Source organism: Gluconacetobacter asukensis, assembly GCF_014174375.1.
Classification (GTDB): Bacteria; Pseudomonadota; Alphaproteobacteria; order Acetobacterales; family Acetobacteraceae; genus Gluconacetobacter; species Gluconacetobacter asukensis.
Map to the genome: position 1 here is coordinate 1 of NZ_JABEQE010000008.1, position 115,343 is coordinate 115,343.

The 115,343-nt window shown below is 63.2% G+C and carries 99 protein-coding genes, 1 tRNA gene and 1 pseudogene (1 of these 101 running past the window's edge); 49 read left to right on the forward strand and 52 right to left on the reverse strand.

Going from position 1 to position 115,343, the window contains the following annotated elements; translation table 11 throughout:
• From HLH35_RS10340 to HLH35_RS10375, 8 genes are all read left to right on the forward strand, one after another.
• Positions 1-247: transketolase C-terminal domain-containing protein (locus HLH35_RS10340; RefSeq protein WP_275944233.1), on the forward strand; the 247-nt coding region annotated here is incomplete at its 5' end.
• 14 nt (positions 248-261) lie between these two features.
• Positions 262-1,005 carry a TlyA family RNA methyltransferase gene (locus tag HLH35_RS10345; RefSeq protein WP_182979071.1) on the forward strand — a complete coding sequence of 248 codons (744 nt, stop codon included), beginning with the start codon at positions 262-264 and terminating at the stop codon, positions 1,003-1,005.
• A gap of 93 nt (positions 1,006-1,098) precedes the next feature.
• On the forward strand, positions 1,099-2,316 hold the full coding sequence (gene rlmN, locus HLH35_RS10350; RefSeq protein WP_182979072.1) for a 23S rRNA (adenine(2503)-C(2))-methyltransferase RlmN: 1,218 nt from the start codon (positions 1,099-1,101) through the stop codon (positions 2,314-2,316).
• Positions 2,317-2,456: 140 nt separating this feature from the next.
• Positions 2,457-3,686, forward strand: a complete 1,230-nt coding sequence (locus HLH35_RS10355; RefSeq protein ID WP_182968448.1) for an argininosuccinate synthase — start codon at positions 2,457-2,459, stop codon at positions 3,684-3,686.
• Between the two features lie 47 nt (positions 3,687-3,733).
• Positions 3,734-4,225, forward strand: a complete 492-nt coding sequence (locus HLH35_RS10360; RefSeq protein WP_182979073.1) for an FKBP-type peptidyl-prolyl cis-trans isomerase — start codon at positions 3,734-3,736, stop codon at positions 4,223-4,225.
• Between the two features lie 31 nt (positions 4,226-4,256).
• Positions 4,257-4,733: a c-type cytochrome gene (locus HLH35_RS10365; RefSeq protein WP_182979074.1), complete on the forward strand. Its 477-nt coding sequence runs from the start codon at positions 4,257-4,259 to the stop codon at positions 4,731-4,733.
• Between the two features lie 66 nt (positions 4,734-4,799).
• Positions 4,800-5,795, forward strand: coding sequence for a tryptophan--tRNA ligase (gene trpS / locus HLH35_RS10370; RefSeq protein ID WP_182979075.1), 996 nt, complete (start codon positions 4,800-4,802; stop codon positions 5,793-5,795).
• Between the two features lie 13 nt (positions 5,796-5,808).
• Positions 5,809-6,228 (forward strand): secondary thiamine-phosphate synthase enzyme YjbQ, encoded by a 420-nt coding sequence (locus HLH35_RS10375; RefSeq protein WP_182979076.1) that lies wholly within the window; start codon positions 5,809-5,811, stop codon positions 6,226-6,228.
• 3 nt (positions 6,229-6,231) lie between these two features.
• Here the strand turns inward: HLH35_RS10375 and HLH35_RS10380 are convergent, their stop codons facing one another.
• From HLH35_RS10380 to HLH35_RS10390, 3 genes are read right to left on the reverse strand one after another with little or no spacing between them, the layout of a single operon-like run.
• Positions 6,232-7,029: a ribonuclease T2 family protein gene (locus tag HLH35_RS10380; protein ID WP_182979077.1), complete on the reverse strand. Its 798-nt coding sequence runs from the start codon at positions 7,027-7,029 to the stop codon at positions 6,232-6,234.
• Between the two features lie 13 nt (positions 7,030-7,042).
• Positions 7,043-7,891, reverse strand: a complete 849-nt coding sequence (gene fghA, locus HLH35_RS10385) for an S-formylglutathione hydrolase (protein ID WP_182979078.1) — start codon at positions 7,889-7,891, stop codon at positions 7,043-7,045.
• 2 nt (positions 7,892-7,893) lie between these two features.
• The gene (locus tag HLH35_RS10390) at positions 7,894-9,009 is read right to left on the reverse strand and encodes an S-(hydroxymethyl)glutathione dehydrogenase/class III alcohol dehydrogenase (RefSeq protein ID WP_182979079.1); all 1,116 of its coding nucleotides are present in this window, start codon (positions 9,007-9,009) and stop codon (positions 7,894-7,896) included.
• 229 nt (positions 9,010-9,238) lie between these two features.
• Here HLH35_RS10390 and HLH35_RS10395 point away from each other — a divergent pair, with 229 nt between their 5' ends.
• Positions 9,239-10,114 (forward strand): bestrophin family protein, encoded by an 876-nt coding sequence (locus HLH35_RS10395; protein ID WP_182979080.1) that lies wholly within the window; start codon positions 9,239-9,241, stop codon positions 10,112-10,114.
• A 68-nt stretch (positions 10,115-10,182) separates the two neighbouring features.
• Complete coding sequence (locus HLH35_RS10400; RefSeq protein ID WP_182968456.1) at positions 10,183-10,773, forward strand: CarD family transcriptional regulator; 591 nt, start codon at positions 10,183-10,185, stop codon at positions 10,771-10,773.
• 45 nt (positions 10,774-10,818) lie between these two features.
• Here HLH35_RS10400 and HLH35_RS10405 read toward each other — a convergent pair whose 3' ends face one another.
• The 3 genes from HLH35_RS10405 to HLH35_RS10415 all read right to left on the reverse strand — a co-directional run bounded on the left by HLH35_RS10405 (position 10,819) and on the right by HLH35_RS10415 (position 18,034).
• The gene (locus tag HLH35_RS10405) at positions 10,819-11,799 is read right to left on the reverse strand and encodes a sterol desaturase family protein (protein ID WP_182979081.1); all 981 of its coding nucleotides are present in this window, start codon (positions 11,797-11,799) and stop codon (positions 10,819-10,821) included.
• 104 nt (positions 11,800-11,903) lie between these two features.
• The gene (locus HLH35_RS10410; protein WP_182979082.1) at positions 11,904-16,160 is read right to left on the reverse strand and encodes a translocation/assembly module TamB domain-containing protein; all 4,257 of its coding nucleotides are present in this window, start codon (positions 16,158-16,160) and stop codon (positions 11,904-11,906) included.
• Positions 16,160-18,034 carry an autotransporter assembly complex protein TamA gene (locus HLH35_RS10415; RefSeq protein WP_182979209.1) on the reverse strand — a complete coding sequence of 625 codons (1,875 nt, stop codon included), beginning with the start codon at positions 18,032-18,034 and terminating at the stop codon, positions 16,160-16,162. The genes HLH35_RS10410 and HLH35_RS10415 overlap by 1 nt, the downstream gene beginning before the upstream one ends.
• Before the next feature lie 559 nt (positions 18,035-18,593).
• On the opposite strand from HLH35_RS10415, the gene miaB reads away from it, so the two are divergent.
• From miaB to HLH35_RS10460, 9 genes are all read left to right on the forward strand, one after another.
• Positions 18,594-19,967 carry a tRNA (N6-isopentenyl adenosine(37)-C2)-methylthiotransferase MiaB gene (gene miaB / locus HLH35_RS10420; RefSeq protein WP_182979210.1) on the forward strand — a complete coding sequence of 458 codons (1,374 nt, stop codon included), beginning with the start codon at positions 18,594-18,596 and terminating at the stop codon, positions 19,965-19,967.
• An 83-nt stretch (positions 19,968-20,050) separates the two neighbouring features.
• Positions 20,051-21,121, forward strand: coding sequence for a PhoH family protein (locus HLH35_RS10425; RefSeq protein WP_182979211.1), 1,071 nt, complete (start codon positions 20,051-20,053; stop codon positions 21,119-21,121).
• A gap of 52 nt (positions 21,122-21,173) precedes the next feature.
• A complete protein-coding gene (gene ybeY, locus HLH35_RS10430; RefSeq protein WP_246385016.1) occupies positions 21,174-21,689 on the forward strand; it encodes an rRNA maturation RNase YbeY in 516 nt (171 codons plus the stop codon).
• A complete protein-coding gene (locus tag HLH35_RS10435) occupies positions 21,686-22,627 on the forward strand; it encodes a hemolysin family protein (protein ID WP_338029333.1) in 942 nt (313 codons plus the stop codon). Before ybeY ends, HLH35_RS10435 begins: the two co-directional genes overlap by 4 nt.
• Positions 22,628-22,632: 5 nt before the next feature.
• Positions 22,633-23,565, forward strand: coding sequence for a ketopantoate/pantoate/pantothenate transporter PanS (gene panS, locus HLH35_RS10440; RefSeq protein ID WP_182979085.1), 933 nt, complete (start codon positions 22,633-22,635; stop codon positions 23,563-23,565).
• 650 nt (positions 23,566-24,215) lie between these two features.
• Positions 24,216-25,355, forward strand: coding sequence for a GDP-mannose 4,6-dehydratase (gene gmd, locus HLH35_RS10445; RefSeq protein ID WP_182979086.1), 1,140 nt, complete (start codon positions 24,216-24,218; stop codon positions 25,353-25,355).
• On the forward strand, positions 25,352-26,308 hold the full coding sequence (fcl, locus tag HLH35_RS10450) for a GDP-L-fucose synthase (protein ID WP_182979087.1): 957 nt from the start codon (positions 25,352-25,354) through the stop codon (positions 26,306-26,308). Before gmd ends, fcl begins: the two co-directional genes overlap by 4 nt.
• Positions 26,309-27,139: 831 nt before the next feature.
• The gene (locus HLH35_RS10455) at positions 27,140-27,760 is read left to right on the forward strand and encodes a thioredoxin domain-containing protein (protein WP_182979088.1); all 621 of its coding nucleotides are present in this window, start codon (positions 27,140-27,142) and stop codon (positions 27,758-27,760) included.
• Positions 27,761-27,776: 16 nt separating this feature from the next.
• Entirely contained in the window at positions 27,777-32,315 is a 4,539-nt protein-coding gene (locus tag HLH35_RS10460) for an AAA family ATPase (protein WP_182979089.1), read from the forward strand.
• Positions 32,316-32,578: 263 nt separating this feature from the next.
• Here the strand turns inward: HLH35_RS10460 and HLH35_RS10465 are convergent, their stop codons facing one another.
• A complete protein-coding gene (locus tag HLH35_RS10465) occupies positions 32,579-34,099 on the reverse strand; it encodes an acetyl-CoA hydrolase/transferase family protein (protein ID WP_182979090.1) in 1,521 nt (506 codons plus the stop codon).
• Positions 34,100-34,269: 170 nt separating this feature from the next.
• Between HLH35_RS10465 and HLH35_RS10470 the strand changes: the two genes are divergently transcribed.
• From HLH35_RS10470 to gltA, 5 genes are all read left to right on the forward strand, one after another.
• Positions 34,270-34,581, forward strand: coding sequence for a hypothetical protein (locus HLH35_RS10470; protein WP_182979091.1), 312 nt, complete (start codon positions 34,270-34,272; stop codon positions 34,579-34,581).
• Between the two features lie 232 nt (positions 34,582-34,813).
• On the forward strand, positions 34,814-35,527 hold the full coding sequence (locus tag HLH35_RS10475; protein WP_182979212.1) for a metallophosphoesterase: 714 nt from the start codon (positions 34,814-34,816) through the stop codon (positions 35,525-35,527).
• Positions 35,528-35,624: 97 nt separating this feature from the next.
• Positions 35,625-35,915 (forward strand): chorismate mutase, encoded by a 291-nt coding sequence (locus tag HLH35_RS10480; protein WP_182979213.1) that lies wholly within the window; start codon positions 35,625-35,627, stop codon positions 35,913-35,915.
• Complete coding sequence (locus HLH35_RS10485; RefSeq protein ID WP_182979092.1) at positions 35,915-36,472, forward strand: SixA phosphatase family protein; 558 nt, start codon at positions 35,915-35,917, stop codon at positions 36,470-36,472. The genes HLH35_RS10480 and HLH35_RS10485 overlap by 1 nt, the downstream gene beginning before the upstream one ends.
• A gap of 188 nt (positions 36,473-36,660) precedes the next feature.
• Complete coding sequence (gltA, locus tag HLH35_RS10490; RefSeq protein ID WP_182979093.1) at positions 36,661-37,959, forward strand: citrate synthase; 1,299 nt, start codon at positions 36,661-36,663, stop codon at positions 37,957-37,959.
• A gap of 160 nt (positions 37,960-38,119) precedes the next feature.
• Here gltA and HLH35_RS10495 read toward each other — a convergent pair whose 3' ends face one another.
• The gene (locus tag HLH35_RS10495; RefSeq protein ID WP_182968469.1) at positions 38,120-38,359 is read right to left on the reverse strand and encodes a hypothetical protein; all 240 of its coding nucleotides are present in this window, start codon (positions 38,357-38,359) and stop codon (positions 38,120-38,122) included.
• Positions 38,360-38,592: 233 nt separating this feature from the next.
• Between HLH35_RS10495 and HLH35_RS10500 the strand changes: the two genes are divergently transcribed.
• Positions 38,593-39,351 carry an orotate phosphoribosyltransferase gene (locus HLH35_RS10500; protein WP_182979094.1) on the forward strand — a complete coding sequence of 253 codons (759 nt, stop codon included), beginning with the start codon at positions 38,593-38,595 and terminating at the stop codon, positions 39,349-39,351.
• A gap of 10 nt (positions 39,352-39,361) precedes the next feature.
• Positions 39,362-40,180, forward strand: a complete 819-nt coding sequence (locus HLH35_RS10505) for a glutamate racemase (RefSeq protein ID WP_182979095.1) — start codon at positions 39,362-39,364, stop codon at positions 40,178-40,180.
• A gap of 140 nt (positions 40,181-40,320) precedes the next feature.
• On the opposite strand, the gene HLH35_RS10510 is transcribed toward HLH35_RS10505, so the two are convergent.
• Complete coding sequence (locus HLH35_RS10510) at positions 40,321-41,397, reverse strand: polyprenyl synthetase family protein (RefSeq protein ID WP_246374339.1); 1,077 nt, start codon at positions 41,395-41,397, stop codon at positions 40,321-40,323.
• Positions 41,398-41,455: 58 nt separating this feature from the next.
• Between HLH35_RS10510 and HLH35_RS10515 the strand changes: the two genes are divergently transcribed.
• Positions 41,456-42,286, forward strand: a complete 831-nt coding sequence (locus HLH35_RS10515) for a tRNA1(Val) (adenine(37)-N6)-methyltransferase (RefSeq protein WP_246385017.1) — start codon at positions 41,456-41,458, stop codon at positions 42,284-42,286.
• A gap of 117 nt (positions 42,287-42,403) precedes the next feature.
• Complete coding sequence (locus tag HLH35_RS10520) at positions 42,404-42,805, forward strand: VOC family protein (protein WP_182979096.1); 402 nt, start codon at positions 42,404-42,406, stop codon at positions 42,803-42,805.
• Positions 42,806-42,845: 40 nt separating this feature from the next.
• On the opposite strand, the gene HLH35_RS10525 is transcribed toward HLH35_RS10520, so the two are convergent.
• The 7 genes from HLH35_RS10525 to uvrC all read right to left on the reverse strand — a co-directional run bounded on the left by HLH35_RS10525 (position 42,846) and on the right by uvrC (position 50,112).
• Positions 42,846-43,874, reverse strand: a complete 1,029-nt coding sequence (locus HLH35_RS10525; RefSeq protein WP_182979097.1) for a ribonucleotide-diphosphate reductase subunit beta — start codon at positions 43,872-43,874, stop codon at positions 42,846-42,848.
• A 70-nt stretch (positions 43,875-43,944) separates the two neighbouring features.
• The gene (locus HLH35_RS10530; RefSeq protein ID WP_182979098.1) at positions 43,945-45,879 is read right to left on the reverse strand and encodes a ribonucleoside-diphosphate reductase subunit alpha; all 1,935 of its coding nucleotides are present in this window, start codon (positions 45,877-45,879) and stop codon (positions 43,945-43,947) included.
• 242 nt (positions 45,880-46,121) lie between these two features.
• On the reverse strand, positions 46,122-46,592 hold the full coding sequence (locus HLH35_RS10535; protein WP_182979099.1) for a molybdenum cofactor biosynthesis protein MoaE: 471 nt from the start codon (positions 46,590-46,592) through the stop codon (positions 46,122-46,124).
• A gap of 3 nt (positions 46,593-46,595) precedes the next feature.
• Positions 46,596-46,856, reverse strand: a complete 261-nt coding sequence (locus HLH35_RS10540; RefSeq protein ID WP_182979100.1) for a MoaD/ThiS family protein — start codon at positions 46,854-46,856, stop codon at positions 46,596-46,598.
• A gap of 57 nt (positions 46,857-46,913) precedes the next feature.
• Entirely contained in the window at positions 46,914-47,447 is a 534-nt protein-coding gene (locus HLH35_RS10545) for a hypothetical protein (protein WP_246385018.1), read from the reverse strand.
• Positions 47,448-47,536: 89 nt separating this feature from the next.
• Complete coding sequence (pgsA, locus tag HLH35_RS10550) at positions 47,537-48,133, reverse strand: CDP-diacylglycerol--glycerol-3-phosphate 3-phosphatidyltransferase (RefSeq protein WP_182968477.1); 597 nt, start codon at positions 48,131-48,133, stop codon at positions 47,537-47,539.
• A 98-nt stretch (positions 48,134-48,231) separates the two neighbouring features.
• Entirely contained in the window at positions 48,232-50,112 is a 1,881-nt protein-coding gene (gene uvrC / locus HLH35_RS10555; protein WP_182979101.1) for an excinuclease ABC subunit UvrC, read from the reverse strand.
• A gap of 332 nt (positions 50,113-50,444) precedes the next feature.
• On the opposite strand from uvrC, the gene HLH35_RS10560 reads away from it, so the two are divergent.
• The 10 genes from HLH35_RS10560 (at position 50,445) to HLH35_RS10605 (ending at position 62,580) form a co-directional block, all read left to right on the forward strand.
• Positions 50,445-51,239, forward strand: a complete 795-nt coding sequence (locus HLH35_RS10560) for an exodeoxyribonuclease III (protein WP_182979102.1) — start codon at positions 50,445-50,447, stop codon at positions 51,237-51,239.
• 363 nt (positions 51,240-51,602) lie between these two features.
• The gene (locus tag HLH35_RS10565; protein WP_246385019.1) at positions 51,603-52,844 is read left to right on the forward strand and encodes a polysaccharide biosynthesis/export family protein; all 1,242 of its coding nucleotides are present in this window, start codon (positions 51,603-51,605) and stop codon (positions 52,842-52,844) included.
• 73 nt (positions 52,845-52,917) lie between these two features.
• A complete protein-coding gene (locus HLH35_RS10570) occupies positions 52,918-54,108 on the forward strand; it encodes a capsule biosynthesis protein (protein ID WP_246385020.1) in 1,191 nt (396 codons plus the stop codon).
• On the forward strand, positions 54,105-54,911 hold the full coding sequence (locus tag HLH35_RS10575) for an ABC transporter permease (RefSeq protein WP_182979103.1): 807 nt from the start codon (positions 54,105-54,107) through the stop codon (positions 54,909-54,911). Before HLH35_RS10570 ends, HLH35_RS10575 begins: the two co-directional genes overlap by 4 nt.
• 12 nt (positions 54,912-54,923) lie before the next feature.
• Positions 54,924-55,571 carry an ABC transporter ATP-binding protein gene (locus HLH35_RS10580; protein WP_182979104.1) on the forward strand — a complete coding sequence of 216 codons (648 nt, stop codon included), beginning with the start codon at positions 54,924-54,926 and terminating at the stop codon, positions 55,569-55,571.
• Between the two features lie 156 nt (positions 55,572-55,727).
• Entirely contained in the window at positions 55,728-57,665 is a 1,938-nt protein-coding gene (locus HLH35_RS10585; RefSeq protein WP_182979105.1) for a glycosyltransferase family 9 protein, read from the forward strand.
• 535 nt (positions 57,666-58,200) lie between these two features.
• Positions 58,201-58,575 (forward strand): HAD family hydrolase, encoded by a 375-nt coding sequence (locus HLH35_RS10590; RefSeq protein ID WP_182979106.1) that lies wholly within the window; start codon positions 58,201-58,203, stop codon positions 58,573-58,575.
• Entirely contained in the window at positions 58,572-60,200 is a 1,629-nt protein-coding gene (locus tag HLH35_RS10595) for a capsular biosynthesis protein (RefSeq protein ID WP_182979107.1), read from the forward strand. Before HLH35_RS10590 ends, HLH35_RS10595 begins: the two co-directional genes overlap by 4 nt.
• On the forward strand, positions 60,197-60,925 hold the full coding sequence (locus tag HLH35_RS10600) for a glycosyltransferase family 2 protein (protein ID WP_182979108.1): 729 nt from the start codon (positions 60,197-60,199) through the stop codon (positions 60,923-60,925). The genes HLH35_RS10595 and HLH35_RS10600 overlap by 4 nt, the downstream gene beginning before the upstream one ends.
• A gap of 140 nt (positions 60,926-61,065) precedes the next feature.
• The gene (locus HLH35_RS10605; RefSeq protein WP_182979109.1) at positions 61,066-62,580 is read left to right on the forward strand and encodes a WavE lipopolysaccharide synthesis family protein; all 1,515 of its coding nucleotides are present in this window, start codon (positions 61,066-61,068) and stop codon (positions 62,578-62,580) included.
• A gap of 278 nt (positions 62,581-62,858) precedes the next feature.
• Here HLH35_RS10605 and HLH35_RS10610 read toward each other — a convergent pair whose 3' ends face one another.
• Positions 62,859-63,803 (reverse strand): hypothetical protein, encoded by a 945-nt coding sequence (locus tag HLH35_RS10610; RefSeq protein WP_182979110.1) that lies wholly within the window; start codon positions 63,801-63,803, stop codon positions 62,859-62,861.
• A 165-nt stretch (positions 63,804-63,968) separates the two neighbouring features.
• On the opposite strand from HLH35_RS10610, the gene HLH35_RS10615 reads away from it, so the two are divergent.
• Positions 63,969-64,793: an IS5 family transposase gene (locus HLH35_RS10615; protein ID WP_182979111.1), complete on the forward strand. Its 825-nt coding sequence runs from the start codon at positions 63,969-63,971 to the stop codon at positions 64,791-64,793.
• A gap of 145 nt (positions 64,794-64,938) precedes the next feature.
• Here HLH35_RS10615 and HLH35_RS20380 read toward each other — a convergent pair whose 3' ends face one another.
• Complete coding sequence (locus tag HLH35_RS20380; RefSeq protein WP_182979112.1) at positions 64,939-65,175, reverse strand: integrase core domain-containing protein; 237 nt, start codon at positions 65,173-65,175, stop codon at positions 64,939-64,941.
• Between the two features lie 78 nt (positions 65,176-65,253).
• The gene (locus tag HLH35_RS10625; RefSeq protein WP_182979113.1) at positions 65,254-66,768 is read right to left on the reverse strand and encodes a hypothetical protein; all 1,515 of its coding nucleotides are present in this window, start codon (positions 66,766-66,768) and stop codon (positions 65,254-65,256) included.
• A 317-nt stretch (positions 66,769-67,085) separates the two neighbouring features.
• On the opposite strand from HLH35_RS10625, the gene HLH35_RS10630 reads away from it, so the two are divergent.
• Positions 67,086-68,651 (forward strand): hypothetical protein, encoded by a 1,566-nt coding sequence (locus HLH35_RS10630; RefSeq protein WP_182979114.1) that lies wholly within the window; start codon positions 67,086-67,088, stop codon positions 68,649-68,651.
• A 240-nt stretch (positions 68,652-68,891) separates the two neighbouring features.
• Positions 68,892-69,982, forward strand: a pseudogene (locus HLH35_RS10635) (IS3 family transposase).
• A gap of 167 nt (positions 69,983-70,149) precedes the next feature.
• Here HLH35_RS10635 and HLH35_RS19940 read toward each other — a convergent pair.
• From HLH35_RS19940 to HLH35_RS10655, 4 genes are all read right to left on the reverse strand, one after another.
• Positions 70,150-70,929, reverse strand: coding sequence for a CatB-related O-acetyltransferase (locus tag HLH35_RS19940; RefSeq protein ID WP_182979115.1), 780 nt, complete (start codon positions 70,927-70,929; stop codon positions 70,150-70,152).
• Positions 70,930-71,157: 228 nt separating this feature from the next.
• On the reverse strand, positions 71,158-72,348 hold the full coding sequence (locus HLH35_RS10645) for an AGE family epimerase/isomerase (protein WP_338029334.1): 1,191 nt from the start codon (positions 72,346-72,348) through the stop codon (positions 71,158-71,160).
• Positions 72,345-73,835: a D-glycero-beta-D-manno-heptose 1-phosphate adenylyltransferase gene (gene rfaE2 / locus HLH35_RS10650; RefSeq protein WP_182979116.1), complete on the reverse strand. Its 1,491-nt coding sequence runs from the start codon at positions 73,833-73,835 to the stop codon at positions 72,345-72,347. Before rfaE2 ends, HLH35_RS10645 begins: the two co-directional genes overlap by 4 nt.
• 297 nt (positions 73,836-74,132) lie before the next feature.
• Positions 74,133-74,849 (reverse strand): response regulator transcription factor, encoded by a 717-nt coding sequence (locus tag HLH35_RS10655; RefSeq protein WP_182965727.1) that lies wholly within the window; start codon positions 74,847-74,849, stop codon positions 74,133-74,135.
• Between the two features lie 203 nt (positions 74,850-75,052).
• On the opposite strand from HLH35_RS10655, the gene HLH35_RS10660 reads away from it, so the two are divergent.
• Positions 75,053-75,565 (forward strand): L,D-transpeptidase family protein, encoded by a 513-nt coding sequence (locus tag HLH35_RS10660; RefSeq protein ID WP_182979117.1) that lies wholly within the window; start codon positions 75,053-75,055, stop codon positions 75,563-75,565.
• Positions 75,566-75,603: 38 nt separating this feature from the next.
• Here the strand turns inward: HLH35_RS10660 and HLH35_RS10665 are convergent, their stop codons facing one another.
• The 3 genes from HLH35_RS10665 to guaB all read right to left on the reverse strand — a co-directional run bounded on the left by HLH35_RS10665 (position 75,604) and on the right by guaB (position 80,373).
• Complete coding sequence (locus HLH35_RS10665) at positions 75,604-77,442, reverse strand: cation:proton antiporter (RefSeq protein ID WP_182979118.1); 1,839 nt, start codon at positions 77,440-77,442, stop codon at positions 75,604-75,606.
• Between the two features lie 99 nt (positions 77,443-77,541).
• On the reverse strand, positions 77,542-78,834 hold the full coding sequence (locus tag HLH35_RS10670) for an RsmB/NOP family class I SAM-dependent RNA methyltransferase (RefSeq protein ID WP_182979119.1): 1,293 nt from the start codon (positions 78,832-78,834) through the stop codon (positions 77,542-77,544).
• 36 nt (positions 78,835-78,870) lie between these two features.
• On the reverse strand, positions 78,871-80,373 hold the full coding sequence (gene guaB / locus HLH35_RS10675; RefSeq protein ID WP_182979120.1) for an IMP dehydrogenase: 1,503 nt from the start codon (positions 80,371-80,373) through the stop codon (positions 78,871-78,873).
• 117 nt (positions 80,374-80,490) lie between these two features.
• On the opposite strand from guaB, the gene HLH35_RS10680 reads away from it, so the two are divergent.
• Positions 80,491-81,087, forward strand: a complete 597-nt coding sequence (locus tag HLH35_RS10680) for a nucleoside 2-deoxyribosyltransferase (RefSeq protein WP_182979121.1) — start codon at positions 80,491-80,493, stop codon at positions 81,085-81,087.
• A gap of 20 nt (positions 81,088-81,107) precedes the next feature.
• On the opposite strand, the gene HLH35_RS10685 is transcribed toward HLH35_RS10680, so the two are convergent.
• From HLH35_RS10685 to HLH35_RS10755, 15 genes are all read right to left on the reverse strand, one after another.
• Positions 81,108-81,521, reverse strand: coding sequence for a cystathionine beta-lyase (locus tag HLH35_RS10685; RefSeq protein WP_182979219.1), 414 nt, complete (start codon positions 81,519-81,521; stop codon positions 81,108-81,110).
• Positions 81,522-81,603: 82 nt separating this feature from the next.
• Positions 81,604-82,059: a c-type cytochrome gene (locus tag HLH35_RS10690; protein WP_182979122.1), complete on the reverse strand. Its 456-nt coding sequence runs from the start codon at positions 82,057-82,059 to the stop codon at positions 81,604-81,606.
• Positions 82,056-82,637 (reverse strand): methylamine dehydrogenase (amicyanin) small subunit, encoded by a 582-nt coding sequence (gene mauA / locus HLH35_RS10695; protein ID WP_182979123.1) that lies wholly within the window; start codon positions 82,635-82,637, stop codon positions 82,056-82,058. Before mauA ends, HLH35_RS10690 begins: the two co-directional genes overlap by 4 nt.
• A gap of 36 nt (positions 82,638-82,673) precedes the next feature.
• Positions 82,674-83,885 carry an amine dehydrogenase large subunit gene (locus HLH35_RS10700; protein ID WP_182979124.1) on the reverse strand — a complete coding sequence of 404 codons (1,212 nt, stop codon included), beginning with the start codon at positions 83,883-83,885 and terminating at the stop codon, positions 82,674-82,676.
• Positions 83,886-84,195: 310 nt separating this feature from the next.
• Entirely contained in the window at positions 84,196-85,755 is a 1,560-nt protein-coding gene (locus tag HLH35_RS10705) for a SpoVR family protein (RefSeq protein WP_182979125.1), read from the reverse strand.
• Complete coding sequence (locus HLH35_RS10710) at positions 85,755-87,062, reverse strand: DUF444 family protein (RefSeq protein WP_182979126.1); 1,308 nt, start codon at positions 87,060-87,062, stop codon at positions 85,755-85,757. Before HLH35_RS10710 ends, HLH35_RS10705 begins: the two co-directional genes overlap by 1 nt.
• A 187-nt stretch (positions 87,063-87,249) precedes the next feature.
• On the reverse strand, positions 87,250-89,196 hold the full coding sequence (locus tag HLH35_RS10715; RefSeq protein ID WP_182979127.1) for a PrkA family serine protein kinase: 1,947 nt from the start codon (positions 89,194-89,196) through the stop codon (positions 87,250-87,252).
• Between the two features lie 385 nt (positions 89,197-89,581).
• Positions 89,582-90,373, reverse strand: a complete 792-nt coding sequence (locus HLH35_RS10720) for an MBL fold metallo-hydrolase (RefSeq protein ID WP_182979128.1) — start codon at positions 90,371-90,373, stop codon at positions 89,582-89,584.
• A 3-nt stretch (positions 90,374-90,376) separates the two neighbouring features.
• The gene (locus tag HLH35_RS10725; protein WP_182979129.1) at positions 90,377-91,168 is read right to left on the reverse strand and encodes a TatD family hydrolase; all 792 of its coding nucleotides are present in this window, start codon (positions 91,166-91,168) and stop codon (positions 90,377-90,379) included.
• Entirely contained in the window at positions 91,165-92,703 is a 1,539-nt protein-coding gene (metG, locus tag HLH35_RS10730) for a methionine--tRNA ligase (RefSeq protein WP_182979130.1), read from the reverse strand. The genes HLH35_RS10725 and metG overlap by 4 nt, the downstream gene beginning before the upstream one ends.
• The gene (locus tag HLH35_RS10735; protein WP_182979131.1) at positions 92,700-93,677 is read right to left on the reverse strand and encodes a DNA polymerase III subunit delta'; all 978 of its coding nucleotides are present in this window, start codon (positions 93,675-93,677) and stop codon (positions 92,700-92,702) included. Before HLH35_RS10735 ends, metG begins: the two co-directional genes overlap by 4 nt.
• Positions 93,678-94,313 (reverse strand): dTMP kinase, encoded by a 636-nt coding sequence (tmk, locus tag HLH35_RS10740; RefSeq protein ID WP_182979132.1) that lies wholly within the window; start codon positions 94,311-94,313, stop codon positions 93,678-93,680. It abuts the gene before it with no gap.
• Positions 94,314-94,318: 5 nt separating this feature from the next.
• Positions 94,319-95,575, reverse strand: a complete 1,257-nt coding sequence (locus HLH35_RS10745) for a D-alanyl-D-alanine carboxypeptidase family protein (protein WP_182979133.1) — start codon at positions 95,573-95,575, stop codon at positions 94,319-94,321.
• Positions 95,576-95,577: 2 nt separating this feature from the next.
• Positions 95,578-96,444 (reverse strand): RlpA-like double-psi beta-barrel domain-containing protein, encoded by an 867-nt coding sequence (locus tag HLH35_RS10750; protein WP_338029335.1) that lies wholly within the window; start codon positions 96,442-96,444, stop codon positions 95,578-95,580.
• Positions 96,441-97,412, reverse strand: coding sequence for a lytic murein transglycosylase (locus HLH35_RS10755; protein ID WP_182979134.1), 972 nt, complete (start codon positions 97,410-97,412; stop codon positions 96,441-96,443). The genes HLH35_RS10750 and HLH35_RS10755 overlap by 4 nt, the downstream gene beginning before the upstream one ends.
• Before the next feature lie 228 nt (positions 97,413-97,640).
• Here HLH35_RS10755 and HLH35_RS10760 point away from each other — a divergent pair, with 228 nt between their 5' ends.
• Together HLH35_RS10760 and HLH35_RS10765 are read left to right on the forward strand one after the other, a co-directional pair.
• The gene (locus tag HLH35_RS10760; protein WP_182979135.1) at positions 97,641-98,216 is read left to right on the forward strand and encodes a DedA family protein; all 576 of its coding nucleotides are present in this window, start codon (positions 97,641-97,643) and stop codon (positions 98,214-98,216) included.
• Complete coding sequence (locus HLH35_RS10765; RefSeq protein WP_182979136.1) at positions 98,213-99,310, forward strand: D-alanine--D-alanine ligase; 1,098 nt, start codon at positions 98,213-98,215, stop codon at positions 99,308-99,310. The genes HLH35_RS10760 and HLH35_RS10765 overlap by 4 nt, the downstream gene beginning before the upstream one ends.
• 41 nt (positions 99,311-99,351) lie before the next feature.
• Here the strand turns inward: HLH35_RS10765 and HLH35_RS10770 are convergent, their stop codons facing one another.
• Positions 99,352-99,819: an MlaD family protein gene (locus HLH35_RS10770; protein WP_182979137.1), complete on the reverse strand. Its 468-nt coding sequence runs from the start codon at positions 99,817-99,819 to the stop codon at positions 99,352-99,354.
• A gap of 115 nt (positions 99,820-99,934) precedes the next feature.
• On the opposite strand from HLH35_RS10770, the gene HLH35_RS10775 reads away from it, so the two are divergent.
• From HLH35_RS10775 to HLH35_RS10785, 3 genes are all read left to right on the forward strand, one after another.
• Positions 99,935-100,777 carry an undecaprenyl-diphosphate phosphatase gene (locus HLH35_RS10775; RefSeq protein WP_182979138.1) on the forward strand — a complete coding sequence of 281 codons (843 nt, stop codon included), beginning with the start codon at positions 99,935-99,937 and terminating at the stop codon, positions 100,775-100,777.
• A 132-nt stretch (positions 100,778-100,909) separates the two neighbouring features.
• A complete protein-coding gene (locus tag HLH35_RS10780; RefSeq protein ID WP_182979139.1) occupies positions 100,910-101,695 on the forward strand; it encodes a GDSL-type esterase/lipase family protein in 786 nt (261 codons plus the stop codon).
• A gap of 116 nt (positions 101,696-101,811) precedes the next feature.
• A complete protein-coding gene (locus HLH35_RS10785) occupies positions 101,812-103,350 on the forward strand; it encodes an APC family permease (protein WP_182979140.1) in 1,539 nt (512 codons plus the stop codon).
• A gap of 226 nt (positions 103,351-103,576) precedes the next feature.
• Here HLH35_RS10785 and HLH35_RS10790 read toward each other — a convergent pair whose 3' ends face one another.
• Positions 103,577-104,746, reverse strand: coding sequence for a mechanosensitive ion channel domain-containing protein (locus HLH35_RS10790; protein ID WP_182979141.1), 1,170 nt, complete (start codon positions 104,744-104,746; stop codon positions 103,577-103,579).
• A gap of 174 nt (positions 104,747-104,920) precedes the next feature.
• On the opposite strand from HLH35_RS10790, the gene HLH35_RS10795 reads away from it, so the two are divergent.
• Positions 104,921-104,995 (forward strand) — tRNA-Met (locus tag HLH35_RS10795).
• An 83-nt stretch (positions 104,996-105,078) separates the two neighbouring features.
• On the opposite strand, the gene HLH35_RS10800 is transcribed toward HLH35_RS10795, so the two are convergent.
• The 9 genes from HLH35_RS10800 to glmS all read right to left on the reverse strand — a co-directional run.
• A complete protein-coding gene (locus HLH35_RS10800; RefSeq protein ID WP_182979142.1) occupies positions 105,079-106,341 on the reverse strand; it encodes a cytochrome c in 1,263 nt (420 codons plus the stop codon).
• Complete coding sequence (locus HLH35_RS10805; RefSeq protein ID WP_182979143.1) at positions 106,338-108,491, reverse strand: molybdopterin cofactor-binding domain-containing protein; 2,154 nt, start codon at positions 108,489-108,491, stop codon at positions 106,338-106,340. Before HLH35_RS10805 ends, HLH35_RS10800 begins: the two co-directional genes overlap by 4 nt.
• Entirely contained in the window at positions 108,491-108,946 is a 456-nt protein-coding gene (locus HLH35_RS10810) for a (2Fe-2S)-binding protein (protein ID WP_182965783.1), read from the reverse strand. The genes HLH35_RS10805 and HLH35_RS10810 overlap by 1 nt, the downstream gene beginning before the upstream one ends.
• A 114-nt stretch (positions 108,947-109,060) precedes the next feature.
• On the reverse strand, positions 109,061-111,688 hold the full coding sequence (locus HLH35_RS10815) for a cation:proton antiporter domain-containing protein (protein WP_182979144.1): 2,628 nt from the start codon (positions 111,686-111,688) through the stop codon (positions 109,061-109,063).
• A 155-nt stretch (positions 111,689-111,843) separates the two neighbouring features.
• A complete protein-coding gene (locus tag HLH35_RS10820; RefSeq protein WP_182979145.1) occupies positions 111,844-112,476 on the reverse strand; it encodes a thiamine phosphate synthase in 633 nt (210 codons plus the stop codon).
• Positions 112,473-113,243, reverse strand: a complete 771-nt coding sequence (locus tag HLH35_RS10825) for a thiazole synthase (RefSeq protein ID WP_182979146.1) — start codon at positions 113,241-113,243, stop codon at positions 112,473-112,475. Before HLH35_RS10825 ends, HLH35_RS10820 begins: the two co-directional genes overlap by 4 nt.
• A 4-nt stretch (positions 113,244-113,247) precedes the next feature.
• A complete protein-coding gene (gene thiS, locus HLH35_RS10830) occupies positions 113,248-113,445 on the reverse strand; it encodes a sulfur carrier protein ThiS (protein WP_182979147.1) in 198 nt (65 codons plus the stop codon).
• A gap of 48 nt (positions 113,446-113,493) precedes the next feature.
• Positions 113,494-114,510 carry an FAD-dependent oxidoreductase gene (locus HLH35_RS10835; RefSeq protein WP_408870115.1) on the reverse strand — a complete coding sequence of 339 codons (1,017 nt, stop codon included), beginning with the start codon at positions 114,508-114,510 and terminating at the stop codon, positions 113,494-113,496.
• 280 nt (positions 114,511-114,790) lie between these two features.
• On the reverse strand, positions 114,791-115,343 hold the final stretch of the coding sequence (gene glmS, locus HLH35_RS10840) for a glutamine--fructose-6-phosphate transaminase (isomerizing) (protein ID WP_182979149.1). It continues 1,271 nt past the right edge of the window; the window shows 553 of its 1,824 coding nt (coding positions 1,272-1,824); its start codon lies off the right edge, out of view — the gene reads right to left on this strand; it ends in the stop codon at positions 114,791-114,793.

Genomic DNA, 115,343 nt, shown 5'->3' on the forward strand with positions numbered 1-115,343 from the left:
CAACCACGCGGTGCTGATCACCATCGAGGAAGGTGCGGAAGGCGGATTCGGTGCCTATGTCATGCACCATCTGGCGCGCACCGGCCTGCTCGACAGCGTCCGCTTCCGCCCGATGACGCTGCCGGATCGCTTCATCGACCACAACACCCAGGACGCCCAGTATCGCGAGGCCGGGCTCGACGCCACCGCCATCGCAGCCACCGCCCTGCACGCTCTGGGTGTGGCGTCGTCACAGCAGACGGCCTGATCCGGCGATAGGTCATGGCCAAGCAGCGTGCGGACCAGATGCTGGTCGACCGGGGCATGGTGGAAAGCCGTGCCCGCGCCCAGGCACTGATCCTGGCCGGGGTGGTCTATTCGGGCGATCGGCGCGTGGCCAAGGCCGGCGACCAATTGCCCGAGGACGCCCCGCTGCTGCTGAAGGGGCAGGATCATCCCTGGGTCTCGCGCGGCGGCGTGAAGCTGGCGCACGCGCTGGAGCATTTTGGCCTGGACCCGGCGGGTGCAGTCGCGCTGGATGTCGGGGCCTCGACCGGCGGCTTTACCGACGTGTTGCTGACGCACGGGGCCACGCGGGTCTTCGCCGTCGATGTCGGGCATGGGCAACTGGCGTGGAAGCTGCGCAGCGACCCGCGCGTGGTGGTGCTGGAGAAATGCAACGCCCGCACACTGGATGCCACGACCATTCCCGACCCGATCGATGTGCTGGTCTGCGACGCCAGCTTCATCGGCCTGCGCACGGTCCTGCCCGCCGGGTTGGCCCTGTGTCGGCCGGGCGCCTGGGCCGTGGCGCTGATCAAGCCGCAGTTCGAGGCCGGGCGCGAGGCCGTGGGCGCCAAGGGCGTGGTGCGCGACCCGGCGGTGCATGATTCGGTCTGCGCCATGATCCGGGAATGGTGGTCCGCCCTGCCCGGCTGGACCGTGCTCGGGGTCGAGCCCAGCCCGATCACCGGGCCCGAGGGCAATCGCGAATTCCTGATCGCCGCGCGGCGGGACGCAGAGTAATTCCCCTTTTTCCGTCTGGATGTGGTAGGCAGCGCGGATTCAGCCCATTCGCGCCGCGATAATACGTGGCGCCTGCCCGATGAGTAGCCGTTCATGACCGCCGTTTCCGCTTCAGCGCCCCAGATCCCCGCAGAGACCGGCCTGGCCGCCTCGCTCACCGAGGTCGAGCGCCAGCGCATACTGGCGAAATCGGCCCTGTTCGCTCCGCCGACCGGCCTGCTGCCGGACGGGCGGCGCGACCTGGTCGGCCTGTCGCGCGAGGAATTGACCGAGGCGCTGGTGGAAATCGGCGAGAAGCCGTTCCGTACCAAGCAGCTCTGGCACTGGCTCTATCATCAGGGCGTGACCGATTTCTCGCGCATGAGTTCGATCGCCAAGCCGTTGCAGGCGAAGCTGGCCGAACGCTTCGTCATCGGCCGGCCGGAAGCCACCACGGTCCAGACTTCGAACGACGAGACCCGCAAGTTCCTGTTCCGTTTCCGCGACGGGCAGGAGGCCGAGACCGTCTATATTCCCGACCGGCGTGAGGATCGCGGCGCGGTCTGCATCTCGTCGCAGGTCGGCTGCACGCTGTCCTGCACCTTCTGCCATACCGGTACGCAGAAGCTGGTGCGCAACCTGGGCGCGGCCGAGATCGTCGGCCAGTTCATGGCGGCGCGCGACAGCTATGGCGAATGGCCAAGCCCTAGGGGCGAGACCCCGCGCCTGCTGTCGACCATCGTGCTGATGGGCATGGGCGAGCCGCTGTATAATTACGAAAATGTCGCCAAGGCGATGAAGATCGTCATGGATGGCGAGGGCATCGGCCTGTCGCGCCGCCGCATCACGCTCTCCACCTCCGGCGTGGTGCCGATGATGGACCAGTGCGGATCGGAACTGGGGATCAACCTCGCGATCTCGCTGCACGCCGTGCGCAACGACCTGCGCGACGAGATCGTGCCGCTGAACCGCAAATACCCGATCGAAGAGCTGATCGCCGCCTGCCGCCGCTACCCCGCCGCCAGCAACGCCCGGCGCATCACGTTTGAATACATCATGCTACGCGGCGTGAATGACAGCGAGGCCGATGCCCGCGAACTGGTGCGGCTGATCGCCGGCATTCCGGCCAAGGTCAACCTGATCCCGTTCAACCCCTGGCCCGGCAGCGATTATCGGCCCTCGACGCGCGAGCAACTGGCCAAATTCGCCCAGATCGTGATGGATGCGGGCTTCGCCTCGCCCATCCGCATGCCGCGCGGGCGCGATATTCTGGCCGCATGCGGGCAGTTGCGTACCGAAAGCCAGCGCGAACGCCGCAGCCTGCCGGCCTGATATCCAGGCGGGCGTGCGCCTGCATTTCAGGCGGCCCCCGCTGGCACCATCTTCCATCCGATGCTAGGAGGCGGGGATCAGGCGCCCCGCCGCCGGCACTCTTTCACTCTTTCAGATTCGACGACAGGAGATCCCGTTCCATGGCCGCAAAGGACGTCAAGAAGGTCGTGCTCGCCTATTCCGGCGGTCTCGATACGTCCGTGATTCTGCGCTGGCTGCAGACCACCTATGGCTGCGAGGTCGTGACCTTCACCGCCGATCTGGGCCAGGGCGAGGAGCTGGAGCCGGCGCGCAAGAAGGCCGAGATGTTCGGCGTGAAGGAGATCTTCGTCGAGGATCTGCGTGAGACCTTCGTGAAGGATTTCGTCTTTCCGATGTTCCGCGCCAACACGCTGTACGAGGGCCAGTATCTGCTGGGCACCTCGATCGCCCGCCCGCTGATCGCCCAGCGCCAGATCGAGATCGCCGAGGCGGTCGGCGCCGACGCTGTCGCCCATGGCGCGACCGGCAAGGGCAACGACCAGGTGCGTTTCGAACTAGCCTATTACGCGCTGAAGCCCGACGTGACGGTGATCGCGCCCTGGCGCGAGTGGGACCTGACCTCGCGCACCCGCCTGCTGGCCTTCGCCGAGGAACATCAGATCCCCATCGCCAAGGACAAGCGCGGCGAGGCCCCCTTCTCGGTCGATGCCAACCTCCTGCACTCCTCGTCGGAAGGCAAGCTGCTGGAAGACCCGGCCGAAGCGCCGGACGAGATCGTGTTCCAGCGCACCATCTCCCCGGAAGCCGCGCCGGACGTGGCGACCGAGATCGCGATCGATTTCGTCTCGGGCGATCCGGTGGCGCTGAACGGCGTGACCCTGTCGCCGGCCACGCTGCTGACGCGGCTGAACGAACTGGGCAAGGCGAACGGCATCGGCCGGCTGGATCTGGTGGAGAACCGCTTCGTCGGCATGAAGTCGCGCGGCATCTACGAGACGCCGGGCGGCACCATCCTGCTGGCAGCGCATCGCAGCATGGAGTCCATCACGCTGGACCGCGAGGCCGGGCACCTGAAGGACAGCCTGATGCCGCGCTATGCCGAGATCATCTATAACGGCTTCTGGTTCTCGCCCGAGCGCCGGATGCTCCAGGCCCTGATCGACGAGAGCCAGCATTCGGTGACCGGCCGCGTGCGGCTGAAGCTCTACAAGGGCAATGTGATCTGCGTGGGTCGCGAAAGCCCAAACAGCCTGTACGACACCCGCGTCGTCACCTTCGAGGATGACGAGGGCGCGTACAACCAGGCCGACGCCCAGGGCTTCATCAAGCTGAACGCGCTGCGCCTGCGCCTGGGGGCCCAGATCGGACGCCGGGGCGGCGCGCTGTAAGCGCGACGCCTCCTTCCCGCCTTCCATTTCCGCCAAACCGAGGTGTCATGAAACGTCTGTCCCGCGTCACTTCCCTCCTCCTGGCTTCCGCGACCGCCCTGTCGCTGGCGGCGTGCGGCGCACGCCCCGAGGAATCCAAGCCGGACATGACGCCCGAGCAGTTCATGGCCAAGATCCGGGCCGAGCCCGGCGTGCAGAGCCTTCCCGACGGGCTGGCCTACAAGGTGCTGGAAAGCGGCCCCAAGGACGGACAGAGCCCCGCCCCCGGCGACGTGATGATGGTGATCTACGAAGGCCGCCTGCCCGAGGGCGGCATCTTCGACAGTTCCGACCAGCACGGCAAAGGCTCCTATATGCAGATGCCACTGGACGGCGTGATCAAGGGCTGGATGGAAGGTCTGCCCAAGATGCATGTCGGCGACACCTGGATGCTCTATGTGCCGCCCGAGCTGGGCTACGGCCATCGTTCGATGGGCATTATCCCCGCCGACAGCCCGCTGATCTTCAAGATCCAGCTTCTGGGCGTCGCGAAGCAGTAAGCGGGGGAGCCGCGCCGGTGCGCAAAATCGCATGATACGGGGCGCGCGGTATCTCACCCCCTTCGTCGCGGGCCTTCTGGGCCTGCTGGCGATGGGGGGCTGTTCGCCGCATCGCAATCTCGGCCAGGCACGCTACCGGACCAATTGCGGGATCTGCCATCACGGCGGAGAAGGCATGCTGGGGGAAATCCCGCCGCTGACCGGTCGCATCGACCAGGTCGCCCGCACCCCGGAAGGGCGGCATTATCTGGTCGATGTGCTGCTGAACGGCCTGAATGGCCCGCTGGTCGCCAATGGCGGCCGGTATAATTTTTCCATGCCGGCGTTTCGCCGCCTTTCGGATACCGAGATCGCGGCAATCCTGACCTATCTGTCCGCCAGCGGCGGCCGGGCCGATCCGCCATCCTTCGCCGCTGGCGATGTCGCGGCGCAGCGGGCCGCGTCTCTCGGCCCCTCCCGCGTGGCGGACGAACGGCAGGCGCTGGACCGCCTGCATCCCCTGCCCTGAAAACCCGGATGTCGTGATCGACGACCGGCTTGACCGGATCGGGTCCGACGCCTGAAAAGAACCCTCATGCAACGCATATTCTCCGGCATTCAGCCGACCGGTATTCCGCAGTTGGGCAATTATCTGGGCGCGATCCGCAACTGGGTCGCGTTGCAGGCCGATCACGAGTGCATTTTCTGCCTCGTGGACCTGCATGCCATCACGGTGTGGCAGGAGCCGGAAGCCCTGCGCCAGCAGACTCTGGCCCAGACCGCCGTCCTGCTGGCTGCCGGCATCGACCCGAAGACCCATATCCTGTTCAACCAGTCCGCCGTCAGCGCCCATGCGCGGATGGGCTGGATCTTCAACTGCGTGTCCCGACTGGGCTGGCTGAACCGCATGACGCAGTTCAAGGACAAGGCGGGCAAGGATCGGGAGAACCATTCGGCGGGGCTGTACGTTTATCCCAACCTGATGGCCGCCGATATCCTGACCTACAAGGCAACGCGGGTTCCGGTCGGTGACGATCAGCGCCAGCATCTGGAACTGGCCAACGACATCGCCCAGAAATTCAACCATGATTACGGCGTCGAATTCTTCCCGGCGATCGAGGCGCTGATCCCGCCCGCCGCCGCGCGCATCATGAGCCTGCGCGACGGCACGAAGAAGATGTCCAAATCCGACCCGTCGGCCCAGAGCCGGATCGAGATGACCGACGACGCCGATACGATCGCGCTCAAGATCCGCCGCGCCAAGACCGACCCCGAGCCCCTGCCCACCGAACCGGCCGGCCTGCTGGACCGGCCCGAGGCGCGCAATCTGGTCGATATCTATGCGGCGCTGGCCGGCATTACGGCCGGCGAGGTGCTGGCGCGCCATGGTGGCGAAGGGTTCGGCCCATTCAAGGCGGCGCTGACCGAGGTGCTGGTGCAGACGGTGGTCCCGATCGCCGACGAGACCAGGCGCCTGCTGGAAGCACCGGACCATTTGCGCGCGGTGCTGCGTGATGGGGCCGGGCGGGCGGCGGAGATCGCCGAGCCGATCGTCAGCGAGGCCGAACGCCTCGTCGGCTTTCTGAAATAGGAAAGGCGGCACCATGCGCCAGGCCCTGCATCGTCTCGACATCCCGACCCGCGGCAAGGGGTTGGTGATGTTTACCGATGCGGTCCGGCAATGGGTTTCGGATACCGGGATCGACACCGGGCTGCTGACGATCTGGTGCCAGCATACCTCGGCATCGCTGACGGTGCAGGAAAACGCCGACCCGACGGTGCGCGAGGATATCAAACGCTTCTTCGAGGCACTCGTCCCCGAGGCGCCGGGCCGTTACATCCATGACGATGAAGGGCCCGACGACATGCCCGCCCATCTGCGGAGCATGCTGACCCAGACCCAGCTTTCGATCCCGGTTGCCGATGGGCAACCGGTGCTGGGCATGTGGCAGGGACTCTATCTGTTCGAGCACCGCCGCCAGCCCCATCGGCGGCAGCTTATCCTGCACCTGATCGGCGAATAAACCTCACCACGCCGGAACGAGGAACTGCGCAGGGCAATTGTCCTGCGCTTCAGGCGCACGGAAGAAGGCGCTCGCACGCGGGAAATCGGCCACGCGCTCGCGCTTCAGGGTAAACCAGAGCTGGGTCAGCACATCGCGGCCCGCATGGTCATGCTCGCAGCGAAGCTGCAGCGCACGATCCGTTTCGGTATGGAACGCGACGTGGAACGCCTTCATCACCGCGTCCCTGGCGACCATCTGCCCCTGCCATCCTTGTAGGGCGGTACCGAAATCGGACTGTGCGACCACGGTGCGCATGTCCAGCGCGGTGTGGAAGAACGTCTCGGCCGGGATACCGAAACATTGGACATGCTTGTGATATTCATGGTCGGCTAGGCTGTGCGTCAGATGCGCCACGCTCTGGTCCAGGGCCTGCTTCGTCTCGCTGCTCACGGCCAGGGGGGCGGCAGGCTCCTGCCCCGGATAGATGTCGCATCCGGCGGCCCACCAGCGCTGCGGGGGCACACCTTCGGCAATGAGCGGCTGGGGCCGTGATGCCCACAGGCCATGCAGGCCAATCAGCGGCGCTTTCGGCTGGTCGGGCTGGCAGCCCGGTCCGCTGGCGCAGAAGCCGGGTTGCCAGGTGAGCGCCAGCGTATAATGGCCGAAATCGCCATGCGCGGGCGGGTTGATCACGCTGCCTGCCACCTGCATGGGCGGCGGCGAAACTGAGGTCGGCGCGCAGGCGGCCATTCCGGCCGCCAGAACAAGAGCACCGAGCGCAAGGCGCGCGTGACTTGCCACACGATAGGCCATCGTCATTCCATTCTTCGCCTTATCGACACAGGATGGCCGCGTGGTGGGTCAGATGGTCCTGAATGAAGGACTGGATGAACCAGTAGGAATGGTCGTAGCCGGGGTGACGGCGCAGGATCAGCTTCTGGCCGACGGCCTTGGCGGCCTCTTCCAGATGCCAGGGCTGTAATTGCGCGTCGAGGAACTGGTCCGCGTCACCCTGATCCACCAGGATCGTCGTTGGATGGGTCCGGCCCGCTTTCAGCAGAAGGGTCGCGTCATGCGCGGCCCAGGTGGCACGATCCGGCCCCAGATAGCCGGTGAAGGCTTTCTCGCCCCACGGCACCGCCGCCGGATGGACGATCGGCGCGAAGGCCGAGACCGATTTCCAGCGATCGGGCGCGCGCAGCGCATGCACCAGCGCGCCGTGGCCGCCCATGGAATGGCCCATGATGCCGCGCCGTGCGCCATCCACGGGAAAATGGGCCTCGGTCAGGGCGGGCAGTTCCTCGGCGATATAGGTGCCCATGCGGTAATGGGTGGACCATGGTGCCTGGGTCGCGTCCAGATAGAACCCGGCGCCGCTGCCGAAATCGTAGCTGTCATCCTCACCGGCCACGCCCGCCCCCCGGGGTGAGGTGTCCGTTGCGACCAGCGCGATCCGGTATTCCGCCGCGAAACGCACCGCGTTGGCCTTGATCAGGAAGGTTTCCTCGGTGCAGGTCAGGCCGGCTAGCAGGTGGATGACCGGCACCGGGGCCGTGGCCGACGCGCCATCGGGCATGAAGACCGCGAAGCGCGCTTCCAACCCCAGACTGTCGGACGGATGGCTGTAGAAACCCAGCGTGCCGCCGCAACAGGCATGGGTGGCGCGGGTGGTGATCGCCATGCTCAGAACTCGACGACGGTGCGGATGCTCTCGCCGCGCGTCATCATGTCGAAGCCCTCGTTGATCTTCTCCAGCGGCAGCGTGTGGGTGATCAGGCTGTCGATGTCGATCTTGTCGTCCATGTACCAGTCGACGATCTTCGGCACGTCGGTGCGTCCGCGCGCCCCGCCGAAGGCCGAGCCGATCCAGCGCCGGCCGGTGACGAGCTGGAACGGGCGGGTGCTGATCTCCTGCCCTGCGCTGGCCACGCCAATGATGGTGGAAACGCCCCAGCCGCGATGCGAACATTCCAGGGCCTGGCGCATCAGGGTCGGGTTGCCCACGCATTCGAAGGAATAATCCGCGCCGCCCCCGGTCAGTTCGACCAGATGGCCGACCACGTCGTCATCGGGGCCCAGATCCTTTGGGTTGACGAAATGGGTCATGCCGAACTTGCGCGCCATCTCCTCGCGCGCCGGGTTGATGTCCACGCCGACGATCATGTCGGCGCCCACCATCCGCGCCCCCTGGATGACGTTCAGCCCGATTCCGCCCAGGCCGAACACCACCACCGTCGATCCGGTCTCGACCTTGGCGGTGAACAGCACCGCGCCGATGCCCGTGGTGACGCCGCAGCCGATATAGCAGACCTTGTCGAACGGCGCGTCGGGGCGGATCTTGGCCAGCGCGATCTCGGGCAGCACCGTGTAGTTCGCGAATGTGGAGCAGCCCATGTAATGATGGATCGGCCGCCCCTTGTAGGAAAAACGGCTGGTGCCGTCCGGCATCAATCCCTTGCCCTGTGTCGCGCGGATGGCGGTGCAGAGGTTGGTCTTGCGCGACAGGCAGGATTTACATTCCCGGCATTCGGGCGTGTAGAGCGGGATCACATGATCGCCGGGCTTCAGGTGCTTCACGTCCGGCCCGACCTCGACGACCACGCCGGCGCCCTCATGCCCCAGGATGGCCGGAAACAGCCCCTCGGGATCGGCGCCGGAGAGCGTGTATTTGTCGGTATGGCACAATCCGGTGGCCTTGATCTCGACCAGCACCTCGCCCGCTTTCGGGCCCTCAAGCTGTACCGTCTCGATCTCGAGTGGCTTGCCAGCCTCGAACGCGACCGCCGCCCTTACGTCCATGATCGTGCCTCTTCAGAATCGTGCTTCGAAATTACCGCATCATAAAGGGTGGCATCTCTAGAAGGGTCAATGCCGCCCGACGGGTTTGCAACAGAGAATGTCGCGACTGTCACAAAATTCGTTTTTCCGTTCAGCCTGTTGTCTTTCCCCGGAGCGTCGTCAGTATGGCCGTCGGCTGGCCGGCGTTGCGGGCCCGCGAACGCATCCAGTCCAGAGGGAGAAAGCATCGATGATCGTCGACCGGCGGATCGGATTATTCATCCTGATGCGCGAAAGCCTGCTGACATTGGCGCTCCTGGGGGCATGGGACGTCTTTGTCGTCGTCATGTTCCAGGTCTTCCATCAGGACTGGATGGAGCAGCCGACCCTGCCGGTGTCCCTGCTGGGCTCGGCCGTCGCGCTGTTCCTGGGCGTGCGCAACAACGTCGCTTACGGACGGTGGTGGGAAGCCCGGACGCTGTGGGGCGCGATCACGAACAATTGCCGTTCGTTCGGCCGACAGGCCGGGTCGCTGCTGGGCGGCCGGCCGGATCTGGCCAGTGCCATGGCGGCCTACCCCTACGCCTTGCGCGCCGCATTGGGGCGGCTGGACGGTTCGGCCGATGTCGCCCGGCTGCTGCCGCCCGAGATGCAGAGCGCAATCACCGGGTGGAACAATCAGCCCAACGCCATCCTGTATCAGATCGGACTGGCGGTGAACGAGGAAGTGGCGCGGCAGCGGATCGACGGGGCCGTCCACGGCCAGATCGACCGCATCCTGTCCGATCTGGCCAATGCCCAGGGCGGGCTGGAGCGCATTCGCAATACGCCGCTGGCCATCCAGTTCTCGCTGATTCCCAGGCTGGTGGCCAATATGTTCTGCGTCGTCCTGCCACTGTCGATGGTCCAGACGCTGGGGTGGATCACCCCACTCGGGTCATCGCTGGTCGGGCTGCTGTTCGTCGCCCTGGACAAGATCGGCAGCGACCTGCAGGACCCGTTCGATAATTCGCCCCACGCCATGCCGATGCTGACCATGGCCCGGACGATTGAGATCGACCTGCTGCAGCCCGTCCGTATCCCGGCCGGCGGCCCGATCGCGGCGGTGCACGGCGTGCAGTCCTGAGCGCTTCACGGGGCGGACACGATCCGACGATCGAGACAGAATGGGAAAAATGTGATATAACTACGCAAATGAGCATGTTCAGAACGACCCCCAAGGGCGGTGTGACCGACGCAATGGCGCGCACTGCCGCTGCCACAACCGCCGCGCAGGCCAAGACCAAGGTCAAGGACGAAGACCCCTTCCGCGAGGGCGACGCCATCGTCTACGCCGCCCATGGTGTCGGACGGGTGGATCGCATCGGCATCGATGAGATCGCGGGCACCAAGCTGGAAATGATCCAGATCTCGTTCCCCGGCAACCAGATGACGCTGCGCATCCCGCTGACCAAGGCGCGCAAGGCCGGCCTGCGCAAGATCGTCTCGCGCGAGATCGTGGACAAGGCCATGGCCATCATCAAGGGCAAGCCGCATGTCAGCCGTGGCATGTGGGCCCGCCGTGCCGTCGCCTATCAGGAAAAGATCAATTCCGGTGATCTGGTCCAGATCGCCGAAGTGCTGCGCGACCTGCGTCGCAATGTCGACAGCCTGGACGGCAGCTTCAGCGAGCGCAAACTGTTCGAGGCCGCGCAGGAGCGTTTTGTGGCTGAAGTCGCGGTGCTGGAAGGCAAGGAGCCGGCTGCGGTGCTGGAAGCCCTGACGGCGGCAATGAAAGCCGCCTGATCCTGCCCGGCCCTGCAAGCATCCGGGGCCGGAGAGATTATATGTTCATGCTCCGCCTGGCCCCGTGGCCGCCGGCGACCGGGTTTCGGCCCGCCGCCAGCGACGGGTCGCCAGGCGCCATGACAGACGCAGCCCCGCTGCCTGCTGTGCCAGCCACCCGCCGCTGACCAGCGCCGGCTCGGCCTTCGGGTCACCGGTCTCCACGACATTGTGCGAGAAATTCGCCGTCCCCAGCATCATGTCCCACCAGGGAAAGACCGCGCCATAATTGCACGAGCGCCGGCCGGCCGCGCGCAGGCCATGGTGCACCCGGTGAAAGTGCGGCGAGACCAGAATGCGCTCGCCCAGCCAGCCGAACCCGACCCGCGTATTGGCATGCGACAGGCTTTCGACCAGCCGCAGGAACAGGATCAGCAGCGGGAATTGCAGCGGCGGCACGCCGATCAGCAACCCGACGACGATGGCCCAGACATAGGATGTGACATCGTCCAGCAGGTGGTTGCGGTCATCCGACCAGAACGTCATCTGCGTCTGCGCATGATGCAGGACGTGCAACCCGTACCACCAGCCGAACAGATGGGACAGGCGATGGCGGACATATTCCGCGAAATCCAGGATCACGGCGTACAGGAAGAAAGCCGCGACCGGCCAGTCCATCAGCGTGGGAAACACGCTCTCCAGCGTCGGCGGGATATAGCCATGGTCGGTCAGTACGCCGTTCAGCCAGGTCTGGATCTCGTAGAATCCGAAGAACGTCACCAGCGGAAACAGGCCGATACGCGCGATCAGGGTATAGACAATGTCCATGCTCACATTGTCGCGGTTTTCCCACCGGCGCAGGGGCCAGAACCGCTCCAGCGGCATGCAGATCGCAAGGTTCAGCACGACCTGCAACACGCCATAGATCGCGAACATCGCCCACAGGAAGGATGTGTCTTCCCACTCCATCCACCCGAAACGATAGAGGATCGGGATCAGCCAGTTTTCCTGAATCCACCCGGCAAGCCATGAAAATGGATCGATCATTCCTGCCATCCCGCTGTCTGTCATGCGCCAAGACGCGCTAAGGCCCGTCACCCCTTATGGGTTTAGGGGGAGAAGCCCGTTTCCATCAAGACATCGCTGAACTTCTAGTAGTTGAACTGGTAGGAGAGACCGACGCTGCTGCCCGGGTCGTTCTCGGGCGTGGTGAAGCCGGTGACGTTGCCGCCCGTCCCGACGGTGGTGTTCAGTTTCAGGCGGCGCGTCAGATCGACCTGGACCTGCGCCTGCGTGCCCGATCCGCTGGTCGCCTGCTTTGCGCCGACATACACGCCTCGCATCACGTATTTGCCCGCCTCGACGCTGGTGCCGTTCCCTTTCCCGACCCCTGAACCGCCGGTCAGTTGCAGCCGGTCCAGCCCCAGCGTGCTGCGTACCTTGCCCAGCGGGTCGAAGGCCGAGCCGCCGGTCAGGGTCGCGACCGCGGCCGCGATTTCGGCCATCTGGGTGGTCGACAGCGATTGCGCGTCGGTGCCGAACAGCAGCATCGCCATGATCTGGTCCTGCGACAGCGGCGGCGTGGACGAAAAGGTGATCTTGGGCGCGCTGGCATAACCGCCGACGAGCAGCCGCGCGGTGCCGGCACTGGTCGCGCGCTCGGCCTCGAAATCCAGCGTCGGGTCGATCGCCTGGGTCACGCCCGACCCGTTGAAGGCCACCTGACCCTTCGTGAATTCCAGCGAAATGCCGGCCAGGTTGAAATTGCCCCGCCGCATCGTGAACCCACCGGCGATGGCCGGGGCATCGGCTGTTCCGCCGACATGCAGGCGGCCGCTCATCTCCGCGTCCAGCCCGTGTCCGCGGACAAACATCTGGCCCGGCGAAGACGCGGTGACATCCAGCCCGACCACGAATTTGCCCGCCCCGTCAGCGTCGGCTGCCGGGGGCTTGTCGCCCGGACGGATCACATCCAGGGTTGCGATCGACGGCGGCAGCGAGCTGGGAATATTGATCTCGGCATGCGGAATGACCACCTGCCCCGCCACGTCGATACGCGACGCAAGCGCGCCCCGCACGGTCATGTCGGCATTGATCTGCGCCGTCACCAGGTCGCTGGCCAGGGGGCGGGCGTTCCTGGCCGTAATCCGCAGATCGATGGGCAGGCCCGGCAGAAAGGCCCCCAGCATACCGCTGACGGCAATACTGCCCGGCCCGGCCGTGGCCGACAGATTGTCGATCGTCAGCCGGTCGTCCTGCGCGATGATCGTGCCACGCATGTTCGAAAGCTGGATCCCCTGCGCATAATCATGCATCTGCCCTCCGGTCAGGGTTACGGTTCCCGAGGCTTTCGGAGCCGATAATGCGCCACGGAGCGCCAGCGACAGGCGGGCCACCCCCTCGACCTGCCGCCCCTGGGCGCCGAGATAGGCATTGGCCGCCGAGAGATCGACATGGCCGTCAGCCTGCAACCCCATGGAACCGGCCGAACCGGTCGGCACCGTGCCCCGCACTGCAAGGTCGAGCAGCGATCCCGCATGGGCCGTCGCATCGACACGCGCCTGGGTGCCCGACAATTGGGCGGTCGCATCCATGTTCAGCGGCGGCAGCGCACCGCTGAAATCGCTGTGATAGGTCAGTCCCCTGGCCGTCACGGTCACCGTGCCCTGGGGATTGGCCGTCGTGCCGCGCAGGCTGGCCCGGGCACTGATCGTCCCGTCGGCCCGCAGCGACGGCATGAAGGGGCGGGCGATGGCGGGCGTCAGGTTGTCAACCGTCGCGGTCAGGCCCAGCGCGGGCTTTATCGTGCCGGCGACATCGATCCTGGCCGGCGCCACGCCGGGGGGCGCCAGCGTCAGGCGCAGATGATCGACACCCAGTGCCTTGCCGAAACCGATCCGGGCCGGCTCCGTCAGGCGGATCGTCTCGCCCCGCGCATTGGCCTCCAGAGACCGGACCGCCACCGACTGCGCCGGTGTATCGACGACCAGCGCGGTGGCCAGCGCCGCCGGAGCCCCGGCCAGCGCCTGGAATGCCGCATTGGCACCAATCGCCATCGCGTCGCGCGGCCCGCGTGCCGTCACGCGGATATCGCCTGCCACGCCGGGCGCCGACACGCCATCCAGCCGCAATGTCATGTCGGTCCGCGTGGTTCCCAGCGGATCGGTGACGGTGCCGGCCAGGGACAGGCTGCGCAGCCGCGCCCGCGCGCTGGCCAGATTACCGTCGACGGCCACCGTCACGATTGGCGGCTGGGCCGCCTGCCCCGCATCGGCGGCAGGGTCGGACGTGGGGTTGGCCGTGCGGATCGACGCCTTCAGCGAACCGGATATCGGCTGCCCGACAAGGCGCGACAGATCGGCCAGCCGCTCCATCTGCACGTCCAGCGTGCCCAGCGGGGTGACTCGATGCGGGTTCAGCACCAGATGCCCGCTGCCCGACAGGCTTTTCCAGTCCAGATGCGCCAGATCGATGGTCCGCCGCCCCTGCGGGTCCTGCTCCAGATCGGCGGCGATCGACAGGGGGGCCTCGTCCACCGTTCCCCTGGCCATGAGTGTGCCCTGAGGATGGCTGGGCAGGTGATGGAAGACGGCGTCCAGCATGACCGGGCCGACCGGCATCTCCTTCGTGCCCAATTGCCCGTCGAGATGCGCGGTGGCGGAGAAATCGGTCAGTGGCCCGTCAACCGCCAGCGTCAGCCCCGCCTGCCCGCGCACGGCCTGCGAGGCCCGCTGCAGGTCGTCGATCGCCAGATGCGCGGTTGCATTCACCGCCGGGCCCGCCTTTCCACCCGTCACGGGATCAGCAGCCGGGGCACTCGTCCGGGTGCCCGATACCGTCAGATGTATGGCCTGCCCATCCAGCGCCAGCTGGTCGATGCGCAGAAGAGCGGGATGATCGCCCATCGCCTGCTGCATGGAAGCGCGCAGGGACAGCTTGCCGTCCGGACCGATCAGGGACACGGCCTGACGCTGGCCGCCGGTGATCGACAGCGGGCCATCCAGCGCCAGCGTCGTCGCATCACCGGGCCGCGCCGGCATCGCGAAGGCCCCGTGAAGGGCCAGCCGGCCCGCCAGAGCGGTCCCGCCCGCCTCTGCCAGCGGCGCGAGCGCCGGCACATCGAGGTCGAATGTTCCATGCGCCGGCGTGGCGGTCATCACCTGCCCTGCCAGATGCAGAAGCGTATGGTCCAGCCGGACATCCAGGGGCCAGCCCGCATCGTCAGGGTGCAGGAACAGATCCAGCGTCAGTGGCGCGGCCGCGAACAGGCCGGGATGGCTGCTGGGGATCGACAACGCATCGATGGCGGCATGCAGGCGGGCGTCCGACGGCTGGCCGCCCGTAGCCTCGTGCCCCTCGAAATCGACCGCGATCCGGCTGGCGGCCACGCCCGCGCCCATCGGCTGGTCCAGAGTCAGATGACCCTCTCCGACCGGATGATGCACATCGCCCGACAGGTGCGCGTCCAGGACGAGATTTTGCCAGCCGATCCCATCACGCACTGTCATATGGGGCGCACGGGCCGTTATGGACAATTGAGATCTTACATTGATAAAATCAATTATTCCATTGATTTTTGAAGATATATCTCCAGAATTCAATGTGAAAGCCAGATGGTTCGCATCCCGGGGGCCATCCAGATCCAGTGCCAGATGCAACGGGTCCAGCGGTTCAAGCCCAGCTGTGCTGGCAAAGCCGCCCGGCCCTTCGTCGGCCGTCAGGTGCAGTCCCAGGCGCCCTGGCACGATCTGCGTCCGCAGGGTCAATGCCCCGACGCGGTCCAGGCGCTTGAGGTTGAGGTCGATTGCCGCCGTGGGCAGCGTCGCCACGCTGAGTCTGTCCAGGACCGGCGCGAGATGAGCGAGCCGCGCGCTGCCGTCGAGCGAGAACGCGGCCTCGGTGCCCGCAATTCCGGCGCCGACCTCGATTCGCCCGATATGGACGGCACGAAGGTCGATCCCCAGGTCGAAACTGCCGCCGTTCTTGTTGCTGGTCGAAGGTTTCGCACCGCTTTCCGCCTGCAGGCGCGGAATGGCCAGACGCGCGATCGACAGCCGGTCGACCCGCGCCTGCCGGGCCAGAAGGTGAGTCGGCCGCCAGTCCAGTTCCAGCCCGTCGATCGACAGCCACGTCCCCTTGCGGTCATTAAGGCCGATATGGGCGATGCGCAGTGCGTCGGGGAAACGACCCGAAATCCCGTCCAGTGTGACCGCGCCGCCTGTCAGCTCGGCCGTCTGGCGTGCAATGGAATGGCGGCCCCAGCCCGTATTGGCCACGATCAGGATTGCCACCACGCCCAGCACGACCACCGCCAGCGGGACGCCAGCCAGCAGGCCCACGGTCCAGGCGACGATCCGGGGCCAGCGCCGTGGGCGCCCGGCGGATGGGGGCGGAGTGTCCGGCGCCATCAGAACGTTTCTCCCAGACCGAGATAGAGTTCCCACGTATCGCCGCGTTTCGGCCGGTTGAGCGGCACGGCGATATCCACGCGCACCGGGCCGATCGGCGTATAATACCGCACCCCGGCCCCTGCCCCGACCCGGAGCGTGCCCTGGAACGGCCGGCTGCCGGTGCCCACCTGGCCCGCATCGGCAAACAGCGCCCCGCCGAAGCTGCGGAACAGCCTCTGGCGGAATTCAACCGATCCCGCATCCATCGAGGTGCCGCCGATGGCGTATTTGCTGCCATCGAATTGCGGCCCCACGCCCTGGTAACGGAAGCCGCGCACGGTCGCGCTGCCGCCGGCATACAGGCGCTGGTCGGGCGGGATGTCGAAGGTCGACGCCCCCTGCACGCTGCCCACGATGCCCCGCACCGCGATGACGCTGCGGCCAGGCCGCGAAATGCCGAGATGCGTCAGGTCGAAATAGGTCGAGGCGTTCGCCTGCATGATGGTGAAGAACGACATGCCGTTGATCAGCGATGCCGATGGCGTCACGCTGGCAGCCACGCGGACGCCATGGGTGGCCGGGTCGATCGGGTTGTTCAGGCCGGTGCTGTCATAGGTCGCCCCCACGGGCAGCGAGACGATGGTGTAATCGTTCGACATCCCCATCTGGTCGATATGTTCCTGTTCGGCCTGCCCCTCGAACGAGACGGTCCAGCGCTGCCCCAGCTTGCGCACCACGCCCGCCCGAACCAGCAGCGCCGTCTGCCGGTAGGAATAGAGAAGCTGGCGGATGCCCTCGACCCGCACACTGAGATTCTGGTCACGGGACCCGAAATCCGGCTTCATCAGGTCGGCATACACATCATAGCCCAGCCCCTGCTGGGCCGACCCGCCAAGTCCGGTCACCAGGGCCGTCAGGCGCAGACGTTCCGCATTGCCGAAGATGTTGCGGTGGGTCCAGCTGATGCCGGCTCGCCCGCCCAGGTCGGTCGAATACCCGCCCTGCACGGCCACCATCCGGACCTTGCCTTCCTTGAATGCCATCGACAGCGGCATCTGCCTGCCCGCCGTAAGGGGCGGCGCATCATTGACCTGCACGTCGGAAAACACACCCAGCCCGGCCAGATCCTGCCGGGCGGATTCGATCCGCGACGGCTGATACAGATCGTTGGGGTGAATGGTCATCCGCCGGGCGATATAGGCGGGGTGCGTGCGCGTCATGCCGGACAGGCTGATCGCGCCGATGGTCACCACCGGGCCGCTGCGCACCGTATATTCGACGTCGAGCGTATGGGTGGCCGGTCGCAGCCAGGCTTTCGGCGTATCGACCTGTGCCAGCGCGTGCCCTTCCTCCTTCAATTCGCTCTGCAGGTTCGCCCCCGCCGTCAGCACGTCGGACGCGACAGCCGGCTGGCCGGCTTTCACCCCCAGGGCCTTGCTTTCGAGCGCATTCAGGACCACCGGCCCGGTTCCATCCCCCGATGCGCGCACCAATGTCACGCGGCCGAGCCGGAAGATCTCGCCCCGGGTCGGCGTGATCGTCACCTGCACCGCCTGCCCCTTGGGAATTGCCAGCAGCCATTCCGGCAGCCGGGGATCGGTCCCGTCCATCGAGGCAGCGGCTACCGCATTCTTCGCGCCCCGTGGCCACACCGTGATGCGGATCGCCGGAGCGTAATAGCCATAGCTTTCGAGCGCGGTCCGCAGCCGGTCGTAATCGTTGCGAATCCGGCCGGCCAGGGCGAACGGACTGACGGCATGGGTCTTCTGCAATGACAGCAGGCTGGACGATGCGCTGATCGCGGCATCCAGTTCGGCCTGGCCCGTCGGCGTGATGGTGGTGGTGTAAGTCTGTGGGTCGGCGCCGAGAACCGTATCGGCCGGCCAGCACAGCGCGACCGCAAGAACACCCCCGGCAACGGCAAGACCGCTCCGGCGCGCGGGGTCTCCACTCCATGCGGCCCAACCAGGATGGTCCGGCCGATCTGCCCTGTCCGCTCTTCGCCCCGAAAACACGCGACGTCGCCGCACCGCTGTCAATGTATCCCTGTCCCGTTCCTGTGCTTCATCCCGCTCACCGGTCCGGCCGGTCCATCGTTCATATGCCCGCTCGCCCGCACGCGCACCTCTAACCCATTTATAAGGCAATCGTTTGATGAAACGATAAAAAACAATGTCACGACGCGCGGAAGAGTTTTTGCCCGGGACTCGGAAACTTGCCTTGACAAAAGGCCCCGTATTTTTACCTGATTAGGCAGGTAACGACGCCGCCGCGTCCCGCCCTGTATGAGGGAGGTTTGCCGCACGATGACGCTGTCACGCCCCGAGTGCTTCGACTCGTGCCCTTGACCGGGGGCCCCGCGCATATGATGTGTTCCCGCGACCGCGCGGGATGGTCCGGCGGCGCGCCCAGGAAGTTTCAATCGTGACCCAGCATTCCGTCTGCCCCCCCATGGAGTCCGGCCGGGAGGTAAAGGGCCTCCATGTCATCACATGGGGCTGCCAGATGAATGTCTATGACAGCGCCCGCATGACCGACGTGCTGCGCCCCCTGGGCTACCAGTCGGTCGAAACGCCCGACGCGGCCGACATGGTGATCCTGAACACCTGCCACATCCGCGACCGGGCGGCGGAAAAGGTCTTCTCGGAACTCGGCCGCCTGCGCCTGGTGAAGGATGCCCGTGCCGCCGAAGGGCGGCGCACCATCCTGGCCGTCGCCGGATGCGTGGCCCAGGCCGAGGGGGCGGAGATCCTGGCCCGCGCGCCTTACGTGGATATCGTGCTCGGCCCGCAGACCTATCACCGGCTGCCGGAGATGGTCGCCCGGGCGGCACGGGCGGCCGGCGCCGTCATCGACACGGATTTCCCCGCCGAGCAGAAATTCGATTTCCTGCCCGACGCCCAGGCCCCGCAGACGCCCGGCGGGATCACGGCCTTCCTGACCATCCAGGAAGGCTGCGACAAATTCTGCTCGTTCTGCGTGGTGCCTTACACGCGGGGCGCCGAATCCAGCCGCCCGGTCGATTCGGTGCTGCGCGAAGCCCGCCGCCTGGTCGAATCGGGCGCGCGCGAGATCACGCTGCTGGGCCAGAACGTGAACGCCTATCACGGCGAAGGGCCGGACGGCCGCGTCTGGGGGCTGGCGCGGCTGGCCGAATCCCTGGCGGCGATCCCGGGGCTGGCACGCATTCGCTATACCACGTCGCATCCCCGCGACATGGAAGACGCGCTGATCGCCGGCCATCGCGACCTGCCGGCGCTGATGCCCTTCCTGCACCTGCCGGTGCAGTCGGGCTCGGACCGGATCCTGGCGGCGATGAACCGGGGGCATACCGCCGCCGAGTATCGCGACCTCGTCCTGCGCCTGCGCGACGCGCGGCCGGACATCGCGCTGTCGTCGGATTTCATCGTCGGCCATCCCGGTGAAAGCGATGCGGATTTCGAGGCGACGATGCAGCTGATCCGCGATGTCGGATTCGCGCAGGCGTTCTCGTTCAAATATTCCCCCCGTCCGGGCACCCCGGCCGCCGGCGCGCCGATGCAGGTACCCGAGGACGTGAAGGACGCGCGGCTTCAGGCATTGCAGGCGCTGCTGCGCACGCAGCAGGACGCGTTCAATGCCGGGACGGTGGGGCGCGTGGTTCCCGTGCTGTTTACCGGGCGCGGGCGCAAGCCGGGGCAGTTGTCCGGCCGGTCACCCTATCTGCAACCCGTGCATGTCGATGGGCCCGACACGTTGATCGGGCAGATCGCACAGGTCGAGATCCGGGAGCGTTACACCAACTCACTGAGTGGAACCCTCATACAGGAGAGAGCCTTCGCTTGAGAGAACAGACGGTATCAGCGATCTTGCCCGGCCGGCGCCCCGCCCGGACGCGCGATCATCAAGCCCCGTCCGACATCGCCGCGATGCGGACGGTCACGCTGCAATTCGACGACAATGCCCTGCTGGCACAGCTCGTCGGTGATCACGACCGTCACCTGCTTCATCTCGAACGTGGATTCGGCATTCGCCTGTCCTGCCGCGGCAACCGCGTCGCCCTCAACGGCAACCACGACCGCGTGGAAATCGCCCAGGCGGCGCTGGCCAGCCTTTATCAGCGCCTGCAGGGCGGCGGTGGCGAACTGGACAGCGCCGATATCGATGCGGCGATCCGCATGGCCGCCGCCCACCACACCATGCCCCGCCCGGCATCCGAAGGACGGACCAGGATGACCCACGCCGCTGCGCCCATCTCTGATACCCCGCGCGTGCCACTGGCGGAATTGCCCGCCATCCGCACCAAGCGCGGCGCCATTGCCCCCCGCTCGACCGGTCAGGCGAGCTATATGGAGATGCTGGCGCAGACCGAAATGGTCTTCGGCATCGGGCCGGCCGGCACCGGCAAGACCTATCTGGCGGTCGCCCAGGCCGTGGCGATGCTCCAGGCCGGCCAGGTCGACCGGATCGTGCTGTCGCGCCCGGCCGTCGAGGCGGGCGAGCGGCTGGGCTTCCTGCCCGGCGACCTGAAAGAGAAGATCGACCCGTATCTGCGCCCGCTCTACGACGCGCTGCACGACATGATGCCCGGTGACCAGGTGGTCCGGCGCATGGGCACGGGCGAGATTGAGGTCGCCCCCCTGGCCTTCATGCGTGGCCGCACGCTGGCCCACAGCTTCGTCATCCTCGACGAGGCACAGAACACCACCGCCGCGCAGATGAAGATGTTCCTGACCCGCATGGGCAGCGGCACCCGCATGGTGGTGACGGGCGATCTGAGCCAGGTCGACCTGCCCAATGGCGTCACGTCAGGTCTGCGCGACGCGGTGGATACGCTGGAAGGATTGCCGGGAATCGGTATCATGCGCTTCGAATCCCACGACGTGGTGCGACACCCGCTGGTCGCGCGCATCGTGGACGCCTATGATCAGCGAGCGGCGGCCGAACGGGACATGTCCCGCAGCAGGGCGCGCCGGGAGAACAATGGAACCGCGAAGTAGCAAACGCCCCGCCGAAACGGACGGGGACGTTATAAGACCGCCGGCGGCCGGAATGGCCGCCGGCCCTCACTCCACCATGACGCAGGATGACCCGGAGTGCGACGTGATCGTCGCCGACGCGCGCTGGCACAGCGCCGTTCCGGGCCTCGCGGCCCTGGTGCGCCGCACCGCGCGCGCCGCCTGGGCTGGCGCGGAGCCCGCGCCGGTCACGATCGCGCTGGATAATGACCGCACGATCCGCCGGCTGAACGCGCGCCACCGCGACCGCAACAAACCCACGAATGTCCTGACCTTCGATTATCCCGACGGCATACCGGGCGGCGATATCATGATCGCGCTGGAAACCGTCCGGCGCGAGGCCCAGGCGGCAGGGCGGCCGGTCCGGCATCATCTGATGCATCTGATCGTCCATGGTATCCTGCATCTGCGCGGCCATGACCATCACCAGGCCGGCGAGGCACGGCGGATGGAAATGGAGGAAGCCCGCATCCTGGGGCGCCTGTCCGTTCCCAATCCATGGAAGTTCCGCCCCGGCTCGCCGTCGGGACGCATGGAGGACGCACAGTGAACCGCCCCCTGCCCGAGTCCGCGCCGCCCGAGGGCGCGCCGGGACGGGTTGACGACGCCCATGCGCCGCGCCCGCGCGGCCGGGGCCTGCTCTCCCTGTTCGGCCGCCGGCGCGGCGAACAGGGGCTGCGCCATTCCATCGCCGCCCTGGTGCAGGAGGCCAATGAGGCCGAAGGCGACGGCACGGACACCAATTCGGAACTGGACCGGCAGGAACGCGCGCTGATCGCGAACGTCCTGCGGCTGCGCGGCATCACCGCCGACGACGTGATGATCCCGCGCGCCGATATCGTCGCCATGTCCGTGTCGCTGAGCCAGGAGGAAGCCCTGGCCCTGATGCGGCGCGAGAATCATTCGCGCATGCCGGTCTATCGCGAGCAGTTGGACGACATCGTGGGCATGATCCACGTGAAGGACCTGATCGCCTATGCCGGCACCAGCGAAGCCTTCAACGTCGAATCGCTGCTGCGCCAGCCCCTGATGGTGGCGCCGCAGATGCCGGTGCTGGACCTGCTGCTGCAGATGCGCCAGCGCCACCTGCATCTGGCGCTGGTCATCGACGAATATGGCGGCATCGACGGGCTGGTGACGATCGAGGATCTGGTGGAGACCATCGTCGGCGACATTTCCGACGAGCATGACGAACCGACGGCGGTCCTGATCCAGGAACGGCCGGACGGCACGTTCGACGTCGACGCCCGCCTGCCGGTCGAGGAGTTCGAAGCCCGGCTGGGCACGCTGCTGACCGAGGCCGAGCGCGAGGCCGAGATCGAGACCGTAGGTGGCCTGGTCTTCCGCCTGGCGGGGCATGTGCCCGCGCGCGGCGAGGTCCTGACCCATGAAAGCGGCCTGGTCTTCCGCGTGCTGGACGCCGATGCCCTGCATATCCGCAAGGTGCGCGTCAGGCCGCCCCCGCCGGCACCCTCGCCCGCCGCCTGACTGTCTTGTCCGTCCTGACCCGCCTCTTCCCGCTGTGGGCCATCCTGGTCTCGGCTGCCGCCATCGGCCGGCCGGGCGCCTTCATGGTCCTGACGCCGGCCATCACGCCGCTGCTGGCGCTGGTGATGTTCACCATGGGCGTGACGCTGACGGTGGGAGATTTCCGCCGCATCGCCCGCCGGCCGGCCCCGGTCGTGGCGGGCATCGCGCTGCATTACGCGATCATGCCGCTGGCGGCATGGCTGATCGGGCGGCTGCTGGGCATGCCGCCAGCGCTGCGGGTGGGCATGATCCTGGTCGGCAGCGTGTCCAGCGGCACGGCGTCGAACGTCATGATCTATCTGGCGCGGGGCGACGTGGCACTGTCGGTCAGCATCAGCACGCTTTCCACCCTGGTCGGTATCGTCGCTACGCCGCTGCTGACCCGGCTCTATGTAGCGGCGGACGTGCAGGTCGATGTGCTGGCCCTGCTGCGCAGCATCGTCATGCTGGTCGCGCTGCCGGTGGCCGCGGGACTGGCGGTCAACATGCTGGCGCCGCGCCTGGTGCGCCGGGTGGAACCTGTCCTGCCGCTGGTGGCCATGATCGCCATCATGACGATCATCGGCGCCATCGTCGCCTCGGTGCGGCCGTCGCTGGCGGCGGCGGGGCCGCTGGTCCTGCTGGGCGTGGTGCTGCATAACGGGATCGGCCTGCTGGGCGGCTATTGGGGCGGGCGGCTGCTGGGGCTGGAGGAAAGCGCCTGCCGGACGCTGGCGATCGAGGTCGGGATGCAGAATTCCGGCCTGGCCGCCACGCTGGGGCGGCTCTATTTCGGCCCGTTGGCAGCCTTGCCGGGGGCATTGTTCTCGATCTGGCACAATATCTCGGGCTCCGCCCTGTCGGCCTGGTGGTCGACCCGACCAGCGGCCGCCCCGGCATCCCCACCGTCTACATGAGGCCCGCTGCCAAGCGGGCCTCGGCCGCATCCTTCAATTCTACAAAAGGAAAGCCCGGAGCGGCACCAGGCGATCGGCACATGCGCGCCGGCCCTGGTTATTTGGTCAGCCCGATGCCCGCTGGATGTCGATGACTTGTTGGGGAAAACCTGTGCATCAGTTGCGCCCATGCCCGGTCGGTCAGCACGGTACCTCTCCCCTTCAGGGCTCCGTGGCAGGCCTCGTTGCTCATATCGCGCTTACAGGCGTACTCTCCGATGAGAGGTTACTTCTGATTGAATAAAAATTCGGGGGCCGATCAGGCAGGATCACATATCGCCAATAAATTACAACACGTTACGTGGCATACTGCAGAACACGGCCGGGTATGAGCGGCAACTTGCGCTCTTGACCCTAAATATTCGGAAAATGCGAGGCCATGTTCATTCGGCTTAATTGGGCCCGCGCAGGATATAGATCATGGTCTCTTCTTACCATCATCGCATCATCATCCCACGACAGAGCCTGACCTTTCCAACTTGGTCCATCATCTTGCTTTCAGGAACCACTTCATTTCAGCATGCTTATGCATTAACAATCATACCGGACTACCCCCATAAGGGCTGCTCATCCGCAAGCATTTGCTTCAGAGATTGGGATTAATATATTCAATGGTAAAGAAGAAAGCCCTTATAACCGGTGCTACAGGACAGGATGGTTCCTACTTAGCCGAATTCCTGCTCGAGAAAGGTTACGAGGTCCATGGCCTCAAGCGCCGTGCTTCTCTGTTCAATACGCAGCGCATCGATCACATCTATGTCGACCCTCACGTAAAGTCGGGCCGTTTCCATTTACACTATGGTGACCTCACAGATACCTCGAACCTCACCCGTTTGCTGAATGAAATTGAACCGGACGAAGTGTATAATCTGGGTGCGCAGAGTCACGTTGCTGTCAGCTTCGAAGTACCCGAGTACACAGCGGATGTCGACGCCCTCGGTACCCTTCGCCTATTGGAAGCGATCCGTTTTCTCGGCCTGGAAAAGAAGACGCGCTTTTACCAAGCCTCGACTTCGGAACTTTATGGACTTGTCCAAGAGACCCCGCAACGCGAGACGACGCCATTCTATCCGCGTTCGCCTTATGCCGTAGCCAAACTCTACGCCTATTGGATCACGGTTAACTACCGTGAGGCTTACGGCATGTATGCATGCAATGGGGTACTATTTAATCACGAGTCGCCGCGCCGCGGTGAGACTTTCGTGACACGAAAGATTACGCGCGGCCTGGCCAATATCAGTCAGGGCCTTGAAGACTGTATTTACATGGGCAACATCGACGCACTGCGTGACTGGGGGCATGCAAAGGATTACGTGCGCATGCAGTGGATGATGCTGCAGCAGGAAGCGGCCGAGGATTTCGTGATCGCGACGGGCGTGCAATATTCGGTGCGCCAGTTCATCGAGTGGTCTGCTGCCGAACTGGGGCTGACCCTGGCTTTCGAGGGAAGCGGTGTCGATGAAGTCGGCGTGGTAGTTGCCATTGAGGGAGACAAAGCGCCTGCTTTGAAAGTTGGAGATATCATTATACGCATAGATCCACGTTATTTCCGGCCGGCCGAAGTCGAAACTCTGCTGGGCGATCCGACCAAGGCAAAGAACAAACTGGGTTGGGTGCCGGAAATCACTGCGCAGGAAATGTGTGCGGAAATGGTGACCGAGGACCTTAAGACAGCGAAACGCCATGCCCTGCTCAAGCAGCATGGTTTGGATGTCCCCATGGCATCTGAATCTCGAGAGGCCAATTCATGAAGGTATTCGTTGCGGGCCACCGAGGTATGGTTGGTAGAGCAATTGCACGTCAACTCACCGCGCGAGGAGACGATGTCGTTACGCGATCACGTTCCGAACTGGATTTGCTCGACCAGCAGGCCGTGCATGCTTTCATGGCATCCGAACGTCCGAACGCCGTCGTTCTGGCCGCAGCCAAGGTCGGCGGCATTTATGCCAACAATACCTATCCCGCACAATTCATTTATGAAAACTTGATGATACAATGCAACGTTGTACACGCGGCTTACACAGCCGGCGTAGAGCGGCTGCTCTTTCTTGGTTCCTCATGCATTTACCCGCGGGAAGCCGCACAGCCTATGCGTGAGGACGCACTTTTGACGGGAACGCTGGAAGCAACCAACGAGCCTTATGCGATCGCCAAAATTTCTGGCATTAAATTGTGTGAGAGTTACAACCGCCAATACGGCACGGACTATCGCAGCGTGATGCCAACCAATCTCTATGGTCCTCACGACAATTTCCACCCAAAAAATTCGCACGTTCTTCCCGCCCTGTTACGCCGTTTTCACGAGGCGACCCAGGAAGGACATGATGAAGTGATCATCTGGGGCACTGGGACCCCCCGCCGCGAATTTTTGCACGTCGACGATATGGCGGCAGGCTCCCTATTTGTATTGGATCTCGATAAAGATAAATACCTCTCTCATACCCAACCTATGCTGAGTCACATTAATATCGGGTACGGAGAGGATGTAACAATCGGCGAACTGGCACACCTGATTGCCAAGGTTACTGGCTTTAAAGGCAAGATTGGTTTTGACCCAGGCAAACGCGACGGGACTATGCGCAAGCTCATGGACGTTACCCGCTTGGAATCTATGGGCTGGAAAGCTCATATCTCTCTTGAAGAGGGCGTCACTCAGACTTATCGCTGGTTTATGGAAAATCAGGCGGAACTCCGCGAGGCGTAACAGGAGCTTGGCAGGAAGGTGTAGATTAACCTGCTGACATGAAATGAAATTTTTATCCGACAAGCTGCACGGTCTTGGTCTTGGATAGAGCAATGAGGTCAGGATTGGAGGCTTGGGCAGGCTTAAATCCTGAGCCCCATTGCCTTGAACGCGACAGCGTGCTCTGCCGGGATCTGGCATCTGAGGGCCGAATGCAGCTTGCGCTGACTCTACCCCGACGTGACGGATTATAATATTCCCTTCCGCCGCGACAACTGCGCCGGCGCCGCGTCCGGGCCAGATCGCATACGGCACCGTCATTCGACCGCTATCGCGCGACAGCATGTTATCGTGCAATCCACAGCAATCAGCCGACGGCTCCTGACTTTTCCCAGAAATTCACGCAACCGTCGGCGCCTCGTCAGAACCGTCTCCGCCAGTAACGTCTTGAGACGTGCATTTTCGTTTTCCTATGTCCTCAGATGCGTGGCCTCAGACGCCTCAGCCCCCCATATTGGCCTGAACGCTGACATCATGACGGTTGCACACGTCCTCCGCCTCCCTGCTCCTTCGGAATGCCAATGAGTTGCTCTTTGCTGACACGGGTGCGCTTCGTCAGTCTGTTCTCTCACTAGATCGGCTCTATTTCAAACCGAAGGAAATCCTCCATGACAGGTCACGGCGCATGCCCGATCGCGGATGCGGCGATCAGTCACCTCCAGACTGCTTTGCAGGCCGCAGCGCGTTAACCACCCTTCCCCATCGAGACCATCTTGACGCCTGCCCGCTTTGCGGGCTCTGTCCCCCTTTTGTCCGACTGTCCATATTCACTCTGCCGGAGACCGTTCGACCATGCCCCTTACCCGCCGCACCCTGATCGGAACAGCGACTCCTGCCCTGCTGCTTGGGTCGGGTCTGTCCGTCCGCGCCGCGCGGGCTGCCGTCGACCCGCGCATGTCCATTCGCGCGGCTGGCAACCCGGCAGCCAAGGTCCATGTCGAGGAATGGTTCTCGCTGACCTGCACCCATTGCGCGCGATTCGCGTCCGAGGTCTTCCCCGAGGTCCGCAGCAAGCTGATCGACACGGGCAAGGTCTATTACATCTTCCGTGACTTTCCGCTGGACCAGATCGCGCTGGCGGCGGCGATGATCGCCCGCACCCTGCCGCCGGAGCGCTACGAGCCCTTCGTGCTGTCGCTGCTGGCCAGCCAGGATCGCTGGGCCTTCAACCGCGAGGTCAACCCGCAGGACGAATTGCAGAAGATGGCGGCACTGGCCGGCATGCCCGCCGATCTGTTCCAGCGCACGCTGGCCGACGACACGCTGCGCCAGGCCATCATGGACGAGGAAAACCGCGCCCAGGCCCAGTACAAGATCGAAGGCACGCCGACCTTCCGCTTCAACGACAAGGAGCAGGTGGGTCAGGAGATGAATTACGAGGACTTCGCCAAGAAGGTGGCCTCACTGAGCTGATTCGGTCCCCGCTCCTATGGCTGCCCGTTTTGTCCGTCTGCGTATCGGCGGATTCAAGAGCTTCGCCGACCCGGTTTCGGTCGATATCCTGCCTGGCCTGACCGGGATCGTCGGGCCAAACGGCTGCGGCAAGTCCAATGTGGTCGAGGCCCTGCGCTGGGCGATGGGCGAAAGCTCCGCCCGCTCCCTGCGCGGCGGCGAGATGGACGATCTGATCTTCGCGGGCACCACCGCCCGCTCGGCGCGCAACCTGGCCGAGGTGACGCTGACGCTGGAAGGCACGGAGGGCATCGCCGCCCCTCCGCTGCACGATCAGGACGAATTGCAGATCACAAGGCGCGCCGAGCGCGGCGCCGGCAGCGATTACCGCGTCAACGGCAAGCAGATCCGCGCCCGCGACGTGCAGACCCTGTTCGCCGACCTCGCCTCGGGCGCGCGCTCGTCGGCTATGGTCAGCCAGGGGCGTGTCTCGGCGCTGGTCAATGCCCGCCCCGAGGAACGGCGCAGCATCCTGGAGGAAGCCGCCGGCATCACCGGCCTACATGCCAGGCGGCACGAGGCCGAGCTGAAGCTGCGGGCCACCGAGGCCAATCTGGCGCGCGCCGACGATCTGCGCATCCAGCTGGAAGGCCATCTGGGCAATCTGCGCGACCAGTCGCAGCAGGCCAGGCGCTATCGCGAGATTTCCACGGCTCTGCGCGAGTCCGAGACCACCCTCCTGGCCCTGCTGCACGCAAGGGCGCGACTGGCGGTGGAGCGGGCCGGCCAGACGGCGCGCCAGACAAGGCAGGCCCTGACCCAGGCCGAAGACGCGGCCGAGACCAGCGTGATCGCGGAATTCGAGGCCAATCGCGACCTGCCCGCGCTGCGCGCGCGCACTGATGAAAGCCGCACGCTGCTGGAACGCCAGAAGATCCTGGCCGAAGGCATGGCGCGCGAGGAACAGCGCGCGACCGAGGCTGCGCAGGCCGCGACCGAACGGCTGCGCCAGGCTGAAAGCGACCATCAGGCAGCCCTGGCCCGCGAGACCGACGCAGGCGAGAGCGTCGCCCGCCTGCAAGCCGAGCAGTCCGGCCTGTCCGCGCGCCTGTCCGCGCTGCCGGACGACATGGCCCAGGCCGCCCAGACCCAGACCGACGCCGCAGGAATGGTGCAGATCCGTGAGCAGGCGCTGGAACAGGCCAGCACCGAGGCCACGGCCGCGCAGGCCCGCGCCACCCAGGTCGCGGCCGCCCTGACGGATGCCCAGGCCCGGCACGCGCGCCTCGAGGCGCAGCATGCTGCCCTGGCCGCCGAACTGGAGGACCTGCGGGCCACCCTGCCCGCCTCCTCGGCGCTGGAGGCCCAGGCCGCCGAACTGGCGGCCGCGACCACGCGCCTTGCGGAGTCCCGTGCCGCGCTGGAACAGGCGGCGCAGGAACAGTCCGACGCCACGCTGGCGGCTGGCTTGGCGCGCGGTCAGGCGGACGAGGCAAGGCGGCGCCATGACGAAGCACGGCGGGCCCTGGCGCAGGCCACCGAGCGTGCCGCCGGGTTGCGCGGCGAACAGCAGGGCTTGCAGCGCCGGCATGACGAGGCGCACGCGCAACTTGTCGCCGCCGAACGCCGCGACGCGCTGCGTGCCGGCCTGGCCGACGCACAATCCACCCTCGATGCCGCCCGCGCCGCGCTGGAACAGGCGGAACTGGACCGTCAGGCCGCCTCTGCCGCACGAATCGATGCCTATGCGCGCCTGCAGGAAGGCACGAATCGGCGCACCACCACCAATGCCGCCCTGCAATCGGCGGACACGGCCCACCAGCGCGCCGTCGCACGGCTGCGTGCCCTGGCCGAGGATCTGGCCCGTGCCCAGGCCGCCGCCATCGCCCCGGAACGGCTGACCGCCGCCCGCACGGCACGCGAGGACGCCGAACGCCAGCTGGCCGATGCCGGTAACGCATTGGAGGGCGCGGAAGCCGCCCTGGCCACCGCCGCCACCGACCGCGACGCCGCGACACAGCGGCTGAGTGACCTCAAGGCCGATCTCTCCCGCCTGGCCGCACAGGCCGAGGGCCTGACCCAGGCGCTGAAGACCGGACAGGAGGAGACAGATTTCCGCCCGGTCGTCGACGACATCACGGTGCCCGACGGGCTGGAGGCCGCCCTGGCTGCCGCCCTGACCGACGGGCTGGATGCGTCCGTCGCGCAGGACGCGCCGCGCCTGTGGCATGCCCTGCCATCCCTCGACGCGGCCCCGCTGCCTGGCACGGGCACCGTCGCCCTGGCCACGCTGGTCAGCGCCCCGCCCGCCCTGGCCCGTGCCCTGGCGGCGATCGGCCTGCTGGATGACGGTGCCGATGGCGCGGCCTTGCAGGCGACGCTGCTGCCTGGCCAGAGCCTGGTGGGGCGAGATGGCGCCCTGTGGCGCTGGGATGGGTATCGCGTGGCGGCCGGCCAGCCCAGCCGGGCGGCGCTGCTGTTACAGCAGCGCAACCACCTGCGCGAGACCGAGGCCGCGCGCCAGACCCGTCTGGCCGACCTGCCGATCGCCGAATCCACCCTGGCGGCCGCCGAGCAGGCACGGGCCATGGCGGCTGAATCCGTCGGAACCGCACGCGCCGCCCGCGCGGCGATCGAGGCCACGCTGCGTCAGGCCCGCACCGACGAAGCCGAAATCAGCCGGCTGGACGCCACTGCCCGCGCGCGGCTGGAGACTGTCCAGCCCCAGCATGATCAGGCAATGCAGACGCTGGCGGAAGCCGAAGCCGCGCTGAGCGCAGCCCGGCAGGCGGCAGCGGACCTGCCGGACGCCACTCAGCTGGCCCAGCGCCACGAGGCCGCCCGCCAGCAGGAACAGGCGGCGCAGACGGCCGAAACCACAGCCCGGGAGGCCCGCAAGCGCGCCGAAACCGCGCTGGAAGCCGCAAGGCGCGAGGATGAGGCCACCGCCGCCCGCCATGGCGAGGCCGAATCCCGCCTGGCGACGATCATCCCGGAGTTGCAGCGCATCGCCCGCGAGGCCGAACAGGCCGAAACCGGCCGGCAGGAAGCCGAGGCGACCCTCGCCGCCCTGCCCCCGGCCGCCGACACCGATTCCGCCCTGGCGACCGCCGAAGCCCGCGCCCGCGATGCTGCGACGGCCCAGGAGACGGCGCGGCAGGCCCTGCAGGACGCGGAACGGGCGCTGGAGCAGGCCCAGACCGCCCATGCAGCCCAGCAGGCCACGCTGATCGAGACCCGCAGCGTGCTGGACGCCCAGGCGCCGCGCCTGGAGGCCCTGCGTCAGGAGCGGGACGACGCGGCGGACCTGCTGGCCCGCGTGAAGGCGGAGCATCAGGCCCTGCCGGACCAGGAGGCGATCGCGGCCCTGGTCCATGAGGCGCGCGAGGCTCTGGCTCTCGCCCGCCAGGCCGAGGACGAGGCCCGCCAACACCGCGCGACCCTGGCCGGCGAGGAGCAGACCAGCCAGGCCCGCCTGACCGGCGTCGTAGCCGCCCTGGCCGACTGGACCAGCCGCCAGGCCGCCGCCACCACCGAATTGCAGGGTGCTGCGGCGCGCCTGGACGCCACAAAGTCGGAGCATGCCCGGCTGGCGTCGATGCCCGACGAAGTGATCCGCAGCCGCGAGACCGCTCGCGAGGCGATGGACAAGGCCGAATCCGGCCATGCCGAGGCTGCGCGCAAGCTGGCCGAAGCCGAAGACGCGCTGGTGCGCGCCCAGACAGCCCGGCGCGATGCCGAGGCCGCCCTGGCGGCCGGGCGCGAGGCCGTCCTACGCGCCGAGGGCCGGCACGAGCAGGCCGAAGCCATCCTGGCCCAGTTGCTGGCCGAAACACCGGAACCGCCGGGCATCGTCCCGCCCGACCTGACCGAAGCGGCGGAGACCAGCCTGCGCCGCAAGATCGCCCGCCTGATCCGCGAGCGCGAGGAGATGGGACCGGTCAATCTGCGAGCCGAATTGGAAGCCGACGAGGCTGAGACGCGGATCACCACCATCCAGCGGGAAAAGGAAGAGCTGGATTCGGCCATCGCGCGGCTGCGCGGCTCGATCGGCGCGCTGAACCGCGAGGGGCGCGAGCGCCTGCTGGCGGTGTTCACCGAGGTCGACAGGCATTTCCAGTCGCTGTTCGCCCGCATGTTCAATGGCGGCCGCGCGCATCTGGGCATGGTGGGCAATGACGACCCGTTGCAGGCGGGGCTGGAGATCTATGCCCAGCCGCCGGGCAAGAAACTGGCCACCCTGTCGCTGCTCTCGGGCGGCGAACAGGCCCTGACCGCCCTGTCGCTGATCTTCGCGGTCTTCCGCTGCAACCCCGCGCCGATCTGCGTACTCGATGAAGTGGACGCGCCGCTGGACGACGCCAATGTCGGGCGCTTCTGCGCCCTGCTGGCCGACATGGTGGCGGAAGCGGGCACGCGTTTCCTGGTTGTGACCCACCACCAGCTGACCATGGCGCACATGGACCGGCTGTATGGCGTGACGATGCAGGAGCGCGGCGTCAGCCGGGTGCTGTCGGTCGATCTCGACCATGCGGCGAGCATGGTCGGCCAGCCACGGGCCGAAGCGGCCCATTGAAACGGGCGCGCGAAATTTTTTAAAAACAGAGGAATAGAATGCGGCGTGATGAAGCAGGTTCATCACGCCGCATTTTTGCGTCCTGCGTCACGCGCCGTAATTCCACGGCGGGACAAATCCACCACGGTGTACCACCCGAATAGATAATATTTTTTATAAATAGATATCTATCACGCAATCTACACCGCGCGTCTCAGGCGGCAACAATCTGCCTGCAAACGCTGCGTCCCCGGGATAACCCGGGGACGCAGCCTGACGGTGTATCAGCCCGGCAGCATCGTGCCGGTGTCGATGTAGCGCTGGTGCCAGGACAGCGATTCCTTGAGCAGATGCGGGGATTGCTGGCCGAACGAGCCTTCCCGCGCGCGCTTGTAGTAATCCTGCAGCAGCGGACGATAGTCCGGATGCGCGCAGTTGCGGATGATGGTCTCGGCCCGCTGCTTGGGCGACAGGCCGCGCAGGTCGGCCAGGCCCTGTTCGGTCACCAGCACCTGCGAGTCCTGGGTGATGTGATCGACATGCGACGCCATCGGCACGATGGCCGAGATCTTGCCGCCCTTGGCGGTCGACGGCGTCATGAAGACCGAGATGTAGGCATTGCGCGCGAAATCGCCCGAACCACCGATGCCGTTCTGGACGCGCGATCCCATGACCTGGGTGGAATTGACGTTGCCGTAGATGTCGGACTCGATCAGCCCGTTCATCGCAATGCAGCCCAGGCGGCGGATCAGCTCGGGATGGTTGCTGATGTCCTGCGGGCGCAGGATGATCTTGGACCGGAACTCGGCCATGCGGGCATTCAGCGATTCCGCGGCCTCGGGGCTCAGCGAGAAGGCGGTGGCCGAGGCGACGCGCATCTTGCCGGATTCCAGCATGCCCAGCATGCCGTCCTGGATCACCTCGGTGAAGGCGGTCAGGTCCTCGAACGGCCCTTCTTCCAGCCCGCTCATCACCGCATTGGCGACGTTGCCGACGCCCGACTGCAGCGGCAGCAGCGACTGCGGCAGGCGGCCCTTCGCCACTTCATGACGGAAGAACTCCATCAGATGGCCGGCGATGGCCTTGGCCGACGCATCGGGCGGCGAGAAGGGCGCATTGCGGTCCGGCGCATGGGTCTCGACCACCGCGACGACCTTCGAGGGGTCGATCTTCAGCGTGGCCTGGCCGATCCGGTCGTCGGGGCGCAGCAGGGGAATGGCGACACGCTCCGGCGGCAGGGCGGCGCCGTACCAGATGTCATGCATGCCCTCCAGGGCCGAGTGCTGCCAGCTATTGACCTCGATGATCACCTGGCGCGCGGACTCGACCCAGGTCTTGTTGTTGCCCACCGACGAGGACGGGACGATGGTGCCGTCCTCGCGGATCGCAACGGCTTCGATGACGGCCGTATCCATCTCGCCGAAGAAGCCCTGCCAGGTCATCGGGGCCACGTGGCTCAGATGCATGTCGAGATATTCGGTCTCGCCGCTGTTGATGCGGCCGCGCAGGATCGGGTCCGAATTGTAGGGCATGCGGAACGAGATGCCGTTCACCTTGGCCAGCGCACCGTCCAGTTCCGGCCCCGTGGAGGCGCCGGTGAACAAACGGATGCGGAAATCGTTCCCCTTCCCAGTCTCCGTCTCGATAATGTTGGCCAGCGCCTGCGGAACGGCTTTCGGATAACCCGACCCGGTAAAGCCGCTCATGCCGACCATGCTGCCCGGACGGATATGCTTGGCGGCCTCCTCGGCGGTGGTCACTTTTGCCCGGAAGGCGGCGTTCCGGATTCGGCTATGATCGATCATGGAACCTTTCCTCGTGTCTTTTCGTTATCTTGGTCTTGTACTGCGCGGGCCAGGGCCGCCCTGATCCTGCCACAGGGACGGAATAGCGTATCGGAGCCAGGCCGGCCCGACACGCCATCTGTTCTCTTTCCTGGCAGACCCGTCACAACAAAAGAGTGTTATCCCCGACCATGTGTATCGTGAGCGACCCGAAAGATGAACATGAGCGGCTGGTGAAACTGGCGCTGACGCGCATGCCGGGGCGCCTGCGCAGGGCGATCGACTGGCTGCGTGTTCCATCCCGCCGCCCGGCGCGGATTCTGGCGAGTTTCCTGCTGATCGTGGGAGGATTGCTGTCCTTTCTGCCGATCCTGGGGGTGTGGATGCTGCCGCTCGGACTGATCCTGCTGGCCGAGGACGTGGCGCTGCTCCGTCGCGGCGTGGACCGGCTCATCATCAGGATCGCCAACCGCTACCCCGGCTGGCTGGCACCGTCCGAATAAAAATCGACTGGCAGCCATGCGCTGGTCATGCGCCGGCCATATGCTCTGGGGCATCGACGGCGGACAGATGGCAAAACCCGTACCGTCACCCCATATCCAACGAAAGGCCTATCGTCCCCTTCACCCAGACCGAAGCCCCATGCCACTGAATCGCAATCCGTCCACTGACGACACCGTCTGGAAACCGTCCCACCTCCCTGCGTCGGCCTCTCTGCCGGTGGAGGGGGCCGAGATGTGGCGCGATCTGCGGGCGCTGGAAGCACTGATCGCCGGGCGTCCGATTCGGGTGGTCGGCGACGTGCATGGCGACCTGCGGGCCTTCGAACACGCGGTGGCAACCGAACGATTCATCATCCAGCTCGGCGATCTGGTGGACCATGGCCCGGACAGCGTCGGCACCTTCCGGCTGATGCAGCGCCTGCTGGACGATGGGCGCGGCCTGTTCATCCTGGGAAACCACGACCGCAAGCTGGCGCGCGCACTGGCCGGCCACAAGCTGCGGTTCGACGCCGCGCTGAACGAGACCGTCCGTCAGTTCCAGGCGCCGGAGAATGACGATGTCTGTCACCGGGCGGTGCAGGACATTGCGCACGCGCCCCCGTGGATCGTGCTGGGACGGCGGATCTTCGTGCATGGCGGCTTCCATTCACGGATGCTCGACGAACCTCCGCCGCCGGGCCTGGGGGAGGTCACTCCCCTGCTGTCGCGCGCGCTGTTCGGCGAAACCACGGGCCGCACGCGCAAGGACGGCTATCCGGAACGCAGGCTGAACTGGGTCGATCATATTCCGCCCGGCTATACCGTCTATTGCGGGCACGACCGCCGCTCGACCGACGGCCGGCCCTGGGTGCGGGCCGGTCGCGCCGGGGGGCGATCGGTCTTTACCGACACCGGAGCCGGAAAAGGCGGCCATCTGGCATGGATCGATCTGCCCGCCGAGGACTGAAACACGGTATAACGTCACGATCGACAGAGAGGAGCATGTTGACGTGAACGATACCGTGGCCATCGACCAGACGATCAAGGCGCCGGGCGCCCAGGAGATGCTGCTGGGGCTTCGCCAGAGCATCGACAATATCGATGCCGCGCTGATCTACATGCTGGCCGAACGTTTCCGGCACACCCAGGCCGTGGGCGAACTGAAGGCGCGCCACAACATGCCCCCCGCCGACCCGGCTCGCGAGGCCCAGCAGGTCGCGCGACTGCGCGAACTGGCCGAAGCGGCGCGGCTGGACCCGGACTTCGCCGAGAAGTTCCTGGCCTTCATCATCAAGGAGGTCATCCGCCACCACGAAGCCATCGCGCGCAAATCCGCCGCGCCCGGCGCCGTCTGATGGCTACGGCGTCAGACCCCGCGGCCCCGGCGGCCCCCACACGGACGCTGGTGCTGATGCGCCACGCGGAAGCCTTTCCCGGACCGTATGGCGACCCCAGCCCGTCCAGCGACCTCGGGCGCCCCCTGACCCCCGCCGGACGCCGCCAGGCGCACGAACGCGGAACACAACTGCGCGAGATCGGGTTCATCCCGGAGCTGGTCCTGATCAGCCCGGCGATGCGTTCGGGCGAAACCTATGCCGCGTTCGGACCGTTTTCCACCACCGCCGCGCCGCAGGTGCGCCAGGACGGAAGGCTGTATGAATGCGGCAGCGAGAGCATTCTGGAAGTCCTTCAGGAGACGCCTGAAAACTTTAACAATATCATTGTGATAGGTCACAATCCGGATCTGTACCAACTGGTGATGGACCTGGCCGGACATGCCATCGACGACCCGGACAAGAGCATCCTGATCCGGGGCTTTCCTGTCGCCTCCCTGGCCTGTTTCACGGTGCATGGCCCCTGGCATACCCTGGCACGCAAACAGGCCGTTCTGACCCGTGCGCTATGCAATTGAGGGGGTAAGCGCCCCCTCGCACGCAGAGTTGCCACGCTAGCCGTTTCGTCCTTATCTCGGCGCATGCCTGCATCGGGACATGGCGCCGGACCAATACGTCGCAAACTGTCACGCAGAAGACAGGTGTCCGCAGGTTGGGGATGAGAATGGCCGCTCGCACGGCGGCGAACGACCAAGAGGAGAGTTTGATGACCGAGTCAGGAAAAGTGGCCACCGTCTCGCTAGAAGGTAAAACAGCCAGTCTGCCGGTCCATTCCGGAACACTGGGCCCCGACGTGCTGGACATTCGCAAGATCACCGCCGATCTGGGCGTCTTCACGTTCGATCCCGGCTATGGCGAGACGGCGTCCTGCACCAGCAAGATCACCTTCATCGACGGCGACAAGGGCGTCCTGCTGCACCGTGGCTATCCGATCGCGCAGTTGGCCGAGCAGGCCACGTTCACCGAGGTCGCCTACCTGCTGCTGAACGGCGAACTGCCGACCAGCACGGAGCATGACAGTTTCGTCGAGACCCTTAAGTCGCACACGCTGCTGCACGAACAGATCCGCAATTTCTTCAACGGGTTCCGTCGTGACGCGCATCCGATGGCGATCCTGTGTGGCACGGTCGGCGCGCTGTCGGCCTTCTATAGCGACGCCAACGACATCTCGAACGCGGCCAGCCGCAACCTTTCGGCGGTGCGCCTGATCGCCAAGCTGCCGACGATCGCCGCCTGGGCGTATAAATACACGCAGGGCGAGGCCTTCGTGTATCCGCGCAACGACCTGACCTACGCGGAAAACTTCCTGTCGATGATGTTCGCGCACCCGTCGGAGCCGTACAAGATCAGTCCGATCCTGGCGCGGGCGATGGATCGCATCCTGATCCTGCATGCGGACCACGAGCAGAACGCCTCGACCTCGACGGTTCGCATGGCCGGCTCGACGGGCGCCAATCCGTTCGCCTGCGTCGCCGCGGGCATCGCCGCCCTGTGGGGACCCGCCCATGGCGGTGCGAACGAAGCCGTGCTGAAGATGCTGGCCAAGATCGGCAGCAAGGAAAACATCCCCGAGTTCATCGCCCAGGTGAAGGACAAGAACAGCGGCGTGCGGCTGATGGGATTCGGCCATCGCGTCTACAAGAACTTCGACCCGCGGGCGAAGATCATGCAGGCGACCTGCCACGAAGTCCTGGGCGAACTGGGGATCAAGGACGATCCGCTGCTGGACCTGGCGGTGGAGCTGGAGAAGATCGCGATCCACGACGAATATTTCGTCAAGCGCAGCCTGTATCCGAACGTCGATTTCTATTCGGGCATCATCCTGAAGGCGATGGGCATCCCCACCAGCATGTTCACCGTGCTGTTCGCCCTCGCCCGCACCACCGGCTGGATCAGCCAGTGGAAGGAAATGATCGAAGAGCCCGGCCAGCGCATCAGCCGCCCGCGCCAGCTCTACACCGGCTCGCCCGAGCGCGACTTCGTGCCGCTCGCCAAGCGCGGCTGAGGCTTGAAGCCGATCTGTCCGGGATTGCACCCGGACAGATCGGAAGACTCGCGCAAGCTTGTCAGGGCCGGGAAGAGACGCCCGTCCGTCTCATGAAAAAAGCCCGGCGGCCAATGGGCCGCCGGGCTTTTTCATTGCCCGCTTTCAGCGTGGGAGCCTGTCAGGGACAGTCGCATCCTGCCGTCGGCCCCTTGTCCGCGCGCACCACATGATGGTCGATCCATTCGGAAACCAGGCGCCGGGCTTCGTTCAGCGACGCTTCGGGGTGATGGATGCGATACAGGGTGGTGCAGGCATGGAACGCCGAAACATCGCCCGTCCCGACTTCCCGCAATTCCCGGTACGCGGTGACCACCGCCCGTTCGCAGTTTCGTGTGATCCGGCCGTTTTCTGGCGCCACGGTTTTAAATCCTTATTGCGAACGATTTGCAATTACAGTTATACTAGCGAGTATATCCGCCTCCGGCAAGAGAAACCGCCCTCCGACCGCACGCGATCCAGCCCCTCGCCTGGCGCGTTACAGATGGGATTCGGATGGAATGATGTCTACCGCGCGATAGATTTTCCCGATCGATCCCGCTAAGGCTCTTCCACCTCGTTTTCCTACGATATCGGACCGGAAAGACACACCAGATGAACGATTCGACAGGGTACGGCACGGGCGTCTCGTCAGGCTCATCCGCCTGGGACCGCGACGCCGCGCTGACCACCGCCAAGCTGCTGCTGGAAATCAAGGCGGTCAATTTCCGTCCCGAAGATCCCTACACGCTGACATCGGGCTGGAAATCGCCTGTCTATATCGACTGCCGGCGCATCATTTTCTTCCCGCGCGCCCGGGCCAAGATCGTCGAGCTGGGCGTGGAGAAGATCGGCCGGCATATCGGCTATGAAAGCATCGACGCCGTCGTGGGCGGCGAGACCGCGGGCATCCCCTTCGCCGCCTGGATCGCCGACCGGATGATGGCCCCCATGGCCTATGTCCGCAAGAAGCCCAAGGGTTTCGGCCGCAACGCGCAGATCGAGGGCGACGTGCCCGAGGGCATGCGGACCCTGCTGGTCGAGGACCTGACGACCGACGGCTCGTCCAAGATCCGATTCGCGCGCGCCCTGCGCGACGCGGGGGCGATCGTCGACCATACGTTCGTCGTCTTCTTCTATGGCGTCTTCCCCGGGTCGCTGCGGACGCTGGCGGACATGAACATCTCGCTGCACGCGCTGTGCACCTGGTGGGATGTGCTGGAAGCCTGTGCCGGGCAGCCCTATTTCTCGGAGAAGGACGCGTCCGAGGTCCGGCGCTTCCTCGAGGACCCGTGCGGCTGGTCCGGCCGGCATGGCGGCGTCTCCAGCCTGGAAGAGGCCCTGGCCTTCAAGAGCGCACAGGGCCAAGGCTGATCCCATTGCCATGACGCAGCGGATTCTCGCATTCGATTCGGGGATCGGCGGCTTCGGAATCGTTCGGGCGCTTCGCGCCCGACTCCCCGGCATACCGGTCGATTACCTGGCCGACACGGCGATCTATCCGTACGGCGAGCAGGACGATGCCGCGCTGATCGATCGCGTGGTCACCCTGATGGGAGAGGCCATTGCCCGCCTCGCGCCCGATCTGATCGTCATCGCCTGCAATACCGCCAGCACGCTGGCGCTGGGCGCGCTGCGGGAACGCTATGACATTCCCTTTGTCGGCTGCGTTCCCCCCATCAAATGGGCCGCCGCGTTAAGCCAGAGCCGCACAATCGGGCTGCTGGCCACACGGGCGACCGTCAGGCGGCCCTATCTGCGCGACCTGCAACAGCGTTACGCCCCCGACTGCACCCTGCTGGCATATGGTGCCCGGGGACTCGCCGATCTGGCGGAACGCGCCTTTCGCGGCCATCCGATCCCGGCTGACATCGTCCAGCAGGAACTGGCGGCCCTGTTCGGGCAGCCCGGCGGCGACCGGATCGACGTGGTCGGCATCGGCTGCACCCATTACACGTTCCTGATGGACGCCTTCCGCGCGGCCTCGCCCCCGGGGATGATCTGGCTGGACCCGGCGGATGCGGTGGCGCGCCGGACCGCAACGGTGCTGGGGGCGCTCCCGCCTCGGCCCGAGGGCACTTCTCGCCCCGACCAGGCCTTCTTCACTGCCATGCCGGCGGAACCCGCGCGCATGACAACCACCATGGCCGCGCTGGGCTATGGATCGCCAACCCTGTTCGCCCAGGAACAGGCCGCGATCTGACCGATCGCGCCTGCCTGGACGCCATTATCCGCGTGCAATCCGATGAGACGAAAGAGCTGAACAGCCCGCCCCTCTATGGCCGTGCCCCCGTGCCGAGGAAACGCGCGCCGGACCGCCAGCGCGCCCTTCCAGTCAGGCCCTTAGCGGGCGCGGCTGACGGTGTAGGATGCCGTATCCTGCAGCAGGCGCCGCAGACGGGTATCGGGGAAGATATCCAGCGCCTCACGCGCCGCACGGGCATAGGCGGCAGCACGATCCAGTGTGACGCCGATGGCGTCGGTCTGGGCGATCAGGGCCAGGGCGTGGTCGAGATCCTCGGGCGCCTGTTCGCTCTCCTCGATGACCCGCCGCCAGAACTGGCGATCTTCCTCGCTGCCGGCGGCATAGGCTGCCAGCACCGGGAGCGTGATCTTGCCCTCGCGGAAATCGTCGCCCACGGTCTTGCCCAGCACGGCCTGGTCCGCCGCGTAATCCAGCGCGTCATCGACCAGCTGGAACGCCATGCCCAGATTGGTGCCGAAGGCCTCCAGCGCCAGTTCCTCGGCATCCGGCCGTTTGGCCACCACCGCGCCCACCCGACAGGCGGCGGCGAACAGGGCGGCCGTCTTGCCGTGAATGACCGTCAGATACTGGTCGACCGAGGTGGAGAGGTCGTTCTGCGTCGACATCTGCAGAACCTCGCCCTCGGCGATCGTAGCCGAAGCCGAGGACAGGATGGCCATCACCTTCAGCGAGCCATCATCCGTCATCAGCTGGAACGACCGGGCGAACAGGAAATCGCCCACCAGCACCGACGCCTTGTTGCCGAACACGGCATTGGCGCTGGCCAGCCCGCGCCGGAGCTGACTTTCATCCACCACGTCGTCATGCAGCAGCGTCGCAGTGTGGATGAACTCCACGCACGCGGCCAGCGCAACATGGCGCTGATGGTCCGGGCCGGCCGGATAGTCGCACAGACGCGCCGATGCCAGCGTCAGCAACGGGCGCAACCGCTTGCCGCCGGCCGCCACCAGATGGGCCGCCAGCTGGGGAATCAGGGCAACGGGGCTGTCCATCCGCTCGATGATCGCGCGATTGCACGCGGCCATGTCTTCGGCCAGATAGCTCGACAACGCGCTCAGGGCAGCTTCCGCCCCCTCCTGCGCCGAGGCGCCGGGGCCGGAATGCTTCGCGGTTGCCGTTTTCTCGGATTCCGGCAGGGTGACTGTAACGCCCAAAAGGTTAAACTCCCCGGCTCCGTTGGATTGGTCTGTAGAACATATGAGCGGCGTGAGAATGACGGTCAAGCCGAAGGACATCATACATGAGCCGACGCCGGATCTGGCATGTCCTGCGGACGACGCATCCATCGAAGCCCTGAGCCACGGAACGCTGCTGGACGGCCGGCTCCGCTACCGGCAGTTTCGCCATGGCTACCGCACCGGACTGGAGCCCGTCCTGATGGCGGCCTCCATCCCTGCCCGCCCCGGCCAGCGCATCTTGGAAGGCGGATGCGGGGCGGGTGCCGGGCTGATGTGCCTGGCCTGGCGCGTGGCCGGCATGACCGGCGTGGGCGTGGAGCGCGATGCCCGCACCGCCATGCTGGCCCAGGCCAATTTCAACGAAAACGGTTTCGATCGGTTGCGCGCGCTTTGCTCGACATTGCCCGACCTGCCCCCCCTGCCCGAATGCCCCGCGCAAGGTGGCGGGTTCGACCACGCCTTTGCCAACCCGCCCTGGCATCGCGCTGACGCCAGCGCATCACCCGACCCGCGCCGCGACATCGCGCGGCGTGTCGGGACGAGCGACATGCTGAATGTCTGGGTCCGCAGCCTGGGGCGACAGGTGCGCCATCACGGCACGCTGACCCTCGCTTTGCCCGCCGCCTCGCTCGACACGGCAATCGCGGCCATGCGCGCGCATGGTATCGGGTCGATCCGGCTGATCCCCTTCTGGCCCAAGGCCGGACGCCCGGCCCGAATCGTGCTGGTCCAGGGACGGGTCGGCGGCCGGGGCGACGCCGCCCTCCTGCCCGGGATGACACTGCATCGGGCAGACGGTCATTTCACGCCGGAAGCCGAGGCCATCCTGCGCGACGGGGCGCCGTTGGATGGCATCTCGTCGTGACTGACGTCTTCTTTTTCTGAAGAAAAAGAAGCAAAAAGACCTTTATCCGTTCAGGGACATTGTAATGTCCCAGCACAAGGCTCCTGGTAGCCCGCTACACCCCTATGCAGGTCCACTATGCTCGATCATGTTTCGATCACAGTGTCGAACCTGGCCATGGCCGAACCGTTCTATGACGCTGTTTTTGCGGCGCTGGGCGTGCCGAAAGTCGCGTCCGATCATGCGAATGGCTGGATCGGCTATGGGGAGCGGTGCGATTCAGGACATCCCGACAGGATTTATCTCTCGATCCGCCTCGGGCCGCCCCTGGATGACGCACCGCGCCGGCACTGGTGCTTCAAAGCCCCCACCCGCGCCGTGGTCGACGCGTTCTGGACGGCGGGGCTTCTTCACGGTGGATCAGACAATGGACCACCGGGACTAAGGGAGAAGTACCATCCCTGTTACTACGCGGCCTTCCTGATCGATCCGGCCGGGAACCACATCGAGGCCGTCTGTCACCGCGCAGAACAGGGCTGACATTCGGACGCGAGGAGGCCCCTCCCCGCGTCCGGTCTTGCTAGCCGTCGGACTGGAAGATGCTCTCCTCGAACGCCTCTTCCCAGGTGCCGGAGGTCGAGGCGCGGCTGTATTCCGTCGCGCGGTTTTCGAAGAAATTCGTATGCTCGACGGCGTTCAGCATATCATCCAGCCACGGCAGCGGATTGGCGGGAATATTGTACATCCCATCCAGCCCCAGCAGGCTCAGGCGGCGATCGGCAACGAAGCGGATATAGGTCTTGACCAGATCGGCATCCAGGCCCTCGACCGGGCCCATCTCGAAGCACAGATCGATGAACGCGTCCTCGTGGTCGACAATGTCGCGGCAGACCTGGCGAATGTCCTCGCGCAGCTTCTCGGTCCAGATTTCCGGATTTTCATGGATGAAGGTGCGGAACAGCCGCGCCATGGACAGGCAGTGCAGGGTCTCGTCACGCACCGACCACGAGACGATCTGCCCCATTCCCTTCAGCTTGTTGAAGCGCGGGAAATTCAGCAGGATGGCGAACGACGCGAAGAGCTGAAGCCCTTCGGTAAAGGCGCCGAAAGCCGCGAGCGTCCGGGCGATCTCGTATTTGCTGTCGACCGAAAACTCCTGCATGTAGTCATATTTATCCTTCATTTCCTTATACTTAAGGAAAGCGGAATACTCGGATTCGGGCATGCCGATCGTATCGAGCAGATGACTATAGGCAGCGATATGAATCGTCTCGATATTCGAAAAGGCAGACAGCATCATCAGCACTTCAGTCGGTTTGAACACCCGGCTGTAATGCTTCATGTAGCAATTGTTCACCTCCACGTCCGACTGCGTGAAGAAGCGGAAGATCTGGGTAACCAGATGCCGCTCACTCTCCGTCAGGGTGCGGTGCCAGTCCTTCACATCGTCGGCCAGCGGCACTTCTTCCGGCAGCCAGTGCACGCGCTGCTGCGTCAGCCACGCATCGTACGCCCACGGATAGCGAAACGGCTTGTAGACCGGATTGGCCGTCAGCAGGTCAAAATGGGTTTCGCCCTCGGGCTGGGGCGCGTTGAGGGGTTCGGTCATGTCGTCTTCTCCGCGACAGCAATGCGGCAACCGTTCGTAGGCGACAGGCGGCTCGCGCCGCCTTATCGGATTACTGGCAGGCCAGGCACTCGTCGTAATTGGTGGATGACGTCGGCGTGGCCGACGCGGCCGGTGCCGGCTCGGGGACCAGGACGTCGCTCTTGTCCAGGACGTTGCTGACGGTGTCCGCCCGCTGAATCGACAGCGAACGGCAATAGTACAGCGACTTCACGCCCCGCTTCCACGCCAGATAATGGATCTGGTGCAGGTCGCGCTTATGCACGTTCGCCGGCAGGAACAGGTTGATGGACTGCGCCTGGCAGATAAAGCCGGCGCGGTCGGCCGCATGCTCCACCACCCAGCGCTGATCCAGTTCGAAGGCGGTCTTGAAGACGTCCTTCTCCTGCTGGGTCAGGAAATCCAGATGCTGGACGCTCCCCTGGCTCAGGGTGATCGACGACCAGACCTCGTCCGTATTCTGCCCCTTGTCGATCAGCAGCTTGGTCAGGTGCCGGTTGCGCACGGTGAACGAGCCGGACAGCGTCTTCTGCAGGAAGACGTTCGCGGCGATCGGCTCGATCCCGGGGCTGGAATTGCCCGCGATGATGGAAATCGATGCCGTCGGCGCGATCGCCAGCTTGTTCGAAAAACGCTCCATCACGCCATATTCCGCCGCGTCCGGACACGCGCCGCGCAGTTCCGCCAGCTTGAGCGACGCCGCGTCGGCCTTCTCGCGAATATGCTTGAAAATCCGCTTGTTCCAGACCTTCGCGATCACGCTTTCGAACGGCACGTTATTGGCCTGCAGGAAGGAATGGAAGCCCATCACCCCCAGCCCGACCGACCGCTCGCGCGAGGCCGCGTATTTCGCGCGCGCCATGTCGTCGGGCGCCCGGTCGATGAAATCCTGCAACACATTGTCGAGGAACAGCATCACGTCCTCGATGAATTGCGGGTCGTCCTTCCACTCTTCCCAGGTTTCCAGGTTCAGCGAGGACAGGCAGCAGACGGCCGTGCGTTCCTGGCCGTGATGGTCGATGCCGGTCGGCAGCGTGATCTCGGCGCACAGGTTCGAGGTCTTGACCTCCAGCCCTGCCAGCTTGTGGTGCTCGGGCCGCGCGTTGTTCACATGGTCGGAATAGATGATGTAGGGCTCGCCCTGCTCCATCCGCGCCGTCAGGATGCGAATCCACAGCGACCGTGCGGACACGTGGCGAATATGCGCGCCATCCTTGGGCGACAGCAGCGCCCATTCCGCGTCCTCGGCCACGGCGCGCATGAAGGCGTCCGAGACCAGCACCCCGTGATGCAGGTTCAGCGCCTTGCGATTCGGGTCACCACCGGTCGGGCGGCGGATTTCAATGAATTCCTCGATCTCGGGATGCCAGACCGGCAGGTAGACGGCGGCGGAACCCCGGCGGAGCGACCCCTGACTGATCGCCAGCGTCAGGCTGTCCATCACGCGGATGAAGGGGATCACGCCCGAGGTCTTGCCGTTGCGGCCGACATTCTCGCCGATCGAGCGCAGATTGCCCCAGTAGGAGCCGATGCCGCCGCCCTTGCTGGCCAGCCAGACATTCTCGTTCCACAGATCGACGATGCCGCGCAGGCTGTCATTCGCTTCGTTCAGGAAGCAGGAGATCGGCAGGCCGCGCGTCGTCCCGCCATTGGACAGCACGGGGGTTGCCGGCATGAACCAATGGCGCGAGATATAGTCGTACAGCCGCTGCGCATGTCCCGGATCGGCGCCGTAATAGGATGCCACCCGCCCGAACAGGTCCTGGTAGCTCTCGCCGTCCAGCAGGTAGCGATTATCCAGCGTCGCCTTGCCGAACGGCGTCAGCAGCGCATCGCGCGACCGGTTGACCCGTACCGGATGGTGGCCGGGCAGTTGGACGACATCATCGAACATGTCGGGCGTCTGGCCGGATTCGTGGTCCTGAAACAGGCCACGCTCCTCTGCCGGACGATCAGACACAGTTCCGGATACGTCATCCAGGCTCATCCATCATCTCCGTGAAAATCGCCGGAACACGGCGTCTATGCCTAGTGTCCCGGGCAGCATTATGACGCTACATATCGCGTCAGGGCAACCAGGAACGCACTAGATATATGAAGATGAAGGGACGGCAAGGGCCCGTTTTGCGGCGAGATGAGGACTTTCCGCGTCAAGCAAAAAGTTTTTTTTCTTCGCCTTCCAGCATCGGTGCCACACGCGGCACCACATGGGGCTGGCGGTCGAAACCGTCACGCTTCCGCCGGCCCGCCTGCGTCCCACCGGGCAGCGGCTGCCTCGTCGCTTTCCCGCGCCGCGACCCATTTCGCCTGCCCGTCCGGATATTCCTCGCGTTTCCAGAAGGGAGCCTGTGTCTTCAGCCAGTCGATCACGAACCCCGTCGCGTCCAACGCGGCTCCTCGATGTGCCGCTGCACATAACACCAGCACGATCGGGGCCCCGACGGGCAACCGGCCTACCCGGTGGATGACGGTGCAGGCCATCAGACCGAATCGGGTGCCGGCCTGCGCCACGATTCGCCCGATCATCGATTCGGTCATGCCCGGATAATGTTCCAGAACCAGCGCCGCCAGCCCCGCATCGCCCCGCACCAACCCCATGAAGAGGCCGATTCCACCGACATCGAATCCCACTCCGGCCAGCCGCGCGATCTCGGCATCCACCGAGAACGCCTCTTCCTGGATCCGGATATCGACCTGCATCGGCTATCCGCCCGTCACGGGCGGGAAGAAGGCCAGTTCATCCCCGGCACGCACGGGCGAATCGAGGGCCGCGAATTCCTGATTGACGGCACAGCGGATCGGCCCGGCCCCTTCCCCGAATATCTCTTCATAGGCCGCGCCGCGCCGGCGCAACCCATCCATGATGTCACGAACTGAAGGCGCCTCGTCCCCGGACAGTACAAGCGTCTCCCCCGACCGGCCCAGCCGATCCCGAAGCCAGGCGAAATACAGGATCTCCACCATGCACGCTGCCTCTCCTGTCATCGCCACACCGCCTTGCGGTTCATTCGCCCGCCTGTCCTATCGGGAAACGCCCGGCGTGTCCCGCACCGTCTTCACGGTCCCATCCGGGGTGATGACGGTGCTGGTGCCGTCGCCATTGGGAATGACGATGGTAGACGCGGTCTGGCCAGACCGGGCCGGCGCTGCATCCGCATGCCCAGCCAAAGGATTCATCCCCCGCCCCGAGAAATCCTGCACGCCACCGTGGATCTCGGCCTGCTCGCCCGCACTCAGCGTACCGCCTTCGGGCAGGTCCGGGCCGGTCGCCGCATCGGCGGGCAGCCCGTCATCCGCTCCATGATGTTCGCGCGTTGCATCGCCCAGGGTTGGCAACGGCGCGGGCGGACCGGGCCACATATTGCCGCCCTGGGGCAGGATCGGCCGTTCAGCCACCACTTCCCCCCGGGCGCGGCGCAGATTCTCCGCATCCCCCGCCGGCAGGTTTGGGTTGGCCCCTGGAAACGTTGCATCATCGGCCATCAGCTTGCCGAAACCGGCACAGCCCGTCTGCAATACCAGCAGTGAAAGCACCGCCGCCCTGCGCATCATCATTCCCCTCCGCCGCGCCCTGTTCCGCCAGCGACTGGAAGTCTGCCCATTCGTCTCCACAACCACAAGTGGCATGAAATATGATGATACAATCAGGACGCGATTTTCGACGCACCATCATGCCGGCTGATATGCCGCATGGCGGTCACCAGATATCCCCACCCGGTCACGACCGTCAGCACCGCCGCAATCCACAGCAGGATCGACCCGATCAGGCCGACCGGCAGCCATGGCATATGCAGCAGCCGTCCCGTCCCGTCCCCCGCCAGCAGGAAGCCGATCGCCGTCATCTGGATGCCGGTTTTCCACTTCGCCAGCCGCGTCACCGGCAGGCTGACTCGTGTCGAGGCCAGGAATTCGCGCATCCCGCTGATCAGGATTTCCCGCGCCAGGATGATGATGGCGGGATACAATCCGCCGAACGGCAGATGGCCGGTGCCGGCCAGCATCATCAGCGACGCACCGACCAGCAGCTTGTCGGCGATCGGGTCGAGCATCCGCCCAAGCTCCGAATATTGCTGGCGCGCGCGCGCCAGCCGCCCGTCCAGATAGTCGGTGATCGCGGCCGCGATAAACAGCAGGCACGCCGCGAAATCGGTCATCGCGCTGCCCATCGCCACAAGGGCGACCAGGACGGGAATCGCCCCAATCCGCGACAGGGTCAGGATATTGGGCAGGTCGGTCAACATCGGGAGGCACCGTACAGCAAGACACGGCGAACAGGAACGGTACTTCACGCCGGTCTGATGAAGAAATCGCTCACATCTCGCCGCCCATCGCCCCGGGGCTATGCGCCGCTCCAGCCAGGATGGAAATGCCCGTAGACGACGCGCGCGGTCTCGCGGTTGATCCCCGGCGTCGCCTCCAGCTCGGCCAACCCCGCCTGCCGCACGCCCCGCGCCGAGCCGAACTGGTTGAGCAGCGCACGCTTGCGCGCCGCGCCGACCCCGGGGATCTCGTCCAGTTCCGACTTCACCAGCGCCTTCGATCGCCCTGCACGATGGGTGGAAATGGCGAAACGGTGCGATTCGTCGCGCAGCCGCTGCAGATAGTACAGCACCGGGTCGCGCGGCGGCAGCTGAAAGGCCGGGCGGTCGGCGACATGAAACCATTCGCGCCCCGCATCCCGGTCGGGCCCCTTGGCGATCGCCACCAGCGTCACGTCCGACACGCCAAGCTCGTCCAGGATCGCCCGCACGGCCGAGTACTGGCCTGCCCCGCCATCGATCAGGACGATATCCGGCCAGTCGGCCGAGCCACCCTCCGCCTCGCGCTCACGCAGGGCGCGGCTGAAGCGCCGTTCCAGCACCTCGCGCATCATCGCGAAATCGTCCCCCGGCGTGATCGGCCCGCGAATCGCGAATTTGCGATAGCTCCGCCGGTCGAACCCTTCCGGCCCCGCCACCACCATCACGCCATAAGCGTTGGCACCCATGATATGGCTGTTATCGTAGATCTCGATCCGTCGTGGCGCGGCGTCCAGCCCGAAGAGTTCGGCCACCCCGTCCAGCAGCTTCGCCTGGGCGGTGCTTTCGGCCATCTTGCGTTCCATCGCCTCGCGGGCGTTCGTCTCGGCGTGCTCGACGACCGCACGCTTCTCGCCCCGCTGCGGCACCAGGATCTCGACCTTCCGGCCGCGCTTGATGCCCAGCGCGTCGGCCATCAGGTCATGTTCGGCGATCTCGCAATTCAGCAGGATCTGCGCCGGCGGCGGCTTGTCATCATAGAATTGCGACAGGAACGCGCCCAGCACCTCACCCGGCGCCTCGTCACGCGCATGGAGGGGAAAGAAGGCGCGATTGCCGTTGTTGCGGCCACCACGGATGAAGAAGACCTGGATGCAGGACTGCCCCGCCACCTGGGCGATGGCCACGATGTCCGCATCCTCCAGCGACGCGGGGTTGATGACCGACGAATCCTGCATCGCCGCAAAGCCCCGGATGCGGTCTCGGATGGTTGCCGCACGCTCGAAGGCCAAGCTGGCGGCGGCCTCCTCCATCTCGCGCACCAGTTCATCGCGCAGGCCGTTGCGCTGGCCGGACAGGAAGGCCCGCGCCTGCTCCACCAGATGGGCATAATCCGCCTGGTCGATGCGTCCGACGCATGGCGCCGAACAGCGCTTGATCTGAAAGAGCAGACATGGCCGCGTACGCGCGTTGAACACCGCATCCGAGCACGACCGCAACAGGAACACCCGCTGGAGCAGGTTGAGCGTCTGATTGACCGCCCAGGCCGAGGCGAACGGCCCCCAGTAGGACGCCCCCTTGACCAGCTTGCCGCGATGCTTCGCGATCTGCGGGAACACGTCTCCGTCGCTCATCATGATCCACGGATAGCTCTTGTCGTCGCGCAGCAGGATATTGAAGCGCGGCTTCATGCGCTTGATGTAATTGGCTTCCAGCAGCAGCGCCTCGGCCTCGGTATGCGTGGTGACGATTTCCATCGCCACCGTCTCGGACACCATGCGCCGCAGCCGCTCGGGCAATTTGCCCAGCTGGGTGTAAGACGTTACCCGCCGCTTCAGAATCCGCGCCTTGCCGACGTACAGCACCTCCCCTTTCTCGCCGATCATGCGATAGACGCCGGACGAGAGCGGCATGGTCTGAAGGGCCTGCTGAATCGCCTCGACACCCCGGAGGCGCGGGGTGGCGGTCGCGTCGCCGTCCATCAGGCCGCCCCCTCATTCATCCACCGATCATGTGGATAAGTCTGTGGAGCAGGCACGGGCAGAATCGTGGGGGGGGCAGTTTTCCTGACCCCGACTTGGATTGCATAAAAAAACAGCACAGAAAAATAACCCACTGATAATGATAAAAATTATTCCAACACGACCTTGATGTTCGATGAACTCCAGGTAATCCGCTGAAAAACCGAGGATTGCTCCCGCCCACCACAAGCTGCCTGCAACATCTACCCGATCACCCGCGATTCGATCCCGTTTTGTTCGTGATAGCGGGAATCGCTCTTGCCAGTCGGCGTATGATGGGTAATGCCACTGATATGCGCATCGTGACGTGGAATATCAATTCGCTCCGCCTTCGGCTGCCCCTGCTCGCCCGATTGGGCGAGGATCTTCGACCGGACATCATCTGCCTGCAGGAAACCAAGGTCCCGGACGACCTGTTCCCTGCCGATGCGATCCGCGAGCTGGGGTACACACACACGCTCTATCGCGGCATGAAGGCCTATAACGGCGTCGCGATCCTGTCGCGCGTGGCGCTGACCTCGCTCGACGACACGCCGGACTGGTGCGGGCGCGGCGATTGCCGCCACATCGCGGCGTCGTTCTCACTCGGCGGCGAAGCGGTCGAACTGCATAATTTCTACATTCCCGCCGGCGGCGACATTCCCGACCCCGAGGCCAATCCCAAATTCGCGCACAAGCTGGCCTTCGTGGACGAAGCCACAGCCTGGTTCGCCGGCCGCACCAACCGCCGCACCATCCTGGTCGGCGACCTGAACATCGCACCGCTGGAACAGGATGTCTGGAGCCACAAACAACTGCTGACCGTCGTCAGCCACACACCGCCCGAAACCACACGGCTACTGGCCTGGCAGGAAAACGGCTTCGTCGACGCCATGCGGCATTTCGTGCCGGCGGATGAAAAGCTGTACACATGGTGGTCCTACCGCAACCGCGACTGGAAGGCCTCCAACCGCGGCCGCCGCCTGGACCATGTCTGGATTACCCCCGACCTGACAGACAATCTGGCCGGCATGACGGTACTGCGCGATGCCCGCGACTGGCCCACGACATCGGATCACGTTCCGGTTGCGGTGGATTTCCGGGATTGAGCGCGTGAAGAGATGGGATCGTTCTCTCAATCTTCCTCTATCGGGTAGCCAGAATCTGCGGGAATTCGTCACGCATGACGAAGACGGCGAGGCGAGTCATCGTGCCGAAGCCGTTCCCCGTTATGCGTTGGCGTAAAGCGTGGTCCGCATCCTCGCGGCGATCGTCGTCACTCTACCCCGCGCCCCAAGCTTGAGCGGGCTCCGTTGGGCATTTTCTTGTCAAGCTGTCCAACCTTTGACATAGAGCTTTGGCAATCTGACCAGAGACGAGTTTTTATCTTGGTGGTATGTCGCGTGGTTAATATGATTCCTGAACACTGCCGCTTGCGCAGCCACCCCGCTCCATACCGGATGGCGGCACAGTTGTCCGGCGTTCTGGTGAGCGGTCTGCTCCTCCTGTCAGGCTGCAGTTCCCTACCCAGCAGCGGGCCGACGGAATCTCATATCATCAAGGTGCAGAAAGACCCCAAGCAGAATGCCATGGGCTTCGGCATCGTGCAGATCAGCGCCGATCTGCTGACGCTTCTGGCCAGTGAATCTCCAACGCCGCTTTCCTCTCTCGACCGGGTAACCGATCGCGCCACCGGCAACGACATGATCGGCCCCGGCGATACGATCCAGATTTCGATCTATGAACTCGGCAACAGCCTGTTCGGCGGTGGCGGCAGCAATGCCAGCGGCACGTCCATGGCCTCCGCCCTGTCCGGCGAAACGAGCAGCAGCCAGAGTACGGGCACAATCCTGTCCGGCGGCACCAGCGGACAGGATGCACACGGCGGTAGCGCCACCGCCACGCTGAGCAACCTGCCCCCCCTGAACGTCAGCGCCACGGGAACCGTCATGGTGCCTTATGTGGGAACCTTGAATGTGGCCGGGCGCACGGTGGACCAGGCGGCAACGATGGTGCGTGAGGCCCTCGCCCGCAAGTCGCAATCACCGCAAGTGATCGTGCGTATCGTTCAGGGCGTGACCAACTCGGCTATCGTCTACGGCGACGTCAAACGCTCCGGACGCGTGTTGCTGACCCCCGCGCACGAGCGCATCATGGATGTTATCGCCTTGGCGCTCGGCACCAGCCACCCGCCCGAGGATTCGATCATCCAGTTGACACGCGGCGACCGGGTGGTTCGGGTGGCAATGAGCGTGCCGGAGAACGACCCTTCGCAGAACATCACCATTCACCCGGGCGATCGTGTAGAAGTCATCTACAAGCCCCGGACCTTTACGGTTTTCGGTGCGGCGGGCAAGGTGTCGGAAGTGCCGTTCACGGTGCCCGAACTCTCCCTGGCGGAAGCCATCGCCCGGGTTGGGGGGCCCCTTGATGAGCGGGCCGATCCCAATGGGATTTTCCTTCTGCGATACGAAGACAATGATATCGTCAGGCGACTGGGGCTGCCGGTGGCTCCGGGCAAGCCCTCCACACCGATCGTTTACCAGATCGACATGATGAACCCCGGCAATTACTTTCTTGGCCAGCATTTTGTCATGAGAGACAAGGACATGCTGTACTTCTCCAACGCCAAGGCCAATGAATTCTATAAGTTGTTCGGCCTTATCAGCACGATCATCCAGCCCGGTATCACTGCGGGATACATGGCGCACTAGGCACGGCCAGGACGCCCTCCCCACGACGGGTTACGGGCGGTTATTGATAAGGTTGGGGCAGGAAAGTTTTTCGATGTCAGATGAATCTCAGGAATACTCCTCATTGGCCATAACGCAGGCATCCCGGCCGGTTCGTTCGGCGAAGGCTTACGAAACCTGCGTGGCCTTTGTGAAGAACAAGATCGGGGTTGGGCTTTTCTTTACGGTTATCGTGCCCAATATCCTGCTGTTCCTGTACCTGACATGCCTTGCCACTCCGCAATATATTTCCGAAGCCCATTTCATGGTGCGTGGCGAACACAGCGCCAGCGGCCTGCCGCTGACGATGATGCTGCAGACCGGCGCGGGTGAATCCGTCACCAGCGACGATACCTTTGCGGTGCAGGATTATCTGGTCTCGCGCGACGCCATGGCGCTCCTTCTCCGCAATCATGATCTTGCCCGGGTGTTCTCGCGCCAGGAGGCAGACTTCATAGCCCGCTTCCCCAACTGGTATTCGCGGCGGGATCTCGAAAGCTTCTATAAATACTACAAGCGGCACGTTAAGGCACAGATCGACGCCGATACCTCCCTCTCTGTTCTGACGGTCCGGACCTTCAGCGCGGATGATTCGCAACGGATCGCAAAAGCACTCATCGCTGCCGCGGAAGATCTGGTGAATGATATCAACCGCCGGCAGCGGGCGAATCTGGTAGATGCCGCGCAAAAGGAAGTCACTGAAACACTGGGCGAGATGCGCGACCTGCAAACCCGCCTTGCGGCCTTCCGCAATACCAGCGCGATGATCGACCCGGAAAGGCAGAGCACGCCGCTGGTGTCCACACAATACGCGCTGCAGTCCCTGCTGACCGCCACCCAGATGCGCCTGGATCAAACCCGCCAGACGGCGCCTGACAGCCCTGCCATCGCGGTTTATCAGCACCAGATCGATATCCTGCGCAAGGAACTGGATACGGCATCCGCCCGCCTGACGGGAGACCCGCAGTCCCTGGTACCGCGCCTGACCGAGTATGACAGCCTGACCATCCAGCGGCAGATTCTGCAGCAGGTCCTGGCGTCCGAAGTTACGTCATTGCAGAGCGCCAAAGCGCGCGCAGACCATCAGATGGTGTTCCTTGAGGAAGTGACGCAACCCGACAAACCCGATTATCCTGCCTACCCGCCGACAATCGAGGTCATGGCAATTTCCATCCTCTGCTTCTACGGCGCCTATGTCATGGGCCGACTTCTCGTCGCAGGTGCGCGGGAGCACAGGATCACATGAGGCAGCAATCGCAGTGGAGCAATACGCTCCTCTCCCATTTCAAACTTCAGTACAAGGTTATTCACGCCCTTATCCTGCGGGAAATCCATACCCGCTATGGGCGCGATAATTTGGGATTCCTATGGGTGGTCGGCGAACCCATCCTTTTTTGTGCGGGCGTTGCCATTTTGTGGACGGCCATCCGCCCGGCCCGCGAGCATGGGCTGGCCATGACGGCAATCGTGGTGACGGGATATGTTCCCCTAACCATGTGGCGCCATTGTATGGGACGCGCAGTGAAGGCCTATGAATCCAACGGCAGCCTGCTCTTTCATCGACAGGTAACGCCTTTCGACATCATCACGGCACGCACATTTCTGGAAGTCATCGGAACTCTTATGGCGGGGGTTCTCGTGATGGGAAGCGCCATCGGGCTCGGTTACATGAAACCGCCACAGGATTATGGTCTTCTCCTTCTGGGATTGGTCTATCAATCTTTTTTTTCCTTCGCTACCGCTCTTCTGACGGCATCTGTAAGCGAGATGTCCGATCTTTTTGAAAAAATCGTAACCGTTATTTCCTATCTCTCACTTCCATTTTCCGGTGCGTTTATCATGGTTGCGTGGCTTCCTCTTCGTTACCAGTGGATTCTGATGCTGTCGCCCATGGCTAACAATGTAGAGATGATCCGGGGCGGCCAGTTCGGCATGGGGGCCAGCGTAAGGTACGATCTTTTCTATGATACATGGATGACCGCGCTGCTACTCGGCCTTGGCATCATCCTGACGGCGGGTGTCAGAAAACATCTCGAAATCACGGGTTAGAGCCGCAAAGCCATGATAAGGTGCGTCGACATCGTCAAGGAATTCCATACATCGTCCGGCGTGCGGCGTGTCCTCAACGGGGTGAACTGCACCGTTCAACGCGGCGAGAAGTGGGGAATCCTGGGGCATAACGGTGCCGGCAAATCGACCCTCCTGCGCATCATCGGTGGTGTGGATCTGCCCACATCCGGGCAGGTCGAACGGGATATGTCCGTCTCCTGGCCCCTGGCGTTTTCCGGAGCATTCCAGGGCAGCCTGAGCGGCCTGGACAATCTGCGTTTCATCGCACGCATCTATGATCGCGATTATGGGGAAATGCGCCGTTTTGTGGACGATTTCGCTGAACTCGGCCACCATCTCCGCGAACCGGTGAAGACCTATTCATCCGGCATGCGCGCCCGGCTCGCCTTCGCATTATCCATTGCGATTGAATTCGAATGCTATCTGATCGACGAGGTCATCATGGTCGGCGATGCCCGCTTCTCGGAGCGGTGTCGCCGTGAACTTTTCGAAAAGCGCCAGGACCGCTCGCTTGTGATCGTTTCCCACAGCATGGATTTCATCAGGGATACATGCGACCACAGCATGGTTCTGCGAGATGGCAAGATGACCATCTGTGCCAGCGTGCAGGAAGGCGTGGATATGTATAATAATTTTTAACCCTCCCTTTGTGCAGGTCTGGCGCCGTCTACAGCGCGCCGCCCCCTTTGCTCCAGCAAACGAATTCGTTTGCCACAGACCAGCCGAGAAACTATCCAGATTCATATAAAATCCGCGCCTCCTCTTCAGGTCGAGCGACCAGAAAGGAGGAGGAGAATGCGGCTTCGCAACGCCGGAGCTATCGGCCAGATAGGCCCGCCTGCAAGGTGTGGACACTTTCTAAAGCACGGCTCAAAACCGGAATTTTACTGGGAACGCATGGTGAAACAGACGACCGGGTATCTCGAGTCGCCCCACAGCACGCTCGACACGCGGACCTGTTCCGCAGCCGCCTATCGGGGGTTGGACACCGACCCGGACGCCCCGCTCCCCTCCCTGAGCGACAGCGCCGCGCATTCGCCGTTTTCCGACCTGATGACGCTTCCCTTGCCGCGCAACGTCAAATGGTTCCTGACGCGCCCCGCACCTGCCATCAGCCAGAAATTCCCCCGCATCGGCAAGCGCCTGGCCGGCCTCTACCACGCTTTCGTCTTTCTGTTTGCCATATCCAGAACGCGGATTGCGCTGGTCCAGATCGGAAGCATGAAAGCTGTAACCGGACTTCCCGTCCTGTCGGGCGTCGTTGCTTTTCGTGTCCTGGTTTCATCACGACATGACCTGACGCGCGCCTGCGTCAATCCGGACGGTGGCACAACAGACATTGCCGTTGCCACCCCCGTGCTGGTCCGCAAGATCGGTGCCCTGAAAATCTGGGTTGTCAACGCTTGGGTGGATACCGCCCGTCTGCCGGTTGGCCGACAGAAATTGCATCTCAATATTTATGCAGGCTCGCGTCATGCCGGGCACATTCGTCGCTTCGTAACCGTCCGGCCGCAAGAGGATATTGCCGCCTGCCTTCCCGACGGAGTCCAAGATTCTGATACCTTCGTTCCCTCCACATCTGACAAGACGATGGGGACGATCGATCACGTCCTGTCCTTGCCGGTCGAGCGGCATCGGCCCCAGAAGCAGATTTTTTCCGGCGCTATCCGCTCCATCCTGATCCTGCGCACGGACCAGTTGGGAGACGTTTCGGCCTCGCTGCCCGCCATGGCGCGACTAAGGGCGCTCTTCCCCGAAGCGCGCATCACCGTCCTGTCGCAAAAGGCCATTGTGCCCGTTCTGGTCGCCTCGGGGGTTGCCGACGAATATCTTTCGCTCTCGCTCTCCTACAACAGCAGAACCGAGCGGCGCTTCCTGACCGCCGAGGCCGAACATGCGGTGCGCGACAGCCTGCGCGGGCGAGAGTTCGATCTGGCGATCGACCTTTCTCCCGGAACCGAAAGTCAGCCCCTGATGCGGCTGTGCGCCGCACGCTACAGGGTGAGCTTCAAGCCCGGCCAGTTTCCTTTCATTGATTTCGGTATCGAAGTCACATCACGCGACAAGATCAATCGCAAGGCTGTCGTCAATCACGCGGCCCATGTCAGCATGCTGGTCTCGGCCCTCGAGGGTGCGATGCATATGCGCCAAACTGTCGTCCCCCGCCTTCCGTCGAACAGTGACGCTTCCATTCTTGGCGATCATGGGGTGGAGAAGAAGGGTTATATTGTCGTGCATTCGGGCGCGCGCCATCCGATCAATCGATGGCCGCTGCCCAATTTCCTGGCATTTTGCGCGGATTTCCATGCCGCCACGCGCATTCCGGTTCTGTTGTTCATCGACAAGGATGACCTGACGGACGCCATAAAAGCGCAATGCGAAAGCCTGGACGGCGTCAGGCTGATGCCATCCATCGACATGAATGCATTCGATACGCTTCTGTCGCATACTCTGCTTCTGGTCGCCAACGATACCGGCCCAAAGCACCTGGCGGCCACCCGGGGCATTAATGTCGTCAGCATCGCGATCCCGCGCGTGAACTGGCAGGAATGGGGGCAGAATCGCGGTGGTGTCATTCTCTCACGCCGCGTTCCCTGTGCCGGTTGCGGCCTGAACGACCGGCTTGCCTGTGGCATGGACGCGGCGTGCGTCATGTCGGTACCCGTCGCAACCGTCCTGGAGACCGCACTGGAAGAAATTGCTTATGGAAAGGGAAAGGCTCGATCTGATTGACCGTGTGCCGAATGGGTCCTTGAACCGGGATCAATCTGCTCGTTGATAATTGATATGCAATTCTTTTCCTGTCTCTCGCGCAGCGCGGATCATAGAAGGACCGGCGTGAAGAAGTGGCGAGCCAACATTTGGGAGATGTTTCCGATAGTCATGGAAGGCCCAACCCGGCCCGCCAATCTGCGGCACGTGAGACCGAGCGAAAAAAACGCCATAAAATCTTTGTGTCCCGCGCCAGCGCAGCGCCTGACCCTGTCCCCAGCAGGCGATTGAAAAGGCAGGCGACATTTCTCGGACGATGTTCGGACATCAATCAGCCATTTTCTGCCCGATATCTCTTTTGCGGTGCGCCAGAAGACCGCACTCTGTCGCAGCCAGAGACATTCAGCGCAGGAGATCTGATATCAGCCTCCCCTCCCGACAGGGATCGTCCTGCTTTTTATTCATCAAGCACATCTTGTCCGTCGCGCTCTCGTAAGCAATGAAGATGGATGTCAATCCACCGTTTCTCCTCAAATCGTTACGTACCGGAGCCCCTATGAAACGCCTTGTTGTCGACCTTGACGATACCCTGACCAGGAACAATCCGGACCTGTCATACGCCGACAAGGAGCCGAACCTGCCCCTGATCGAAAAACTCAGGGAATACAAGGCGCAGGGCTTTGAAATCCTGATTCAGACGGCACGGAACATGCGCACCTATAATGGCGCGATCGGCAAGATCAACGCCAATACATTGCCGATTATCCTGGAATGGCTGCGCAAGCACGACGTGCCTTACGATGAAATCTACGTCGGCAAGGCGTGGTGCGGAACGGAGGGCTTCTATATCGATGACCGAGCCATCCGGCCTTCGGAGTTTCTCAATCTGTCTCTCGAAGAGATCAACCGCCTGATTGAAACAGATAAATGATTCACGCCAATCTTATCAGCGTCATTGCATCAGGCGCTTACGTCAGCCACGAACTCGTCGCGGAGTTCGGGCCTTTGCCGCCGGCCTTTCTGCCCCTGGGCGTGGGCCGCTTGTATGACATGCAGATTGCCAGCCTGAAGCAGGACCTGACCGAGGCATCGCCGATCTACATTACTCTGCCGGAGAGCTTCAACGTTCCGGCACACGATCTTCAGAGCTTCAAGGACAAGGGCGTAACACCCATTTTCGTGCCGGATGGCCTGGAACTGGGGGAATCGATCGTCTTCGCCATCAACAGTATCAGCGCCTATTCGGCTGGCATCCGCATCCTGCACGGCGATACCCTGCTGGACCATCTGCCCTCCGGACTGGATGTCGTCGCCGCCCACGCCGAAGGGGACGATTATTGCTGGGCAGCCATCAATCATTCGGGCACGCGGATCGAGAGCCTTGAGGTTATAGAGGCCGCTTCGGAATCGCAGTTGAACCGCCCGGTAGCCTGCGGTTATTTCGCGTTCTCGAGTTGCAGCGAACTGGTCCGCGCGATGGTTCGTACCGGCTACGACTTTGTGCGCGGCGTTAATGCCTATAATCGGCTGCGCCCCTTGCGCATGGACAATATCGAACATTGGTACGATTTCGGTCATCTGCAGACCTATTTCCATTCGCGGCGGATGGTGACCACTGCGCGCTCTTTCAATTCCCTGCAGATTACCCGCAACACGGTCAAGAAACTGTCGACCGACAGTTTCAAGATGCAGGCGGAAGCCAATTGGCTCGCCCGCATCCCGGCGGAGGCCCGGCCTTACAGCGCCCGTCTTCTGGATCAGGGCCAGGAAGGTACGCGCGCATTCTATAGCACGGAATATCAGTACGCTCCCAACCTGTCGGAACTTTTCGTGTTCTCGGGTATCGGCCGGATCACATGGCAGAAGATCCTCGGTTCCTGCACCGAGTTTCTGGAGATCTGCGCCTCGCATGAGGGCGAGATTCCGCGCGCGCACTACACGCGGCAACTCATGGGCAAAAAAACCGTCGAACGGCTTGAACGTTATGCGCGGGAAAGCGGGTTTAACATTGAAAAGCCGCTGTCCCTGAACGGCCAGCCCATGCCGTCTCTTGCAGAAATCGCGACCGCGCTGGAAAGCATGATTTCCGTGCCGGATGCAGCGGAACGTTCCACCGTCATGCATGGCGATTTCTGCTTCAGCAATATTCTCTACAATTCCCGCAATAGCCGCATTTCCGTCATTGACCCGCGTGGATACGTCTCCAGCGGCGAACATGATATTTACGGCGATATGCGTTATGATATCGCAAAGCTGTCCCACTCCATCGAAGGCTTGTACGACCTGATCATCGCCGGCCGTTACCGGCTGACGCAGGAAAACACGTACGATTTCTCGCTGGAATTTCCTCCGTCGAGTCAGCGGAACTGGCTGCGAAACCTGTTCGCCGACCTGACGATCGCGGGTATTTCTCCTGCCAGTCAGGAGATCGGCGCCATTACGACCTCCCTGTTCGTCTCGATGCTCCCCCTCCATGCCGACCGGCCGGACCGACAGGCCGCCTTCATCGCCAATGCACTCCGACTCTTTTCCGCCCTTGAAGGAAAGCGCGCATGATCATCATTCCCATGGCCGGACTGTCGAGCCGCTTTACCAAAGCCGGCTACACCAGGCCGAAATACATGCTGCCCCTTCACGGCAAGAGCGTATTCAAGCATTCGGTGGAGAGCTTCTCGCGCTATTTCAACGACCTGCCCTTCATCTTTATTGCACGAACGGTAGCGGAAACGCCTGCTTTCATCCGCAAGGAGACCACCGAACTCGGCATCCGCGATGCCCGTATCGTCGTGCTGGACCGGGAAACCGCGGGACAGGCGGAAACGGTCGAAATCGGTATCAGGGAAGCCGCTCTTGACGACCGCACTCCCCTGACGATCTTCAATATCGATACATTTCGCACCGGCTTCCGCTTTCCTGAAGCCGATTGGTTCGGCCATTCCGACGGGTATCTGGAAGTTTTCCGCGGAGAGGGTGCAAACTGGTCCTATGTCGGCCCCGCGGAAGACAGCGATGAACCGCTGGCGGCGCGAACGACCGAAAAACAGCCAATCTCCGACCTGTGCTGCGACGGCCTGTATCATTTTGCGCAGTCTTCGTCCTTCCTGGATGCGCTGGCGCAGGAGCGACTGGCGCCATCTTTGCCTGAACTCTATATCGCGCCGCTGTATAATCATCTGATCAAAGCGGGCCAGCGCATTCACTACGACCTCATCCCGACGGAACTGATCACATTCTGCGGCGTTCCGGCTGAGTACGAGGCTCTGGGTGGCGAAAAACCCTGATCTCAACGTGCAGCGTCGCGGGCGCGAAGGATCTGCCTAGTTTATGGCAGGCTGACGAACACCCCACGCCCAATGATGGCGGAACTGCAAAGTTCCGCCCCTTTTTGTGTAATCCGAGCGGAACAGCCAGGACACGCCCAATGACACATCCTGACTGGGACAACCCCGAGTCATTCAGCATCGTTGTCCAAGGGGCACTCTTTCGGAGCAATCTGGCTGAAACCGCCAATCACTGCGTTCACTGGCGGCGCCTTTTTCCCCATACGCCGATTATCCTGGCCATTTCAGTCACGGATATCGTGACCGGTACACTGTGCGAAAACGGCGTCCTGGATGATCTTGCGCTGGTAGAGACGCACCAGCATGACGGCGAACTGCGCAACGCGCTATTTTTTCTCCGTCAGGCCTGCACCGCCATCACACTTGCCGAGCCGGCTCTCGCGCTTCCGCTTTTCAAGAAGGACGGCAAGGCCCGTAATAATATCAATTTCCAGATCGCGGCAGCCCGCGCCGGACTAGCCCTGGTCAACAGCACCTACGTGCTGAGAGTCCGGGCCGATCTGATTTTCGCCGATCGCCGTTTTCTGGCGCATTACGAGGCTGACCGCGCCCTTCCCCGTGGGCATGCCAGCGTGCTGGACGAGCGCGTCATGATCTCCTGGCTTTACACGCTCAATCCCTACTCGCTCGAACGCCTGCCTCTTCATTACAGCGACTGGTTTCACCTGGGATTGACCAGTGACGTGACAAGGCTATGGGATGTTCCTCCCATGCCTCTGGCCGATGCCACATATTACAGGACGCATGATTACGCCTCTGGCTCAAACGGCGCGGAAAAGCTGTTCCTGGTCAGGCTGGCTGACGAGCAATATCTGCTTTATCCAACATTCAAGGCTGCATTTCCAGATCTGCATCTGGATTACCACAATGACCTGCGTTCCAGGGAATTGTGCCTGGATATTCTGATCGATAATTTCATTCCGTGCGATCTTTTGCGCGCTGGGTGCATATTTGAAAAATACGGTCACGAATTCCACAATCGCAACAAGCGCACCCAATGCATCACCGCTGAAACCTGGCGTGGACTATGCCATGCACGCGGCCAGGACTATCGGGCGATTACACTAAATGGTGCGGAAGAGGCTCCTGCGACGCCGGTGGACGAACCGGCAGCCCAAGGCGAATACTGGGAACGCTATGACGCCCTGCATCTGAGCCTGCGTGATGCCACGCTCCAGAACGGTGAAATCGTTGCCCATACTCCCAATGGTAGCGTGCTCTATGGACCATACGTGACAATGCCCGGCGGGCATTACGTGGCCCACGTGGACTGCTCCCTTCTCACTGGCCCAGGTGTTGTAACCCTTCGAATTGCTGCGGATTCTGGCCAACACCTACTGGCTGAGCGCACGATAGATATACCCGCTGAGACCGGACGCCGGATTTTGAGCATCCCTTTTACCGTAGCCTTTCCAGCCCAGCAGAATATCGAAATTGTCCTTCTAATACGGAAGATTGCCACTATGAAAATCAGCCATGTCGATTTTTGTAGCGATCATTCGCCACAAGAAGAAATATCCCTTTCCTCTCCCCGCGACGGAAGACCCAAGCCTCTCACGAGACTGCTGCGCTTGCTCCGGTCGTGGCGAGAATAATTAAAAACAGCTCTCACGAATAAAGAGGGCTTAGAGCATCTTCCGGTCAGACGGAATAGACCGATCAGATAAAGATGCCCGCCAAAACAAAGATCTAGAGCTTTATCGATAAATCGATGTGAACGGATAAAACTCTAAATCGTTTGGGACTGGTATAATTCATTATCCCTCAGTTTGTTGAGAGTATGTTGACGCGCCAAATCTGCCTGTAATTCAAGAATTTCGCCTCGGGAGCAGCGGATGAATTTCTGGGATTGCATTAGCTAGGAAACACATTCCTAACATAGCATGCCAATTCTTTTCAAAAGCGCCGACTCGATGGTGCTATCGATAGCGTTTAATGTTCTTTTCGTAAAAGACTCTTCACGTAGAGCCCTCCTACGAATTAGTTCTGACCAAAAGAGAGAATCCTCCTTTTCGCACCCATTTCCAAATATATTTTTCAATATCGGCCCACACAATTCCCCGTCAAATTTGAATAAATCTTCAAATTTTACATGAATATGCGAATGATCAATCCATCTCTTTATGGATTCCTCTTGTATTTTATATTCGCTGTGAAGAAATTCTATTTCGCGATCAAAAATACCGGCTCTCAACATCTCCTCCACCTCAATGTTCCTGCAACCTGAAATAATTTTATTATAAATTCGACCTTTCATATCGCTAAATACGTAATTTCCGGGCGATATAAAGTCACGATCAAGCGTTATAACAGTAAAATTTTCGGGTATGTTTTTAGCTGCCCATTCAGAGTAAATAAGATGTGAATGGCTAAACTGCCCTTGGAGAAACATATTACGCGATATAAAGAGTGGTATACCAGTGGGTAACTGATGTATTAGTTTTTGCTCCTCATCAAGTCTATAACAATAAGTATCCATATGATCAAGGAAGACACATACATGATGCAGCCCAATTATTTTCAAAATATTTGACATTATATGAGTCCCGCTTCGGGGCTTACTTATTATCAAGAATGGTTTTTCTGATTTTATGCCGGTTCTATGATCGAATAAAATTTTTCCCGTTTTGTTTTCTTTGAAGACAAAAGATGGCGTGGCATCTGTATCAAGATCATCAACCTCAAAGATCTCTTTAAGAGAGAACTGATCATGAAACATTAATTTCGTAAAGTCTTTATTATAATTATATATAGAACTGTTTATTTTTGAGTTGTATTCTAGAATACACTCAATTTCTTCATTATATTTTTTAAGCATATTTATTTTAACCGCGCAAAATGTTACATATTCTAGAATCTAATACCACATGTGTCCCCCAAAAAAAATAATTTAAGCGCTAGTGATCGCCCACGAATTTTCATCTCCTTAGAGCCTGTTTTAGAATGTGTTGATGCGGTGGCTTGGGCGTGATTTAAGCTTAGAATGTGGACCCGAGCGAGCCGTGGCCGGATAGCTGGGTTTGAGAAGCGCTCAAAGCGCTACCCGACCGATCTGACGGACGAGGAATGGCTGTTCATTCAGCCGTTTCTGCCGTCAGTGGCCAAGCGCGGTCGCAAGCCTGCGACGGACCCGCGCGATGTACTTGATGCGCTTCGCTATCTGGCACGGACAGGCGGTGGGTGGCGGATGCTGCCGAACGACTTCCCGCCCTGGCAGACAGTGTATTGGTGGTTCCGCCACTTCATGCGCCTGCTCCGGTTCCGCACGATCCACGACGTCGCACTGATGCTCGACCGTGAACGCGAAGGGCGCGAGCAGAGCCCGACGGCCGCCGTCGTTGATAGCCAGTCCATCAAGGCACCAGCAGCGGAAAAGCGGGGCTTTGATGCAGGCAAGAAGGTTGTCGGCCGTAAACGACACATTGCCGTCGATACAGATGGCCGATTGCTCATGGTCAATCTGACCACTGCCGACATCTCCGACAGTGCTGGCGCTCAAGCGATCGTCGCGGCCATTCGCAAGCGATGGCCCTGGCTCAAGCATCTGTTCGCTGACGGTGCCTACGACCGTACCCGTCTTATGGATGCCGCGACCTATCAGGATTTCGTCCTCGAAATCATCCGCCGCTCCGACAAGGAGCCCGGCTTCAAGGTGTTGCCTCGGCGCTGGGTCGTCGAGCGCACTTTCGGTTGGATGACGCGCTGGAAGCGGCTCGTGCGGGATTACGAGCAAAGGATCGACGTCTCGGCGGCGATGATCCATGTCGCTCTCGGTAGCCTCATGCTCCGCAGAATTGTCCATCCATAACCATTATCAAACGGACTCTCACAGGTAGAAACCCGCCGGAGGTGATTTACTCCTCAACGTCGGATCACCGAATGGTAGCGTCTCCAGCCTGGGTGAAGAGTTCCTTTTTTTTATCTCCCCAGGCCGGAACTTTCGGGTGTCTGGCTCAGAGGTGGCGGCAGGCGCCGATGAACCTTTGATGAGCGATATCGGCAGTCGATTGGGCGATGGCGCTGTGGAGACGGACGGCATTGTAGTCCTTGCGCCATTCCTCCGTTTTCAAGCGGAGGTCGTCAAACATCAGGAACCAATAGGCATCGAGGCATTCGCTGCGAAACTCGCCGCTAACGGACGCGATGAAAACATCATCCTTCGATTTGCCCCGTGATATAACCAAAAACAACGTAATTTTGTGCGGGCAGATCGTTATCTGTCGAGGAAGTTATGACAACTAAACTCAACAGATAACGCCTTCTTCTCACTATGAAATTTTTTTAATAAGCAAATAGTCAACGGCACAACTAAACCCAGATGGTACAAAAATTCTCACTTCTAGGCCAGAAACGTCGCATTCCAATGTCCACTTAAGGTCAATATTTCTCTGAGAGTAGTCATCTGTCAGGGATATATTTTTAATCAATATTTCTTTCACCTCATTAGATACCACGTCAATAGTCACTTGCTCTGCATTTATTTTTTCCGAAAAGAACAATTTTGAAATGTAATTACCCTTCTGAAGATTTGCGAACGGGCCATAAACACCAAAACATTCCTTAGTCGAACGTATGATAAGCGAATTTCCGTTTATTTCTCCGCAATCACTTTTAATTTCACCGTATTTTGCCAAAAAAAGCACAGCATCATTCTTTTTTAAGCTTTTTCTAAACGCTTTTTCCGGAAGTTTGTTCATATACGACTTCGAATCTAAATAAAATTTAGCGGGATTATTCTTTAATTTATTTGCCTTTCTAGAGGATACCTTCGAAAGATACTTATATAAAATGCTATTAATAGAATCAACCCTAACAAAATCAGCCATAGGAATACAATCCTGTACCTGAAGCTTATTTTCTTGCAGTCTTGGATTATATCGGTCAATATTTTTTAAGTCTTCAATATCCATAATCGAGGTAATTTCTTTTTTTCCATCTCTATAAATTTCATACGCCCATTCCGGATGCGCTACAATATTTAATCCACTTCTTTTGCACAGTATAAAAAGAAGTGTTTCCGGAGAAAGCGGTGCCTTTGCCTTTATGAGTTCCAATATCTGGTCGTAAATATTGCAAAATTTATTAATTTCATTAAAAGATACTATCATAACCTGGTCATTGAAACTATCCTTTCTTCCACCAGAAACGTAATCTCCTGTCAGCATATTTTTGTAGAAAAAGACAGAAGCATTACCAATATGCTTTTCTCCGTTACTCGAAAATCCTTCTCCCGACGGAATATGAATTTCTCCATCGCTAACAACGCAAGGAAAATCCGTATATGTCACGATATCAGTTCGCGTTATGATTACATTTTTGTACGATTTTTTGTTCTTTTTACAATAATCAACAAACAACTTTACAACCCCATCGATGTTATAAAACATCGACAACATTCTTGCCGGGTTCAGCCCCATTAGCCAATCTTCACGCGGCCTCAAAGATCGACTTATTTCTTCAAAATATCCGGTTTTTTTGTCATGTGCGCGAAAATCTTTAATATAACCATCATACACAGCGCAAAAATTTTCAATGTTAACAGGCACGGTTTCCTGCAAATCTTCTTTAGGATTTTTTATAAAAAAACCATCTTTATCTTGAATTCCAATGGCGTATTCTTTATTTGGCAGATCCGTCTCCTTTGGACCAAAATAGAAGACGTCGCAATCGCCCTTATATAGTATTTTATTTTTTATGCTTTCAGAGGGAATCTCATAGTTCCTAAGCATTCCAAAAAACAATACCGCATTTTTTTTTGTCTCATTTTTCTTAAAGAAACTCACGACGCGACCTTATTCCTATACAACGTTGACAAAATGTGAACAGCCGTGCTATTTGCACAATGCTTTCGGATCTCTAGTCTAATTTAATACGTCCTGTTATACTTTACTTATCCTTAAACGTGATCTTCCCACGCACCTGTGTCCTAAATATCATAATAACCTACCGTGCATCAATGGGTAGCCCTTCGGCAAAATCACCTTACATCATCTGGAAACGGAAGGCGTTTCGAAGCGAGGGAACAATCCTGAAAAACGATCGTTATATTTTATGTGGCTTCTCCATGCATAGACAGATCAACAAATGAATTAAGGTCCGCATGATTGATACTCTTCTCTTCCACAAAAACAATGATGTTCTGGTGATTATTTTTTCATCTCTGGACGTAAATAGAAAGGAAAATGGGAAATTTGACCTTTATTCATTTGGGAACAAGGGAAAATTCTCTACTCTTTTAGTTAGAGACCTTGAAAATTCTTGGTATAATATGGTGGACGGGAAAACCCCTGAAGAATATTCAAAAAAAATACTTTCTATATCAAAAAAATACCGCACTGTAGTATGCTTTGGATTTAGTATGGGCGGATATGCGGCTATACTTTACGGAAGAAAAATCAACGCTTCTCGGATTATTTCGGTATGTCCACAAGTTTTTATAAATACTGAATCTCTTAAGAGTCGTGGGGACACCCGGTTCATAGAACACTTAACTGAAGCAAAAAAGAAATATCGTCACATGGTGGAGGATTTGACGGAAGAAGATAAAGAAATAAGTTCTAATATATCAATATTTTATTCTGAATTTGAAGAATGTGACCGCCTGCACGCAAGTTATTTTGAGGAAAAAGTTAAATGCTCAACATTTATATTGAAGAATATGTCTCACAGCGCTTTGAGCGTCATCAATTACTTTAATATAACAGATAAAATTATTGACAACTCCGTTAACGGGGCAAATGCATCGGATGCTCTGGATGAATTGGAGAGAATAATAAATAATAGATTATGCAGTCTCCGCGTTTTGTCGGCCAATTTTGTCCCTTCTGAGGCAAGATTAAATGTATCTTTTTCCCTCATCAATCTAAGCAATATTTCTTGGTCATTTTCCTTTACAAGAGATATGAAAATTTCGGCTCTCGTGAAGGATTCTCGAGGAATCAATATATTCGTTGATAAGTTAGAAAAATTACCAGAATTCTTTCTAAGATCTGGTGATTCATTTGATTTTTTTATTAGCATAGATATTAGAGAACTTCCGGAAGGAACCTATGATGCATATTTCAATTTGCGAGAAGGTGAAAAAGTCTCATATGAGGACATTGGAATCGCCCCAATTAGATTGTACTTTGAAGTTTACAAGAATGTAGTCTTTGGAGACGTCTTTCACGATGGTCATTACACCCATCGATTTACGCCATACGCAAAGGAAGCGCCTGATAATATTGCCACGAGGCCTATAGAAGAAGGTCAATACCCCATAAGCTCAGGTCAGATAAAAACAGATGTTGGAAATATACATAAGGGGGCCATACACTTTTCTGGTCTACTTAATGGATTTGTGTTTTTTGGACCCTATGTTAATTTAGAAAAAGGGCGCTATACTGCCATTATAAATTTCAGAAAAATACCTTCTTCAGGGACGGCAAAACTCGACGTTATATCTAAAGACAATAACACACATGCTCGAATTAGTGTAAATTTTTCAGCGTTACGCAGAAATATGATGAAGTTAGAATTCACACTCATGAAAAACGTGGAAAACCTAGAGGTTAGGATGTTCGTCTACGAATCTGATGTAGGCGCGATAGATAAGATAACGATAAATCAGAAGCATAACATTTTCAAATATCTTTATGGGTTATTCGTGTCTCTTTTCTCTGATTAGTTTTCTCTATCCCGAACCGATATCTATTATTACTTAGGTAATTGTCTTGATTTTAATTGATTGATTACCCGCCGCAATGGGAGTGAGGACAGAAGGATGAGGAATGTAATCCGAACAGTGGATCGTTGTCCGACTGAAGTGGTACTGACCTGCTGCGGAGGATTTTCTCCGATTTGAAATAGAGTCTGGCCTATTGAGAGGACAGACTGATGAAGCGCATCCGGTTTCAGCGAAGAGCAGATCATTGGCATCCTGAAGGAGCAGTAGGACGGCGGACGTGTGCCGCCGTTGTGGCATCAGTGACGCGACGTTTTACAAATGGAAGGCCAAATATGGCGGGCTGGAGGTCTCTGAGGCCAGGCGACTGAAGGCGCTGGAGAACGAGAACGCGCGGCTGAAGAAACTGCTGGCGGAGTCCGTTCTGAATGAGGCGGCGCTGCGCGAGCTTCTGGGAAAAATGGTAGGGCCCGCCGTGAAGCGGGAAGCTGCCGCTCATTTGCGAGAAATGTTCACGATGAGCGAGCGTCGGGCCTGCCGGGGAATTGCCGTGGATCGCACGATGGTACGCTATCGCTCGTTGCGACCGGATGACGGCATGTTGCGGAATCGCCTGCGCGCTCTGGCCGAAACGCGCCTTCGGTTCGGTTATCGCCGGCTGTTTATCTTGTTACAACTAGAGGGCGAGCGATCGGGGCTCTCCCGCATTTATCGACTTTACCGCGAGGAAAGACTTGCTGTGCGCAAGCGCCAGACCCGGCGCAAGGCGATCGGCACGCGCGCGCCCATCCTGGTGACGGCCCGACCGAATGCCCGCTAGTTCCAGGATTTCGTTCATGACCAGTTGGAAGACGCTTCCGCGTGCTAAATATCGTGGATGACGTGACCCGGGAATGTCTGGCGGCCGTGCGCTGATGGCCCGGAGGGGCAGACCGGTGATGATCGCGTCCGACAACGGCATCGAATTGACCGCAAATATCGTGCTGAAATGGGCACAGGATCATAGCGTACAATGGCACTACATCGCCCCGGGCTGGCCCATGCAGAACGGTTATGTAGAGAGATTCAATGGCCGGATGCGTGACGAACTGCTGAAGGAGACAGTCTTTCCCAGCATGGCCCAGGCCCGCGCCGTCGTCTCGGCTTGGAAGAACGATTACAACACCATCAGGTCCCATTCGGCTTTGGGATATCAGACCCCGGCGGCGCACGCCGCAACGTTCAAAGCAATAAGGCCAGGATCTCCTTCCATCCCGGACTCCGATCTTGGCCCCGTTGCACACCCTACAACCAAGGGCTTAACTTTCCCTGAGGCCCTACTTTCCGTTGGATGAAAGCTCCACAGCAGGTCAAGCGTATATCATCATGCTCTGAAAATCTTGACGAAGTTGCAGGCATCTTAGCGAAGAGAAAATCATTGGCATTCCGTAGAAACACAGAATTGGAGGAAGGCTCCAGAAACGGAAACGCCATGTTGGCTATCTGAATGTTTTTTATTTTTTCAACAAAAATTCTCAAAAAAATCGGATATTTTCTCCTTTTTTTCGTGAAATTTATGCATTTCTTTTGTTTTATCCGGGAATTTCTTCACAAACAATTCTACATCGTTAAAACTAAGGTCTTCAAATTCTGCAAAATTATAATCCCACCATTTTATTTTCAAAAATTCTTCAATAATACGTTCGTCGAATCTAAATTTTATTATCTCGGCTGGATTTCCACCGACAATCGCATAGTCAGGGACTGATTTTGTTACAACAGATTCTGCGGCAATGACAACTCCATTTCCAATCGTAACTCCAGGAGACAAAGTAACATTAGCGCCAATCCAAACATCATTTTTTACAACAGGCATTTTTTTTTGAGCGCCCAGAGTATTCTGTGTCTTCTTTATTCCAAACTCTTTTAGAGGCTCTGAAACAATTATAAAATCATCATCATAGCCAACCGGACTCGTTGTTACGGCTTCTATAGGATGTCGTGGTCCGTGAATTTTCAAGCCATGAGCGATAGAACAATATCTACCAACTACCGTACCCACTGGTAACGAAGACCACGAATATGAAAAACATCCAATCTCTGGTATAATATTACCGGAAAGAATTGCAGAATAAGGATTTGCTGTCACATTTTTTTCAAAGAATATTTTTTCGCCAAGGAAAAATCTCCCTTCTCCGGAGGTGGTAAAAAAAACCTTTTCTTTTCTAAATTTATGAATAACTTCATTTGTTATTGTCAATTCAAAGGCATTTACATTGTTAAGTATTTTTTGAACAATCATCTACCCCTCCTCACAATGATGCTTCCGTCGAGTTGAAAGGCATGAGATTATGATACTCCATCTACCATGCTGTAAGTGGCCTTCTCGTCCGAACTATTTCTGACAATGCTATCCATCATGGCAGTAGATACGCCGAGAGAGTACGACCATTCCAAGCGTCTGCGTTTCTGCACAGGTGGCTTTACCGAAGCTATAACGTCAATTATTGATTGCGGATGAAGCCGCTCTCTAACATGCGCCGACCATTTCCCGCCCCGCGCCATATATGTGATAGAGCGAGCTGGCAGGTATATGATCCAGTGCCGGGACAAGAATTTCGTCCAGCCGATCTACCCATCCGCCAGCAAGCCGGGCTGGAGCGTAGCGTGTAAAAAATAGCCCGCTAAGGGAGGACAACTCTTCCCCCTCTCCTCTTTCCACGTTTTTACGGCGTTGGCAAAGTAGGCGCAGCAGCTCGGTTTGTGGCCAGATCCGCGTTGAATGTTCCAAAACGACGCCCTCTTCAGTCATGGCGTCATAGACAAGCCCCGTATCCGGCGCGCAGCCCCAGTCCCTTCCTAAGGTAAAAAGTCGGTTCGCCACCGCGCGCAGGCGCGCGTCCTCTTCTGCCCCGCAAGCCGCCAGCCTGCGATATTCGCCCAACAGCCAGGCCCATTCGAACAAATGCCCAGGTTCAACGCGGTTGCGCCCCCAGGGCGCAAGTGGCGCCCAGCCAGAATCGAATTCCTCAAGCAGCGCCCCCGAACGCGCGTCCACGAACCGCTGGCAGGCCAGGCCAACAAGGGACTGCGCCTGGTCAAGGTAGAAAGCCTCCCCCGTCGCCTCGAACAGGGCGAGGCACGCTTCCAGCAGATGCATGTGCGGATTCTGGCGGCGAATGGCGTCTGCCTGGGGCACCTTGTCCTTGAACCCCTCGCCCTCCGTGGCGAATAGCCGCCAAGTCTCATCGGCGGTCTCACGGGCAGCGCGCCGATAATGCGGGGCGCCGGTCAAACGGAAAGCCCAGGCGTAAGCGAACAGGATAAAGGCGTGGGCGTACAGGTCGCGCACGCGGCTTGCGGGCCCGCCATTCGGCGCCAACGAGAAGATCCAGCCCGGTGCGCCATCGGCGCGCCAGTAAAGCCGCTCGACGGTCTCCAGGCAGAGCAATGCCTGGGCAAGCTCCCGGGCCGATGGCTCATACAGCCCATCGAGGCCCGCCCGGCAATAAACGGCGATCTGCCGGGCCTGCACCATCAGCCGAAGCTCGGGCAACGCAACCGGCGCACCGCTCCATGTCAGCCGCTCGTGATACAACCCTCGTTCAGGATCGAATCCGCGCTCACTCCATAAAGGCAACGCACGGGCCACAAGCCATTCACGCCACGTTGCCCCAAGACCACGGGACAGAGGCCCGCCAGCATCCGCCGGGCTGGTCACGGAACGCTTCCCCGCGCTGTTCCGGGAACGCTGGCAGGTTCAACGGCCGAAGGTGCAGGCTGGCGCATTTTCCCGACCAGCGCACTCGTCGAGCGCCCGGAGACGATATCGACCAGCGCCACGGCTCCCCCGTAGGATTTGACGAAATCGCCGCCGACAACCTGATGCTCCTGATAATCTGCCCCCTTCACGATCACATCGGGCCGCAGGGCGCGGATCGTCTCCAGTGGGGTGTCCTCGTCAAAAATGACGACCAGATCAACATCGCGCAGGGCACCGATCACAGTTGCGCGGGCCTGTTCATCCTGTACCGGACGGCTCTCACCCTTCAGCCGCCGGACGGACGCATCGCTGTTCAGCGCGACGATCAGCTTGTCACCCTGCCGCGCCGCGGCCCTGATCAGCGAGATATGACCGGGATGCACCAGGTCGAAGCACCCATTCGTGAAAACGATCCGCGCACCATGCTGCCGCCATTCCTCCACGATCTCCCGCGCGCGATCGGCCGGAACGGTGGCACCATCTTCGCGGATCTCGGCCGTAAGGGCGGCGCTCAGTTCATCGCGCGAAACCGTGGCCGTGCCCAGCTTGCCGACAACCAGCGATGCCGCACTATTGGCAATGACGACGGCAGTCCCCAGATCCTGGCCCGCCGAGACCACGCTGGCGATGGTGGCAACCACCGTATCCCCCGCGCCGCACACGTCATATACTTCCGACTTGCGCACGCGGGCATGTTGCAACCGCCCATCCGTCCGCAGGAGTGTCATCCCTTCCTCGGAACGGGTCACCAGCACGTTGCCACCGAACTGTCCCGCCGCCACGGTCGCTGCACGAGCAACGTCATCGTCCGTCCGAAGCGGCAAGCCAGTCGCAGTGGTCAGTTCATCGCGATTGGGGGTAACCAGCCACGCCCCACGATAGGCCGAGAAGGTCTTGCGCTTGGGATCGACGATAACCGGAACATTCCGCGCGACGGCAAAAGCCATGATCGCTTCCAGCGTCTCCTCTGAGAGGACGCCCTTGGCGTAATCCGAACAGACCACCACATCGGCCTGCGCAATCGCGGCACAGGCGGCATCGATCACGCGCGCCCTCGTGGAGGCAACGACTGGCTCCACCCGCTCGTCATCAATTCGCACAATCTGCTGGCGGCCGCTCAGCACACGCGTCTTGGTAATGGTGGTCCAGGCCGGATCGGCCACCAGGCCGGAAAGACCGATCGTGGGGTAAGGAGCCAGCGCGGCTCTCAACCTTTCCGCCGAACCATCGCATCCCACAAGCCCGACCAGTTCGACCCGACAACCCAGGGCCGCCGCATTCATGGCTACGTTCGCTGCTCCACCAGGCACCGCGCTATGCGCCGCACGCAGCAGGACCGGCACCGGCGCTTCGGGAGAAATCCGGCTGACCGATCCGGTAATGTAGCAATCAAGAAAAAGATCACCAATGACGGCAATCCGGCCAAAGTCGAAATCTTCGATCATGGTGCCCTGAATACCTAAACCTGCCCGAAAACGCCAAGGAGGGCGCAGCCCTCCCAGCCGGGGCCTCTTAGCATACGCGACCACAGACAGACGATTCGAGAGACATGGAAGCTCGAAGCGCGGCAAATGCACTCTCGCTCACCGGCCGTCGCCCGCCCCCGTACAGATCTCTCTGAAGCCGTCTGCAATAAGGCGGGAGAGGAGAATCCGCGGTCAGCGCCGCATCGCCCGCCCCGGCATGAAGGGACGAATTACCGGAGTAAGGGACGCCTTTACGGCGTCACCTCAAACCCGCGATCAGGAAGCGCGCACGCCCCCTTCCGGATCGAGACGGTAGCCGCCGCCCTCGGTCACCAGCAGCGAGGCATTGGTCGGATCGGGCTCGATCTTCTGTCGCAGGCGGTAGATATGGGTTTCCAGCGTATGGGTGGTGACGGCAGCGTTATAGCCCCACACCTCGTTCAGCAGCACCTGGCGCGGCACCGGCCGCGTCCCGGCACGGTAGAGGAACTTCAGGATCGCCGCTTCCTTCTCCGTCAGGCGGATGCGGCGATTGCGCGCGGGTTCCTGCAACAGCTTGGCCGAGGGGCGGAACACATACGGCCCGATCGAGAAGACGGCATCCTCGCTGTTTTCGAAAATGCGCATCTGGGCGCGCAACCGCGCCAGCAGCTCGGCGATACGGAAGGGCTTGGCGACATAGTCGTTCGCGCCGGCGTCCAGCCCCCGCACCACGTCCGTCTCTTCGTCCGAACCGGTCAGGATGATGATCGGAATCCGCTTCCCCTGCCGCCGCAGTTCGGCGCAGAAATCGCGGCCGTCACCGTCGGGCAGCGTCACATCCAGGATGATCGCGTCGAACCGGGCGCCCGCCGCATTGAGCTTCTCCCAGGCATCGGCAACCGATTCGGCCTCGATCGCCTGGAACTCTCCCTCCAGCTGCAATTGTTCGACGAGCATATGACGTAACGTCTGATCGTCATCCACTATCAGAATGGGACGCGCACCTGCCATCGAACCCTCTTTATTTTGACCGGGCCCCATTCACGCGGGGTCGGCATCTTTATCCTATATCATTCCCGGGACGGAAACGGCAGCATCCGGGCCAGCCGACACGATACCTCACTCACCATCCCGGTCACGTTGCCCTATCCAGACCTCAGGCCCGACAGTTTAAAACCGATTCAGGGCAAAAAGCGATCCAGCTGGAGCGATTCATGATACGCGCGTTGCTAAAAACAAATACAGGGTCCGACGCACGCCTGCATTGCATAGGCGAGGAAATCCCGGCCATCATCGGCGCCGCCGGAGTCCGCGTCCATAAGCAGGAAGGAGACCATGCGACCCCGGCCGGCATGCTGAAGCTGCGGCGGGTCCTGTATCGCGCGGATCGGGTCGCCGCGCCTGCCAGCCATCTTCCGGTCGAACCGCTGGCACCGAATGACGGCTGGTGCGACGACCCCACCCATGCCGATTACAACCGCCCGGTCACGCTGCCACACCCCTCCCGTCACGAGCGCATGTGGCGCGACGATGATGTTTACAATATCGTGATCGTCCTGGGCTACAATGACTCCCCGCCGGTGCCCGACCGAGGGTCGGCAATCTTCCTGCACCTGCAATCCCCCGACCAGCGTCCCACCGAAGGCTGCATCGCCCTGCGCGAGTCGGACCTGCGCCGCCTGCTGGCGGCCGGCCTGTCGGAAATCGACGTCCCGCCGCCCGGCTGAGGGCACAGAGCCCTCGGGCCCGCAGTCCAGTCAGGCGCTCAGGCCAGCCCGGTCTGTTCCGGCGGCGCCGGCGGCTCCATCACCACGTCGATATCACCGGCCATCGGTTCCACCGGCGTCGCATCCTCGGCCGAACAGATCCAGATCGCGGTCCCCTTGCGAACAGTCAGGATCGTCAGCCGGTTGCCGTCGGCAGAGCCCGACGACACCGCCGGCGCCCCGCCCGACGGGGCCGGTACGGGGGGCATGGCACGAAAACGCCATCCGCGTTCGAACAGCGTTTCGAACAGCGTGAAATTCCACGCCGGCTCCCCCAGCACCCTTCCGCGCGAATCACGGCTCAATCCACGATACAGATCCAGCCGGGCCACACCCGGACTGACCTGAAACACGCGCTGGCGCCCGAAATCGGGGGCCAGTCGAGCGCAGACCAGCCCGTTATAGATCGCATCGGGCGTGGCGGCGATCAGGTAGTCGGCCGGGCGCTCCTCCAGGCTTTCAATCCCTTCGTCGGACAGCAGCTCCGCCCGCAGGGTGGGAATGCCAGCGCGCGTCGCCGCCGCCAGCGCGCCGGCATAGGTATCCACCAACACGACCGGGCAGCCGATATGGTGCATCACCCCCGCCAGATCGGTAGACCAGGCGCTGGCCCCGACGATCGCCAGCGCAGGGTCGTCCGACAGGGTCAGGCGCAGGGCCCGGGCGATGGGGCGAAGGGAAAAGCCATGCAGGATCATGGTCGTCGCGATCAGGGCGAACACACCCGGCATCACCAGATCCGCGCTGGGATAACCGGCGTCGCTCAGTTGCAGGCCCGCCGCCCCCGCCACGGCGGCGGCGACGATACCGCGCGGCGCGATCCACCCAACGAACAGCCGCTCCTGCCATGACAGGCCCGAACGCACCGTAGAAAGGAAGATGCCGACAGGGCGCACCACAAACAGCACCGTCAGCGTCATGGCCACGATCGGCAGGGACAGGCGGGCCAGCACCTCGCGATGCAGGTCGGCCGTCAGCATGACGAACAGGCAGGACACGACCAGAACGCCCAGCGATTCCTTGATACGGCGCAGCTCGCTCATGCCCAGCACATGCAGGTTGGCCAGCGCCATGCCGAAGACGGTGGCCGCCATCAGCCCCGCACCCTCCATGAAGAAATTGCAGATGGCGAAAACGCTCATCGCCAAAGTCAGGATGATGGGAATCCGCAGGATTTCAGGGATCAGATCCCGGCGGGACAGGAATCGCACCAGCACCGCCGGAAAAATGCCGCAGCCCACCCCCATCATGGTGGCGAACAGCAGATGCGGCACGATTTCCGCCACGAACATGCCCGAATGCCGGTTGCCCAGAATCATCAGGAATTCCAGCACCAGCGTCGCCAGAATGGCGCCGACCGGGTCGTTCAGGATCGCCTCCCACCGCAGGAAGGCCGCCACCCTTGGACGCAGCTTGGTATGGCGCAGCAACGGCAGAACCACCGTGGGCCCGGTGACCACGATGATGGCGCCGAACAGCCAGGAGGCCCCCCAATGCAGATGCCCGACAAAATGGGCCGCAAGCGTCCCCAGGACCAGATTGATCGGCAGGGCCACCACCGTCAGGCGCAACACCCCCTCGCCCGCGGCACGCCACTGACGGAAATCCAGCCCCAGCCCCCCCTCGAACACGATGAAGGCCACAGCCAGCGAGACCATCGGGCGGAAATAGCGCCCGATCGCGGCCGACGGGTGCAGCAGATTCAGCCCGGGGCCATAGATCAGACCCAACGCGAACAGCAGGACGATGGCAGGCAGCCGAAAGCGCCAGGCAAGCCACTGGGCGCCAATGCCGCCGCCCAGCACACACAAGATCCCAATGGCCAGATTTTCCTGCATGCACCTATCCCGGACTGGTGGCTCGAAGAGCCGGAGAGTACCAGAATACGTCGAGCGATGTCAGGGCGATAGAACGCCGCCCCGACACCTAGCCGGAAATCAGTCCACCCGCTCCAGAACGGCCGCAAAGAAGCCGTCCGTGCCGTGGCGCAGCGGCGACAGCGCGATCATGCCATCGTGCATCAGATCGGCCGGCAGGCCGCAATCGGGCTCGGGCCCCGCGCGACGGAAGTGCGGCGACGCCGCCAGAAACGACGCAATCCGATCCTGATTTTCTTCGCGCAGCACCGAACAGGTGGCATAGATCAGCCGCCCGCCCGGCCGAACCAGCGTGGCGGCCGTCGAGAGAATGTCAGCCTGCTTGGCCGTCAGTTCCTCCAGATCCCGTTCGGTCAGGCGCAGCCGCGCATCCGGATTGCGGCGCCATGTGCCGGTTCCGGTGCAGGGTGCATCGACCAGCACCCGGTCGAAACTCCCGGCCCGGCGCCGCGCCCAGCGGTCTCCCGGCACCAGCAGATGCCGTTCCGCATTATGGACCCCTGCCCGGCGCAAGCGGCGCACCGCACCCTCCAGCCTGGGCTCGGAAACATCGCAGGCCACGATATGGCCGCGATTCTGCATGGTCATGGCCATGCCCAGCGTCTTGCCGGCAGCGCCCGCGCAGTAATCCAGCACGCGCATGCCCGGCCGCGCATCGGCCGCCGCCACCACGATCTGGCTGCCTTCGTCCTGGATTTCCACCAGCCCGGCCTTGAAGGCCGCTGTCGCCGTGATCGGCTGCCGCCCAGGCACACGCAGCCCCCAGGGGGAAAGGCCCGTCTCCTCAGCGTGGATGCCCTCTTCCGCCAGCAGGCGTGCCGCCTCCTGGCGTGTCGTCTTCAGCAGATTGACCCGCAGATCCAGCGTCGCCTCGCCCGCCAGGGCGGAGACCTCGGCCTCCAGCGCGGAACCGAACGTTTCGCCCAGCCGTGGCAGCAGCCAGTCCGGCACTTCCAGCCGGACCGCCTGAGGCATCCCGGGGTCGGCCAGTGCCTGACCGCGCAGCCGGGCCGCCAGATCCTGCTCCGCCGGCGTCAGCGGCGCCGGCCCATACCGGTCGCCCGAAAACAGGGCCCCCGGCGCTTCGCCGGGCCGGGGGATCAACTGCATGGCGGCGATCAACCGTGTGCGCGGGGTGGCCGGCGCGCCCACCTGCTCCAGCCACCAGCCGATATGGCGCCAGTGCCGCAGCACGGCCCAGACCCGCTCGGACACGGCACGGCGGTCCCCACCGCCGATATAGCGGCGCTCCCGAAAGAAGGCATTGGCAACGGCGTCGGCAGGGCGACGCGGCGTCGCCTCCATCTCCGACAGCAGATCGATGGCGGCAGCAAGCCGCGCGCTGGGCGTCATAGTCGTCCTGTCAGTCGAAGATGGCGATCGATGGGATCAGTCGCGCCGATAGTTCGGCGCTTCACGCGTGATCGCCACATCATGGACATGGCTCTCGCGCAAGCCCGCCCCGGTAATCCGGCGGAAGCGCGCGCGCACCTGAAGGTCGGCCACCGTCGCCGAGCCGGTATAACCCATGCCGGCCCGCAGACCCCCGACCAGTTGATGCACCACGGCATCCATGCCGCCCTTGAAGGCAACGCGCCCTTCGATCCCCTCGGGGACCATCTTGTGGGTTTCCTTGATTTCCTGCTGGAAATAACGATCGGCCGAACCCCGCGCCATGGCGCCCAGGCTGCCCATGCCGCGATAGGATTTGTACGAGCGTCCTTCGTACAGAAACACCTCGCCCGGCGCCTCTGCAGTGCCGGCAAGCAGCGAACCGACCATCACGACATCGGCCCCGGCGCCGATCGCCTTGACGATATCGCCCGAGGTGCGAATGCCGCCATCGGCGATCACCGGAATGTCGCGCTCATGACAGGCCGCCGCCGTTTCCAGCACCGCGGTGAACTGCGGCACGCCTACGCCGGCAACGACGCGGGTGGTGCAGATCGAACCCGGACCGATACCCACCTTCACGCAATCGGCGCCGGCTTCGATCAGGGCGATGGCAGCCTCCGGCGTCGCAACGTTACCGGCAACCACCTGAATCCGATCGTCGAACGCCTTGACCCGCGCCACGGCCTCCATCACTCCGGCCGAGTGGCCATGGGCGGTATCGACAACCACGACGTCCACACCGGCCTCGATCAGCGCACGGGCACGCTTGAAGCCGTCCTCGCCCACGCCGGTCGCGGCGGCGCAGCGCAGGCGCCCCATCTCGTCCTTGTTGGCCAGCGGGTAGAGAACCGCCTTTTCCATGTCCTTGACGGTGATCAGCCCGATGCAACGATTTTCGTCATCGACCACCAGCAGCTTCTCGATCCGGCGACGGTGGAGAAGCTGGCGCGCCTCTTCCCGGCCGACATCGGCACGCACGGTCACCAGATTGTCGCGCGTCATCAGCTCGTCGACCCGCTGGTTCGGGTCGGTGGCGAAGCGCACGTCGCGATTGGTCAGAACGCCCACCAGCCGCTTGGTGTCGCGCTCGATCACCGGCAGACCGCTGATGCCGTGGCGCGTCATGATGGCATTGACGTCAGCCAGGGTCTGGTCGGGCCACACCGTCACCGGATTGACGACCATGCCTGATTCGTAGCGCTTGACGCGCCGGACATGCTCGGCCTGCTCTTCGACCGAAAGATTCTTATGGATCACGCCCATGCCGCCCTGCTGGGCCATGGCGATGGCCATCGCGTCCTCGGTCACCGTGTCCATCGCCGCCGAGATCAGCGGAATGTTCAGGCCGATGCGACGCGTCAGGCGGCTGCTGGTGGATGTCTGGCCGGGCAGTACGCGCGATTCCGCGGGAACAACCAGGACATCGTCGAATGCCAGGGCCTCGCGAATGCGCTCCTCGACACGGGACACGGAAAGCGGATGGCTGGGGGAAGACATCGTGCAGGAACCTCATCTACCGTTGCAGGGGTCCCAGTGCCTCGGGTACCCGACCGTTGGCGCTTCCACATAAGATGCGAATCGGATCGTGGCAAGAAAAAGGAGAGCAGGAACGGCATGAGAGCGAACAGAACCGTCTATCTGGCCGGCGATCTGGTCTTTCGCCCCAGCGCGATCGCGATTTTCGACCGGCTGCGCGCGCTGTGCCGGCAGGTGGGGCTGGAGGGTCTCGCCCCCTTCGACGGCCAGGCCGGCATCGAATCGCTGCCTCCAGGGCTGGACACGATCCTGAAGATCGTGACCGCCGACCGCGACCTGATGGACCGATGCGCCGGCGGCATCTTCTGCCTCGATCCCTTCCGCCGCGCCGCGGATATGGACCCCGGCACGGCGGTGGAGATCGGCTACATGATGGCGCAGGGCAAACCCCTCGCCGGCTATACGACCGACGGCCGCCCCTACCCCGAGAAAGTCGCCGCCTACCGCAAGGCGGCCTGGAACGACACGCTGCGTCCACGCATCACCCCAGACGCACCGGTCGGATCGGGTGCGATGGAGGATTCGGACGGCATCCTGGCCCATTCAGACGGCATGGTGCAGAACGGCATGACCGAGGGCTTCATCCACCTGTCCGGCGGCATGGTCGCCGTGCATGACGATTTCTATCAGGCCTTCGCCCTTGCAGCCGCCGATATGGCGCGTCGCCTGCCCTAAACCGGCAGGCGGACGCCATATTACCGGCGGTTCGTCGAGCAGGCGATGGCCCGCGCCCAGACCTGGGCCCGCACGGCCAGCAGGTCGGTGGTGCTCAGCGGGTGACCGCGCTGGGCATGGACCTCTTCCGCCGTGAAAGGTGTCGTGCCCGGCGGCGTGCTGTGGCCGCCGAGATCGAACAGGACGAAATTCATCACCTGCGCCATCAGCGCGTCATCGCGGATCAGCGACATCGAAACCCCGGGCACCGTCAGCAGATAGGCCCGGCCCTCCGGCGTGCAGCTCAGCGTACCGATCCGGTCGCGCAGGGTCGGAATATAGGTCTGCCCCGACTGCCCCTCGATCCCGTGGCAGCCACCGCATTTTTCCAGATAGGTGGTGCGTGTCCGGTCCAGAGCCAGCGCGCCATGCCCCGACATCATCAGGCCGGCCATGACGCCAATCGCCACGGCCGCCCCGGTCGCGCGGGTGAAACGCGCGCCGGCTCGCCACCAGCGCGCATTTTCCGTCAGGCTCTCAGGGGAGCGGATGCGCTGCATTCAGGGCCTTCCGGGCTGCCGCGACACCCGAGGACGGCATCGGCGCGGCGCGCGCGGCCGCCACATCGGCCGGCGTGATGACCGGAGCCGGCTTGGTGCTGCCCAGCGACGACAGATAGGTCAGGATCGCCGCCACATCGTCATCCGACAGGCTCTTGAAGCTGGGCATGAACCCGACATAGGTCGCGCCGGCAGCGTCGATCGAACCGGCCAGGCCGTTCATCAGCACGGCGGTGACATATTTCTTGCCTTCGGGGGTCGAGGCGATCTTGTCGATCCGGTTCGCCAGCGGCGGAAACTGGCCCGGCGCGCCGACGCCACCGCCCTGGTGGCAGATGCCGCAATTCGCGCCATAGAGCGCCTGGCCGTCCGGCGCGGCAAAAGCCGGGGTGGAGGCGCCCAGACACAGGGCCAGGGTAAGGATCTTCTTCATTCGGCGGTTCCTACAATCACAGCGGTCGAACAATTATAGAGAAGCGAACCGGTCCCGAAACACCAGATGATGTCGTTGTTGGCCTGCGGACGATAGGTCGGCAGGTCACCATCCGAGCCCAGGCAGTTCTGCTCGTTGCAGGCATCCTGCCCGCAGCAATCGCGATAGGCGATCAGGTACGAGCGGCGGTCCTGCGGGTTGAAACACGTGCCGATCCATGAGGTCGGCGACGGGTGCGTCCCAGGCGGGCAGCTATGAACGCCACCGCCACAGGTGGTGCACAGATTGCCGTCAATGGCGCAATAGCGCCAGTAATCGCACTTCGTGTCATCCTTGGCCTGCGCCTTCGCCGCAAAGGGCGACGGCGCGGCAGGCGCGGCAGGCGCCGCGGCCCGTGCGTCACGCCGCCAGACCGGCAGCAGCGGAAAGGCCGGAACGGCGGCCGCCCACCCGCCCAGCCGCGCGAGCGCACTGCGACGCGAGGAACGGCCGGCCAGATAGCGGGCAAGCCGTTCGGCCACGGTGTCGAGGCCGTTCCGCGTCGCGCCGACGGCCCCCCTGTCTTCAGGATTGGGCATATCGTTTCTCCGTCACGCGGGGATCATTCCGGGGGCTCATTCTCCGGGAGCGGCCGTAAAGATCAGCGCATCGCCCAGCGCCCCGATCTTGCGCACAGGCTTGCCGTCGGCCCCGTCCAGCACCATCAGGTCACCGGCTTCATCCGTCAGCATGATTCGCGACTGCGCATCCTGGGTTACACCCACCATCATGCTGCGGGCCGCCAGCGGAATGCGCCGCACCAGCCGGTGCGTCTTCAGGTCCAGCTCCCACAGTTCGGAGCCGGCATCCTTGTGCGTCCAGAAGGTGCCCTTGTGCATCAGCACGAACAGATGCGAATCGCGGGCCCGCAGCGCCGCGAGCTGCCATCCGCCCGGCCGCCACGTCACCTCGAACGGGGCACGGGCATCCGACGCCGCCTTCAGGCCGGCCGCTTCCTGGATCGACCAGGGCTTGGCGATGCTGGATTGCGCGCCCAGCGTCGCCTCGTAGATCAGGCCGCTATAGGAAATGAACCAGACATGGCCGCTCGCCGCGATCTCCGGACTATGTTCGAAGACCGGATCGCGATCCGGCACGAAAAACGGCGGGGTCCGCGTCAGGGCCGGCGTGCCCTTGGCATCCATCTGCACATTGGCCAGCGACCCGTCGCCACAGATCGAGGAAAAACCGGCATTGCCCCAAGGGTAGATCAGCGCGCAGCCCGGCACGTCCACCGTCCGCACAACCGATTTCAGACCCGTGTCATAGACATGGACCGCATTGGTGGGGCTTGAATCGTAGACATAGACATAGTGCCCATCGGCGCCGATCGCCATGTCGGGCTTCTTCGGCGTGATCAGCGCGCGGCCCGGCAGGTCGATATCCGCTATCTGCTCCAGCGTGCGCGGATCATACGCCGCCAGCATATCGTGGCGCTTGCCGCGATTGCCCCGTTCCCACGTCGTCTCGGCGACATAGAACGCCTTGCCCGCCGGATCGGCCACCATGTTGGCGTTGTAGGCGGCCTGCACCATGCCCAGAAGCCGGCCGGTATCGAGGTCCACGACATAGACCCGCCCGTCCTTGCTGTGGCGATAGACCCCATCTTCGACCAGGACCCGGTGCGGGCCGCCGGGCGGCAGGGTGACGATGTCACTTTCCTCGGTCTGCAGGATCGGCTCGGCGGCATGCGCCGGCCCCTGCACCGCGAGCGCCGTCACAACAGAAGCGGCCGCCAGGGCGCGCGAAACGCGCCGGGCCGCGCGAGACCGCCGATCAGCCAGCATGCGACCGTCGGACCCACGAAGGAAATATCATGTTCATCCAGCCAACCCTGTTGCTCGCCACACCACATCCGAACCGCGATTCGGAAGTCCGGCGGCGAAGCGGATACCGCCTGCCATCCAGTTTGATGTTCTTTCGATACAAATTTTCGGGCAGGAAGGCTAGCCTTCCGCTTTGGAAAAATCGCAAGTGAATTTCAGGAATTTCGATACTGATAAAATAATATTATAGAAAAAGGCATAAATGGGACAGAAAATGCGCGCGGGACACAGCCCCGCGCGCATTTCCACTCACCCGATAATCGACCATATCTTATTGCGACGGTCCTGCGCTGTGGGTCGCCAGCACGGTGCCCGTCTGCGCATCCACCTCGTTCAGCACGACGCCATAGCCCCACAGGGAGGCAAGGTAATCCAGCGTCTGGCGCGTATCGCCGGCCTGGAGCAACTGGCCGGCCCGTGTGCGATGTTCCAGCTTCAGCGTGCGGTCGCCCAGCAGGTCCACATCGACGATCTCGATCTCGGTATAGAACGTACCGGGATCATAGACGCGCGCCAGGCTGCGGCGGATATCGCGATACCCGGCCTCGTCATGAATGGCGTCGACCAGCAGATAAGGCTGGGCGGTATCGTCGTTGAGGCGGAACATGCGGAAATCGCGGATTACCTTGGGCGAGAGGAATTGCTGGATGAAGCTCTCGTCCCGGTATTCGGCCCAGGCATGGCGTAGCGTGCCGATCGCATCCCCATTGCCCGCGATATCGGGAAACCATTCCCGGTCCTCGGCAGTCGGCTCGGTGCAGATGCGTACGATATCGGTCATCATGGCATAGCCCAGCGCATAGGGATTGAACGACGCCCCTCCCCCCGCGTCGAAGCCCGGCTGGTTGATGACGTTCGACGTCGAATGAATGACCTCAAGATAGGCCGCATCGTCAATCCGCCCCAGTTCGTGCAGGCGCCGCATGATGTAGACATGCACCCAGGTCGCGCAGCCCTCATTCATCATCTTCACCTGAGGCTGCGGATAGAAATATTGCGCGATCATCCGCACGATGCGAATGATCTCCCGCTCCCATGGGGCCAGACGCGGCGCATTCTTCTCCAGGAAATACAGCAGGTTTTCCTCGGGCAGCCCCAGAAGCCGGCGCGCATGGGCGCCTTCCGCCGTCCCCGCCGCATCGCCGGCCTCGGTGGGCAGGGTGCGCCACAGATCGTTGAAGACGCTGTCCTCGTACGCCCGCCGCTCTTTCGCGCGCTGCTGCTCGGCCTTCAGATCCAGCTTGCGGGCCCCCGAATGCCGGTTGACCCCCTGGTTCTGCAGGGCATGGGCCGCATCCAGCACGCGCTCCACCGCCCGCAATCCATGCCGCTCCTCGCACCGGGCGATGTAGCCACGGGCAAATTCCAGATAGTCCAGAATGTCCGACGGGTCCGTCCATTCCCGGAACAGCCTGTTATTACGAAAGAAATGGTTATGGCCAAACGCGGCATGCGCAATCACCAGCGCCTGCATCGTCGCCGAGTTTTCCTCCATCAGATAGCTGATGCAGGGATCGGAATTGATGACGACCTCATAGGCCAGCCCCATCAGCCCGCGCCGATAGGCGTTCTCATGCCCGATAAAGCGCTTGCCGAACGACCAGTGCTTGTATCCCACCGGCATGCCATGCGCGGTGTAGACATCCAGCATCTGTTCGGAGGTGATGATCTCCACCCGGTTGGTGTAGATCTCCAGCCCCAGTTCGCGGGTCGCAATTTCCTCGATCGCGTCATAGCAATCGCGGATGATCTGGAAATTCCAGTCATTGCCGGAATAGAGCAGCCCCCCGGACCGGGCCGGAGAGCCGCCCCCTGATACGATCTGGTCCATCAAGCCTCCGCCGAATGATGCTGACGGGAAAACAGGTCGCGGAAGACCGGGAAAATCTCCTTGCGGTCGCCGACCTGGCGGATCGCCAGATGATCGTTCTCATCGGCGATGGCGCGATAGCTGCGCCACAGATCCGTCTCGCCGCGGATCACCGCCCCCGATCCCGTAATTTCGATATAGGCATAATATTGCACCGCCGGCAGGATATCGTCCCGCAACAGGCTGGCGGTGCGCATGGTGTCGGACGACGCGTTGTCGCCGTCCGATGCCTGGGCGACATAGATATTCCAGTTGGCCGACGGAAAACGCTCCCGCTGGATGGTGTGCATCAGTTCCAGCGCCGATGAGACGATGGTGCCGCCCGTGCGCGGATCGTGGAAGAACGCATCCTCATCCACCTCCTCGGCGCTTTCGGCATGGCGGATGAAAACGATCTCGACCTTCTTGTACCGCCGCTCCAGGAACACATGCAGCAGCAGGAAGAACTGCTTCGCCAGATCCTTCATCCGCTCGGTCATCGAGCCCGAGACATCCATGATGCAGAACATCACCGCCCGCGTCGCCGGCTGCGGCATGATGGTATAGCGCCGGAAGCGCAGATCGACCGGATCGACCCACGGAATCCGCGCCAGCCGCTGGCGTAGCGTGCCGCGCCGTTCACGCAGCCCCTCCAGTTCCTCCAGATCCTCGGCCGAAGCCGGACGGAGGGCTTCCAATTCGGCGATACGTTCCTCGACCTCCTGTAATTCCGCCGGCTTGGGCCGGCCCAACCCCAGGCGCCGCGCGATCGAGCGCCGCATCGTCCGTCCCAGATCCAGATGCGACGGCGCCCCCTCGTTGCTGAGGCCGGAACGGGCGGGCACCCCGTTTTCGGTGGTGGAGATCTCGCGCTTCAGCAGGTCCGGCAATTCCAGATCGTCGAAGAACAGGTCCAGAAATTCGTCGCGGCTCAGCACGAAGCGAAAGGAATCCTCTCCCCCGCCACTCTCGCCCGCCTGCCCGGCCCCCGAGCCCTGGCCACCAGCGCCACTCGGCGGCCGTTGCAGCCGGTCGCCGCGCGAGAATTCGCGGTTACCGGTCAGCACGATCTCGCGCACGCCCTCGGAAAAGACGCGATGCAGCGAGGGTTCATGCAGCGAATCCGACGGGACCGAGACCGCGTTACCCTGCCCCACCTCCCGGATCCTGCCGCGCGCCACCGCGTCCCGCACCGCCGTCTGTACGGCCGAGCGGGCCCGCTGCAGCACGCGCCGCCGGTTTTCGAGGTTTTTCCCATGGGGGTTGGGACGTCTGTCAATGATATCCACTGGCCGGCACCATTCCGTTCAGAGGCGGTTTCAAAACTGCTGATGCTGCGTCAGGAGCGGGCCGCCACAGATCACGCCCGGCGAAGGTCTTCGCGCATCGAAGCGGAGCGGCCTTGCCGGCCGTTCACCGCGAGGCGCGAAGAACGCGCACAGGACTCGCCTGTAGCGGCGCCTTGGCAACAGCGCCTCAGGCGGATTGCTTCACCCGCATGTACCACTCAACGAGCCGGCGGACCTGGCGTTCCGTATAGCCGCGCGAGACCATCCGCTCGACGAACTCGTCATGCTTGCGCTCGGTCTCGCCGTCCTTCTTGGAGCCGAAGCTGATGACCGGCAGCAGATCCTCGACCTGGCTGAACATCCGCTTCTCGATCACGTCGCGGATCTTCTCGTAGGACGTCCAGGACGGGTTGCGCCCGCCATTGCCAGCCCGCGCGCGCAGCGAGAACTTCACCACCTCGTTGCGGAAATCCTTGGGGTTGGCGATCCCCGCGGGCTTCTCGATCTTGGTCAGTTCCGCGTTCAGCAACTCGCGATTGAGCATCTGCCCGGTGTCGGGGTCCTTGAAATCCTGGTCTTCGATCCAGGCGTCGGCATAGTCCAGATAACGGTCGAACAGGTTCTGGCCGTAATCGTTATAGCTCTCCAGATAGGCCTTCTGGATCTCGTGCCCCAGGAATTCGGCATAGCGCCCGGCCAGTTCCGATTTCAGCGTCGCCAGATAGTTCGCCTCGATATCCGTCGGGAACTGCTCCCGCCGCACCGCTTGTTCCAGCACGTACATCAGATGCACCGGATCGGCGGAAATCTCGGAAGAATCATGGTTGAAGGTCGCGGACAGCACCTTGTACGCAAAGCGGGTGGAAATACCGTCCATCCCCTCATCCACCCCGGCGGCGTCGCGATATTCCTGCATCGTGCGGGCCTTGGGGTCGGTCTCTCGGATATTCTCGCCGTCATAGACGCGCATCTTGGCGAACTGGGTGGAGTTCGGATGCGGCTTCAACCGCGACAGGACCGCGAAACGGGCCAGCATTTCCAGCGTGTTGGGCGCGCAGGGCGCATTCGCCAAGCTGGAGGACTGCACCAGCTTCTCATAGATCTTGGTTTCCTCCGCCACCCGCAGGCAATAGGGCACCTTGATGACGCAGACGCGGTCCAGAAAAGCTTCGTTGGTGCGATTATTGCGGAAGGTCTGCCACTCGGCCTCGTTCGAATGGGCCAGGATCACGCCGGTGAACGGGATGCTGCCGATATTCTCGGTCCCGACATAATTGCCCTCCTGCGTCGCCGTCAGCAGCGGGTGCAGCATCTTGATCGGCGCCTTGAACATCTCGACGAATTCCAGCAGCCCCTGGTTCGCGCGGTTCAGGCCGCCCGAGAAACTGTAGGCATCGGGGTCGTTCTGGCTGAAATGCTCCAACTGACGGATATCGACCTTGCCCACCAGCGCCGACACGTCCTGGTTGTTGTCATCGCCGGGTTCGGTCTTCGCGATCGCGATCTGGCGCAGTCGGGACGGATGGACCTTGATGACCGAAAAGCGCGACAGGTCGCCGTCGAATTCCTCCAGCCGCTTCAGCGCCCACGGGCTGGCGACACCGCCCAGCAGCCGGCGCGGAATCCCGTAGCGCTCCTGCAGGGCATCGCCCATGCGGTCGGGGTCGAACAGGCCCAGCGGGCTTTCAAAGACGGGGCTGACATGCCGCCCGGCCCTCAGCACATAGATCGGCTCCTTCTCCATCAGGGCCTTCAGCCGTTCGCCCAGGGACGATTTGCCGCCACCCACCGGGCCGAGCAGATAGAGGATCTGCTTGCGCTCCTCGAGCCCCTGCGCCGCATGCCGGAAGAAACCCACGATCTGCTCGATCGTCTCTTCCATGCCGTAGAAATCGGAGAAGGCCGGATAGATCCGCAGGGTACGGTTCATGAAGATGCGCGACAGGCGTGGATCGCGCGAGGTATCGACGCTCCTCGGCTCGCCGATCGCCTTCAGCATCCGCTCCGCCGCGGTTGCATAGCACGACGGATCGGTACGGCAGGCTTCAAGATAGTCGGACAGGCTCATCTCGATTTCGCGACGCTGATCGCGCATCGCAGTGGCCAGAGAAAACACATTAAAATCAGAAACCATCCTGGGAAGTCTCCGAACCGGCGCCAGAATCCGTCATTCTTCTGGACGACCATGCACCATGGATACGCATCTCTTCCGGGGAGCGGCCCCCGGAGCGGGAAAAACCGTCAGTCCTGTCGGCTCTGCAATCGGGTGTCCAATACACATTCCCCCTTGCTGTCTAGCCCTTTTAGAGGCAGATAGGCACGCTGCCGCCCCAGACAAGGGCGACTGGCATATGGTGGAATCGCAGTCAGGTATCGCGCTGCGAGATCCCGGGTCGTCAGGACCGAGGCTATCGCTCCCCGCGTTCGGGATTCAACCTAAATCGCGTGCGCTCCGGAAACACACACCCGGACAGCAGGGGTTTTCGGAACGACCGGGTGCCCTTCCCCGCAATCGCGGATCAGCGAAAAGGCACGCGCAGGCCATCGAAGGCGGCTTCCACGCCCTCCGGCAGGTTGTCGCGCATCCAGGCCCAATCCATGTCGGTGCCCATATGCGTCAGGATCACCCGGCGCGGCATCAGGCGGGCACGCCATTCCAGCACCCGATCCAGCCACGCATGGGCGTTATGGGGCGAGGATCGCTGGAAGCAATCCACCAGCCACGTCTCGACCCCCGCCAGGGCGGCGAACGCCTCCTCGGGCAGGTCGACGACGTCGGTGGAATAGGCAATCGTCCCGCATCGCACGCCCAGCGACAGCGTGCGGCCGTGAATCTGTTCGAACAGCGTCAGACGCAGCCCGGCGATGTCGACCGTCTGGCCGGCATGCACCTCCCGCGGCACCACGACGGGGCGATAGAAGCCGGGCGGCGACCACGGGCGGAAAGCATAGTTGAACCGCGTCTCCAGATCCGCCAGCACGGGCGGCGTGGCCAGCACCGGCAGGGGCCGGTCGATCACCCGGTTGATCGCCCGGACCTCGTCCAGCCCCGCGATATGGTCGGAATGGGCATGGGTGTAGAGAATCGCATCGAACCGGTCGATGCCCTGCGCCAGCAACTGCGCGCGCAGGTCGGGCCCGGTATCGACCAGCACCGCCTGCCCGTCATCGCCCCGCAGCAGGACCGATGCACGCGTCCGGCAGTTGCGGGGTTCCGCCGGATCGCAGATCCCCCAGTCGCCCCGCCCATCCGGCCCGCCGATCATCGGCACGCCGGCCGAGCCGCCGCATCCCAGGACGACCAGTTCCACCGCTCAGGCCGCCCGGCTGAACAGACGGTGGAAATTGGCGGTGGTGAGGTCCGCCAGTTGCTCCGGACCCATGCCGCGCTCTTCGGCCAGGCGCAGCGCCGTATGGGCGACCAGCGCCGGCTCGTTGCGCTTGCCGCGCCGTGGCACCGGGGCAAGGTACGGCGAATCGGTCTCGACCAGCAGCCGGTCCCCGGGAATGTCACGCGCGATCGCGCGCAGCGCGTCGGAACGTGGAAAGGTCAGGATTCCCGAGAAGCTGATATACCCCCCCAGCTCCAGCCCCGCCCGCGCCAGATCAGGCCCGGATGCGAAGCAATGCAGCAGGAAACGGAACGGCCCGTGGGTCTCGACCTCGTCGCGCAGAATCGCGGCAACGTCCGAATCGGCCTCACGCGCATGGATGACCAGCGGCAGGTCCATCCGTCGCGCCGCCGCGATATGGGCGCGGAAGCGCGCCTGCTGCAACGGGCGCACGGCTTCCGCGCCATGGAAATAATCCAGCCCGCTTTCGCCGATTCCCACCACCCGCGCATCGTCGGCCAGGGCGATGATGCCCTCGGCATCGGCGATCTCGCATTCCTCGACATGGTCGGGATGGGTGCCAACCGTACACCACACCCGCACCTCCGGCCGGTCGAAACGGGTCAGGTCCTTCTGCTGCTGCGCGCGCGACAGGCGGGTGCCGATCGTCACCATGCCGCCGACCCCCGCCGCGCGCGCCCGGTCCAGCAGGTCCGGGATCTCGTCGTCGGTGAAATGGTCGAGATGGCAGTGGGAGTCGATCAGCGCACTCATTGCGCCGCTTCCTCCACATAACGCGGAAAGATCCCCTGCGGCGCCGGCAGGGCCCGGCCCTCGGGCAGCGGGCGCTCCAGCGCCGCGAAATCGCGCTCGTCCTGCGCCACGCCCAACTGGGTCAGCAGCGCATCCATGCTGCCGGGCATGTAGGGCTGGAGCATGGTGCCGATCACGCGCAGCGCATCCACCAGCACCCGCAGCACCACCGCCATCCGCTCGGGGTCGGTCTTGCGCAGCGCCCACGGGGCCTGATGGTCGATATAGGCGTTGCAGGCGCGGATCACGCGCCACACATCCTCCAGCGCGTCGGTCAGCGCATGGCGGTCGATATGCCCGTGCATCAGCGTCGGCAGCAGCGATGCCTGTGCCAGCAGAGCGTCATCGGCCTCGGTCCGCACGCCCTGCGCCGGCAGCACGCCGCCGCAATTGCGCGCCACCTGCGTCAGGGTACGCTGGGCGAGGTTGCCCAGATCGTTCGCCAGTTCGACATTCAGCCGGTTGATGATGGCCCGGCGGCTGAGATCGCTGTCGCCACCGAACGGCATTTCACGCATCAGGAAGAAACGCAGCGGATCGACACCGAACTGCGCCACCAGGTCGCGCGGGTCGACGACATTGCCCAGCGACTTGCTCATCTTCTCGCCCTCGATGGTCCACCACCCATGCGAGAACACGCATTCCGGCAGTTCCAGCCCGGCGGCCATCAGCAGCGCGGGCCAGTAGACGGCATGGAAGCGGACGATATCCTTGCCCACCAGATGCAAGTTGGCGGGCCAGAATCCGGCACGGGGATTGTCCGCATCGGGGAAGCCGGTGGCCGACAGGTAATTGGCCAGCGCATCCACCCACACATACATCACATGGTCCGCATCGCCCGGCACCGGGATGCCCCAGCGGAAGCTGGTGCGGCTGATCGACAGGTCGCGCAGGCCCTGGCGCACGAAGCTGGCAACCTCGTTGCGCCGTGACGCGGGTTCGATGAAGCCGGGCCGGGTCTCGTACAGCTCCAGCAGCCGATCGGCGAAAGCCGACAGGCGGAAGAAATAGGACGGCTCGCGCACCCATTCGACCGGCGCGCCGGTCGGCGCCACCTTCGTGCCGTCCGGGCGGGTGACGAGTTCGTCTTCATTGTAGAAGCTCTCGTCACGCAGCGCGTACCAGCCCTCATACGCGCTCAGATAGATATGCCCGTTCGCCGCGATCCGCTCCCACAGCGCGGTCGCGCCGGCAATGTGCCGTGGCTCCGTCGTGCGGATGAAATCGTCGTACGAAACATTCATCACGTCGTACATCGCACGGAAATCGGCCGAAACCTGGTCGGCGAAGGCAATCGGCGCCACGCCGGCGGCCTGGGCGGCCTGCTCGACCTTCTGCCCATGTTCATCGGTGCCGGTCAGGAAGAAGACATCATGGCCAGCCAGCCGCTTGAAGCGCGCCATGACGTCGGCGGCGACGGATGTATAGGCATGACCGATATGCGGCGCCCCGTTCACATAATAGATCGGTGTCGTGACGTAATAGCGCCCTGTCATCTTCCACTCACCAAAGTCAGGCCACTCAGCAGGGCCTGTTGTTTATCCAGATTGAACCGCTCCGTCTCGACCCGAAGGTCGGTCAGGCGCCGCCACAGCTCCGCCATGCGGTGCGCCGACAACGATCCGTCCACGTTCTCTCCGCCCCGCCCATCTTGCATGGCGAGGGTACGCGCGTGCTTCGATATGGCATCACACAACAGATCGAAGAAGACCGGAAAGCCATTTTCCCGCTTCAGCACGCTCTCGGCAATCTCGTACATCGCCCCCGCATCCGGCGGGTTCTCGAGCACGCGCGCCACCAGCACGCCCAGCGCCGCGCCATCGCCCGCCAGCAGCGCCAGCGCGCGGCCGGGCGAACCATGGGCCAGCGGCGCCACCCGCGCGATATCCTCGGGCGGCACATCCGCCGCCACCCGGGCCAGCACGTCCTGCATCTGCGCTGGCTGCAACGGCTCCAGCCGCAGCGTGCGGCACCGGCTGCGAATGGTCGGCAACAGGCGGCCGGGCGCGGCACAGGTCAGGATCAGGATCGCACGCGGCGGCGGCTCCTCCAGAATTTTCAGGATCGCGTTGGCGGCGCTGCGATTCATGGCGTCCGCGCCATCCACAATCACGACACGCCACCCATCCTCGGCCGCCGTCCGGTGCAGGAACTGGCCGATCGGGCGCACATCGTCGGCCACGATCTCGCCCCGCATCCGCTGGCGCTTCTCGTCCACGCCGCGCGCGATATAGAGCAGATCCGCATGGCTGCCGGCCGCGATCCGCCGCGCGGCAGTGCTGTCCGCCCCGGTCGCCTTCAGCAACATCCGCGCCATCCAGAAGGCGAAGCTCGCCTTGCCGATCCCTTCCGGGCCGGTCAGCAGCCAGGCGTGATGCAGCCTTCCGGCCCCCCATGCCTCCTCAAAGGCGCGGCGGGCATCGTCATGCCCCACCGGCTCCTGGCCGTCGCGCGGCGTGGTGCCCGCCATTCAGGCGGGTCCCGTCAGCCGCGCATCGACCCGTTGCGCGACATCCCGCGCAATCGCCTCGGCCGGCTGGTCGGCGGATAGGTGCACGCACCGCCCGGCATGGGTCCGGGCAATCGTCTCGAATCCCTCGGCCACCCGGGCATGGAACGCCTCGTCCGCCGCCTCGTAACGATCGGACCGGCCACCGCGCGCATCCAGGCGTTGCCGGGCTCGCGCACGATCCAGCGCCAGAACCAGCGTCAGGTCGGGCACCAGCCCGACCTGTGCCGTCAACGCGTCGATCAGCCCGATGGTCGCGGGATCGCCCTGCCCGATCCCATAGCCCTGATAGGCCATGGTGGAATCGGCAAACCGGTCGCAGATCACCACCGCACCACGCGCCAGCGCCGGCCGGATCAGCCGGTCCACATGGTCGCACCGCGCGGCGAAATGGGCCAGGATCTCGGCCCGCAACGACAGATCATGGCCGCCGAACAGCAGAAAATCGCGCAGCGCCTCGGCCCCAGGCGTCCCACCGGGCTCGCGCGTGCGCACCACGTCGCGCCCGCCGGCACGCAGATGCGCCTCCAGCAGAGCGACCTGGGTGGATTTCCCGGCGCCCTCGCCGCCTTCGAAGGTGATGAACAGACCCGGCACCGGCTTCAGTGCCGGCCCAGTTTCTGACCCAGCACCGTCGAGGCCCGCGCCAGCAGCCCCAGCCGCGGCACGGCCTGCCCGGCCACAAGCTGCATGCGGATATCGGGCAGGCCCGGATTGGTCAGCACCAGGTCACCCAGCACCTGCCCCGCCGCCACCGGCGCCGCGACTGGCGCTTGATAATCCACCCCGATATGGACGCGCGTGCGCCATCCATGCGGCAGCGTCATCACCACGTCCCGTGTCGCAACCAGCGGCACCGTCGGCTGGGCACCCAGCCAGACAGGCGCCAGGTCCACCACTTCGCCCCGACGGAACAGGGTCGCATTCTCGAAATTCGCGAACGTCCATTCCAGCAGCCGCTCGCCCTCATGCGCGCGGGCATTGCTCGACGGCATGCCGTTCAGCGCCAGCACCACGCGATTGCCGCCCCGATCGGCGCTGGCACACAGCCCGAACCCGCCGGCATCGGTGTGGCCGGTCTTCAGCCCGTCGGCCAGCCCCTTGTCCACCAGGACGTTGCGGTTGCCCTGCGCGATCTTGTTGAAGCGGAAATCCTTCTCCGAGAAGAAGTGATAATATTCCGGAAAATCGCGGATCAGGCGCACCGCTACGGTCGCCACGTCGCGGGCGCACATATAGTGGTTGTCGGCCGGCCAGCCGGTGGCATTCATGAAATGCGAATTGACCAGCCCGATCTTTCCGCCCACCTCGTTCATCTGGGCGACGAACTGCTCTTCGGACCCGGAAATGCCCTCGGCCAGCACGATGCACGCATCGTTACCGGACTGGATGACCATGCCCTGGATCAGGTCCTGCACCGGGATGCTCTCGCCCAGGGGCACGAACATCTTCGACCCCTGCATGCGCCACGCCTTCTCGCTGACCGGCAGCGCCTGGTCCAGCTTCAGGCGGCCCGATTTCAGCATGCTGAAGACGATATAGGCCGTCATCATCTTGGTCAGCGACGAGGGCGGCATGCGCTCGTCCGCCGCCTTTTCCAGCAGCACCGTGCCGGTCGTGACATCCACGATGCACGCCCAGCGGGCGAGCGTATCGACCGGCCCGATCAGGCTGGCGGCCGGCGGCCCGGCCGGAGCCTGGGCCTGGTCCGGTCCGGATTCGTCATCCGATTGCGCGGCGGCCGGGGCGCTGGCGGCGCCATGGGCATGGCGCCGGCGCGGCGCGGCAACCGCCAGAGAACCGGTGGCGGCCAGCAAGGCCGTCCCGGTCAGAAGAAACCTTCGGGTTTGCACGTTCATCCCTATTCGACGACGATCCGGGCGCCGGTCATTCCGTCGCCCAAAAGCTGGTCCAGCGCCCGGTCCGCCCCGGCGACATTCATGAAGGGCCCGACATGGACCCTCCAGGCCGCCCGGCCACGATCCTGCACCGGTATCACCCGGCCGCCGGTCCGCGCGGCGGCCACCTGGGCATAGCGCAGGGTGGAGAACGTTCCCGCATCCACCCACAACATTCCGCCCTGGACATATCCCTGCCGCACGTCGGGCGGCAGGTCGCGCATCAGCGCCGAAACATCGGCCGCCCCGACCGTGCCAGTCGGCGCCGCGACGATCGTCCCGCCGGTGCCCGGACGATCCAGCGATTCCGCGCGGATCTGGTCGACCGGTGCGGCCGCGACATCCAGATGCTGGCCGCCCGGCAGGGCTTCGGCCAGTTGCTCGTTCTCGGCCTCATGCCCGATGATCTCGACCTGCACCGGATTGGCACCGATCCCCAGCAGGGCGGCCACGCGGGGCGTCAGGCCAATCAGCCGTCCGCGCGCTTCCGGCCCCCGATCGTTCAGGCGAATGGTCAGCTCCCGCCCATTCTCCAGGTTGCGCACAGTCACGATCGCCGGCAGTTGCAGGGTGGCATGGCGGCCGGTCAGGGATTGCGGATCGTAATGCTCGCCGTCAGTGGTGACATAGGGCGTCTGGTCGGGATCAGCGACTGCCAGCCCGGTCTGCCGATAGCCGAAATCCTCACGCGGATACTGCCACACCCCGTCCATCTGGTAGGGTGCACCCACGACGTAATGCGGGTCGGCTGGCGGCAACGGCGGTTCGGCCCGATGACAGCCCGCCAGCCCAAGCACGGCCAGCATCACCGGAAAGGCGCGGCGCGTCACGTGACGTCGCGGCCCAGCAGGCCAACGGCCAGCGCGTAGAAATCCGACGGGTTGTAGCGGCGGATCACCGAAAAATTGCGATAGACCATAAAGGCCTCACCCCCCGGCCCATCCGGGCGGATCACCGCCCCGCGAATATCGGTGCGCGAAAACGTGCGTCCATCCGCCCTGCGCACGCCCTGCCCCATCCATTCTTCCAGGGTGCGCACATTGCCGCGGCCCAGTTCGGCCTGCGCCACCGTCGCGGGCACCGTAACCTCCTGCCCCCAGGGCTCGCCCGCCACCCAGCCGCAACGGGCCAGATAATTGGCGATCGACGCCATGACGTCCGGTTCGCTGTTCCAGATGTCGCGGCGGCCGGTGCCGGTGAAATCGACCGCGTAACGCAAATAGGCACTGGGCATGAACTGGGGCTGCCCCATCGCGCCGGCATAGCTGCCCAGCATCGAATCGGGTTCGACATCCCCATGGTCCAGAATGCGCAGCGCATTCATCAGCTCTGCCCGGAAGAACGACGCCCGCCGCCCGTCATAGGCCAGCGTGGCCAGCGCATCCGCGACATGAAACGTCCCCATCCGCGTACCGTACGCAGATTCCAGGCCCCAGATCCCCACCAGCGGCTGGCGGTCGACGCTGTACCGCCCGCTGACCTCCGCCAGCAACGCGGCGCGCGCGCCCGCCGCCGCACGCCCGTCCGCAATCTTCTTCGGCGTCAGCACCTTCTGGCGATATTGGGCCCAGGTCAGGGTGAATTCCGGCTGGTGGCGGTCCAGTTCCAGGACCCGTGCATTAGGCGCCCGCAAGGCCAGGGCCCGATCGATGATCGCGGCCGACAATCCATGGCCCACCGCCTCGGCCCGTACGCCGGCCAGAAACGCGGCATAAGATTGCTCCGCCGCGCGCGCCGTGGGCACGCCGGCGGCGAAAGCGGCCGAGGCCGACAGCAGGAAATCACGGCGTCCGATCATGACGAAAGCTGTGCCACAATCCGCCGGGGGCTTTCAATCCTCGCCGCTGTCGGCAGGCGATTTGTCGGTGGTGGCGAAGCATGCCACAAGGTCCCCAATCCGGGCACCACCCCGGCCGGCCCGTCCGGCTGCCGCGCGGAACGGATTCCATGGGCAAGAGGTTCACGACGTGAGGATTGCGACCCGCTTCTTTCTGCCGTTCCGGGATTGAACGGCGGCGCCCCGGTCATGTTTCCCTCACTCTCCGCCCTGTTCGCCAAAGCCGGCGCCGCGCCCGCAATCCAGGCGCTGGTCATCATCATCGGCACGTTCATTCTCGAAGACGCCGCGACCATCCTGACCGCCATGGAGGTCCAGACCGGTCAGGTCGCCCTGCCCGTTGCCTTACTCGCACTTTATGTCGGGATCGTGGCCGGCGACCTGGGCCTGTATGGCCTGGGCAAGCTCGCGGCCCTGTGGCCGGCGGCCCGGCGCTGGGTCAAGGTCCCCCAGGACGAGAATGGCGGCAACTGGTTCGGCCGGAACGTGTTCCGCATCGTGTTCATCAGCCGCTTCATCCCCGGCGCACGGTTGCCGCTCTATACGGCGTGCGGGTTTTTTGGCGCATCGGTGCGTCGGTTCGCCCTGGCGGCCATCCTGGCAACCCTGATCTGGACAACATTGCTCTTCGCGGTATCGCTACAGGTCGGCCATTTCCTGATCACGCATCTGGGTGCATGGAAATGGGCCGGAATGGGAGGATTCGCCCTGACCATCCTTCTCGTCGGCCGGATCGTGGCCAATGTGCGGAGTCCGTCCCGATGACCCATGCCTCCACCGCCGCCACGCCCCAGGCCGACGTATCCCGACCGCCCTCTCCGCTGTCGATGTTCGAATTCTGGCCTGGCTGGGCCTTCTACACCCCCATCGTCCTCTACTGGATCCTGATGGGGCTGCGGCATGGCGACCTCAGCCTGCCCACCGCCGCCAATCCACGGATCGAAACCGGCGGCCTGTGCGGCGAAAGCAAGACCGACATCCTGGACATGGCGGGCGATGTCGCGCGCCAGTGGATCGCGCCTTATACGACGGTAACCACCGGATCGGCCGACGATGCGGCGGCCGCGACCGCGGCCCTGGCACGGGCCGGGCTGGCGCTGCCAGTGGTCGTGAAGCCGGATATCGGATGCAACGGCACGGGCGTAAAGCTGGTCACCACGCCCCAGGAACTGGCCGCGGCAGTGGTGCTGTTTCCGCCGGGAATCCGGCTGGTGATGCAGCGCCTGATCCCCTATGAGCACGAGGCCGGCATCTTCTACATCCGCCATCCGGACGAAGAGCGGGGCCGGATCACCTCGGTGACCTACAAGGAAGCACCGGTTCTGGTCGGGGATGGCCGCTCGACCGTCCGCCAGTTGATCGACGCCGACGCCCGCACCCGCCTGGTGCCGCATCTCTACCTGCCCCGCCTGGGCACGCGGGTGCATGAGATCCTGCCGGCGGGCGAGACGATGCGCCTGGTCTTCGCCGGCAATCATTGCAAGGGCTCGATCTTCCGCAACGGCGCCGACGACGTCACTCCAGCCCTGACGGAACAGATCGACCGGATCATGCGCGACATACCCGATTTCCATTTCGGCCGGATCGACCTGAAATTCGAATCGGTGGCCGCCCTCCGACTCGGCCGGGGGTTCGAGATCATCGAAATCAACGGCGTGGGGTCGGAGGCGACCCATATCTGGGATTCGCGCACCACATTGCGCGAGGCCTATGCCGCGCAGTTCATGCATTACCGCGAAACGTTTCGCATCGGCGCGAAGAAGAAGAAGGCCGGCTGGCGGTCGGCCGGGGCCTTCACGATGCTACGTTACTGGCGCCGCCAGAAGAAACTCCTGGCCTCTTATCCGCTTAATGACTGAGAGCCGGTTCAGCAGCGCCGCGCCCGGCAATCCGGCGCGCGCTACGGCGTCGAATCGGAGGACAGGCCGCCATTCCCGAAGATGTAATTACTGACCTGCTGCTCCAGGCTGACAGCTTCCTGCGCATTGGTGATCACCGCGCCGGGGGCCAGCCGGTCTTTCGCCGTGCCCGGCTCGATCATCAGCGAATCGTCGCTGGTCATGGTCGCGCTGCCGATCGTCACGCCACTGTCGGCCGGCAGCGACAGCGCCCGATCCACCGTAAAGCGCACATTCGCCACCGCCATCACGGGGTCCAGGACAATGTCGGTCACACGCCCCACGGGCACGCCGGCCAACTGGACATCCGCCCCCACATGCAGCCCATTGGCCGAAATGAACCGGGCCGTCAGCGGATAGCGATCATGGCTCAGGTCGGTCTGCGAGGCCCGGGCGTAGACGTAGAATACGGCCGCCACCAGCAGGACCAGGCTGCTGAAGACGATCGCGCTTCCTTTTTCCCGCACCAAATGCCCCTCTCCTCTTCCCGTTGGCCCACAATTCGCCACACTGTCCGGCAAGTGCTTGCCGAACTGATGAAAAATGGGCACCACGCCAGTCTAAATCGCCATGGACAGCCGGACAATGACAGTTTTCCAAGCCATCATGATCGCGATCCTCCAGGGGGCGACCGAACTCTTTCCGGTCAGCAGCCTGGGCCACGCCGTCATTGTCCCCGCCCTGCTCGGCTGGGTGTTCGACCCGCAGGGGGAAATCTTCCTCCCCTTCCTGGTCATGCTGCATCTGGGGACGGCCGTCGCGCTGCTGTATTTCTTCCGTAGCGACTGGGTGGCCATCTTCCAGGGCATCACCGGCCGCAACGGCAGCCAGCGACAGGCCGAGAGCATCCACATCCTCGCCCTGCTGGTCGTGGCGACCATTCCCGCCGTCATCATCGGCGGGCTGCTGGAACATTGGCTGCGCGCGCTGTTCGGCAGCGCCCGCTATGCCGCCATCTTCCTTGTCCTCAACGGCTTCCTGCTGCTGATCGCGGATCGGCTGCGCGGCAGCCGCGCCATCCAGCTCGGGCGCCCCATCGCCTCGCTCACCTATGCCGATGCCCTGATCATCGGCCTGTGGCAGTGCCTCGCCTTTTTCCCCGGCATTTCGCGCTCGGGGGCCACCATGGTCGGCGGCCTGTTCCGCAGGCTCAACCATGAAGGCGCCGCGCATTTCTCGTTCCTGATGGCCCAGCCGGTCATCATCGGCGCCGCCGTACGCGAGGCCGCGCACATGCGCCACGTCACCCTCGCGCCCGGACAGATGCAGTTGGCCACCGTGGCCGCGGTGGTGGCGGCCGTGACCGCCCTGGCCAGCACCGCCTTCCTGATGCGCTATTTCCGCCAGCACGAGCAGTGGGCGCTGCGTCCATTCGGCTATTACTGCCTCATCGCCGGTGCCATCGCCTATTTCGTCCTCGGCCATTAAGAGGCCGTTTGCAAAGTGCTGCTGCCGCCAATCCAACGCGCGTTTGCGGCACTTCGCTGCTTACAGCGCGTGCCGGCCCGCTCCTGCTCGGCATCGACACTTTTCAAACGGCCTCATAGCATTCCGGATATCATGACACGCTCCCTTCGCCCCCTGCTGGCGATCACCGCCCTGCTCGCCCTCGCCGCACCCGCTGCCGCACCGGCCGCAACCGCCAATCTGGCCGTCGAACAGGTCTCGCGCATGGATACGCCGTGGTGGCACCAGCGCTTCGCCGACAAGCAGGCGGAAATCACCAGCGGCCGTTACGATCTGGTGTGGCTGGGGGATTCCATCACCCAGAACTGGGAGCGCAACGGGCCGGAGCCCTGGCGCGATTTCGCACCGGTCTGGCAGCATTATTACGGCGACCGGCACGCCATCAATCTGGGCTTCAAGGGCGACAGCACCTGCCATGTCCTGTGGCGGCTGGCCCATGGCGAACTGGATTTCCGCACTGCGCCACGCCTGTTCGTGGTCATGATCGGCGCCAATAATTTCGGCCATGTCCATACCGACGCGGCCCATACCTATCCCGGCATCACCCGCATCGTCGATGCGATCCACGCCCGCTTCCCGACCACGCAGATCCTGCTGCTGGAGGTCCTGCCCTCGATCCGCTCGGCCTGGGTCAGCGCGAACACCCGGCAGCTGAACAGCATGCTGGCGGCGGATATCCGCCGGGGCCGCCCGTGGCTGCACCTGCAGGATGCCGGAGCGGCGGTGGAAGCAAATGGCGCACCCGACCCGTCACGCTTCCTGGACCCGCACCTGACCCCGCCCGACCCGCCGCTCCACCCGACGGCGGCTGCACAACAGGACATCGCACGGATCATCGAGCCGACCGTGGCCACGATCCTGGGCGACCACCGCCACTAAGCGGGCCTGGCTGCACATGCGCGCTGTCGGCGACCCGGCGCGCGTTGCCTGCCATCTTGCGCAGGAACAGCTTTTGCAACGATACAGGCTTTCCCCGATCTGATATTGTGAAATTTATGTCTCTCCCTCGAGCTTCTACCAGCCGCCTGCGGCTTCGCAAAACCATCCAGCAAATCGAATCCGAGAGCCAGAACCATGGGTTACGGCGCACCCTTGGCCCCATCCAGCTGATGATGCTGGGTATCGGCTCGACCATCGGCGCCGGAATTTACGTCATGACAGGCACCGCCGCCGCCAATTACGCGGGCCCGGCCATCCTGCTCTCGTTCCTCGTCGCCGGCCTGGCCTGCCTGTTCACCGCGCTGTCATACGGTGAATTGGCCTCCACGATGCCGGTCTCCGGTTCGGCCTACAGCTACGCCTATGTCTCGATGGGCGAGGGTGCGGCCTGGGCGGTCGGCTGGCTGCTGCTGCTGGAATATGGCGTGTCCTGCGCCGGCGTGGCGGCAGGGTTTTCCGGATACGCCACCAGCTTACTTCACGATCTGGGCGTCCATGTGCCCACGTTCCTGAGTACCACCCTGGTCCAGACCTTGCCCACGGCCCACGGCGCCAGCCTGCTGGTGGCCCCCCGGGTCGATCTGGTGGGCGCCCTGTCGGTGGTCGTGGTCACCGGGCTGCTGGTTCTCGGCATCGAGGAATCCGCGCGGATCAACACGCTGATCGTGTTCGTGAAGGTCGGCGTGCTGATGCTCTTTCTGATCTTCGGCATCCGCTACGTCCATCCCCACAACCTGCTGCCCTTCATTCCGCCCAGCGAAGGCGGATTTCATTTCGGGGTGCCCGGCATCTTTCGCGCCGCCTCGGTGATCTTCTTCGCCTATGTGGGGTTCGAGACCGTGTCGACCGCCTCGGCCGAAGCCCGCAACCCGAAGCGGGACGTGCCGCTGGGCATCATCGGCTCGCTGGTGTTCTGCACTCTGGTCTATATGTGCGTCGCAACGGTGCTGATCGGGGTTGTTCCCTTCCGCCAGCTGGGCGTGGCCGATCCTCTGGCCATCGCCGTCGATGCGATCGGCCAGCCCTGGCTGGCGCTGATGATCAAGGTCGGCGCCGTGGTCGGCCTCTGCTCGGTGATCCTGGGCCTGCTCTATGGCCAGACCCGCGTCTTCTTCACCATCGCCCGCGACGGGCTGCTGCCGCCGATCTTCTGCCGCCTGCATCCCACCTTCCGCACGCCGTGGGTCGGGACCATGGTACTGGGCGCGATCGTGGCGGTCGCCACAGCAACCCTGCCGATCGACATCATCAGCGACCTGGTCAGCCTGGGCACCGCCGCCGCCTTCGGCATCGTCTGCTTCACGGTCATCTGGCAGCGCAACGCACGGCCCGATCTTCCGCGCCCCTTCAGCGTGCCGCTCGGGGGCATCCGGATCGGCGGCGTGTGGATCGGCGTGGCGCCGGCGCTGGGCATCCTGTTCTGCCTGATCATGGCCGGCCCGCTGTTCGTGGACATGGTCCGCGCATTGTTCAACGGCAACCCGCTGCCGATGATCCTGCTGGGCACCTACGTGATACTGGGCATCCTCAGCTACACGCTCTACGGTCACTCCCACTCGCGCCTGGGCCGGGAAGACAACACGGCAATCATCTGAAAGCCTGACCGGAAATGCGCGCTGGTGGCGATCCGACGCGCGTTTCCTGTGCTTCGCTGCTCACGGCCATCAAGGCCGCTCCGCTGCGATGCTCGGAAACACACGACGGGCGCGCCCCTTCGGGCCGCTCTCGCTCACCAGCCCACATTTCCGGTCAGGCTTTGAGAAACTGATGAATGGCGGGCGGCCGATAAGGCCGCCCCGCTTCAATGCGTGGAGCCTGAACCTACGGTCCGGAGGGGCCGGTATAGGCCCCCGGCGGGGGCCGATCGATCAGGGGCGCCACCATCAGGGCCTCCTGCCCCGCCAGGGACGAGACATGGGCCAGCCGCTCGCGCGGCAGGGCCTCGGGACACTCGTCCCGCAGAAAGACGATGATCTTTTCCCGGATCTCGCACCGCAGATCCCAGCTCACCATCGCCGAGCGCGCGCTGGCGATGATCCGCACGGTCATGACCTGGGCGCTGCAATCGGCCACCTGCACATCGAACACCTTGCCGTCCCACAGAGGGCTGCCATGCACGATCTCACGCAGGCGCACGCGGATACGGTCCATGGGCGCATGGAAATCGACATACAGGAACACCACGCCGATCAACGCCGCCGAATTATGGGTCCAGTTCTGGAACGGATTTTCCAGGAACCAGGAGATCGGCACGATATGCCGCCGCCAGTCCCAGACCCGCAGCACGACATAGGTGGCGGTGATTTCCTCCACCCACGCCCAGTCGCCATTGATGATGATCAGATCTTCCATGCGAATCGGCTGCGTCATGGCGATCTGCATGCCCGCGATCAGATTGGTCAGCAGCGGACGGGCCGCCAGGCCGACCACCACGGAGGCCGCGCCCGCCGACGCAAACAGGCTCAACCCGTATTCCCGCACCGATTCGAACGTCATCAGCGCCGAACCGACCGTCAGCAGCCCGACCAGGATATCCGCCATGCGCCGCAGCACGCGGACCTGGGTCATGTGGGTACGCAGCAGGATATCGTCGCGATCGTCCTTGCCGGTGATCCGCGCCAGATAGGCATCGGACAGGATGCGCATGGCCACGATCGCTGCATAGCCCACCATCAGCACGAACAGCACCAGCAGCCCATGGCCGGCCCATTGCATCGTGCGATAGGAAAAACCGGAAGCCGGCAGCGCGGTCCCAACGAAGATAATCGCCAGCATCACCCGTGCCGGGCGCTGCATCGCCGTCGTGAACGACCGGACGAACGCGCCCCTCTTCTGTCCCGGAATGCGCAGGACCAGCTTGGTCATGATCCGGCTGCAGATCTCGGCCATCAGCACCGCCGCGCACAGCATCAGCACCGAGGCCACCGTGGCGGGAAGCCAGTCGAAGGACTCGCGAATCTGGGTCAGGAGGTCGATGAAGGCGCTTTTCACGAATCCGGGTTCACTCTTTCCGTAGGGGCGACGCAGGATGCCAACGGCATGAATGGCGTCATATCAATGGGGACGAGGCGCTTCTTTAACCATGATGAGAGCCCTCACTTCAAACACGATCCGTGGGTTGACTTTACCCGGACGGGGCGATATCTCCCACGTCACCGACACGATGGCGGCGTAGCTCAGCGGTAGAGCAGGGGAATCATAATCCCTTGGTCGGCGGTTCAAATCCGTCCGCCGCTACCATCGGTCGGTCTTCCCATTTTATACAGACAATCCGGCAGGCCCGCATGACGGGCCTTTAGCCGTAATCGTGACGTTCGTCCCGCTCAGGATGGCGGGACGGTTGCCCGGGCAGCGGCGACGTCCTCGGCCGTCACATGACCGACCCGATTCCCGAAATGACCGATGGCATAGTTCGCGATGTCGGCCAGATCCTGGTTGCGATATTCGGGCCCGAACGCCGGCATGATCATCGCGCCATGCGCGCTCTGCAGCGTCACGCCCTCCACCATGGTCCGGACCAGATTCCGCCCGTCGATCTCACCCAGGCTGCGCGCCCCCCACAGGGCCGCAAAATCGACCTGCCGCCCATGCCCATCCGTCAGATGGCACCCGGCGCACGCACCGGCGAACAACCGCCCGCCATTGCTGTGATTCGGGCCCGCCTGGGCAAGAGTCTCCGGTGACACGACGCCAACGGTTTCGTCCGAGCGCCGCGCGGGCAGGCTGCGCAGATAGGTCACCATCGCCGCGATATCCTCCGGCGTCAGATAGCGCAGGCTGTGGCTGACCACCTCCGCCATCGGCCCCACGGCCGTACCACGCCCGTCGGCATGCCCGGTGGAGAGGTACGCGGCCAGTTGCGGGTCGCTCCACGCGCCAATGCCGCTATCGACATCCGACGAGATATTATAGGCCAGCCAGCCGTCGATCGGCGCCCCGGCATAGGATTTCGTCACCGACAGCGCCTGGAGCATGTTGCGGGGCGAGTGGCATTCGCCACAATGGCCCGCGGCATCGACCAGATAGCGCCCCCGGTTCCACGCCGCCGAACGCCCCGGATCGTCCGCCAACGGCCCCGACGGGCGATAAAGCAGGTTCCACCCGATCATCGCGACGCGGATATTATAGGGAAAGCGCACCTGATTGGCCGGCGCCGGCGCATGGACCGGTCGCAGGGTCATCAGATAGGCGCGAATGGCGCGAACATCCCCCTCCGTCATCCTGGCATAGGACGCATAGGGCATGACGGGATAGAGATGCCGCCAGCCGGGCGCCACGCCGCGACGAACAGCCGCATCGAACTGCGCATCGGTATAGCGCCCGATGCCGGTTTCATGATCCGGGGTGATATTGGGCGCATAAATGGTACCAATCCCCGGCAGGTCGAACGCGCGCCCCCCGGCGAAGGGAATGCCACCCGGCTTCGTGTGGCAGACCTCGCAATCCGCCGCCTGTTCCAGATAGGCGCCGCGCCGCGCCAGATCGGCATCCTGCGCCCGCGCCGCAACACAGGTCAGCACCATCCCGGCCAGAACGGCCATGCCGGCGGCCCGGCGCCCAAGGCGCACCATGGACGGGCGGCTCATGCCTGTGCCCCCGTCAGAGGCAACCGGCGATAGCGCCGGCCGGTGGCAGCGGCCATCGCATTGGCGGCCGCTGCGGCGGCCGCGGCCGTCCCGGTCTCACCAATGCCACCCGGGTCCTCGGTGCTGTCGACCAGATGCACTTCGATGGCCGGGGATTCGTTCATGCGCAGGATCCTGTAGGAATTGAAGTTCTTTTCCTGCACCCGCCCCTTCTCCAGCGTAATCTCGTTGAACAGGGCGGCGCTCAGGCCGAAGATCAGCCCCCCTTCGATCTGCGACACGACCTGGTCGGGATTGACCACCCGTCCGCAATCGACGGCGACAACGGCACGGCGGACGCGCACGGTGCCCATCTGGGAGACCTCGACTTCCATCACGGTGGCGAGGTACGAGCCGAAGACATATTGCAGCGCCACACCGCGCCCGACGCCCTCCGGCAGCTTGCTCCCCCACTCCGCCTTCTCGGCCGCCAGGTCCAGCACCGCACGGGCGCGGGGATGGTCGCCCGTCATGCGGCGGCGGAACTCCACCGGATCGACCTTCGCGCTGGCCGCCAGCTCGTCGATAAAGCTCTCGATGACGAAGACCCCGCGCGTGCCGCCTACCCCGCGCCACCAGGCGGTCACAACCCCCGGTGCCTCGCGCCGCGCATAATCCAGGAACATCGCGGGGATCGCATAAGGCGTCTCGACCGTCGCGACCAGCAGATCGTCATCCACACCATTCGGCAACAGCGCCTCGGGCGCCCAGCGCGCAACCACCGCCGGCCCGACGATACGATGCGACAGCCCGACCAGTTTACCGTGCGCGTCCAGCCCGCCCACCAGATGGTCGACATAGGCCGGACGATAGCGGTCCAGCGCCAGATCCTCCTCGCGGCTCCAGACGATCTTGAGCGGATAGGCCACCTGGCGGGCAAACTGCACCGCCTGCGTGACATATTCATGCTCCAGCCGCCGTCCGAAGCCGCCGCCGATATACTGGTTGTGCAGGAAGACCTTGTCCTTCGGCAGGCCCGTCACCTCGGCCGCCGCATCGCGGGCCCGCATCGGCACCTGGGTGCCCACCCAGATATCGCATCGCTCGGCCGTCACATGCACGGTGCAGTTGATCGGCTCCATCGGCGCATGTGCCAGCAGCGGCTGCTGATAGACCGCCTCCACCCGCGTCGCGGCCCCGGCAATGGCCCCCTTGGCGTCGCCCTTGGTGTGGGCGACGATGGCGGGTCCCTGCAGGGCCTCATGCAACCCGCGATAGACCGTCTCTGTGGAGACGGTGGAATTGACCCCCTCGTCCCAGGTGATCGCCAGGGCTTCCAGCCCCTTGCGCGTGGCCCAGAAATGGTCACCCACCACACAGACCGCGTTGCCGATCGTCAGCACGTCCCGCACGCCGGGAATTTTCCGCGTGGCGCTGTCATCGACATGCAGCAGCACGCCGCCCATCACCGGGCAGGCCGCGACGGTGCCGAACTTCATGTCCGGTTGCTGGATATCGATGCCGAATGTCGCCGTGCCATTGACCTTGGCCGGCCCGTCCAGCCGATGCTGGGCATGGCCGATCAGGCGGAAGGTCGACGGATCGCGCAAGGCGACCGGGCTGGTCGGAACCGGCAGGGCAGCGGCCTCGACCGCCAGCTCGCCATAGGTCAGGGTGCGCCCGGTGGGCACATGGCGCACCACGCCGGCCTCGGTCTGGCACGATGCCGGATCGACCACCCAGCGGTTGGCCGCCGCGCCGACCAGCAGGGTGCGGGCCACGGCACCGGCCTCCCGCAGGCTGGTCCAGGTCGCGATCGTCGAGGTCGAACCGCCGGTGGCCTCCGTCCCCAATGCCTTGGTCACATAGGCATCGTCCGGCGGCGCCGCCTCGATCTGGATCTGGTCCAGCCCCACATCCAGTTCCTCGGCGATCAGCATCGCCTCGCCGGTATAGATCCCCTGCCCCATTTCGACATTCGGCAGGATCAGCGTGATGCTGCCATCCGGCGCGATCCGCACGAAGGCGTTGGGGGCGAACGGACCAGTCTGGTCCTCGACGATCCGTGTCGCCGCGCGCGACCGCTCCAGCGGCACTATCGCCGCCATCAACAGGCCGCCGGCCCCGAGCAGAGCGCGGCGGCGCGAAATCGCAATCGTTCCGACAGGCATCAAACCGCTCCGGCCACGTTACGGATAGCCGCGCGGATCCGGCGATAGGTGCCGCAACGACAGATATTGCCCGACATCGCCTGGTCGATTTCGTCATCCGAGGGATGCAGGTTGCTCTTCAGCAGCGCGATGGCCGCCATGATCTGGCCAGGCTGGCAATAGCCGCATTGCACCACATCGATATCCAGCCAGGCCTTCGTGACCTCTGTCGCCACTTCGTCCTCGGCCAGTCCTTCGATCGTCGTGACCGGCCGGTCGCCCACCAGCGAGGCCGGCAGTGAACAGGCCCGCACGGCCTTGCCATCGACATGGACGGTGCAGGCCCCGCATTCGCCGATACCGCAGCCGAATTTCGTGCCCGGCAGCCCCAGGACATCCCGCAGGACCCACAGCAGCGGCATGTCATCGGGAACATCCACCTGATGCGCCGCGCCGTTTACCTGCAATGTCAGCATACAAATCCTCCGGACCAGACGAACCGGGTCGCGGACAGGCAGTCACCCGCCAGCCCGCCGTACCGATATCAGAGCAGTATCGAACCGATCATGCTCCGCCGCCAACCCCTTCGTTCAGGGTGGGGGCACCGGCCGGTGCTCCTGTTCGTCGGCCGATACGGGAAGCGCATCCGACAGATCGGCCGTCGCCAGCGCAATTGCCTCATCGGATGGCGTCAGAACCGCGCTTTCGCCCGGCAATAGCGTCACGCCGGACCGTTCCGACGTCTGCCGCGCCCGGGTCAACTCATCGAGATTGGCCAGGATTTCCGGATAATCCGCCACCAGCCGGCGGAAACGCCGCGGGCTCATGCTCAGGAACTGGCCGAACTGCAACGACCGCGTGACCGCCCGCGCCGGCATGCGCGACAGGGCCTCCTCCGCACCGATCACGTCACCGGAACCGAACCGGACGTCATGTTCGGGGTAATGGGTCTCGGCCAGGCCCGCGCTGATGAAATAGACGGCCCGGACCCGATGCCCGCGCCGGTACAGCCGCTCGCCCGGCGAGGTGAAATGGATCGACAATTGCGGCGCGAGCGTATGCAGAACCTCGTCCGACAGGCCCCGGAAGACCGGCAGCGCACGCATCCGCGCCTCGATCCCGGCCTTGATATTGAATGTCAGGGGCGCGCCCAGATGCCCGCGCCGCCGTTCGACATCGCGATGAAGCTCCCGATGCAGTTCGTCGCTGATCAGCGATTCCGACAACAGGGAGTCATATTCCTCGCCTTCCAGCCGCAGCGAGACCTGTTGCAGCAGGCGCATTTCCAGCGCCTCCGAATAGCCCTGATAATGCAGCCTCAGCGTCTGCAGCGCTTCGTTCAGCAGCTTGCGCTGCCGATCCAGCACCTCGCCGACGATCTCGCCAATGCGGCTGCCCAATGTCGGCTCCATGCGAGTGCGCATGAAGCGGATCAGCGACAGCGAGACGAAATAGCTGATCATCAGCATTTCGAACCGCTCGCTCATGCAGGACATCAGCGGCTGGTCGAAATGAAAGCGATGATGGATCCCCTGCGCCAGCCGGAAACGCAGCGACGGGCGCAGCCTCCGGCGCAGGGCGCGCACATAGCCGAAGCGGCCTTCCAGCCGGGCACCATCGACCATCGCCTCGGCCGAGCGCAGCAGCGTCTCCATCACCGGCCGCGACAGGCCCTGGATGCGGAACAGGTCCAACAGGATCGAGCGCTCGCGGTTCGCGATCACGATCAGCGCCAGCGTCACCCTCTGCCGGTCGCCCAGCGCGGTGTCGAAGGTGTTGACCTGCTCTTCCTCCTCCACCTGCCGGCCCAGCTGGCTGATGACGGTGTCCGACACGGCGCGGGAGAAGCCCAGTTCCTCGGCCACCTCGCTGGTGCGGTCGCGCACCTCGCCCAGCCCGATGCCCAGCACCTGGTGCCGCAGGGCCTGGTCGATCGGCGAAAGCTGATCGAGCTTCAGGAACAGGACCAGATAGCGCAGCGTGGTACCGTTGACGAACAGCGTGATCAGCACGAACCCGGTGGCGATGATGCCGATAAAATGTGCAACCGGGGTCGAAACATGCCGGTTCTCGGTCACCGCCAGCGCCAGCGCCAGGGTAATCGCACCCCGCAGCCCGCCCCAGACCATCGTCACCTTGAAGGGCGTGGGCACCGGCGGCGACAGGCGTGTGGCCGCCAGCAGCGGCAGCAGGCCGAACACGACCGCGCCGCGCGCCAGCAACCCGGCCCCCGTCGCCAGCAGGATCAGCACGCAATCCCAGCGCGTCATGCCCACCAGCAGCCGCGGCACCAGCATCGACGCCAGCACAAACACCAGCGACCCGGCCCAGAACACCAGTTGCTGCCATAATTCGTTGAGAAAGCGCCACGTCTGGGGCCGGAAGGTCGACGGCCCATAGACCGACATGGTCAGCCCCGCCGACGCGGCGGCGACCACGCCGGAAAAGCCCAGGAATTCATCGCAGAGGATATAGACGATATAGGGCAGCGCGACGGTCAGCGTGATCTCCGCCGCCGGTGCCGCACCGATGGTGGTGATCATCAGCAGCGTCAGCCGCCCGAACAACACGCCCATGACGATGGCGCCGATGAACGAGACCAGGAATTCCAGCAGCGCGCTGCCCGGCGCGATGCGGTGATGCGAGGTCACAGCCGCCAGCAGCAGCGAGAAGATCGAGATCGCCGCCGCGTCGTTCAGCAGCGCCTCGCCCTCGACCAGCCGGGTCAGCCGGCTGCTGGCCCCGATATCGCGGAAGATTCCCGCCACCGCCGACGGATCGGTGGTCGCCACGATCGCCCCCAGCAGCAGACAGACCGACAGCGGCAGGCCGGCGAAGGGAAACAGGGCGAGTCCGATGGTTGCGGTCGAAACCACCACCGCAACCACCGCCAGCAGCAGCACGGTCGCCGTCTCATGCGCCAGGCGGCGGACATCGATGGCCAGCGCCCCCTGAAACACCAGCGCCGGCAGGAAGATCAGCAGAAAGGCTTCGCTGTTCAGCGGAAAGTCCAGCAGGGTCTCGGCGGCGCCGTTGAACAGGTCGGTATAGGACGAGCGCAGCACCAGGTCGGCACTGCCGCCCAGCACGATTCCCGCCAGCGCCAGCAGCACCGTCTCCGAGATCTCCAGACGTCGGGCGACCGGCTGCACCGCGCTGACAACCACCAGAAGTGCGGCGATCGCCAGAAGAACCGCTGCCAGACCTGTCACCGCCATCCGTCAACACCTCTCTGTCATCCCACGCCGAACCATCATGGCATGAGAGTATGACCTTCCGATGGCCGTGGCCCCGCGACGCGGCAACGATCCCTCGCCCGTGCCACTGCCCCGAAAAAGCATACCGGCTGGTTAGCGGCAACGGCTCCGGCTGGTCACGTTATGCTGCCGTTCTGAAACACGGCATCATCCGCGGTGGCTGCCAGCCATGCCCGGACCTGACCTTCCGGCTCCGGCAGGCCGATGAAGTCGGACACGGCGGAAACGCAGTCCGCCCCCGCCGCGATACAGGACGCGGCGCGCGCCAGCGTAATCCCGCCGATGGCCACCAGGGGCACCGACCCGACCAGCCGCTTCCATTCCCCCAGCCGCTCGACGCCCTGCGGCCCCCAGGGCATCTGCTTCAGCTTCGTCGGCCAGACCGGGCCAAGGGCGACATAGTCGGGGCCGACCGACAGGGCCCGGTCGAGTTCGCCGGTGGAATGGGTGCTCACCCCCAGCCGCAACCCGCCGGCCCGGATAGCCGCCAGATCGGCGTCGTCCAGATCCTCCTGGCCCAGATGGATGAAATCGATCCCCTCATCCAGCGCCAGTTGCCAGTAATCATTCAGCACCAGGCACACGCCATGGCGCGCGGCATACGCTCGGGCAGTGCGGATTTCAGCCAGCAGGGCAGCACCCTCCAGGTCCTTGACCCGCAACTGGATCAGCCGCGCTCCGGCCCCACCCAGCCGATCGACCCATTCTGCCCGGTCGACGACCGGATAGATCCGCGATGGCAGGCTCATGCCAGCACCGCCCGGCCGAGGACGGGGGTGGATGGCACCGCCATGTCGCGCTGTTCCATCGGGTCGGCGGTGCGGGCGATCAGCCCGGCCTCGACCGCCAGGCGAAACGCCGTCGCCATCCGGGCCGGATCGCCCGCCTGCGCCACGGCGGTATTGATCAGCACCGCGTCATAGCCCAGTTCCATCGCCTGCGCCGCGTGGGACGGCAGGCCGATCCCCGCATCCACCACCAGCGGCACATCGGGGAAATGCGCCCGCAATGCCCGCAGGCCGAACACATTGTTCAACCCCTTGCCGGACCCGATCGGCGCCCCCCAGGGCATCAGCACCTGGCAGCCTGCCCGCAGCAGCCGCTCGGCCCCGACCAGATCCTCGGTCATGTAGGGAAAGACCTTGAACCCGTCCTCGCTCAGGATTCGGGCCGCCTCGACCAGCGCGAACATGTCGGGCTGCAACGTGTCCGATTCCCCGATGACCTCCAGCTTGATCCAGTCGGTCTCGAAAACCTCGCGTGCCATGTGGGCGGTCGTCACCGCCTCCTTTACCGTATGGCAGCCGGCGGTATTGGGCAGCACCGGCACGCCAAGGCCACGAATCAGCGACCAGAAGGCCTGCCCGGCGCGGCTTCCGACCGATTCGCGCCGCAGCGACACCGTCACCACCCCCGCCTGGGCGGCCCGCACGGCATCGGCCAGGATTTCGGGCGACGGATACTGGGCTGTGCCCAGCATCAGCCGGGATGACAGTTCGGTACCATAGAACAGCATGGGTCTATCCCCCCTGCATCGGCGCCAGGATCTCGACCCGCGCGCCCTCGTCCAGCGTCAATGAACCGCGCCGCGATGCGGGCACGAACGCACCGTTCACCGCCGTCGCGACCCTGGCGTCGCCATAGCCCAGTTCGTCCAGCAGGCCGGCCAAGGTCGCCGTCGCGATGTCGCGCGGCTCCTCGTTCACCAGTATCCTCACGTCATTCCTCCCTGCCCCCGCATATCGCCCATCGCCCCGTCGGGAGCGTCAGGCGGCGAGGGCGCCGAACACGATGTCGCCGACCTGCCGCGCCCGCGAGGGCGACAGCAGGAAGCCATGGCGATACATGCCGTTCACAAAGACCGTGCGTCCCTCAACGGTCACAGCCGGCACATTGTCCGGATAGGCCGGCCGCACGCCAACCCCGGTCTCGACGATTTCGGCTTCGCCGAAGGCCGGATGCAGCACATAGGCGGCGGTCAGCAGTTCCACCATCGAACGCAGGGTCATGCTCGCGAGACTCTCGCTCTCGACCATCGTTGCCCCCACCATGAACAGATGGTCCGCCCGTGGCACGATGTAAACCGGAATACGCGGATGCAGCATGCGGACGGGGCGGTGCAGCGTCACCTCATGGCAGCGCAGCAGCACCATTTCGCCCCGCACGCCGCGCAGTCCGGTCAACCGGTTTTCGGCAGCGATCCCGGTGCAATCCACCACCCAGTCGGGCCGCGCCCCATGCCACGGATCGCCGGCCATGCGATCGGCCGGCACGTTGACCTGGACCGCGCCCCCCAGCGCAATCAGCCGCTCGCGCAACGCCGCCAGGGCCTTGCGAGGGTCGAGATGCCCCTCATCGGGAAAGAACAGTCCCTTGTCGAATCGGCCGGCCAGATCAGGTTCCAGTTCGGCGATACGCACGCCATCCACGAAATCGAAATGGCTGGTCCGCCGGGAAAATCGGGCGATATCCGCAACATCGCGCGGCGGCGCCAGGACCAGCGTGCCATTGCGCACCACGTCCGGCACATGGGCGGCCCACCAATCGACCGATTCGATCGAATCGCGCGTCACCTCGGGCGGTGCGGATTCGGCCTCGCACCACGGCGCGAGCATGCCGCCCGCCATCCACGATGCCCCAGACCCCTCGCGCCCGCCGATCTCCAGCAACACCACGTCGGCGCCGCGTTCGGCCAGCGTCACCGCGCTGGTCAGGCCCGCAACGCCGGCCCCCCGCACCAGAACCCGCGGCCGCGCACCGGTTGCCACCTTCGTCATGGACATCGCTCCCTTCCCACCACCGGGCAGGCCCGGCGTTTAGCCGGCGAGAGGATGTTGCCTCCAGCGACCGAAGACAACACCCCTCGGAGTCTGATCGAAAATGCGCGCTGATGGCGATCCGACGCGCGTTTCCTGTGCTCCGATGCTCACGGCCATCAAGGCCGCTCCGCTTCGGTGCTCGAAAACACACGCCGGCCGTGCCGCTGCGCGGCACTCTCGCTCACCAGCCCCATTTTCGATCAGACTGCGAGGGACAGGCCAGAGCCGCCCCCGGGGCAATCGGCTATTCGACGGTGACCGACTTGGCCAGGTTACGCGGCTGGTCCACATCCGTCCCCTTCAGCAGGGCAACTTCATAGGCCAGCATCTGCACCGGAATCGTCTGCAACACCGGGGCGGTGAATTCGCTCACCGTCGGCAGCGCAACCACGATTTCGGCCAGATCGCGCAGGCGCGGCGCCCCCTGCGTATCGGTGAAGACCAGCAGACGGCCACCCCGCGCACGGGCTTCCTGCAGGTTGGAGAGCGTCTTCTCGAACAGCCGGCCCGAGGGCAGCGTGGCCACGATCGGCACCGTGCTGTCGATCAGCGAGATGGGGCCATGCTTCATCTCGCCCGCCGCATAGGCCTCGGCATGGATATACGAGACCTCCTTCAGCTTCAGCGCCCCTTCCATGGCCACCGGGAAAGCCGATCCGCGCCCCAGATACAGCACGTCGCGGGCCTCGGCGACGACCGCCGCCATCGCGCGGATGGCGGGCGCCTGGTCGAACACCTCGTTCGCACGGCTGGGCAGGTCCAGCAGTTCGGCCACCAGCTCCTGCTCCTGCGCCAGC

What these genes read in the sequence shown, in the direction of transcription:
- HLH35_RS10345 (WP_182979071.1), top strand. Translation starts at nt 262, where the DNA reads ATGGCCAAGCAGCGTGCGGACCAGATGCTGGTCGACCGGGGCATGGTG.
- rlmN (WP_182979072.1), top strand. Translation starts at nt 1,099, where the DNA reads ATGACCGCCGTTTCCGCTTCAGCGCCCCAGATCCCCGCAGAGACCGGC.
- HLH35_RS10355 (WP_182968448.1), top strand. Translation starts at nt 2,457, where the DNA reads ATGGCCGCAAAGGACGTCAAGAAGGTCGTGCTCGCCTATTCCGGCGGT.
- HLH35_RS10360 (WP_182979073.1), top strand. Translation starts at nt 3,734, where the DNA reads ATGAAACGTCTGTCCCGCGTCACTTCCCTCCTCCTGGCTTCCGCGACC.
- HLH35_RS10365 (WP_182979074.1), top strand. Translation starts at nt 4,257, where the DNA reads ATGATACGGGGCGCGCGGTATCTCACCCCCTTCGTCGCGGGCCTTCTG.
- trpS (WP_182979075.1), top strand. Translation starts at nt 4,800, where the DNA reads ATGCAACGCATATTCTCCGGCATTCAGCCGACCGGTATTCCGCAGTTG.
- HLH35_RS10375 (WP_182979076.1), top strand. Translation starts at nt 5,809, where the DNA reads ATGCGCCAGGCCCTGCATCGTCTCGACATCCCGACCCGCGGCAAGGGG.
- HLH35_RS10380 (WP_182979077.1), bottom strand. Translation starts at nt 7,029, where the DNA reads ATGACGATGGCCTATCGTGTGGCAAGTCACGCGCGCCTTGCGCTCGGT.
- fghA (WP_182979078.1), bottom strand. Translation starts at nt 7,891, where the DNA reads ATGGCGATCACCACCCGCGCCACCCATGCCTGTTGCGGCGGCACGCTG.
- HLH35_RS10390 (WP_182979079.1), bottom strand. Translation starts at nt 9,009, where the DNA reads ATGGACGTAAGGGCGGCGGTCGCGTTCGAGGCTGGCAAGCCACTCGAG.
- HLH35_RS10395 (WP_182979080.1), top strand. Translation starts at nt 9,239, where the DNA reads ATGATCGTCGACCGGCGGATCGGATTATTCATCCTGATGCGCGAAAGC.
- HLH35_RS10400 (WP_182968456.1), top strand. Translation starts at nt 10,183, where the DNA reads ATGAGCATGTTCAGAACGACCCCCAAGGGCGGTGTGACCGACGCAATG.
- HLH35_RS10405 (WP_182979081.1), bottom strand. Translation starts at nt 11,799, where the DNA reads ATGATCGATCCATTTTCATGGCTTGCCGGGTGGATTCAGGAAAACTGG.
- HLH35_RS10410 (WP_182979082.1), bottom strand. Translation starts at nt 16,160, where the DNA reads ATGGCGCCGGACACTCCGCCCCCATCCGCCGGGCGCCCACGGCGCTGG.
- miaB (WP_182979210.1), top strand. Translation starts at nt 18,594, where the DNA reads ATGGAGTCCGGCCGGGAGGTAAAGGGCCTCCATGTCATCACATGGGGC.
- HLH35_RS10425 (WP_182979211.1), top strand. Translation starts at nt 20,051, where the DNA reads ATGCGGACGGTCACGCTGCAATTCGACGACAATGCCCTGCTGGCACAG.
- ybeY (WP_246385016.1), top strand. Translation starts at nt 21,174, where the DNA reads ATGGCCGCCGGCCCTCACTCCACCATGACGCAGGATGACCCGGAGTGC.
- gmd (WP_182979086.1), top strand. Translation starts at nt 24,216, where the DNA reads ATGGTAAAGAAGAAAGCCCTTATAACCGGTGCTACAGGACAGGATGGT.
- fcl (WP_182979087.1), top strand. Translation starts at nt 25,352, where the DNA reads ATGAAGGTATTCGTTGCGGGCCACCGAGGTATGGTTGGTAGAGCAATT.
- HLH35_RS10455 (WP_182979088.1), top strand. Translation starts at nt 27,140, where the DNA reads ATGCCCCTTACCCGCCGCACCCTGATCGGAACAGCGACTCCTGCCCTG.
- HLH35_RS10460 (WP_182979089.1), top strand. Translation starts at nt 27,777, where the DNA reads ATGGCTGCCCGTTTTGTCCGTCTGCGTATCGGCGGATTCAAGAGCTTC.
- HLH35_RS10465 (WP_182979090.1), bottom strand. Translation starts at nt 34,099, where the DNA reads ATGATCGATCATAGCCGAATCCGGAACGCCGCCTTCCGGGCAAAAGTG.
- HLH35_RS10470 (WP_182979091.1), top strand. Translation starts at nt 34,270, where the DNA reads ATGTGTATCGTGAGCGACCCGAAAGATGAACATGAGCGGCTGGTGAAA.
- HLH35_RS10475 (WP_182979212.1), top strand. Translation starts at nt 34,814, where the DNA reads ATGTGGCGCGATCTGCGGGCGCTGGAAGCACTGATCGCCGGGCGTCCG.
- HLH35_RS10480 (WP_182979213.1), top strand. Translation starts at nt 35,625, where the DNA reads ATGCTGCTGGGGCTTCGCCAGAGCATCGACAATATCGATGCCGCGCTG.
- HLH35_RS10485 (WP_182979092.1), top strand. Translation starts at nt 35,915, where the DNA reads ATGGCTACGGCGTCAGACCCCGCGGCCCCGGCGGCCCCCACACGGACG.
- gltA (WP_182979093.1), top strand. Translation starts at nt 36,661, where the DNA reads ATGACCGAGTCAGGAAAAGTGGCCACCGTCTCGCTAGAAGGTAAAACA.
- HLH35_RS10500 (WP_182979094.1), top strand. Translation starts at nt 38,593, where the DNA reads ATGAACGATTCGACAGGGTACGGCACGGGCGTCTCGTCAGGCTCATCC.
- HLH35_RS10505 (WP_182979095.1), top strand. Translation starts at nt 39,362, where the DNA reads ATGACGCAGCGGATTCTCGCATTCGATTCGGGGATCGGCGGCTTCGGA.
- HLH35_RS10515 (WP_246385017.1), top strand. Translation starts at nt 41,456, where the DNA reads ATGACGGTCAAGCCGAAGGACATCATACATGAGCCGACGCCGGATCTG.
- HLH35_RS10520 (WP_182979096.1), top strand. Translation starts at nt 42,404, where the DNA reads ATGCTCGATCATGTTTCGATCACAGTGTCGAACCTGGCCATGGCCGAA.
- HLH35_RS10525 (WP_182979097.1), bottom strand. Translation starts at nt 43,874, where the DNA reads ATGACCGAACCCCTCAACGCGCCCCAGCCCGAGGGCGAAACCCATTTT.
- HLH35_RS10530 (WP_182979098.1), bottom strand. Translation starts at nt 45,879, where the DNA reads ATGAGCCTGGATGACGTATCCGGAACTGTGTCTGATCGTCCGGCAGAG.
- HLH35_RS10535 (WP_182979099.1), bottom strand. Translation starts at nt 46,592, where the DNA reads ATGCAGGTCGATATCCGGATCCAGGAAGAGGCGTTCTCGGTGGATGCC.
- HLH35_RS10540 (WP_182979100.1), bottom strand. Translation starts at nt 46,856, where the DNA reads ATGGTGGAGATCCTGTATTTCGCCTGGCTTCGGGATCGGCTGGGCCGG.
- HLH35_RS10545 (WP_246385018.1), bottom strand. Translation starts at nt 47,447, where the DNA reads ATGATGATGCGCAGGGCGGCGGTGCTTTCACTGCTGGTATTGCAGACG.
- pgsA (WP_182968477.1), bottom strand. Translation starts at nt 48,133, where the DNA reads ATGTTGACCGACCTGCCCAATATCCTGACCCTGTCGCGGATTGGGGCG.
- uvrC (WP_182979101.1), bottom strand. Translation starts at nt 50,112, where the DNA reads ATGGACGGCGACGCGACCGCCACCCCGCGCCTCCGGGGTGTCGAGGCG.
- HLH35_RS10560 (WP_182979102.1), top strand. Translation starts at nt 50,445, where the DNA reads ATGCGCATCGTGACGTGGAATATCAATTCGCTCCGCCTTCGGCTGCCC.
- HLH35_RS10570 (WP_246385020.1), top strand. Translation starts at nt 52,918, where the DNA reads ATGTCAGATGAATCTCAGGAATACTCCTCATTGGCCATAACGCAGGCA.
- HLH35_RS10575 (WP_182979103.1), top strand. Translation starts at nt 54,105, where the DNA reads ATGAGGCAGCAATCGCAGTGGAGCAATACGCTCCTCTCCCATTTCAAA.
- HLH35_RS10580 (WP_182979104.1), top strand. Translation starts at nt 54,924, where the DNA reads ATGATAAGGTGCGTCGACATCGTCAAGGAATTCCATACATCGTCCGGC.
- HLH35_RS10585 (WP_182979105.1), top strand. Translation starts at nt 55,728, where the DNA reads ATGCGGCTTCGCAACGCCGGAGCTATCGGCCAGATAGGCCCGCCTGCA.
- HLH35_RS10590 (WP_182979106.1), top strand. Translation starts at nt 58,201, where the DNA reads ATGAAACGCCTTGTTGTCGACCTTGACGATACCCTGACCAGGAACAAT.
- HLH35_RS10595 (WP_182979107.1), top strand. Translation starts at nt 58,572, where the DNA reads ATGATTCACGCCAATCTTATCAGCGTCATTGCATCAGGCGCTTACGTC.
- HLH35_RS10600 (WP_182979108.1), top strand. Translation starts at nt 60,197, where the DNA reads ATGATCATCATTCCCATGGCCGGACTGTCGAGCCGCTTTACCAAAGCC.
- HLH35_RS10605 (WP_182979109.1), top strand. Translation starts at nt 61,066, where the DNA reads ATGACACATCCTGACTGGGACAACCCCGAGTCATTCAGCATCGTTGTC.
- HLH35_RS10610 (WP_182979110.1), bottom strand. Translation starts at nt 63,803, where the DNA reads ATGCTTAAAAAATATAATGAAGAAATTGAGTGTATTCTAGAATACAAC.
- HLH35_RS10615 (WP_182979111.1), top strand. Translation starts at nt 63,969, where the DNA reads ATGTGGACCCGAGCGAGCCGTGGCCGGATAGCTGGGTTTGAGAAGCGC.
- HLH35_RS10630 (WP_182979114.1), top strand. Translation starts at nt 67,086, where the DNA reads ATGATTGATACTCTTCTCTTCCACAAAAACAATGATGTTCTGGTGATT.
- HLH35_RS19940 (WP_182979115.1), bottom strand. Translation starts at nt 70,929, where the DNA reads ATGATTGTTCAAAAAATACTTAACAATGTAAATGCCTTTGAATTGACA.
- rfaE2 (WP_182979116.1), bottom strand. Translation starts at nt 73,835, where the DNA reads ATGATCGAAGATTTCGACTTTGGCCGGATTGCCGTCATTGGTGATCTT.
- HLH35_RS10655 (WP_182965727.1), bottom strand. Translation starts at nt 74,849, where the DNA reads ATGGCAGGTGCGCGTCCCATTCTGATAGTGGATGACGATCAGACGTTA.
- HLH35_RS10660 (WP_182979117.1), top strand. Translation starts at nt 75,053, where the DNA reads ATGATACGCGCGTTGCTAAAAACAAATACAGGGTCCGACGCACGCCTG.
- HLH35_RS10665 (WP_182979118.1), bottom strand. Translation starts at nt 77,442, where the DNA reads ATGCAGGAAAATCTGGCCATTGGGATCTTGTGTGTGCTGGGCGGCGGC.
- HLH35_RS10670 (WP_182979119.1), bottom strand. Translation starts at nt 78,834, where the DNA reads ATGACGCCCAGCGCGCGGCTTGCTGCCGCCATCGATCTGCTGTCGGAG.
- guaB (WP_182979120.1), bottom strand. Translation starts at nt 80,373, where the DNA reads ATGTCTTCCCCCAGCCATCCGCTTTCCGTGTCCCGTGTCGAGGAGCGC.
- HLH35_RS10680 (WP_182979121.1), top strand. Translation starts at nt 80,491, where the DNA reads ATGAGAGCGAACAGAACCGTCTATCTGGCCGGCGATCTGGTCTTTCGC.
- HLH35_RS10685 (WP_182979219.1), bottom strand. Translation starts at nt 81,521, where the DNA reads ATGGCCGGCCTGATGATGTCGGGGCATGGCGCGCTGGCTCTGGACCGG.
- HLH35_RS10690 (WP_182979122.1), bottom strand. Translation starts at nt 82,059, where the DNA reads ATGAAGAAGATCCTTACCCTGGCCCTGTGTCTGGGCGCCTCCACCCCG.
- mauA (WP_182979123.1), bottom strand. Translation starts at nt 82,637, where the DNA reads ATGCCCAATCCTGAAGACAGGGGGGCCGTCGGCGCGACGCGGAACGGC.
- HLH35_RS10700 (WP_182979124.1), bottom strand. Translation starts at nt 83,885, where the DNA reads ATGCTGGCTGATCGGCGGTCTCGCGCGGCCCGGCGCGTTTCGCGCGCC.
- HLH35_RS10705 (WP_182979125.1), bottom strand. Translation starts at nt 85,755, where the DNA reads ATGGACCAGATCGTATCAGGGGGCGGCTCTCCGGCCCGGTCCGGGGGG.
- HLH35_RS10715 (WP_182979127.1), bottom strand. Translation starts at nt 89,196, where the DNA reads ATGGTTTCTGATTTTAATGTGTTTTCTCTGGCCACTGCGATGCGCGAT.
- HLH35_RS10725 (WP_182979129.1), bottom strand. Translation starts at nt 91,168, where the DNA reads ATGAGTGCGCTGATCGACTCCCACTGCCATCTCGACCATTTCACCGAC.
- metG (WP_182979130.1), bottom strand. Translation starts at nt 92,703, where the DNA reads ATGACAGGGCGCTATTACGTCACGACACCGATCTATTATGTGAACGGG.
- HLH35_RS10735 (WP_182979131.1), bottom strand. Translation starts at nt 93,677, where the DNA reads ATGGCGGGCACCACGCCGCGCGACGGCCAGGAGCCGGTGGGGCATGAC.
- HLH35_RS10745 (WP_182979133.1), bottom strand. Translation starts at nt 95,575, where the DNA reads ATGAACGTGCAAACCCGAAGGTTTCTTCTGACCGGGACGGCCTTGCTG.
- HLH35_RS10755 (WP_182979134.1), bottom strand. Translation starts at nt 97,412, where the DNA reads ATGATCGGACGCCGTGATTTCCTGCTGTCGGCCTCGGCCGCTTTCGCC.
- HLH35_RS10760 (WP_182979135.1), top strand. Translation starts at nt 97,641, where the DNA reads ATGTTTCCCTCACTCTCCGCCCTGTTCGCCAAAGCCGGCGCCGCGCCC.
- HLH35_RS10765 (WP_182979136.1), top strand. Translation starts at nt 98,213, where the DNA reads ATGACCCATGCCTCCACCGCCGCCACGCCCCAGGCCGACGTATCCCGA.
- HLH35_RS10775 (WP_182979138.1), top strand. Translation starts at nt 99,935, where the DNA reads ATGACAGTTTTCCAAGCCATCATGATCGCGATCCTCCAGGGGGCGACC.
- HLH35_RS10780 (WP_182979139.1), top strand. Translation starts at nt 100,910, where the DNA reads ATGACACGCTCCCTTCGCCCCCTGCTGGCGATCACCGCCCTGCTCGCC.
- HLH35_RS10785 (WP_182979140.1), top strand. Translation starts at nt 101,812, where the DNA reads ATGTCTCTCCCTCGAGCTTCTACCAGCCGCCTGCGGCTTCGCAAAACC.
- HLH35_RS10800 (WP_182979142.1), bottom strand. Translation starts at nt 106,341, where the DNA reads ATGAGCCGCCCGTCCATGGTGCGCCTTGGGCGCCGGGCCGCCGGCATG.
- HLH35_RS10805 (WP_182979143.1), bottom strand. Translation starts at nt 108,491, where the DNA reads ATGCCTGTCGGAACGATTGCGATTTCGCGCCGCCGCGCTCTGCTCGGG.
- HLH35_RS10810 (WP_182965783.1), bottom strand. Translation starts at nt 108,946, where the DNA reads ATGCTGACATTGCAGGTAAACGGCGCGGCGCATCAGGTGGATGTTCCC.
- HLH35_RS10815 (WP_182979144.1), bottom strand. Translation starts at nt 111,688, where the DNA reads ATGGCGGTGACAGGTCTGGCAGCGGTTCTTCTGGCGATCGCCGCACTT.
- HLH35_RS10820 (WP_182979145.1), bottom strand. Translation starts at nt 112,476, where the DNA reads ATGAGCCTGCCATCGCGGATCTATCCGGTCGTCGACCGGGCAGAATGG.
- HLH35_RS10825 (WP_182979146.1), bottom strand. Translation starts at nt 113,243, where the DNA reads ATGCTGTTCTATGGTACCGAACTGTCATCCCGGCTGATGCTGGGCACA.
- HLH35_RS10835 (WP_408870115.1), bottom strand. Translation starts at nt 114,510, where the DNA reads ATGTCCATGACGAAGGTGGCAACCGGTGCGCGGCCGCGGGTTCTGGTG.